Origin of the sequence: Corynebacterium propinquum DSM 44285 (assembly GCF_000375525.1) — a bacterium.
Lineage (GTDB): Bacteria > Actinomycetota > Actinomycetes > Mycobacteriales > Mycobacteriaceae > Corynebacterium > Corynebacterium propinquum.
The window spans coordinates 1-115,343 of the sequence record NZ_AQXC01000009.1 but is presented as its reverse complement, the minus strand read 5'-3'; the positions used below and the strand labels follow the sequence as shown (position 1 = coordinate 115,343).

Here is a 115,343-nt window from a genome sequence, read left to right as displayed (position 1 = left end):
CTCGATCGGCGAGCAGTACCCATTCGGTTATGCCGAAGATTCCTTTACTCTGCCTACCACCCTGCTGCAGGCGCACACCGCAGTTACTGGCGCTGGTTTGGGCGACAAACTCACCACCGCCCCGGGCACCCCGGATGTGCTGGTGGGCCCTGCGTGGCCAGCGATTTATACCGCACTGGGCTCTGGCCGCATCGGCGAAGAGCACGGTGAGCCAGCTGGCACGGACTACCCTGTTATCGAGGGCTTGCTGAATGCCGTGCACCTGAACCACGTCATTGACCTGCGGGTTCCGCTCCACGAACTTGCTCGTGGCAGCAAAGGTGAGAGCAATGCGCGCCGGATCGACGTGAAATCGTGGTGCTCGGCGATCGACGAATCCAACGCGGGGCGCATCGTCACCGTGGAACTGGAATTGCGCGATCACGAATCCGGCGAGTTGGTGGCTACCCAGATGCAGCGGTTCGCCATCCGCGGCCGCGCCACCGGTGCCAGCGTTCCGGCGCCTGCCCCAGAGTGGGGCGGTGCCGCACTAGCCCGCGAAGTCGAGTCCACCCCGCGCTCATTCGTGAACCGCGCTACCGTCACCGCGCCGCAGGATATGACCCCGTTCGCGCTGGTCTCGGGCGACTACAACCCGATCCACACCTCAACCAACGCCGCTCGCCTGGTTAATCTTGACGACGCCCTGGTCCACGGCATGTGGCTCTCCGCCACCGCCCAGCACCTGGCTAATACTCACGGCACGGTCACCAGCTGGACGTATTCCATGTTCGGGATGGTCCAACTCGGTGACAAGGTGGAAATCACCGCCGAGCGTGTAGGCCGCGCTGGCATCCACACGGCATTGGAAGTCACCTGCCGCATCGACGGCGAGGTCGTCTCCGTCGGCCAGGCGCTGTTGGCACAACCGGCGACCGCCTACGTGTACCCAGGCCAGGGTGTGCAGGCAGAGGGTATGGGCCGCGGCGATCGCAATGCCTCGCCAGCTGCGCGTGAGGCCTGGCGCCGTGCGGATCACCACACCCGCACCCAGCATGGTTTCTCCATACGCCAGATCATCGACGACAACCCGACGGAGCTTAAGGTGCGCGGCACCACGTTCCGCCACCCGCAGGGCGTTTTGCACCTGACGCAGTTCACGCAGGTCGCACTCGCCGTCGTCGCCTATGGCCAAACTGAGCGTTTGCGCGAAAACAATGCGCTGGCTACTGGCGCCATGTATGCCGGGCACTCGCTGGGTGAATACACCGCCTTGGCTTCGCTGGCGAATATCTTCGATTTGGAAGCTGTCATCGACATCGTCTACTCGCGTGGTTCCGCGATGGGCACGTTGGTCGAGCGCGACGAGCACGGCAATTCCAATTACGGCATGGGTGCGCTGCGCCCGAACATGATCGGTGTCAGTGCCGATGAGGTGCAGGATTATGTGGCGCAGGTGGCGCAGGAAACCGGCGAGTTCTTGGAGATCGTCAACTACAACATCTCCGGCCAGCAGTATTCCATTGCTGGCACCAAGGCTGGCCTGGCGGAATTGGCCAAGCGCGCCACAGCCATTGCCCCACGTGCCTTCGTGACTGTCCCGGGCATCGATGTGCCATTCCACTCCCGCGTGCTGCGCGACGGCGTACCGGCCTTTGCCGAGAAGCTCGACGAGTTGCTGCCGGAGACATTGGATCTCGATGCCCTGGTCGGACGCTACGTACCGAACCTGGTGGCGCGCCCGTTTGCGCTCACCCAGGATTTCGTGGACGCCACCGCGGCTCTGGCCCCGTCTGGCCGCCTGGACGGTATCGACGCCGCCACGATGGAGCCGCAGAAGCTCGCCCGCCTGTTGCTGATCGAGTTGTTGTCCTGGCAGTTTGCTTCGCCGGTGCGCTGGATCGAAACCCAGGAATTGCTGTTTGGTCGCGTCGACCAGATCATCGAGGTTGGCTTGGCTTCGTCGCCGACGTTGACCAACCTGGCGCAGCGTTCCATGGCCGTGGCTGGGGTGAGTTTGCCGGTGTACAACGTCGAGCGGGACCAAGATATAGTCATGCTTGCCGACGTCACCGAGGCGCCAACCGAGCTGGATGACGATGATGACTCCAGCAGCGCGGCTGCAGATCAAGCCAGCCAGTCGCCGGAGGTCGGTGCCGATGCGGCACGTCCGACGGAAAACCCAGCACCGATGTCGGAGGCGGGTTCTGACAGTGCAGTCACCACAAACGCCGCAGCCGATACAGCCGAGTCAGCCGCTGCAGCCCCAGCAAGCGTGTCGACAAGCACCAGCGCGAACCAAAACACCAATGCCAGCGCTGGCGGCGGAGCCCCGGCCGGCGAGCTCAGCTTCACCGCCGCCGAAGCCATCATGACGCTGTTCGCGTTTTCCAATAAGATCCGTCTGGATCAGATCAACGATTCCGATACGGTCGAAGAGCTGACCAACGGTGTGTCCTCGCGCCGTAACCAGCTGCTCATGGATATGTCCACTGAGCTGGGGGTTCCGGCCATCGACGGTGCTGCCGATGCCGATGTCGCCACCCTGCGCGGCCGCGTCGCCACCGCCGCCCCGGGCTACAGCCCGTTTGGTTCGGTGCTCAGCGAGGCCATCGGTTCCCGCCTGCGCCAGCTCACCGGTGCTGCTGGTGCAAAGCCAGCCGCCGTCGGCGAACGCGTGACCAGCACCTGGGCCCTGCCACAATCCTGGATCGCCCACGTCGAAGCCGAAATCCTGCTGGGTTCGCGCGAAGAAGATTCTGTGCGCGGTGGTTCGCTATCGACGATCCCCACCTCGGCGAGCTCGAAGGCGGAGGTCAACGAACTGGTCGACGCCGCCGTGCAGCAGGTGGCCGCCCGCCATGGTGTGGCTGTTTCGCAAGCAACCGGTGGCGCCAGCGCCGGTGGTGGTTCCGTCGTGGATTCCGCGGCGCTCAATGAATTCGCCGAACAGGTCACCGGCGAAAACGGCGTGTTGGCTACGGCTGCGCGGACCGTGCTGGCGCAGTTGGGCTTGTCTGAGCCTGCGCCGGAAACCCCGGAAACCGACAACACGTTGTTCGAAACCGTGGAGGCGGAGCTGGGCGCGGGCTGGGTGAAAACCGTCACGCCAGTCTTTGATGCTCGTAAGGCCGTGCTTTTCGACGACCGCTGGGCCAGCGCCCGCGAAGATCTCGCCCGCTACGCGCTGGGGCAAGCAGATATTGCTCTGGAGCGATTCCGCGGCACCGGCACGACCGTCGCCAAGCAGGCACGCTGGTGGGCGGCCAATGGCGGGCAGGGCGAGCTGGAAGAGATCGCCACGCTGGCAGAATCCGAGCTGCAAGGCGCCTACTCCGAGGATATTGCCTTGGTTACTGGTGCTGCTCCGGGCTCGATTGCCACTGCTTTGATCGCGCGCCTGTTGGAAGGTGGTGCGACCGTCGTGATGACTGCTTCGCGCGTGAGCCAAGCGCGTAAGGAATTTGCCCGCAAGCTGTATGCCGATCACGCCGTCCCGGGTGCTGCGTTGTGGCTGGTACCGGCGAACTTGTCGTCGTACCGCGATGTCGATGCGGTCATCAACTGGATCGGCACCGAGCAGGTGGAATCCGTTGGCAACGAGGTGAAGCTGCTCAAGCCAGCTTTGATCCCAACTCTGGCCTTCCCATTCGCCGCCCCACCGGTGACGGGATCGCTGGCCGACGCCGGCCCGCAGGCGGAAAACCAGACGCGTTTGCTGTTGTGGTCCGTCGAGCGCACTATCGCGGGGTTGGCCGGTTTGGCGCAAGCTGGCGTCGACAAGCGCTGCCATGTGGTGCTTCCGGGTTCGCCAAACCGTGGTGTATTCGGTGGCGACGGCGCTTATGGCGAGGTCAAGGCCGCGCTGGATGCGATTATGAACAAGTGGAAGGTTGAGGCTGGCTGGTCCGACGGTGTCACCCTGGCGCAGGTTCTGATCGGCTGGGTAGCCGGTACGCACCTGATGGCCGGCAACGACGGACTGGTTCCGGCGGTGGAAGCTGCGGGTATCCGTGTGTGGAACCCCGAGGAGATTTCCCACGAGTTGATGGGCCTGGCTTCCGCGGAATCTCGCGCGCAGGCCGCCCAGAAGCCGCTGCACCTGGATCTGACCGGCGGTTTGGGTGACACATTGAACATGGCCGAGTTGACTGCGCAGGCGGCGGCGAATGCAGAAGCGGCCGCAGCGGCCGCGGCAGAAGCAGCAGCCAATGCCCCAGCTACCCCGGCGACCATTACTGCCCTGCCGAATATTGCAGTGCCAGCCCAGCCGGAGCGCGTGGACACCGGGGAGATCACCACGGACCTGGATGACATGATCGTCATCGCGGGCGTCGGTGAGGTCTCGTCCTGGGGTTCGGGCCGCACCCGTTTCGAGGCGGAATACGGTATCCAGCGCGATGGCTCGGTAGAGCTGACCGCCGCCGGTGTTCTGGAATTGGCCTGGATGACGGGCCTGGTCAACTGGGCCGAAGACCCAACCCCGGGCTGGTACGACGCCAACGGTGCAGAAGTCGCCGAAGAGGACATCTATGCCCGCTTCCGCGATGAGGTCGTCGCCCGCGCTGGCGTGCGCACCTTGTCGGATAAGTATCACCTGCAGGATCAGGGCTCGATCGACTTGGCGACGGTCTTCTTGGACCGCGATATCACCTTCGCTGTGCCAACCGAAGCCCAGGCCCGCGATATCGAAGCTGCTGACCCAGCCTTCACCCGCGTGGCCGAGACCGACGGCGAGTGGCAGGTCACCCGCCTGCAGGGCGCTACCGCGAAGGTACCGCGCAAGGCGACGCTGACGCGCACGGTGGCGGGCCAGATGCCGGATAACTTCGACCCGACGCGCTGGGGCATCCCGGATCACATGGTCGACGCGCTGGACCGCATGGCTGTGTGGAACCTGGTCACCGCCGTCGACGCGTTCATCGGCGCCGGTTTCAGCCCAGCGGAACTGCTGCAATCGATCCACCCGGGCGATATTGCTTCCACTCAGGGCACCGGTATCGGCGGCATGGAATCGCTGCACAAGGTCTTTGTGTCCCGCTTCTTGGATGAAGAGCGCCCGTCGGACATCCTGCAGGAAGCTCTGCCGAACGTGATTGCTGCGCACACCATGCAGTCGCTGGTGGGCGGCTACGGTTCCATGATCCACCCGATCGGTGCGTGTGCGACCTCGGCGGTCTCTATCGAGGAAGGCTGCGACAAGATCAAGCTGGGCAAAGCCGATGTGGTGGTTGCCGGTGGTATCGACGACGTGCAGGTGGAATCGCTGGCCGGCTTCGGTGATATGAATGCCACCGCGGAGACGAAGAAGATGACCGACCAGGGCATCGACGAGCGTTTCATTTCCCGGGCCAACGACCGTCGTCGCGGTGGCTTCCTGGAGGCCGAAGGTGGCGGAACCGTGCTGCTGGTACGTGGTTCGCTGGCGCGGGAGCTGGGCTTGCCGGTGTATGCGGTGGTTGCGCATGCGGCATCGTATGCCGATGGTGCTCATACCTCGATTCCGGCTCCGGGCTTGGGTGCCTTGGGCGCTGGACGGGGCCGCGAGAACTCGCGCCTGGCGAAGTCCCTGCGTGGGCTGGGCTTGCACCCGAATGATGTGACCGTGGTGTCCAAGCACGATACGTCCACCAACGCCAACGACCCGAACGAGTCCGAGCTGCATTCCATGCTGTGGCCAGCCGTCGGCCGTGATGCCGATGCGCCGCTGTTTGTGATTTCGCAGAAGTCCCTGACCGGCCACTCCAAGGCTGGGGCCGCGCTGTTCCAGACCGGCGGGCTGATCGATGTCTTCCGCACCGGCCGGGTGCCGCACAACGCGGCGCTGGATTGCGTGGATCCGCTGATCGAGCCGAAGGCGAAGAACCTGGTGTGGCTGCGCGAAGGCGTATCGCTTGCCGACGCCGGGCGCCCGGTGAAAGCGGCCGTCTTGACCTCGCTCGGTTTCGGTCACGTCGGTGCCGTGGTGGTCTATGGTCACCCGGGTGTCTTCGAAGCTGCGGTGGCTGCGCAGTTCGGCGAGGATGCTGCCGGTGCCTGGCGCGAGCGGGCGAATGCTCGTCTGGCTGCTGGCGCCGCGCACCGCGAGGCTGGCATGATTGGCCGCCGCGCGTTGTTCAGTGTGATTGAGGGCCGTCGCTTGCCGGAGCGGGGTGCGAAGGAAGCTGAGATCGCCCTGTTGCTGGACGAGGATGCTCGCCTGGGTGCTGACGGCACTTACCCGCTGCCGGGTTCGGCTGGTGAATCTGGCAGGAGGGATTAGGTTTTAGGGTTCTCGGCCTAAAAATCAGCGCCGGCAACCGACACCGGCATGTTTATTAACTGACAAGGGTTCGTCCTGATTTTCCGCGCTGCGGGCCATTAGGGCGGACCCTTCAGTTTTATTTGCACCACTAGTGAGTTTCTTTCACTTCTATAACTTCCGCAACTTGTTATAGTCAGTTCACCAACCACTCCCCTATTTTCCGGAAGGCACCAGGCATGAAGAAACTCGCCGTAATTTTCGGCTCGTGCACCATCATTGCGAGCTTGTTTTCGTCTCCGATCGAAGCACACGCTAATCCTGCGGGTTCCAGCAATTCGGCGCGCTCTGGTGCCGTAGTGAATCTTGCTTCTTCCGCACCTGCTCTTCCCGGTAGTTCGATTGGGCCACGCTGGGATCAGTTCCAGTTGGGATCACAGATCCTAGAGTTTTTCCATAACTCCACCGACGAGGCCTACCGTGCGTTTTTCGCTTCCTTGCCTAAGGAAGTCCAGCAGCTTTCTTCCACACCGCAACCACGCAGCAAACCGATCCCACCAAACTTGCAGCCTGGTTATCAACCACCAGCTCCTGTTACTCCAGCCGGTGATTGCTCGAATTGCGTAGCTTTAACTTTCGACGACGGCCCGCAGCCGCCGACCAACCGAATTCTGGATACGCTCGACGCGAAACAGGCGAAAGCAACGTTTTTCGTGCAGACCCCGATGGTGCATGCCTTGCCGGATACGGCGCGTCGCATCGTCAATTCAGGCCACACCATCGGCAATCATGGAACGACGCACGTGAACTTCGCCCTAAGCAGCCCAACTCGTGTGCATACTGAGATTTCTCAAAACACCAAGGCCGTGCAGGCGGTCACGGGTGCGACACCACGCTGGCTACGTCCGCCGTACGGGGCTCACAATGACAACGTCGTGCAGGCAGCCCGCGCACACGGTATGGGTGTTGCACTGTGGGATGTCATCGTTTTCGACTGGCGCGATCGCGACGCCAACACAGTCTGCGAACGCACGGTCAACCAAGCCGACGGCGGTGAAGTCGTACTGCTGCACGATATCCACAACACCACCGCAGACGCGACCACGTGCATCATCGACGGGCTGCGCGCCAAAGGCCTAGAACCAGTGACTTTGGATCGCCTGCACGGCTCGCCGGAACCTGGCAGGGTCTACGGTACCCGCTAGGTTTTGCCGTCTTTCATCTCCAGCGCCAAGTTCGCCGCGCCCGCGTGCATAGACAATGCACCTCCGATGAAGTGCACGCCGAAGGTATTACGTTCCAATGGCAAAGGGTCCCGTGGGATGGCAGCTTCCTCGATATCTGCAAGATTGCAGGTTTTTACAGGGACCCACAAAACTTTGATTTTTAGAGTCTGCTGCTCCTGGTCCAACTGAGTATCGATGTGAAACAACACGACGATTGCCGTCACGATGACCAAGGGAAACGCCACCCAACTCATCATGAGCAAAAACCAGATGGTGATAGCTACTGTCACTGCGGTCCAAACCCAGCGAGCAGCATTGTATCCAAAAACTTGTGAATGTAGACGAGATTGTTGATTCGCCATAGGGGATTACACCTCCGGGGTTAAAGCATCACATAAACCTAGAGTACCCAGATACTCGCGAAAGCTTTTGGGATTCTACATTTCTCGGCGACCCCATTTATGATGTCTCCAAAGCTCGTCGGCAAGCACGCCACGCCGCCGCGACATCGTCCCCACGACTAATCCTTCTGGAGCCACCCATGCCATCCTCGTTATCCCGGCGCGCCGCTGCTCTTGCTCTGACCGCGGCATTCAGTCTTCCTGCAGCCACAGCTGTCTCATCCACCGTCGCCACCCCGCAGGCCCACGCACAACTGGGTTCCAGCGATACCAGCTCGCGCATCGCCTTCGACGGCTCATCGGAACCAATGGCTGAGTGGTCCAAAGACCCCGCCGTCCAAGGCCACGTTCTAGACGTCATCCAGTTCTTCCAGAATGACACTCCCTGGCACCAACTACCAATGTGGAACCTGTGGGGCGAGCAGACCCCGTACACCATCGACAAAGAACAGGATTTCGCACAACCACGCCTGATCAACCGCGAACCGGACGAGCGTTTCGACGTCGAGCGCCTCTATGTGGAATCACCGGCGATGCGCCGCGTCGTCCAGGTGCAGGTGCAATACCCCAAGGATCGCGAGACGGCAGCACCGATGCTGTATCTTCTCGACGGCGTGTCAGCCCCGCGCCAGTCCGGCTGGCTGCGCAAGGGCGATGTGCAGGGCACCATGGCAAACGAGCACGTCACCACGATCATGCCCGTCGAAGCCGGTGGCACCAATTACACCGATTGGAACGACACCGACCCATACTTGGGCCGGGCAAAGTGGGAAACTTTCCTGACGCAGGAACTGCCAGGCGTGCTGGAACAACAGGCGGGCATCGCTTTTAACGGCGAGCGTTATATCGGCGGCCTGTCCATGGGTGGTTCCGCGGCGATCCGCTTGGCCAACCTGCACCCGGAGCTGTATTCCGGCACCTTCTCGGTTTCTGGGTGCTATTCGTCGACCAGCACCGCTGGCCGTGCCTATTTCAACTTGGCCTCGCGCGTCATGGGCGGAAACCCGGACCTGATGTGGGGCCCGGGTACAACCCCGGAGCGCCTGCGTAACGACGTCGTCGCCGACCCCAAGGGCATTGCCAGCATGCCGCTGTATATCTATTCCGCCAATGGCCACGCCGCTGAGCGCGACATCGAGCTGGCCCGCCCCGAAGGCATCCCGACATTCTTCGGCAACATCACACTGGAAAAACTCACCAACCAGTGCTCCACCGAACTGGAGCAGTCAATGCAAGAAAAGGGCATGATGCACGACCGCATTGAGTTCGATTTCGCACCAACCGGCATCCATGACTGGCCGTATTACAAGCAACAGCTGCCCGTGGCCTGGGCCAGCGTAACCCAGGGCAAATACACCTACCCGACCCCGAGCGAGTAGTAACAACCCCGTCTCTAGAGGCGTGATCTGCAGTTATACTCGGCGAGCATGAAACTTTCACGCACTTTTACCGCCCTGGCCGCCACGTCCGTGCTCACGCTGGCCGCGTGTTCCAACGCGCAGGAGACCGCAGACGAGGTGGCCGGTAGCGCTACCTCGCAGGCCTCAAGCGCAGTGGAATCCACTACCGACGCCGCAGGCAGCGCGGCTGACGAGGCGAAAGACTCTGCACAGAACTCCGCGTCGAACGCCGACCAGAAGCACCCGAACATCCTGGAAGCGGAGCTTTCCGGTTCCAATGGCGAATACCGCATCTCCGTGACGGTGTCCTCGCCCTATGACTCCCCGGAACGCTACGCCGACGGCTGGCGCGTACTCGACGAAAAAGGCAACGTATTAGCCGAACACGAACTCGGCCACGACCATGCCAACGAGCAACCATTTACCCGCTCCCGCGGCCCCTTCGAGATCCCGGACAATGTCCAGGAAGTGACCATTGAAGGCCACGACCAAGAACACGGTTACGGAGGCGCAACCGTCACCATCGAGGTCCCGCGCTAGATCTCCAGCCCGATCCACAACGGTTCGGGCTCTAGTTGCACCCCAAATTTCTTCTCCACCCCGGCGCGCACATCCCGGGCCAGCGTGACGACGTCCGCAGCCCGCGCCGCGCCACGGTTGGTTAGGGCCAGGGTGTGCTTCGTCGACAAGCGCGCCGGTGCGTCGTCGCCCGGGTAGCCTTTGGCAAAACCGGCGCGGTCAATCAGCCAGGCCGCGGACAGTTTCACCAGGGTTTCGGTATCGGCGGTATTTTCGGCGTCCGCCCCCGCATCACTAGTGGCTACAGCTTTGGCGGCCACTGGGAAGCGCGGCATGCCCGCGGCCGCATCAGCGCCGAACTCGGCGGCAACCACCTGGGTGATCTCGTCGGCAAGCGTCTCCGGCACCACGGGGTTAGTGAAAAACGAACCCGCCGACCACGTATCGTGATCATCCGGATCATGCACCATGCCCTTGGAACGGCGCAGGCCCAGCACCTCCTCGCGCACCGCCGCCGGCTCGCGGCGCTGTCCCGGCTCACCCGCCAGCTGGCCAAAACGCAACGGAGCTGACAAACCATCAGTGCGCAGCTGGAACTCCACGGCCAGCACCACCCCACGTGCGGTGAACTTCAAATTGGAATAGCGATACGCCAAATCCAACGCACTGGCAGGCACCCATTCGACCGCACCAGTCGAGCGATCCAGTAACTGCACGCGGGTGAGCACATCCGCGATCTCCGCACCATAAGCGCCAACGTTTTGCACCGGGGTGGCACCGGCAGAACCCGGAATGCCCGACAAACACTCCAGCCCACCAAGCCCGGCATCGATGCTGGCAGCAACGACCTCATCCCAGATAGCACCCGCACCCGCGCGCAACACACCGGTGCTGGCGTCGATCTCCAGGTGGTCATCGCCCATAATCACCGCGACCACATCCAGCGGCTCGTCGGTCACCAGCAAATTGGAACCGCCGCCCACAATTAGCAACTCCACCCCAGCGGCATCCAGGGCGCGCACCACCGCCGCGGCGGCCTCACCAGTCGTGACGCGCACGGCAGCCCGCGGGGCACCACCCAGATGAAACGTCGTCAACTGAGAAAATTCCACGCCATCGACGCGTTCGATCACGCCGGCGTCGGCAAGCGTGCGCAACTCCGGGGTATCCAAGGCCGTATTTGCTTGAGTCATAAAATCATTCATCACTATCACAGGGTAGTCTGTAGGGCATGTCTACCCGTAGCGAAAACACAGTGACCATCAATCACTCCGCCGAAAAAGTACACCAGGCGTTGACCAACGAGAAGTACTGGGCTTATATCGCCGAAAACCTTTCGCCAGAACCGGGCGAGCTCAACGAGTTTTCCAATAACGAGGCCACCCTGTTCGAGCTGCTGCCTGTCACCATCCTGCCAGAGGCCGTCCGCGCGATGGTGTCGCAGTCGCTGAAGGTTAAGCGCACCGTCAAAGTTGGTGAGCTCAGCGGCGAAAACGCAGAACTTTCCTACAATGCCGACGTCAAAGGCACCCCGGTCGACTTCAAAGGCACCGTCAACCTGGCTGGCCAAGGCGAAACCACCACCTTGAGCTACACCAACGACGTCTCCGTCAACATCCCGATGATGGGCGCAGCCATCGAACCAAAGGTCGGCGAAGCACTAGAAGAGCTCTTCGACAACGAGGGCCAGTTGACCGAAAAGTGGATTAACGAAAACCTGTAGGCCTGGCACACTCACGCTAGACTGTGCCTATGCCATCTAGCTCTCAAGTGCCTGCTAACTCTCAAGCTCAATCATCCGCCGCAACCGCCTGGAAAGTCATCGTCGCCGTCTTGGTGGCGCTATTGGTTGTGGTGTTGTTGGCGGAATTTGGCGCGCGTTATTTCATTGGCCAACAGCTGCGCTCGAGTTTCCGCGAGGACATCGAAGCGCAGGGCATCGAAATGACCGAAGACCCCGAGGTTTCCTTCGGCTCCAGCCCGGTATTGTTTGGATTGATCGGCGGGAAGCTCAGCGAAGTCAACATCGATACCCCGTCCACACTGCAGCAGGATCCCGAGGGCAACTACAAGGGCATGCCCGCCTCGCACGTGCACATGGAATCCATGGCCCTGAAATCCGGGGAGGCGGAGTTTTTACGCACCTGCTCGGAGCTTCCCGATGACTACCTCACCCGCTCCATCCAGGAAGGCTTGCGCGAGCAGCTCGGCGGGGTCGGCTTTTTGGGTGACATCGTGGTCTCCGACATCACCACGGATCACGAAGCCGAGACCATCACCGTGCAATTCTTATCTGGGGCTGCAAACCTAACGCTGCGCCCGCTTGTCGACGCCAACGGCAACGTCGCTTTCGACGCCTCCGAGGCGAAAGTACTGGGCTTTTCGCTTCCGGAAGGCGCGGCCGATGGCATCGCGAATTCCTTGAACCAAAACCTGCGCGAGGCCACAGGTGGGCAGTTGGATATCACGGCGATTGAATTCAACGATCACGGCTTAGTCATCACACTCGAGGGCCACAACGTGAACCCTTCACACATGAGCAAGGAGCTCAACGCAGAACCGGGCTCGGGTGAAGCGGGTGCTGATTCTGGCGCTGGTTCAGGTACTGGTGCTGGATCAGAAGCTGGCGGCACTTCCGGCAGCAACTCCGACGCGCCAGTCCGCAACACTTAGGAGCTGACAGCTCGTATCTCTTCCGGGTCCACCGGTACCACCGCCAAGATCGGCTTGGCGGTTTCTGCTTTTTCTAGAGTCTTTTTGTTTGCCACCAAATCCGCCGATTCAGCCACTAACCATTCCGCCAACGACGATTCCGACAGCGACGCTGCCGACAGCGATGCAGAGTGCCGGGAACCATTCTGTTCTGTGGTTGCTGCCTTGCCTGCCCCCGCGTCGAGGACTATGGGGATCCGGTCGGGCAAGTGTTTCGCGGCTTCCAGCAGTCCCGTGGCTAACGGCAATTTCGTGGCCGCTGGTGTTTCCGTGGCTGCAGGAGCAGAAGAATGTTCCGGGGGCACGACCACCAACTGGTCCACCTTTGCGAATTCACAGGTAGAGACTAATTCGTCGCGCCGCTGGGCACTAGCACGCGCACCGGAATGCGACTCGGCCCCGCTGGGTTGTAATCCGGCATAATCCGGAACCACGATTCCTAAGTCTGCTGGATACGGTACTGCCTCCCGCAAACTAATCATGTCACTGAGTGCGGCGTTGGCATCAGTGGTACTGGTATCAACGCACGCCCATACTCGGTGCGCGCCTTGGGAAATCGCGAGCCTCGCCTCCGATGCTTTCACCAAGATATGATGCCGACCAGTCGGAAACCCCACCGCCGCGATGATGGTCAGCACCGCGGATTCATCGATGTCCCCTGCTCCATCGCTGTCTCCCACCCCGTCGTTGGCAACCACACCAGAGTTAACCTCTGGGCCAGTGTGGTTTTCTCGGATATATTTTTCCAGTGCTTTCGCTGCCGTCGCCACGTGATTCGGGCTGACCACAATCGCGCCGATACCAGCGGCGATCGCGGCAGGCACGCCAGCGCGCACGTCGTGAAGACAAAAATGCGCGGGACGAAAGTCCCACGCCAGAAACCGGTGCAGCCAGTTATCTTCCATCAACTAATCCCAGCGATACTCGCCGTTAATGAGCGCCCTCAGCGATGGCCGGACATCGAACCAGTAAATACCGATAATCACCATGCCGACCCACGGCAAAATCGGGATGGGCATCGGCACAATAAACGCCGAACCAGCCAGCATCGCGACCCAAACCATTTTCGACTGCCGGGAATCCGCATCGAAGGCGTCGTCACGCGTCATGGCCGCAGAAATCGCCCCCACCAGGCCAGCGATGGCCACCAATGAATACAGGCCCTGCTGCAGCCAAAACACGCCGTCAAACAGGTTTTGCTGCCACGGCTCCAGCATTGGGCCACTCGGCGGCAACTGTGCCAAGTGTTGGGTCTGCTCGGCGGCGAGGCTGGCTTGCGATAATACGTCAACAATCATGGGTTCTGGGTTTTCCTCGGGAATGATTTGTCGGATGAGCTCTGGCCGTTCACTTTCTGCCCATCAACGTCAATAACTTCGCCCTCAATGATACGTGGCCGCCCGTCGTTCGTCGTACCCGTGTGCTCACCGGTTGTACCTTTAGTGTCTTTGCGTGCGGCCTCACTGTTGCGGGTCTTGCCGACGGCATCGCTCAGACTAGAACTAAACTCGCGGCCCAGGTGCTTGCCTCGTTTCCAGAGCTTCGCCCCTGTGTCCTTTGCATCTTCGAAACTTTCGATGCCGCGGAAGTCACGCGCGGTTTGCCTGGCGGCATTCTTGACGGTCTCCGCGGTGCCCCGGGCCCGGTAGTTCTCGGCGGCGTTTTCGGAAAATTCGCTGGCCACGGAACGGACCCGCGAACCTGTTTCTTTCAGTGATTCGACAATCTCACTCGTCGAAAATCGTTGACGCTTATCGGTCATCGCTATGCTCCCTTTGTCTTCTGTCAGTGCTTCGTCAGGGTACGTACTTCGTCAGTTCTTTGTCAGGGTCAGTGCTTTACCGGGGTCAGTGCTTCGAGCAATTTAGGCGCCAAAAAGTAGTTGATTGACAGTGTAGATAACCAGGCCCGCAAGCGCACCAACCACCGTGCCATTCAAACGGATAAACTGCAGGTCTTTGCCCACCATGAGCTCGATTTTTTCGCTGGCCTCATCGGCGTCCCAGCGTGCGATGGTCTCAGAAATAATGCCGGTGACCTCCGAAGAATAATTATTCGCCAAAAACTCCACCGCAGAGTTGATGCGCCGATCCAATGACGTACGCAACTCGTCATCAGATTGGATATTTTCGCCCCAGCGAACACACAATTCGACGATTTTCTGTCGCAAAGTGGAATCTGGGTCTTCAGCGGCAGCGATCAAGCCCGACGAGCCTTTCTCCCACAACAATCCAGGCAGGGCTTGTACTGCACGGGAACCCCGCACATCGGCCTTCCAATCTTCGACGCGGCTAATCATCGTGCCATCAAACTGAAGGTCATACGCCAACTGCCGCAGACCTTTCCGGATGGATTTGCGCGCGGGATGCTGTGGGTCAGCTTCTACCTCGCGGATAAACGACGCCATTTCGCGGAAGACTTTTTCGCCCACCAACTGACGAGCAAAACGCGGTGCCCACGTCGGCATGCGATCATTGATGAGGGTGACGATGGAGTCTTCCGACTCGTCGATCTTGTTTTTCGCCCAGGTCACGACTTCATCGACCGCTGGTTCTAGCTTTCCTTCGTCGATCAGCGAATCGAGCGTGCGGCCCAACGGCGGGCCCCAGATTGGTTCGGCTGCTTTATCGATCAGGTGCGTTTGGATCAGTTGCTCCGCTTCCTGCGCATCGATCGCACGAATAATATTGGTGGTGAGTTTCCCGGCCTCGCGGGAGACCTTTTCTGCATTCTCCCCCTCACTCAGCCACTTCCCCAGCCATTCCGGCAGCTTGGCCTCGCGCACCTTGGAGGTAATCAACTCTGCATTCAGGAAGTTATCGCCAACGAACTGCGACAGCGAATCGCCCAACTGGTCTTTTTTCCTGCGAATCAGGGCCGTGTGCGGGATCGGAAGCCCCATGGGGTGCCGGAATAACGCCGTGACCGCGAACCAGTCCGCAAGACCACCGACCATGCCGGCTTCTGCTGCGGCGCGAACGTAGCCCACCCACGCCGGGATGGCGCCAGGTTGGCTTTGCCACCAGGAACAGGCCAAGAATATGGCAGCCGCTAGTACCAACAAGCCGGTAACGAAGATTTTGTGCTTGCGTAATTCCGCTGCACGTTGTTCGTCTGTGGGTCCAGAGTTCAACCCTGGCATGGTGTTAGCGCCCGGGCGACTAGTACTAGCACCCTGCCGGATAGTGCTAGCACCCTGCCGGGTAGGACTAACGCCTGGGCGGGCGCGGTGTTGTGGGGCATTCATGTGCTCAATGAACTCCAGATCTGCAGAGACTAGGGTGGCGGCTTCCGAGTAAAGCTACGAAAAGCCCCGCCCCGCCTAGACGCGGTGAGCATCTAAGCAGGTGCGGGGCCAGGCTGGCAGGAAAGGCGGCGCTAGGAGGTGCGGCCGGTTTCCTTCACGTATTTCCGGTAGTAGCGGCGGCCGAAATGAATCGAACCGAAACCGCCGACCAGAGTAACGACGACGCCGATGGCACCAATGATAGTCAGAATAGTGGAGTAATTAGCAGCAGTGCCGTCATCCCAAATACCAGTGCTGATTCCCCAAATGAGGGTACCGGCGAATGGGAAGAAGCCGAGAAGAAGACCCATGCCAATCCACGTCGAGTTACGCAACAGCGACGAGTGCGGCGCAGCCAGCGACACTGGGTTGTAGCCCTCGATGTAGCTGTGGTGCAGTTCCTGCGAATAGCTTGGGTAGGTCTCCGCAGCGAAGTCCGCTACCTGTTCATTGGTGCTCATGGGGTGCCAAAGCCTTTCTTCTGTATCACTAGTGACAACTCTAGTCTAGATGTGCTGCCAGCAAAAGTGGTGCCGACGCAGTGCATATAACCCCGATTAGCGGTGGGGATCGTACACCGCGCCGACCCGAATCGTATTAGTCGTCCTTCGAGCGGAATGCAGCGCGGGCACGCTCACGGGTGACTGCCGAGACGGCGGTCAGTGGGATGCCTGCTGGGCAGACATCTGCGCACTCGCCGTACAGGGAGCAGCCACCGAAATTCTGCTCAAGCTCGTCGACCATGTTGCGGGCACGCTTGCCGCGTTCCTTGGCACCGAGTGGCGACATTGACAAGTGCACCAGCTTGGCACCGGTGAACAGGTGGGCAGCGCCATTTGGGCAGGCCGCCACACAAGCACCACAGCCAATGCAGGCTGCGTGGTCCAGTGCGATTTCGTTATCTTGCGAGTTCTGCAACAGGGTATCGGCGTCCGGTGCAGTACCGGCGTCCATGGAGACGTAACCACCCTGGTGCATAATGTCGTCCAGTGCGGAACGGTCAACGACCATGTCTTTGATGACGGGGAATGCGGCGGAACGCAGTGGCTCCAGACGCAGGGTATCACCGTCGTTGAACTGGAACAGACGCTGCTGGCAGGCCGGGGTGTTCTGGCCTGGGCCGTGTGGGCGTCCGTTGATCAGCAAACCACAGGTACCGCAGATGCCCTCACGGCAGTCGGAGGCAAATGCGAATGGTTCTTTGTTTTCTTCGATGCGTCCGGTGTTGACGTGGTCCAACAGCTCCAGGATGGACATCTGCTCGACGGCGTCGTCGACCTGAACGGTCTCGAAGCTGCCTTCTTGCGTAGGTCCGGCCTGACGCCAGACTTCAAGTGTCAATTTCATTACTTGTAGTTCCTTGTCATCAGCGGAATCGAGTCGAAGTACAGAGGATCGGCGTGGCGGATGAACTTCTCTGGGCCGTTTGGCTGCCATGCAGAAACGAAGCACCAGTTTTCGTCGTCACGTTCTGCCTCGCCGTCTTCGGAAAGGTGATCGTCACGGTAGTGCGCACCGGCGGACTCATCGCGGTCCAGCGCGTCGATGCACATCAGCTCACCGAGGTCGAGGTAGTCGGCGACGCGCTGTGCGTATTCCAGGTCCTGGTTCATGTCGTGCAGCTGGCCGGTCACACGAACGTTGGCCCAGAAGTCACGACGGATTTCGCGGATTTTCTCGATGGAGGTCTTGAGGTCTTCGACGTTACGGGACACGCCGCAACCCCAGTAGAGGATCTCACCGAGCTGGCGGTGGTAGTGCTCAGCACCGTGCGGGTCGTCGCCTTCGATGCTCATCAAGCGGTTCAAGCGATCCTTAACCTCTTCGACGACTTCCTGCGCTTCTGCGGAATCCTCGGAGAGTTTTTCTTCGCCCAGGTGCTCGGCCAAGTAGTTCGGGATGGTGAACGGCAGGGTGAACCAACCGTCAACCGATGCCGACAGCAGCGAGTTAGCGCCCAGACGGTTTGCACCGTGGTACGTCCACGAAGCCTCACCGGCAGCAAACAAGCCGTCGATGGACGTCATCTCGTTGAAGTCTGTCCATAGACCACCCATGGTGAAGTGACAGGTCGGTGCAATACGCATCGGAGTCTCGTAAGGGTCTTCACCAATGGACTCTTCATACATCTGGAACAGGTTGGAGTAGCGCGAACGCACGGTATCTTTACCCAAACGCTCGATGGCGTCCCGGAAGTCCAGGTAGCAGGAGTTCTGCATCGGGCCGACGCCCAAACCGGCGTTGATCTGTTGTGACAGTGCGCGGGAGGCAACGTCACGAGGGACCAAGTTACCGAATGCCGGGTAGCGGCGCTCCAAGAAGTAGTCGCGCTCGTCCTCTGGAATGGAGTTCGGGTCGCGGTCATCGCCCTCTTTCTTCGGCGACCAGATGCGGCCGTCGTTACGCAGCGATTCCGACATCAGCGTCGTCTTCGACTGCCAGGTGGAGTTGACCGGCAGACCAGTTGGGTGGAACTGGATATACGCAGGCGATGCCAGGTAAGCGCCCCGTTCGTAGGCACGCATCATGGCGCCTGCGTTCGAGTTCTTCGCCAACGTCGACATGTGGTAGACGTTGCCGTAACCGCCAGTCGCGATGACAGTCGCGTGGCCGGTGAAAGCCTTGATCTCACCGTCGATCAGGTTCCGGGTCACGATGCCGTCGCAGTGCTTCACACCATCGATGTCGCGGACAATGATGTCCTGCATGTCGTGATGCGCGAACATCTCTACGTTGCCCAGGCCGATCTGGCGGTACAGCGCCGAGGTGGTCGACAGCTGCAGCTGCTGACCGGTTTGACCACGGGTGTAGTAGGTACGGGAGACCTGCACACCACCGAAAGAACGGGTTGCCAGGGTTCCGCCGTATTCACGGGCGAATGGAGCACCGATGGCGTTCATGTGGTCGATAACGCGGCCGGATTCCAGCGCCAAGCGCCAGCAGTCAGACTCACGACAGCGGTAGTCGCCCCCCTTAACTGTGTCTTTGACGTGGCGGTAAGCGGAGTCGTTGTCGACTTTCTTACCACGCGCGGAGTTGACACCACCCTGTGCAGCAATGGAGTGCGCACGACGAGGCGAGTCATGGTAGGAAAAGACCTTCACGTCATAGCCGAGCTCGCCAAGTGCCGCAGCGGCTGCGCCACCGGACAGGCCGGTACCGACGATCAAGACGGTGAATTTACGGCGGTTCAGCGGGGAGACCAAGTTCATGTGGTCTTTGTGGTAATTCCACATATCCCGCATAGGGACGCCCTTTGGTTCCGCGTTGTCCAGGATCTCGCCTGGGGTGACCCCATCGACGATAGAGTCTGGCTGGCGGAACTCTTTACGAGTCGAAGTATCAGTGTTGCTCATAATCTAACTTTCTGATCAGGCTAGAAATATCGGGGCACTGCAAGCGTTACAGCGCTTTACGACGCTCTAGCTCACCCAACCAAACAGGACGGACACAGGCATGACGATGTTGCCGATGACAACCACAGCCGGAATGATGTAGGCCAGCACAACGAAAGTCTGGCGCCACTTACGGCCGGTGATACCCAAGTCCGAGACAGCCAAGCGAATACCGTGGGACATGTGCAGGAACAGCAGGCACATAGCGACCACGTAGAAAATGGTGACTGGCCAACGGCTGAAGGTAGCAACCATGTTGGCGTGTACTTCACCGTGCACGAACTGCTCGGTGGCAGCCGGGGCGATGCCCAAGGTCAGGTCCAGCAAGTGGAAGCACACGAACAGCAGGATGAACAGGCCGGTGACAAGCATGGTGCGAGTAGCGAAGGAGTCTACGCCGCCCATCAAGTTGGTGCGGTTGAATTTACCGCGGGACTGCTTGGCACGGGTGATCAGGACAAAAGCGCCCCACACGTGCAGGATCAACGCTGCCAGCAAGACAATACGGAAGCCCCACAGGAAAGCCTGTTCCGGCAGCAGTGGCGAACCAATGCTACGGAGGAACTCACCGTATTCATCAAGGGCTGGTACCCCATCGTGTGCTGGGGCGTACAGCTTCAAGTTTCCGGCCATGTGTCCCAGCGTGAAGAGCACGAAGAGCAGGCCAGTAATCGCCATAATCAGTTTGATGGCCCACGTTGGGACTGACGGCGATTCGCGAATTTTTTCGTTCGAGATTTTTCCGTGGGCGATTGCCTCACGATCAGGATTCTTTATTGTCATGGCACCTCCATTGTCGCTATAACCATACGGCGATAAGGGGTGTTGATGCGAACCAAAATGGTGCACTGGGTGGGATTTTGGCACCGACTGGGCATCATCTCGCAGGCGCTTTATGTGAGGCTAGGCTTAAACCGCAAATCCAATATCGCCGCTGCCACGACCCTTAGGGCAACATAATTCAAGATACGTCACTAAAACCGTTTTTATGTGAGGTTAGACACAGGTAATTATCAGCTAGCCAGCATTCACCCATACTGTGTCAAACTTTTGATCAGTATCGCAGGTTTCCCACCCATCACATACAAAACGGCCGCCCCACCGTCGACAAGAACGGTAGAGCGGCCAAAGCAAGGATCTAATGCGAGATCCTTCGCCACAGAAAAATTTCAGCCAAGCTTAAAGGTTAATCATGTGGCCGTCAGCAACGCCGTGAGCGACTTCTTTCATTCCTTCAGACAGCGTTGGGTGGGTGTGCACGTTGCGCGCGATTTCGCCTGCGGTCAGGTCAAAGCGCTGCGCGAGGGTCAACTGTGGCAGCAACTCAGAAACGTTGGAACCAACCAGGTGGGCACCGAGCAACTCGCCGAATTCACCATCAGCAATGAGCTTGGTGAAACCAGCGGACTCATTCAGCCCGAGAGCCTTACCGTTAGCCGAGAACGGGAAGGTGGCAACCTTGATGTCGCGGTCAGGCCATTTCTCCTTGGCGGCTTCTTCCGTGTAACCAAAGGACGCAACCTGAGGGTTACAGAAAGTAGCGCGAGGCATCATCTGGTAGTCACCCAATTCTTGGGTTTCGACGCCGCCAATGGTCTCTGCTGCAACCACGCCTTGCGCCTCGGCGACGTGCGCCAACTGCAGTTTCGCGGTGACGTCACCAATGGCGTAAATGCCGTCCACGTTGGTGCGCATGCGCTCGTCGATCGCGATCGCGCCGCGCTCAGTAAGCTCTACGCCAGTGTTTTCCAGACCAAAGCCCTCAACACGTGGAGCGAAACCAACCGCAACCAAGCAGCGATCGACAGTCAGAGTGTCTTGCTTCTTGCCATCCTTGGATTCCACCTCAACGGTGACATTGTCGCCATTGTCCTTGACAGAGGTGGTCTTGTAGCTGGTCAGCAGCTTAACGCCGAGCTTCTTATACTGCTTCGCAATTTCCTTCGACACGTCTGCATCTTCATTAGGCAGCACGCGGTCCATAAATTCTACGACGGTGACGTCCACGCCGTAGTTCGCCAAAACGTAGGCGAACTCCATACCGATGGCGCCAGCGCCCACGATCACCATGGATTCTGGTGCGTTTTCGTTGAGGATCTGTTCTTCGTAGGAAACAATGTTGCCGCCCAGCTCAATGCCAGGCAGGGTCTTGACGACGGAACCGGTGGCGATAATGCAATCGTCGAAGGTCAGAGTCTTGCCTTCGTCGTCGCCTTCTTTCACCTCGATGGTCTTGGCATCCTTGAAGTGGCCCAGGCCGTTGATCTCCTGGATCTTATTCTTCTTCATCAAATAGTGGATGCCACCAACGATCTTCTTCGAGACCTTGCGCGAGCGCTTGTGGGCAGTCGGGTAATCAAAAGAAACATCACCCGAGATACCAAAGTCCTTGGCCTCGTGATTGAAGGTGTGGGCAACCTCAGCGTTTTTCAGCAGTGCTTTCGACGGAATGCAGCCAACATTGAGGCAGACGCCGCCCCAATATTGCTTTTCCACGACGGCAACTTTCTTGCCTAGCTGAGCAGCGCGAATGGCGGCAACGTATCCGCCTGGTCCGGCGCCGAGTACAACGAGATCATAATGTTCTTTAGTCACGCCTTCCAGCATACGTAATTGCTGGGAACATGTGAAAGCACCTGCGGGGAGAATCTCCCGAATGTAACTGGAGTTACCGGGACTTAAGTTACCGCAGGTGCAATATTAATTCCGGCGTCGTTCGATGGCGTTGTTCGTTAGCGTCGTTCGTTGGCGTCATTCCGACGACGGCGGATTGTGGTTTTACAGCAGGTGCAATACAGCGCTCAGCTTCGAAAAACTAGCAAAAAATTCGTGGATAGCTGGGCCGAAGAAATTGTTGGACAGAGCGATCAGGTTATCTAGCTGCATAGTCAGTACTCTTTCATGTCTGGTTCAGAAATAGGAATTTTCTGCGTCCTGGTCCTGCGCATCTTTACAGGGTGAAGCAAAAATCAGCCTATGCCAGCAACACCCCATCTGCAACAATTTTTGTCGTAACAAATACCCCAGTTTTTACGACAGCACTAGTGGCACACGAGAAAAAGAACTTCCCGGGGTGTCGAAAAAACGAGGTAACTTGAGTACCGAAATACGAAAAATACCTGGGTCTAGTAGCCCTGCATGCGCTAAGCTACTATCCAACTGTTACTGAGTTTTACGTTTCCACGTATGTACGTTTTCTCACTGTGTAAGGATCACGCATGAAACTTCGCAACGTCGTCGTTGCCGCCGCTGCCATCAGCACACTGGCGCTGACACCTGTCTCCGGTATCGCACAGACCGCCCCGCAGACTGGTATCGCCCAGAACACCCCGCAAGAACCAGCAGGCACACCTAAGATCCCTGCGGGCACCGTCCGCGAGGAAATCCTTCCAGCAGAATTCGAAGACGAATCCTGGCGTACCGTCATCGCCGACAAGGGTGACCGCGTACAGGAAGTTACCGTGCACTCCCCTTCCATGGACCGCGACATCCCCGTCGTCACCATCAAGGCTGATGAGTCGGCTGGCCCACGCCCAACCCTGTACCTACTCAATGGTGCTGGCGGTGGCGAACAGTCCGCCAACTGGATCGCACAGACCGACGCGGTTGATTTCTACCTGGAGAAAAACATCAACGTCGTGATCCCTATGCGCGGCGCGTTTTCCTATTACACGGACTGGAACGAAACCCCAGCTGACAGCAAATACCTCACAGGACCACAGAAGTGGGAAACCTTCCTGATTAACGAGCTGCCTGGACCAATCGAGGAATACCTGGGCGCAAACGGGAAACGCGGCATCGCTGGTATGTCGATGTCTGCCACCAGTTCGCTGCTGCTGGCAGCACACAATCCAGGCATGTTCGCTGCCACCGGCTCCTTTTCTGGTTGCGCAGAAACCAACTCCCCTATGGGACGCGCTGCCGTTGGTTTGACCGTCAACCGCGCGAACGCACACCCAGACCAGATCTGGGGCCCAATGGGTTCGCAACGCGCATTGGAAAACGATGCCCTCCTACAGGCTGAGTTCCTGCGCGGCACCGAAATTTACGTATCCAATGCCACGGGCTTGATTGGCGAGCGTGAAACCGCACAAGGCTTGCGCGAAAAGGGCATCCCAGAACAAGCTTTGTCCGCCAACCAGGCCAACTTGGCTATCGCCGGTGGTGGCATCGAGGCCGTCACCAACGCCTGCACCCACCGTCTCGTCGCCAAGCTCAACCACCTGGGCATTCCGGTAGACCACCACAAGCCAGCGACCGGCGTTCACACCTGGTCCTACTGGCAGGATGACCTGCGTAATTCCTGGCCAACCTTCGCCCGTGCATTCGGCATCACCGAATAAAAAGTCGCCGAATAAGGACGAGTAGAAAACGGCTCACTAGACCACAGCCGCCAAGCAGCACTGAATCCGGCCCAACCCGGAAGTTTTGCCGCTGGTAGCTGTGGTTTTCGCTGTGCTGCGGTCTTTTCAAGGCTTCGGGCGCAGGCTGCACCGCCCCCGCTTTTCGTTCAGCACACAGTACGCAGCACCCTCCGCGCATCGCGTGCCATCTGCTCTGCCCTAAACTAGTGGCATGTCCACCATGCTTGTCACCGGCGGGGCCGGGTTCATCGGCGCCAATTTCGTGCACCTGACCCGGACGCTTTACCCAGACATTCACCTCATCGTGCTGGATAAACTGACCTATTCCGGCAACCGCGCCAATCTGAATGACGCCGACTGCGAACTTATCGTTGGCGATATCGCGGACGCAGCGCTCGTCGACAAGCTGGTGCAACGAGCCGATACCGTGGTGCATTTTGCTGCCGAGTCTCACAACGATAATTCCCTACGCGATCCCTCGCCCTTTGTGCACACCAACCTCGTCGGCACGTATTGCCTGCTCGAGGCAGTGCGGAAATACGATAAGCGTTTCCACCACATCTCCACTGACGAGGTTTTTGGCGATCTCGCTCTGGATTCCGACGAGCTGTTCTCCGAGGACACCGCCTACCGGCCTTCCAGTCCATATTCTGCGACAAAAGCAGGCTCCGACCACCTCGTTCGCGCCTGGGTGCGTTCCTTCGGCATCCGCGCCACGATCTCGAACTGCTCCAATAATTATGGCGCCTACCAGCACATCGAGAAGTTCATTCCGCGGCAAATCACCAACATTCTATCCGGCCGCACGCCGAAACTTTATGGCAGCGGCGCGCAGGTGCGGGATTGGATTCATGTCGACGACCACAACCGAGCCGTACACGCAATCCTGCAGCGCGGCCGGATCGGCGAGACCTACAATATTGGCGCCCACGGCGAAGCTAGCAACCTCTCGGTCATCCAACTCATTTGCGAGCTTATGGAACCCGACGGTGCCACTGGCTTTGCACACGTCGCCGACCGCCCCGGACACGACCAACGCTATGCCATCAATCCCACAAAAATCACCACCGAACTGGGCTGGACACCGGAATACACGGATTTGCGGGCCGGGCTAGAGCGCACTATCGACTGGTACCGCACACATGAAAACTGGTGGCGAGATGCCAAAGAAGCAGTGGAAAACAACTACGCAAAGCGAGGGCAATAACCAGTGTCAGAACACATGGGGCAGGGTTCGAAAGACAATCAAGCACGGGTGCAGGACACCGCTATCGAGGGCCTGCTGATAATTAAGCTCGATGTGCATAAGGATGCCCGCGGCTGGTTTAAAGAGAACTGGCAGCGGCAGGCTTTCGTCGCTGCCGGGCTACCCGATTTTGGCCCGGTACAAAATAATATTTCGTTTAACGAAAAAGCCGGTGTCACCCGCGGTTTACACGCTGAACCCTGGGATAAATTCGTGTCTGCGGCCACCGGTGCTGTCTTCGGCGCGTGGTGTGACCTGCGGGAGGGCTCGCCGACGTTTGGTGCGACCGTCACCCACCAGATCGAGCCAGATACTGCCGTGTTCGTTCCGCGCGGCGTCGCCAATGGCTTCCAATCTCTGCACGACGCCACCAGCTACACATACCTGGTCAACGACCATTACTCTCCCGATGCCGACTACACCAGCGTCAACCTGGACATGATCGACTGGCCGCTGGAACCAAGCGAGATTTCCGACAAAGATCGACAGCATCCGCAGCTTGCCGACGCCACCCCGATGCCGCCCCGGAAAATCTTGGTGACCGGCGCCAACGGTCAACTCGGTAGGGCTTTGCGCTCCATTCTGCATAACCGCACCAACGTCGAATTCTGCACACACGAAGAATTCGACATCACCGCTCCCCCGGCCCGAGATTGGCGACAATACCAAGCGATCATTAATACTGCTGCCTATAACGAAGTCAACGGTGCCGAAACCGATCGTGCGGGTGCCTGGGCCGTCAACGCCGACGCCCCAGCCAAGCTCGCGGCCATCGCCACTGAGCACAACCTGACACTGGTGCACGTGTCCTCGGATTATATTTTCGACGGCCAGCACGAAATCCACACAGAAGACGAAACCGCCTCGCCACTTTCTGCCTATGGTGCCAGCAAAGCCGCCGGCGATACCGCAGCGCAAGCCACCCCACGGCATTACGTCATCCGTACTTCTTGGGTCTTTGGCGACGGCACCAACTTCGTTTCTACAATGGCTGCACTTGCTCGCGACGGCAAACAGCCCAAGGTGGTGTGCGACCAGCGCGGACGCCCCACCTACGCCCAGGACCTAGCCCGCGGCATTGTGCATTTACTAGACACCAGCGCCCCCTATGGCGTGTACAACGTGAGTTCGGATGGCGATACTGCTTCCCGCGATGAGATCGCCATGGCCGTCTTCATTGCCTGTGGCAACGATCCCGCTGACGTCACGCCTGTCACCAGCCAAGAATACGGAGGCGACCAGGCCCGACGCCCGGCAGAATCGACCTTGGACCTGAGCAAGATCAAAGCCACAGGCTTTCAGCCCAGCAATTGGCGGGCCAGCCTCGCGCTGTATCTGGCTTAGCCGGACCCGATCCGGCCAGGCCGCAGAAAGTTAACTCTGCGATCTGGCAACATAGGTGGCTATGAAAGGCATCATCCTCGCCGGCGGTTCCGGCACGCGGCTGTACCCCATTACACAGGGCATTTCGAAGCAGCTCATGCCGATCTACGACAAACCGATGATCTATTATCCCTTATCGACACTGATCCAGGCCGGGATTCGCGAAGTCCTCATCATCACCACCCCGCAGGATGCGCCTGCTTTTCAGCGTCTGCTCGGCGACGGCTCGCAGTGGGGTTTAATGCTGGACTATGCGATCCAGCCCCGACCAGAGGGACTCGCCCAGGCATTTTTGATCGGCGAAGATTTCATTGGTGACGACGACGTCGCTTTGGTACTCGGCGATAATATATTTGATGGCCACGGATTTTCCGGCGCGCTTCCCCAATGCCATAACCCGCAAGGGGGAATTATTTTCGCCTACGAAGTCGCTGATCCGCAGCGCTACGGCGTCGTCGAATTTTCCCCTGCAGGTCGAGCGTTGTCTATCGAAGAAAAACCGGACCACCCGGCCTCGTCATATGCGGTCGTCGGCCTGTATTTTTATGACAATTCTGTCATCGAGATCGCTAAATCCATCACGCCGTCGGCACGCGGCGAGTTAGAGATCACCGCGATCAACGAGGAATACCTCAATCGGGGGCAATTATCCGTGCAGCGGATGCAACGCGGCGATGTGTGGTTAGACACAGGAACTGTGGATTCTATGTCCGAAGCCGCAGCGTACGTAGAGGTTTTGCAAAAACGCACCGGTGCCATCATCGGTTCACCGGAAGTTTCTGCCTACCGTGAGGGATTTATTAGCGCACAAGCGTTGTTGGACCTAGCGCAACCATTAATCAAATCTGGCTATGGCTCTTATTTAGAACGTGCAGCCAGGGAAGATTAATGTGCTCGCAGGCCCAACCCGCCTGTCAGTTCCCGATAGACGAAGGTTGACATGTCCTCTTCACGTAACGCTTTCCAGCGCAAGCCCGCGCTGCTCTGGACGTTAATCGCCCTGGTAGTGGCGCTGGCCGTGCTCATTGTTGTCGCCGTGGTGCGCTCTGGCGACGACGATTCTCCGAGTGCAAGTGACCAGGATGCGGTCCATGGCCCACAAGCCCCAGATTCAGCTAATTCTGGCTCTGCTAGTAAGGGCTCTGCTAATTCTGGCTCCGACGCTGCTTCCCATAACGGCGAATATTCCCCAGAAAAAGCCCGCGAACTCGCCGAAAAAGTAGAACCCGGAACCAATTTCGCACAACCAAAGTCCCCGGATGCCACCATCATCGGACCTGGTAAAGAGATCACCTCGAACGACGACATCCTGAATGTGCACCGTCGTAATGCCGAAGATCCGTTCGCGATGGGCGCGCTTGACGCCCCCGTCGTGCTCTCCGAGTTCTCGGACTTTGAATGCCCCTTCTGCACCCGTTTTGCGGTAGAGACGGCGCCGAAACTGAAGGAAAAATTCGTCGATACCGGCTTGCTGCGTATCGAATGGAATGACTTGCCAGTCAATGGACCACACGCGGAAACTGGTGCACAAGCCGGACGTGCCGCAGGTAAACAAGGAAAGTTCTACGAGTTCCACGACGTTCTGTACAACAACACCTACGACAATCAATCCGGTGGCCACCCAGGCTATGACCTGGACGACTACCTACGCTTTGCCGAAGAAGCTGGCATCAAAGATTTAGAGCAATTCCGCTCGGAAATCGAAAACGAACAGTACCGCGATGTAGTGCGCCAAGCGTTGCACTACGCGTCGTCGATCGGTATGCGTGGTACCCCGGCATTCATCGTCGGCGACCGATTCATTTCCGGTGCACAACCCTACGAAGTTTTCGAAGACGAGATCTACCGCCAATTGGCGAAGGTCGCTGATGGCACTGTTCCTCGCCCCGAATCCCAGTAGGAAGGTAGGCCCGATACATGATTGAGGTAGGTCTGTTCGGTGCACTGCTTGCTGGTGTACTGTCACTCATCAGCCCATGCTCAGCGCTTTTGCTGCCAGCATTTTTTGCTTATGCTTTTGATTCACTGCGCCACTTGGTCTTCAAAACCCTGATCTTTTTGGCCGGGCTGGTCACGGTTCTGGTGCCCATCGGCGCCGGTGTCGGCAGTATTGGCGCATTCATGGTTGATCATCGCTCGACAATCATCCTGGTCGGCGGAATCATCATCATTGCACTGGGTATCTACACGTTCTTCGGCGGCGGATTCAGCCTGCCGTTTTCCAACTTGTCATCGAAGGCCAAAGGGTCTGGCCCCGGCGCGGTGTTTTTCTTGGGCGCGGTTTATGGCTTCGCCGGTTTTTGCGCGGGTCCTCTGCTGGGCGCTGTGCTGACCACCGCCGCGGTTTCCGCCTCTGTCTGGTATGGTGCAGCGATCATGGCAGCATATGCCGTCGGCATGGCCATCCCACTGTTCATCCTGGCGCTATTGTGGGAAAAGCTGGACCTGGGTTCCAAGATGCGCCCGAAACCAATCACAATCGGCCCGTTCACCACGCACTTGGTGTCCATGATTTCCGGTGCGCTGTTCATCGCCATCGGTGTGCTGTTTATCATCAGCCACGGCACCTCGGCCTGGGGTGGGCCGCTGAGTACCGATGCCCAGGCACGTGTCCAGGAATGGGCCATGCAGTTCGCAAACTTGTCTGACCTCACGTTGGCTATCATCGCCATCGTGGTGCTCATCGTCATCGTGTTGTTCGTGGGGCTACGGAAAAAAGACGACCAGCACGACAAACATGACAAGCACGAAAAAGACGCCAGCAACACTGAATCTTCAGCTGCTGACGCCTCTCAATAAGCGTCCTCTGGACGCGATTTCGTGATTACGCGATTGCGGCTACGACTTAATTCTTAGTAGCCGCGCTCGATGTATTCATCCAAGTGGGAGAATTCCTCTCCCACGGTGGTGAAATCACCATGCCCTGGCATGACAGTGGTCTCGTTCGGCAGGGTAAATACCTTGGATTTCAGCGACTCAATGATGGTCCCGAAATCCGAGTACTTCTTGTCGGTTGCACCCGGACCACCCGAAAACAGGGTGTCACCGGCAAAGATTTTTGCTTCGTCTTCGCAGTACAACACGCAGGAACCTGGCGAGTGTCCCGGGGTGTGCAGAACCTTCAGCGTGCTGCCTTCTACGTCGAAGGTGTCCCCGTCGGCAAGACGGGCGAATGAACGATCGCCGTTGGCTTCTTCCCACAGCATCTCGTCATCTGGGTGCATATACATTTCCACCCCGAAATGATCCGCCACCTGCGGGGCAATATCGACGTGGTCGCTGTGACCATGCGTCAAAATAATGCCTTTGACGTTGCGGTTTTCCACGGCACCGACGATGGTATCGAATTCATGCGAAGGGTCGATGATCCAGCAATCCTGGTCGCCGACGATGAAGACGTTGTTGTCGACGTCCCATTCATTGCCGTCGAGTTTGAACTTTCCAGAAGTCACTAGATGGTCAATACGCATGTGTGTTACACCTCTACTACGCTGCGCAGGACTTTGCCTGCCTTCATGGTTGCGAATGCTTTCTCTACATCATTCAGGGTAATGCGTTCGTCAACGAATTTGTCCAGTGGGAAGCGTCCCTGCTTAGCCAAATCAGCGTACAACGGGAAGTCACGCTCTGGCAGGCAATCGCCGTACCAGGATGGCTTCAACGCGCCACCGCGAGAGAAGAAGTCAATAGCTGGGATCTCGAATTTCGCATCCGGCCCAGGAACGCCCACCATGACCATGCGTCCGGCAAGATCGCGGGAGTAGAAAGCCTGTCGGGTGGTAGCTGGGATACCTACACCATCGATGGTGACATCGGGACCAAAACCATCGGTGAGCTCGCGGACTGCTTCGATAACTTCTTCTTCCGACTTGCCACTGGCATCGACCGTGTGGGTTGCACCGAATTCTTCGCGGGCACGCTCGAGCTTCTGCGCATCCAGGTCCACCGCAATGATTGTGCGTGCGCCCACCAAGCTGGCACCGGCGATAGCTGCCATGCCGACGCCACCGACGCCGAAGACAGCGACGGATTCACCACGAGTAACTTCACCGGTATTCACGGCCGCACCGAGGCCGGCCATGACGCCGCAGCCCAGCAAGCCAGAAGCAGCCGCGTCGGCGTCCGAATCAATAACGGTGCACTGTCCTTCGTGTACCAGTGTCTTTTCCGCCAAAGCGCCGATACCCAAAGCTGCGGTGAGCTCGGTGCCGTCGGCAAGCGTCATTGGCTTAGAAGCATTGTGGGTATCGAAGCAGTAACGTGGCTGGCCCTTCTTGCAGGCCCGGCATTCGCCGCACACAGCGCGCCAGTTCAGTACGACGGTGTCGCCAACTTTGACGTGGGAAACTTCGCTGCCGACGGATTCGACGACTGCAGTAGCTTCGTGGCCCAACAGAAATGGGTAAGCATCTTCAATATCGCCATCGCGGTAAGCCAAATCGGTATGGCAGATACCACAAGTTTTCACGGCAACAACGACGTCATGTTCGCCGGGAGCAGGGATGACAATGTCGACGGTTTCGACTTCTGCACCCTTCGAACGCGCAATGACGCCTTTCACGGTTTGCTGGGATTGGCCAGCAGAGGTGTTGTTCTGGTCTTCTATAAGAGCTTCACTATGTGTCATGCCAACAATCTTACCTGCGTTTGTTGTTCCGTCACTAATCGGAATCTGCCGCATCCATTCGGCGTCGCCCCCCCAATCCCCCTGGCCTGCAATCTGTAACGAATTATCACTAATGTGGCGATAGTTGTAATGTAATTTTCCAAGCAGAAACTATTATCCTGGCCACTAATTGGATCCCCCGCAACCACCTGGTCCTCACTGAGCCTCAGCGTGCGCCATGGATATCTGTATTAATCCCGACAAGCTGATTATTAAAGGTGTGATTTTGTGTCTTTGCGCGACCGGCTGGAATACCTCGCCACCAATGGCAAAGGGCTAGCAAAGCTCGTTCCCGCTCTGTGGAAGTCCGGCATCATCGCACCGCAACAGGGTATATCCGCGCTTGTGCACAGCCCTGGCATTCTCGCCCGCTATTGGCTAACCACCGCCCGTGAGATCGAGCAAGCAGCCCTAGTGTCCCCGGACCGCACCGCTCTTATCGACGACGACGGTGCCCTTAGCTACCGCGACCTGCAAACGCAGAGCAAAAATTTTGCTCGGTACCTGCACCAACTGCCCGTCGAGGAGATCCGCTTGGGCATCATGGCCCGCAATGGTCGTGGTATCGTCACCCCATTGATCTCCAAGGGATACGCGGGCGCGACGCTATTTTTGCTCAATATCGGTTCCTCGCCAGAACAGCTTGCCGGGTGCATCGAAGAAAATGACATAAACGTGCTTGTCATCGACAGTGAGTTTGCGGATCGTCTGCCAGCAGCTGGTTCTGCTGCCGCAGACGGCCTACACGTCGTCATCGCCCACGAAGGTGGTGAGGAAACCGGCGAGCACCCAGTATTATCTGAGATCGTTCGCCGCCGCACCGATGTGAAACTGCCACGCTTTCCCAAGCACGGCAATATCGTGCTCATGTCGTCCGGCACTACCGGAGTACCCAAGGGCATTGCCCGCCCAGAACCAAAACTCCCCACAGTCTTGACGACGATCCTGGATGCCATCCCTTGGGAAGCCGGCCAAAACGTGCAGATGACTGCCTCGATCTTCCACACCTGGGGCTGGGCAATGCTCAATATCGCCTTTGCGCTGCGTTCGACTGTCATCACCCGCCGGATTTTCGACGCCGAGGCCTGCCTGAACGACATCCAGGAACACCGCTGTGAAGTGCTGATTTCCTCACCCGTGTTTTATAAATCGATGGTTGCTCTCGACAACACCTGGGATTATGACGCTTCGTCACTCAACGTCATCGCTTCCTCCGGCCACGCGCTAACTCCCCAGGTGGCAGCGGATACCATCGAACGATTCGGCCCCATCCTGGCCAATATTTACGGTTCCACAGAACTCACCTTGGCCAGTGCTGCAACCGCGCAACAAGTCGCAGAAAATCCCACGATCGGTGGATCCGTTGCCAACGGCACTCTGTTGAAAATCTTGGATGACAACGGCAAGGAAGTTCCACGCGGAAAAGTCGGCAAAGTCTACTTGCGCAATGCGACGACGATGGTGGGTTATACCAACCCAAAGCACAAGCTAGACCGCGTCGGTATCCTGCAGTCCATCGGAGACCTCGGCTACATCGACAGCAACGGCATGCTGCATGTTCTGGGTCGTGCCGACGAAATGATCATCGTCGGCGGCGAAAACGTCTACCCATCGTCGGTGGATAACGTGCTCGATACCATGCCTGGCGTTGCTGATCACTATTCCAAGGGTGTCGACGACGACGAGACGTTTAGCCGCATTGCAGCATGGATCGTAAAAGATCCAGACGGGCCGGAAATTTCTGCCGACGATGTCCGCGAATGGGTGCGCACCCGTTTAGCGGAGCATTCCGTGCCGCGCGACGTGCATTTTGTTGATGAGCTGCCACGTAACGCCACCGGCAAGGTTATTCCACGCCAGCTGTCGGCTTAAAACCCACTCACTGCTAGTAACAGGGCGTCGCCGGTGATAATGGGGTTTGCTAGCTAACTCTATTGGCTAGAGGTTTCTGCTTGCTATAGCGGGCTCTTCCAGCATGGTCGCGGCCCGTACCAAGCCCACACTGCGGAGCCACAGTGCAGTTTCCAGACTGCAATTTTCAGACTGCGTTTTACAGTGTGCGTTTTACAATATAAGCCAGTTTTGCACTGTCGTTTTAGGAGTCGAAAGGCACTACGGTGGCCGTCGGCATAACCCCCCGGACTCAATCAAACCTTCAGCAGACCCCCAATTGTGCACTGAGGGAAAGAGCAATCATAGTCATATATGTCTCCGCCGAACTCCTCTTCTTGGGACTAATCTTCGCAGCGTTGCAATCAAGAAGTAAGGAATATCACAGACGTTAGGTTTGCACACTCCAGCGGTAGGTAGTCCCGTGAACGCCCCAGCCTCCTTCGCGCACAATTAGCCCAGCCCCCTGGAGCTTATCGAGCGCATATCTCAACTGCCCCTGACTCAAACCTGTGGTGCGCAGCAGTTCATCAAAATTCTGTTTTGGCTTGAGTTCTAGTGCGCGGGCTATTGTTGGCGCATTCTTGGTGATCTTTGCTAGAATTGTTTCCCCTTTTTCCACACGGGGCGCTTGATTCTCACTGTGCGCCCCTAGAGTGAAAGTCTTATTATCACTCTCGATGAAGCCACGCTTCTTCAAACCATGCATGAGTTTTTCCGCCTCGGCCACGGTTATGGGCGAAAACTCATTGAGGATCCTGGACAAATGCCAGCTTTCCCCTTTTCGTAGTCCCACTAGCAGGTGCTTTTCGACGGCGGTAAGGCCATCTCCTCCAATACTGCGCAGCCACTCCAACTCTGCTTCGCTGAAAACTGAGGCACCATAGAGAATCGCAGTGAACTGCACACCAGTATCAATGAGTTGAGGTTTTGCCAACAGTGCCTGACGGGTTTGCCTCAATACTTCTTGGATACCAGCGCCTTCACCTTCGATGACACTGTAGTCGGCTTCGGTGCGAACTCGTTTAGCAATGTCATAAAGGCGGGGATTTACTGCGTTCTTGGAAAGAGTTGCACTCTCTAACTGTTTGACTGAGACTCCCCGAAGTCCGCCCGGATTAGAGATGACGAGGCGATCGTCGCGAAGCCTAATCTCCACCCATTTTCCATCAGAATTGGGGCTAAGATCACGGTGCACCAAGGCATTTGCGATTAGCTCACGGACGGCAGGCAACGGGTAGACGCTCTCCTTGCGCATGTTTCCACTGGAGTCGTAAACATTCCGCGTCGGCGCATTCTGTTTTACCCACGCCAGTGCAGATTCGAGCAGGTCAGGAAGAGGGCCTTCAAAGTCCTGCATATTCCTGGTACGCACACTGCTGCCTTCGCGCGGCAATTGCACTGCAGTTGTAATACGCAGCTGTGGAGCCTTACCCTGCGGATACTCGCCCAGGGCGTAGATTCCGGCCAGCGTGAGTTCTCCCTTTACCGTCACGATATTGAGAGTTTCAAGCAGTTCTTGGTCATCAATTTTCTTGGACAAGATGCGGCTTCCCGCGCGCGCAGCCTCGAGGAAACTCTTTACCCGAACAGAGTCTAAGTCTCGGGTTGAAGAGTTCAAGACTGGGACCACATCGAACTGGAAGTTCTCAGAATGAGAAAGCTTCTGGATCTCAACGAGTGCGAGATCAGCATCGTTCATTTCGTAGTCTCCATCGGATTGCCGCAGGTAGGCAACACCTCGATAGTGCGCCGGACGGTTTTGCAACGGCACTGGATTGACCTGTGCCACAAGCACCTGCTTACCCTCTAGAGTGAAAGTCTCACACTCGATCATAGGGGCCGGTTTCACACTGTTACGAGTCTGACTAATGATCGCTTCTTCAAGCGCTGCCGCATCCGCAACGCCGACGACTTCAAAGTCGCGACTTTCATCGACACCTAGGATAATTGTGCCCCCACTAGGCATATTGGCAAACGAACATGTTGTTTCTGGCAGGTTTCCCGGCAATTCACTAGCGCGTTTGACTTCGATGTCTGTGGAGTCACGATGCAAACGCCGAAGCTCAGCTAGTTGCTCAGTCAAACTCTCCAGAGTCCAATTCATACTCTTGAGTGTAACAGTGCAACTAGAGAGTTGCACTGTTACTTTTCCCAGTGGCCTTTATTGGCGCGACCTGCTGATTATCAGAATAGAGGGGGTCTAATCTAACAATGAATCCCGCAATTGTGGATTCCTTGGTGGAATAGCAGGCGGCTTATTCCACCAGTCTGTAGCGCCGCGACCGGCCACCACCCACAGCGATAACTCGCTCCTCATCCACTAATCCATCAACACATGCCTTGGCTGTTCCCCGAGAAACTCCACACATCGCCATCAAGTCACTGGTAGCCAGGGCCCCAACTTCACTCAGCCACAGCATCGCCGCGTTGGTTAGTTCAACTTGGTCTGTGGACAGATATCGAACTGGAGAAAACGGTGAAGGATCGACCTTACGCAAAATCTCGCGACAAGCAGTGCCGAGCAACCACACGCCATCGTGCGCGATAATCAAGGGTGCTCCAGCAACCGTAGTTTGACGCGCCGCTTCTAACGCATTTCGTGCCGCTTCTTTACCCGATTGCAGACCGCGCGCAACTACGTCAATCGTTATGAACGGTCTCTGAAACAGAAGATAAAGGACAATCGCGATCCGATAATCGTCCTGGCGCGCTTCCGGAACTATCGACGAAACCAATTCCAACACCGGCAGCACCGGACGGCCACCTACTAGGGTCGTTTCTACAAACGGCCCTGCGATTTCCTCGATCGTTGGTGGGCGGTGACCAAGTGCGATCATGGCTTGATACATGCGATCCACGCCAACGCCTTGCTTGTCCACCAACCCCAGCGCACGATACAGGTCAGCGAGGGCGGGATAGCGAGCAGCACGGTTGCTAAGAACGTTTTCACTGGTGATTGCAGCAGGGAAGCCACCAGGACTGCGGACGATGAGTGTGCTATCGAGTTCAATCCAGCGCACATCAATTGGCTCGCTTCGATTCCAGTCGCGGTGAATCATAGCGTTGAGCATGGCTTCACGAACCGCCAGGCGCGGAATCTCAGGTACTGGTTTGTGGACGAAGCCTTCCACCACGGTGTTGTTCTTATTCACTACATTCAGCGCCTGTTCCAGATAATCCAGCTGTTCCAGGCAAGACTTCTCCGGTTCCGGCACCACTCTGTTCAGCACTTGGCCTCCGTGCACATCAAAGATGCTGAGCTCGATCGCAGTGCGGTCGAGGGAGGTGAAAAGCAGCTTTCCGGCCTGCGACAGGAATCCTTCGGCATCCAGCGCGCCAATTCCACGCAAGAGTTCTTCATCGGTAAGTTCTGCGAATGCGGGATCCCATTTTCGGGCCAGGGCAAGCGCAGCAGGGCGGGCGTCGCCCAGCGTAGCGGTGGTGACCTGCGCCATTGGGTCAAATCCGGATTGAGCTCGCTGATATTCCCACCATTCCGCTCGATCAACAGGCCGGCAGGAGTCACCAACCCGCCACCGCAGTCGACCCGAAGTGTCTTCGACTGGTTCCGCCGCGGCCGCCACATAGATGGCAAGAACCCGCTGGCCAAGCACGCGCTTTTCGACGACATCAGGCGCCACATCAATTCGGGTGAAGATACCTTGACGCAGCCAATCGATGTCTAGCTCAGTGCCAATAATCCGGCCCGTCTTGTCCTCGATTCCCACGATCAACGCGCCACCGCCGGGCGTGTTTGCCATGCAGGCGACTTCGTCCGCCAACTTATCAGCAGCCTCAGGATTCTCCGGCTTGCCGGGCTCAATCTGCGGACCATTGCGACGGCCGGATTCTTCCTTGAAGTCAACCGACTGCGTCTCTTTGGTTTTCTGCACTCGCCCGTCGGCAGCCGAGGCCAAGATGGAGTCAACTTGAGCAATAAGTTGCTCGCGACGGTCCTCCATGTTCGGCAAGCTCAGAGTCACGACACATCACCACCTGGGAATTATTAGAATAGGGACCCTCTATTCTAACAATAAATTGGCGCTCGGCGGGTTTAGTGGTGAATTAGGGCTTGACTCCTTCACTTCCAAGTTCGCATGAATTGTCAATGTTAAGATGCTACCGAACGCCCCAGTGTTGCCTCTGCTTCTGAGCATGCACCTGGGGCTCTCGACTTCTGACCCAGACAGCGTGGGTGTCTATTGGGACAATTCCAGAGCCTTACCTGCTAGTGGAATAATTTGCTTTCCGAGATGAACCAAGGCCGGTTCTGAAATCTTCTGTAGGAGGAAAGCGATCGCCTTGGAAACGCCGCTCTTCCGATGGACCTCGACAACCTCTTCAGCAGCCGTTTCGTAGCCACTCTGTTTCAAGATGTCAACAATGTTCTGCAATTCAGTCGGCAATGATTCCAAACCACTTTGCGTCATCTGCACATTGTCACCTTGATTGAACTGCACATTTTGACCATTCACGTTGATCATTGAAGAGGTATTCAAATTTGGACGAATCAATTCAGCCACTGAAGTTCCACTTTCAACAAGGTCTTCCCCCTCGGCAGTCGCTTGGATCCGTAACATGGGGCCACCCCAAGTTCCAATACCTGCGACCAATTCCCTTGCTTTCAGCCACTGCAGCGCAGAATCCACATCCTCTGGACTAATTTCGAGAAAACTACGGCTCATGGAATCTTCAATATCCGGCTGATCCAAACCTGCACTATCTCGCTCGACCACGAGCCGCAAAATTGCATCCCGCAACTTTACTTTTGAAATGTTCATTGTTTTCCTTTCGAGACATTACTACCGAGCATCAAAGCGCGGAATCTTGCCTTGCTCAATCGCTTCCGCGAAGTAGTCAATTTGAGCATGCTCCAGCTTTAGACCTAGTTTGTTCATCAATGCTTGTAGCTTCGTCTTGATCTCGCTTCGTGGCTTTCCATTCATTTGCCGTGCGAGTCTTTCGAGCTCTTTGTTCCAGCTCTTTGCTTCTTCTGCCGGCTTGGCCTTCGCCAATTTCTCGATCGCATTCTTGTCTAACTGAAAACTCACTTCTCATCCTCTCCAAGTCCTCCCGCATACCTTGGCGCGAACTTTTCCATCTGTTCGTAAACCAACTGGGTGGCTTCTTTTTGTCGGTCTGGTGGATACCCGTATTTACGCAACAGCAACTTAATGGTGCGGCGCAGCTTGGCTTTGACGTCGTCGCGGACGGTCCAGTCGGTGCGGGTGTCACGACGCATGGTGGCAACCAAGTCACGGGCGATGTCGGCAAGCACGGAATCACCGAGCACATCGACGGCAGATTCGTTCTGCGACACTACATCGAAAAAGGTCAGTTCATCGTTGTTCAATGCAGGAGCAAACTTCTCGCCACGACGTGATTCCTCAACCACTTCCTTCGATAGCTTCACTAGCTCAGCGATCACTTCAGCAGCAGTGAGCTGCTGGTTGGTGTATCGCGTCATCACCTCTCGGATACGTTCCGAAAATAGTTGGCTGCGCAGTTCGTTATTTCCGGTTGCGTCACGTACTCCCTGTTGGAGCTTCGCTCTCAGCGCCTCGATCGCAATTTCAATGTTGGACTTGACGTTCTTTTCGCTGAAACCTTGGCTAGCAAGCTCCTGCAGGTTCGGCACATCCTGTCCAATTTTCGCGTAGATGTCCAACACCTCACGGCTTTCAGCAGCATCGACGACGAGCTGGCCTAAGATACGTCGCGCGGTATCGGAAATCGGTTCACCGCGACTTGCTCTGTCCGCCGCTTCTATCTTGATCAGCCACTGGCGCGCCTCAAGGTAGAACTCGACTTCCGATCGAATCTCATCAGCGCCGTCAGCGGTCACGGCAATCGCCCAGGATCGCGCAAGCGCGCTAGAGAGTTCTCGGAACTTCTTCGCCACCGGTCGCGCCATGGGGTCTTCTGGGTCAGTGTTCCCTAGTGTCTGCGGCGAACGTAAGAATCCCACCACCGTTGCCAGTGCCCCGCGCACGTCACTGCTTTGCAGCTTTGCGCGCCAATCTACCGTCACCAGTTCGTGGATGTGCCCCAGGAACTGCTGCGCGATGGCCAGCGTCTCCGCGGCATGCTGGCCGATGACCTTCTCACCGGATTTCTCTGCATCGACGGTGAACTCATCGAGCGCTTCCTTCAGGTTGTCGGTCAGGGGCGCGTATGCGATGAGCAGACCATCTTGCTTGCCTCGGAAGGTGCGGTTCACGCGCGCGAGAGTCTGCATGAGCAATGCACCGCGCAATGGTCGGTCAATGAACAACGTGTGCAGCGGTGGCGCGTCGAAGCCGGTGAGCATCATGTCTTTCACGATGATGATTTCCAGCTCGTCGTCTGGATTCTTCACACGTTCTTTGACAGCCTTAATAGCGCTCGGCCGACGCATATGCTTCTTGATCTCCGCGGTGTCCGAGGGATTCGCGGAGTACACAACTTTGATCTTGCCCTTATCGTCAGCATCGCTATGCCAATCAGGGTGCTTCGCGATGATCTTGTCGTAAATCTTCATTGCGATACTGCGGGTAGATGTGACGATCATGGCTTTGCCTGGGCATCCAATGAAGTCCTGCATGACAGTCTTGCGGTCTTCCCACCGCAGCAGTAGGTCGTCGACAAGCGTATCCAAGCGATCGTCGGCACCATACATGGCTTCGAGAGCAGCAGTGGTGCGCTGGATTTGGGCACGCTCAGACTCGCTGAGGCCTTCGAGTGCCTCATCAGCGGTAGCGTCGATGTACTCATCGGTGATGCCTTGGACCCGGGCCAGCGGGATTAGCCGTGGCTCGAAGTAAACGGGCACGGTCGCACCGTCGTCGACTGCGCGCTGCAGGTCATACACGTCAATGTCATCACCGAATACTTTCCTAGTGTCGCGGTCCAATTCAGAAATCGGCGTGCCGGTGAAGGCAATCATGGTCGCGTTGGGCAGCGCTGAGCGCAAGTGCGCGGCATATCCGTCACGGTTTGCCCCGAAGCCGTAATGCGACCTGTGGGCTTCATCAGCAATGACAATGATGTTGTGTCGCTGCGACAGCACTGGGTGCTTGGCGTGGGCATTACGTTCGTCCGCGGTCAGGCCGAACTTCTGCAAGGTGGTGAAGTAAATACCGCCCGAGGTGCGTGTGGCCAATGCTGTTCGCAGGCCATCGCGGTCCTCAATCTGGCGGGGCTTTTCCGGCAACAGGGTGCTGGCGAGGAAGGTGCTGTAGAGCTGGCCGTCGAGTTCCGTGCGGTCATTGATCACGATGATGGTCGGGCTTTCCAGCTCCGGGGCGCGCATCACTTTGGCTGTGTACATTTCCATTTCCATGGACTTGCCTGATCCCTGGGTGTGCCAGACGACGCCAGCCCTGCCGTCGCTTCGCACAGCCTGAATGGTGGTGCCGGCAGCCTTGGTCACAGCAAAGTACTGGTGCGGCTTCGCAATACGCATGTACAGACCGCGCTCGGTGTCATCAAACGCGGTGTATTCGCGCATGAGCTGCAGGAATCGGACCTGGTTGAATACACCCCAGATCACGTTTTCCAGCCCGAGCTGGATCTCACCGGAGCTATCCGGCTGGTCCATCTTGATTGGCTTGCCGTCATCATCCACGTTCCACGGCGACATGTGGTTCAGCGGGGTAAACGGGGTGCCGTAGCGCGCGTCAATGCCATCGCTTGCCACCACGACGTTGGCAAAGCGGAATGCCATGGGGAACTCGTGGACATAGGTCTGTAGCTGGTTGAATGCTTCTTCGGCAGTGGATTTACCAGAGGGTTTCTTCAGCTCAAAGAATGCAACCGGCAAACCGTTGATGTAGGCCACTACGTCGAAACGACGCTCATATTCCACGTTGCGGATGATGATCTGGTTGACCACTTTATAGTCGTTTCTATCCACATTGGACGACACAAAATAAATCGTCGGATTCTGACGCTGCCCGTGGAGGTCGTAGTACTCAATGCCTGTGTATCCGCGCACGAGAATCTCATGGATCCGCATGTTTTCTGCAATGGGGTCCTGCGACTTTGGCGTGAGCAGCTCGCCGATGGCCTGCTGCAGGAATTCCTCGGGGACTTCCGGGTTCAGCTTGGAGACAGCCTCATTCAGCGTTTGCCGGAGGACTATTTCTTTCCAGTTTTGGCGCTCACCAGAACCCGGCGCGACCGCAGTGCCGTGGAGTGGCTGCCAGTCGTTATCACCCAGCGTGTCCAAAGCCAGTTGCTCTAGCATGTCTTCGCTATACATCGCTGTCTTCTTCCTCCTACTGCTTTTGCTTTACGACGCCCACGTCCCCAACTGCTTCCTCTGCCTCGTCGACGGTAATCTTCCCGTTCATGAGCAGCGGCAATAGTTCGTCACGGGTTGCGGCGAGGACTTGGTTTTCTTTAATAAGATCTGCAGCCTGGAGATTCAGAGCTTCTAGTAGCTTTAAAGTCTCTTGATCGAGTTTTCTTACGTCTGGAATCGTTGCTTCTTGCATGTCTTGAGGTCGCACGCGTTGGTGACTATTGGAAGTGCCAGAAGCACGTTCTTGCAATTGCTCGGAGAAAGAACCTTGCAACAATGCAGCATAAAGGGCAGCTTGAGGAACTGTTGTTCCTTGCCATGCAATGAACTCCGTGGAGCATACTGTCGTTTCCTCACTGTCTACAGTGGGGATATTCCAAATTCGTGGGGTTCGTGGATTGAGTTTTGAGACAAGTACGCAAGGAGCCTCGATGAGGTTCTTTCCGCTTTTGATTTCGGCACCGCTTTCGATTGAAGCGTAGCCAAGATCGAAAGCAGGAATGGAGTAGTGTCGAACATCCAGGTCTTGAAGTTTTCCTGCTGAGATTTGCTTTTTAATCTGGACTGCAAGTTCAGAAGCTGGAACGTTGCTGATTGGTATAGAACCAATTGTTTTGATTAGTTCTGTACAAGTTTCTTTGACCCTGATGTTCGCTGCAATCTTGTCATCCAAGGTCCCGAGGACATCGGCAATTGAATTTTGCTCCTGAAGTGACGGAATACGAACAATGAGATCTTCTGCATCACGTCTGTTGAGACCCGGCACTGCACTATCATTGTTCATTGATTGGAATGGCAACGTTGATAGTAGATAGTAGGCGAATCGAAGATTTACCCCATCACGCTCTTCCACAAAGAACGCGGTGTCAGTAGGCCAAACTGGTGCACCACAGTAAGTTAACTTTCCAATCGTACCCTTGCGACCTACAACGACCGAAGGGACAGTGGTTAGCGCTTCACAATGGGAACCTGCGACTCCTGCCGATGTAACAACATCGTATTCCCCGGTCTGAGTTCTCTTAGACTCTGGCAGGTTTCGCCCGTATTTAAATGGCAAGACATCTCCAAGTTTCATTGCTTCCCAGCTCACTTCAACCTCCCCAACTGTTCGCGCACTACTGCATCCAACCGTGCAGATTCATCCAAAGCTGCGGTAAGTTCCGCAGTGAGCCGTGCAATCTTCTCGTCAATTGGTTCGTCGTCGTCTTCGACCTCTGACATGCCGACATAGCGACCTGGCGTTAGCGCGTAGCCAGCTTCGCGAATCTCTTCAATGCTCGCTGACTTGCAGAAACCAGCAACGTCCTCGTACTCCCCCTCCGCGGACTTGCGCCCACGCCACGTGCGGAACGCATTAGCAATCTTGGCGATGTCCTCATCACTAAACGCCCGCTCCGTGCGGTCGATCATGTGGCCGAGCTGGCGGGCGTCGATAAGCAACACCTCACCACGGCGATCAACACTGCCACCAACACCCGCCGACTTATCCTTAGCAAAGAACCATACGCACACCGGAATGCCCGTGCCGCGGAACAACTGGGCCGGCAGCGCAATCACACACGAAACAATGTCATCTTCCACCATGTTCTTGCGGATCTCGCCCTCACCAGAGCTTTGCGACGTCATGGTGCCATTCGCCATCACAACACCAGCTTCGCCGTGCTCGTTCAGCTTCGAAATGATGTGCTGCATCCACGCAAAGTTCGCGTTCTTTACCGGAGGCACACCATATTTCCAACGGGCATCCTCCTCATTGCGAACCCAATCCTTAATGTTGAACGGCGGATTAGCCATGATGTAGTCCATCTTGGTGCCCGCATGAATATCGCGAGCAAAAGTATCGCCCCAACGCTCGCCAAGACCCGACGCACTGATCGCATGGATGGCCAGGTTCATCTTGGCCATTCGCCAGGTACGCTCATTGAGTTCCTGACCATAGACAGCAATTGCGCTGCGGTCACGCTTGGTAACCTCCAAGAACTTTTCCGCCTGCACAAACATGCCACCCGAACCACAGCATGGGTCATACACACGCCCCTCAGTCGGCTCAAGGATTTCTACCAACGTCCGCACGACCGGCTGCGGAGTATAGAACTCACCGCCCCTCTTACCTTCAGCCTTGGCGAACTTATCCAGAAAGTACTCGTAGATCTCCCCAAGCAGGTCGCGGGCCTTCTTATCCTTAGTGCTGGCGAAGTACGTAGAGCTAAACAGGTCCACTAATTCACCGAGACGACGCTGGTCGATATTGTCCTTGCCATAAATCTGCGGCAGCGTGCCCAGTAGCGATTCGTTATCCGCCATGAGCTGTTGCATAGCCTCATCGATCAACTTGCCGATGGACTTGTGTTTTCCTTCCAGCTCCATGCCCTTGGAATACTTCTTTAGGAAGTCCCAACGGGCATTCGGCGCCACCCAAAAGACGTTCTCGCTGGTGTAAGCGTCGACGTCGGCAAGATCTTCTAGGATGTCTTCCTCATCGAAGCCCTTGCCTTCTAGCTCCGCGCGGATTTCCTTCTGACGCTCATCAAAGGAATCCGATACGTACTTTAAAAACACCAGCCCCAGAACAACGTCCTTGTACTGCGACGCATCCATAGAACCGCGAAGCTTATCCGCGGACTTCCACAATATGCCTTTGATTTCCTTAGAGGTGGAAGGGACCTGCGCCACTTCCTTCTTCTTCCGTACCATTTTCTTTCCTCGCTTCTCTTTGCTTTTCGCTATTTTCTAGTTTCGTTGAAGGACTGAGCTTCATGCAGTTATCGCGTGAGTTAACCAGGCGCCGCCCTAATAGCGCCGCTGACCAGCGCCTCTCCCAGCTCCAATTGGAAACTGTCGAGCCGATCTAGTTGAGTCTGAAGTTCCTGCCGCTTCGCATTGACCTCCACTAGAGCAGATTCAAAGGCAACCGCGTCCTGCCGATCCACAACCGGCACCAACCACGATTCCTTCTTCTTCGTCTTCACCTTGCGGAGCTGCTGCGCCAACAAATGCGGAGATGTCACCCTCTTCAGCAGTTCTTTCGTCCGTCCCCGAGTCTGCTTGCACCTCAAAACCTGCACTGGCGCCTCCACGAGCGCACCGCCAGAAGACTCCACAAACACATGCGGGCTGCCATCGAAGGCAAACAAAACATCGCCCGGCTCGGTCAAATGAGCATTCCGAAGCTTGAACTCCAACTCCAGCAAATCCACTTTTCGCTCACCGACCTGTACAAACCCTAACAATTCACTTCGCCCAATCACCGGCACAGTGCCATCAGGATTGGCTACATTAATATCAGCAAGCTTGAACCCCGACAACAACTTCACCACCGCTTCGGGCCCGTTCGTCGCCTGCGCCCAGTTGACCAGTTGCTTCCGTCGCGGAGCATACGGATTTCCCCCTTGAGCAAAAGGCGAGTTATTGAAAGGAGTAATGCCTATCGATGACGCACTCTCACGCAACTGTGTCATTGACACGGCTTCACTAATCGACACTTGCCGTTCCAATGTCGGCATCAAAGAATCACGCGTCCGCGCGATACCCTGCGGGATGACCTCAGCTTTATGGAAGATATGCGACCTCGGATTTACCCGGTTATCTACAGCTGCTAATACATCTCGGACTAGATGACGAACTGAATCTGGGGCTAAATCCATCACCGCATAATCCGCAAGAACAACCACGTCATTAGCGGTTTCGGCATTGACATTATTCCGCAGAGCCCACAACGCAAGTTGCTTTTGCCCCAAATGCCGAGTCCACCCTTTAGGTAGCAGCGCGGCAAAACGAAGTGAAGTTTGCAAACTTGTTCGACTCGGCCACAGGCAGTTCTTTCGCTCGGTGTTTAGGTACTCCGATTGAGAAGAAATGAGCAAATCAGCCGGCCCCACTACCAATACGCATCCACGCTGGTCAATACCGGTCACAGCGAGATCCACCTGATTGAAAAACTCTTCAGAGTTATCGGCCGTAACGGACAACCATCGCATTAACACTACGGCGGAAGGAGACCATTCGTCAGTGTCCACCTCTACCGGAATGCCCAGCCCAATGCTCAAACACATTTCTGGGCTAAATCGGGAATATTGCAGAGCTAAACGGGAAGGTACCGGCATTGCGCCAGAAACTCGTTGCGCCCACGTATCACCGCCAGCACCTAAGGCCACAATTTCTCGGCTGCCCTCGTCAATGCTCAGCATCTGTGCAATTTCTGATCCCACGGCATCGAGGCACAGCTCAGCACCAGTAATCATGCCTTCGGCAGATGCGTTACGACGATGCTCGATTATCTTCTGCAAGACTTTGACCGCGGAGAAACCTGCCTCTGCCAATTCATTAGCGATAGCGACCGCCACATCTAATTCACCATTGAGGACTGACTCCGGAACAAGCGGTTCTAAGAACAAACGATCATAAACAAGCTGAGGGGTCACTTCTTCCCCAGTTAAAGCATGCACTGCCAATGCTGCCCACACCGCTGGGCGCTGAACAGCATCCAAGAAAAGATCGCTATGAAAGGCCGCATCCTCGACAGCTTCTGCATTATTACCGTGATTCGTGTCAATAAGCCACCGCGCTACTTCACGAGCATCAAATTTCATCGAAGGATCTGTTTCTACAGGCTGCGGAAAAGGAGTCGCAGAGGTAGAAGGAAAACGCGTCTGCCATTGCGTAACAGCCGGACGTTTTACTTCTGCTAAGTTCGCTATCCCTTGCATAGAGATCAACAGTGCGCTCATCTTCACTTACCTCACTTTCAGCGCTCATGCCGTGATTGCTCCAACTATCAAAACTGATAATAGAGAACTTTAATCAGCATTCTTTATATGATTCTGTTAAGTACCCTTAACGAACATATAACGATGATCGTGCGCAGAGTTGTATGCAACATTCCTGCTTGAGGATGGCTCAAGTACTCCGCCCTTTTTGAAACTCCCCCAGCTTGAAAACGTAATCAACAGCAAAGCAGCCGAAGACTACCGCCTGCATACCATCACCACTGCCTCATCAGGCAGTAAAGGCCTAATGGGTGGCGATCGCATCCAAGCGAGTATCAAACTGACTACTTGCTAGCTGGCGATCCGCATGAGTGATCAGGCTTAAGATGTCGTCGGCATAATAACCAGTCGTGCCTCGAGTACCGATAACTTTTCCACGCAAAATGTCCGCAGCCTGCAAATCTTCAAGCGATCGGCGTGCGTTGGACCAGGTCACACCGTACAACCGCTCTAGCGTCTTAGCTGTCACAATCGGATGCGCAGCAAGACCTGTGAGCAGTTTGAAATCTATCGAATCTGCACGCAGCGCACGGGTTTTACCTTGGCTTTTCCGGTAATCGTCTAAGCGTTGCTCCCAATCCTGCTGGATCTCTAATAACTGATCAGCCAGTAAATTCGCCTGTGCGACGGCTTCCTGCGCGGCATCAAAAAAAGGTATCGAGCCAACGAGGAACATCACCTTGACGAAACGCCGTAAGCCCTTCGACATAGCGTTTGGACCACGTGCCCAAAATTAAACTAATGGGCAGAATTGTTTGATGCGTTAACCCACGACGCAATAGAGTCCCATGGATCAAGGCACGACCAACACGGCCGTTTCCATCCGCGAACGGATGAATAGTTTCAAACTGGGCATGAATAATTGCAGCCTGGGTCAAAGCTCCAAGTGCGGCACCATTAAAGTACCGGCAGAAATCGGCCATTAAGGTGGGAACTTCTTCAGGCGGTGGCGGAACAAATTCGGCCCCAATGGGTGTTCGACCAGATCCGCCAATCCAGTTTTGAATCTTTCGTATCCCTACAGGAACCGTTGGATGCGCGCCAAGAAGCTCAGATTGCAGCTGCCCAAGATGCTCTGGGGTAATTTCTGGTGTAGTAGCAAAGGAATTTTCTACGGAACGAAGCACTTGTAGGTTTCTCGCCGCCCTAAAGCAATAATGCTTCTCTCGATTTCCGCAGATTTTTGCGCCAATTCCGCAGGAATAACGAGACTGGCATCTGAAAGCGTGTCGGGGATGTAGGCCTCATAGCTGCCGCCTTGTCTATCTCTTCGAGAAATGCCACTACCATCAGCCGGTATCCAATTAGGCGTGCCCCATTGAGGCATGTTTAACGCCTTTCCATTACCCAAAGCCTATTTCATGATTGTTTAACAGCTATCCAAACATGATCGCACGCCGGTTAGGCCACCCCGTGAGCAATTTTTGTAGCCTAAGGCCGCAAACCCGCGGACTTGACTAATTAGATAGGAAGCCCCCATTCGCACACGGAGCAACAAAATCACTGCAGAATAAGAACTTAAGTAGTGGAGCCATCTAAGGGAATCGAACCCTTGACCTGCTCTTTACGAGGGAGCTGCTCTACCGACTGAGCTAAGATGGCACGTTGCTTGTGTGGATTCGTGAAAGATTCCCGCATAGCAGGTTTCATGCACAATCACAGCAACACTGGCATTCTAGCCGATAGACGCCGTCAATGAAAAACGGCAGGACTAAGACCGCCACACCAGCGAGGCTGCAACAGCTAGTGCACCCGGTATGCGCAGCGTAAACGTCCCACCAGTCCGTCGAAAGCAATCTGCGGCGAGACGTTAAAGCCTAAAAGCTCACGGTAATGACTAATGGCATCCTGGCATTCCACAAGCCCATCTTCGTCCAGGTGCTCTGCAAGCTCCGAGGCCAGCGGCTCGAAATCCGGGTGCGTGAGATCCACCTCTGCGCCCAGCTTCACCATCAGCGCATCCCGGTAGATCCCAGCCAGATCAACCAAGGCCAGATCCAATACATCCCGCAAACGCCTGGTCTGTCGCTTTTTCTGCTGTTTTTCCAATTCGCGCAAGTCACCGGCACCACCAGAAACAGACTTCTGTGTGCCTTTCCCTTTCGCCCCCATGCCTAAGGCGTTGCGCAGGCGTTCTTTTTCCGCCTCATCCGCCTCGGCGTAGCTTTCTTTCGCTTCTTTTTCTACAGCTTTGACCAGCTGGCCGACGGCCTGGAAGCCACCGGATTCGTGGAAGATAGCTTCCGCAAGGTTGATGGCCTGCGCACGCCGCTGCTGGATCACCGGTGTATTAACCAACTTTCGGGCGCGGCCAACATGGCGCAACGAAGTATGCGCTGCCAACCGGGCGTGATTTTCACTCGCGCCTTCGTCGACAAGCATCTGCACAATAGTGTCCACCGGTAACGCCGGCACGTACAAGTGGCGGCAGCGGGATCGTAGCGTCTGCGGGAAGTCTTCGGGATCAGTCGACGGTGCACACAAGATGATCACGGTGTGCGCGGGCGGTTCCTCGATGGTTTTCAGCAATGCATTGGCGGCACCGTCAGTAAGCCGGTCCGCATCTTCGAAAATCACCACGCGCCAGGACCCTACGGTGGGGCGCTTGGCAGCAGAAGAGACAACGTTATCGCGCACGAAATCCACACCGATGGATAATTCCTGCGGCACCACATGAACGACGTCGGTGTGCTTGCCCGTCATCGCTGTACGACAGGCTTGACATTCGCCACAGCCATAGGCACCCGGGGTTTCACAGAGCAGCGCAGCCGCAAAGTTCAACGCGGTGGTTGAACGTCCAGCACCCGGCGGGCCGGTAAATAGCCAGGCGTGGGACATCGCATGGGTGTGAGGTGTCTGCGCGGCTGCACGGGCAGCAGCCATGATGGTTTTCTGCACGCGGGGGTGGTCCCGTAGGCGGTCTGCGATGGTGACCGCAGGTCCAGAATCTGTGCCATTTGTGACAGATGTTGCAGGTGTTGCGGCTGCAGGTGTGTCGGCGGTTGCCGAAGCGGCTCGCGTATAATTCACGCCACTAGTCTAGCCGGGTATTCGACAGTTATTGTAGTTAGTTATGAACAGATTTCTGCGTGGCATCAAGTGGCTGTGGGGCACCTCATGGCCGCTGTTTGCTACCGCAGTACTCGGTGCGAACATCACCGGCGCCATCGCGGTGATGCTGTTCGTGAGGTTCTTCATCCCCATGCCGGAGATCGAGGATTTCACGCAAGCAATCCCCAACCTGTTGTCCATTGGCATCGCATATTTAGTATTCGCGATAGTCGTCGGCATGGGCGCAACTTATTTATTGTTCCGGCCCGTTCTGGATTGGCAGCGGCGCCCAGAACAGCACGATCGCAATATGGTCCGTTACCTGGTCATGCGCATACCGGTCTACCAGGCTGGGGTGGCGGCGTTTGTGTGGATAATCGGTATTTTGGTGGCCACAATCCTTACCGGCAATTATGCGGCGCGTTTGGGGCTGGTGGTCGCGGTGGCGACGTCCCTGACCGGAATGATCACCATCCTGATCACTTACCTGCAAGCTGAGCGCCTGGTGCGCCCGGTTGCAGCCGAAGCCCTGGCCCGCCGATTCGAAGATTCCACCCTGGAACCACCCATCAAGGTGCGGCTGTTGACCACCTGGGTCATGACCACCGGCGTGCCGATCCTGGGCATTGTGCTGCTGCTATTCGCCCACCAGGCGGATTATTTCACTGATAACGCAGCCGATTTGATCCCGCCTGTACTGCTCATGGCGGCCACCGGCATCGTCACCGGCCTGACCGGCACCATGTTCGCGATGATGAGCGTGATCGACCCGATCAAAGAACTACAAGACGCCATCAACCGCGTGCGTCGTGGCGAATCCAATGTGGCTGTCGATATTTACGACGGCTCCGAGATGGGCGTGCTGCAAGCTGGTTTCAACGAAATGATGAAAGGCCTGCGTGAGCGTGAGCGTGTGCGCGATATTTTCGGCCGCTATGTGGGCACGGAAGTCGCAACCAAGGCCCTAGAGGAGCGCCCAGAGCTCGGCGGAGAAGACCGCGAAGTCGCGGTGCTGTTCGTCGACGTGATCGGCTCAACGACGTTTGCTGTTAGCCACACTCCGGAAGAAGTCGTCGATGAGCTCAACCAATTTTTCGAGCGCGTCGTAGAGTGTGTGCACCGCAACCGGGGAATCATCAACAAGTTCCAGGGCGATGCCGCACTCGCCGTATTCGGTGCGCCACTGCAGCTCACGGACGCGAATTCGCTTGCCCTGCAGGCCGCCCGCGAACTGCGCGATGAGCTGAAAGGCCTGGAACTACATGCGGGAATCGGCGTGGCCGCCGGACACGTCGTCGCCGGACACATCGGTGGTTCGGACCGTTTCGAATACACCGTCATCGGCGACGCCGTAAACCAGGCCGCGCGCCTGACAGAATTAGCCAAAGACACCCCCGGCCAAATTCTCACCAACGCCGCCACCCTGCGCGGAGCCAACGAAGTAGAACAAGCCCGCTGGACATTCCTGAAATCCATCGAGCTGCGCGGGAGAGGCGAGATGACGCAACTGGCTCGTCCTGTGCGCGCGACGTTGGCGGATCGTTCCTAGCGGCGTTCGGCGTTGTGCTTGTCGACGCCGCGCCTGCCGACCGTCTGAGCCAATACTGGTTTTGCTAACCTACCCTTAGCGCTTGGACGGCGCCGACATACTCAACTCTGAAGTACCCACGCTGGGAGCCTATATGCAGAATCAGCCTGCACCACACCCGCAAACAAACACCCCACCGCCGGAAGACCCTGCACCGCAGAACCCGCCATCGCCTACCCCACGCATGATCGCCCCCGATTTCGCCCGCGGCATCGCGTTGCTCGGCATCGCACTAGCAAACATACAAACGGCATGGATCATCGACAACCCAAGCCAGCAGGCTGAGCACGCCACACCATCTTATTTCGGCGGCTACGTCGACGGATCGCTAGTGGATGCCATCGCCACGATTTTCTCTGCGATGTTTGTGCACGTGCGTGGACTACCCATGTTTTCCACGCTGCTCGGCTTCGGCATCGGTTTGATCACCATCAGCTTGTGGAAGAAATCCTTCCCCCTTCCCCGAGCCCGGCACATTATTCTCCGCCGGTACTTCTTCCTGGCGCTATTCGGGCTAGTCCACATCGTGTTCTTGTTTTTCGGCGACATCATGTTCTCTTACGGCGTCATGGGATTGCTCGTCGCGACCATGCTGTCGCTGCGCAACAAGACTTTAGGCTGGATCATTGGGGTGTTGTTTGCGCTCAACGCACTGGCTGGCAGCCTTGCTGTGATCGCCAGCATTAACTCACCGTTATTCGATGACGCGGGCCCGTTCTCCGGCGGTTTGTGGACAGATACCGAGCCGACCGCCCATTACGGCGCGTATGTTCTCGGGAACCTGTTTGTGGCAGTATTCGCACCATTTGAAGCGATTTTCGTCGCGTTCACGTTGCTTCCGGTGATTCTGTTGGGCTTTGTGTGGGCGCGCCGTGGCGTGCTTGCCGACGTCGACGCGCATCGAAAAGAACTGGTGGTGTGGGCAGTAATCGCTGCGCTGATTTGCTTCGGCATTGGCCTACCGTGGGGGCTGGCAGAACTCGGGATTATCAATCCGGATTTAACTGCCCCGCTGATGACGGCAAATACCTTCTTTGGCATCTTCACCGGCCCGGGCATCCTTGCTGCTATTGCGTTGGGATGCAATGGTGTGCAGAAACAATATGCAGACACCCAACATGTACCATTTCTGTTGCGCCCATTCATCGCCCTGGGTAAGCGCTCCATGTCGGGCTATGTCGCGCAATCGGTATTCTTTGTGGTCCTGGTGCTGCCATTCACGCTGAACCTGGTAGAAGGCCAGACCGTCACCGGGTTGATCGTCATGGCCTTCGCGGTCTGGTTGGCTACCCTGCTGCTGGCCTGGCTGTGGGAGGCATGTGGGTGGAACGGCCCCCTGGAAATCGTGCACCGGCGTCTCGGCTACGGCCCGGGATCGCGCCCACGCTTGGAGACTCAGCAGCAACAGCGCGCACGCTTAGACGCAGAATCTCCGAGCTCTTAGCTCCGCCGTGAACCCGCCTTCACCACGTTTTTCGTTCCTGGTGAAGGCTTTTTTGCGGTCTTTTTAGCCGATTTCTTGACGGTCTTTTTCGCCGTCTTTTTGGCGGTAGACTTCGTAGTCTTTTTCGCTGTAGTTTTCTTGGCAGCAGTCTTCTTCGCTGCGGTTTTTTTCGCAGCTTTCTTGGTGGTCTTTGTGCCCACCTCACCAGCGGCTTCTTTGGCGCGGCGCTCAGAAAGCAGCTCGTTTGCCCGCGCATCCGTCATCGCTTCTGGCTTATCGCCCTTACGCAACGACGCATTCGTTTCGCCGTCGGTGACGTACGGGCCAAACCGGCCGTCTTTCACCGTCATCGGTTTTCCGGAAACGTCGTTATCGCCAAGCTTCTTCAACGGTGGCTGCGCAGAAGCACGCCCGCGCCGCTTCGGCTCAGCATAAATCCGGCGCGCCTCATCCAAATCGATAGAGAAAATCTGCTCTTCATCGGCCAACGAGCGCGAATCCGAGCCCTTCTTCAGGTACGGGCCGTAACGGCCGTTTTGCGCGGTGATCATTTCTCCGTCTGCCGGATCCACGCCCACCTCGCGCGGCAGCGACAACAAGCGTAGTGCTTCTTCCAACGTGACTGACGCCGGCTCCATTGACTGGAATAACGAGGCAGTAGCAGGTTTCAGTTTGGCTTCCACCAACTCGCTAATGCGCTTTTCTTTTTGCTTCTCCGCGGTTTTGGTGTCCCAGTTTTTCGCGCGCTTGCCTTCTTCTTTGCGCTGCGCGTCCTCGACGGCGCGTTCTTCGCGGATAATCTCTTCGGCCTCAGCGGCAGCTTTTTCCTGCTCGTCGTCACGCACTTGCTCGGTGACGTACGGTCCGAAGCGGCCTTCCTTGGCGACGATCATCCGGCCGTTGTCCGGGTTTGCGCCCAGCTCGCGCCCACCCTGTGGCGTCGCGAATAGCTTTTCTGCCATCTGCAGGTTCAGCTCATCCGGCGTCGTCGATTCCGACAGGTTCGCGCGCTGATATTCCGGCTCACCGTCGGCATCCGTTCCGATGCGGCGTTCCAGATACGGCCCATACCGGCCCACGCGCACGACAACGGCACGGCCTTTCTCGTCGTCGAAAAGGTGCAACGAATTCACCGCACGCGCGTCGATCTTTTCCAGGTTGACGTCGATTAGCGATTTCAGCCCACCATGACGCGCGATGGATTCCGCGGTGTTTTTGTCGTCCTCACTGTCGGCCTCATTGCCGAAGTAGAAACCAGTCAACCACTCGGTGCGGTCTTGCTCGCCGGTCGCAATTTGGTCGAGCTCATCTTCCATCGACGAGGTGAAGTCGTAGTCCACCAGCGGAGCGAAGTTGTTTTCCAACAAGCCAACCACTGCGAAAGCCACCCACGACGGCACCAGCGCATTTCCACGGGCATGCACGTAGCCACGGTCTTTGATGGTTTTGATGATCGAGGCATACGTCGACGGGCGGCCGATGCCTTGTTCCTCCATCTTTTTCACCAGCGACGCTTCCGTGTAGCGCGCCGGTGGGTTCGTGGAATGGCCCTCTGCACTGAGCTTATCGACGGACAGCCCATCGCCCTTATCCAGCTGCGGCAGGCGCTTTTCGCTGCTGTCAGCAGAATCATCGTCGTAGGCGCGCAGGAACCCGGGGAAGGTAATGGTGCGACCGTTCGCTTGGAATTCTGCCTGTTCACCGGTGGTGGCCGTACCCGCCATGGTGACCTTCATTGAAGTTCCCTTGGCATCGGCCATCTGCGAGGCGATAGTGCGCTTCCAGATCAGCTCGTAGAGCTTGAATTCCTCAGTATCCAGCTGATTGTGCAGCGCACCAGGGGTCGCAAAAGATTCACCAGCCGGGCGGATCGCCTCGTGGGCTTCCTGCGAATTTTTCACTTTGCGGTCATAGCGACGCGGCGCATCCGCCACGAAATCGCTGCCATACAACTCCGTGGCCTGGTTCCGGGCGGCAGACAAACCCTGCTGCGACAGCGAGGTCGAGTCGGTACGCATATAGGTGATGTGACCGTTTTCGTAGAGCCGCTGCGCGATACGCATGGTGCGCTCAGAGCTGTAGTGCAGCTTGCGGCCGGCCTCCTGCTGCAGCGTGGAGGTCATAAACGGCGCGTACGGGCGGCGGGTATACGGTTTGTGCTCAACCGCAGTAACGGTGAGTTTGGCCTTCTGCAAGCCGTCGGCAAGCTTGGTGGCCTGTTGCTTGTCGACGACGGTGGCCTGGCCTTTGAGCTGGCCGCGGTCATCAAAATCGCGCCCCTGGGCCACACGTAGCCCGTCGATGGTGGCAAGACGGGCTGCAAACGTCGCGGGGTTTTCGGCAGAATCAACGCCACCGGTATTCAGGGTCGCAGAAAGATCCCAATAATCCGCAGAGATGAACGCCATGCGCTCGCGCTCGCGTTCGACGATCACGCGGGTGGCCACGGATTGCACACGGCCTGCCGATAGCCGCGGCATGACCTTTTTCCACAGCACCGGCGAAACTTCGTAGCCGTACAGGCGGTCCAGGATACGGCGGGTTTCTTGTGCATCGATGAGGTCTTCGTCGAGTTCGCGGGTGTTATTCGCGGCTTCCAGGATGGCGGATTTGGTGATCTCGTTGAAAACCATGCGGCGCACCGGCACTTTCGGTTTCAGCACCTCCAACAGATGCCACGCGATGGCTTCACCTTCACGGTCCGGGTCTGTGGCCAGATACAGCTCAGAACAATCCTTGAGCTTAGATTTCAGGTCCGTGACCTTTTTCTTTTTATCCGGGCTGACCACGTACAACGCACCGAAGCCGTTGTCGGTATCCACACCCAGCCGTGCCCACGGCTCTTTTTTATATTTCGCGGGAACGTCAGCGGCTCCGCGTGGCAGATCGCGAATATGCCCCACGGAGGCTTCGACCACGTAGTCATTGCCCAGGTAGGGTTGGATTTTTTTCGCCTTGGTTTGCGACTCGACGATAACGAGCGTCTTGCCTGCCACGGGATCACGTCTCTTTCGTGCTTATTTAGCGTGCGGAGTACTAGTGCGCTACTTCATTTACACAGTAATATATGGTGCTTCTGCACTAAAGCAAAAACCCAGCATGCCGTGTGGCAATGCTGGGTGAATGTTTTCGCTTAATGGCAGCTCAGGTAAGCGGCCAGCGAAATTGTTACAGGCTGACCGTATTACAGGCCAACAACCTGCTGCGCCTGTGGGCCCTTGGCGCCTTCGCCGATTTCGAATTCCACCTGCTGGTTTTCTTCCAGGCTACGGAAGCCGTTGCCCTGGATCTCGGAGTAGTGCACGAAGACATCCTTCGAGCCATCTTCCGGAGCGATGAAGCCGAAACCTTTTTCAGCGTTAAACCATTTAACGGTTCCTTTTGCCATGTTAAAACCTTTTCTTTTGGCGACGGATCTGCAAAGTGTCCGCGAATCTAACCTTGCTGCGAGCACTTCTCGAACTAACCTAGAAACCGCGTTCGTTGCTTAGTCTCGCACGATTTGGCCGCAGAAGATACTCTTACGCAATATATTCAGCAAAAACGGGTTATCCACACCCATAAAGGGGTAGAAATGGGCAGTATTAGCCAGCCGGATGCGGCTTTTGGCCACGAGCTTCTCGACGAACTCACCTCTCATTTCCCCAATTCCACCCTGACACACCACCGGGTGATCCCGGCGCGAGCTGCCCGCCATGCTGCTTGGCCGGACTGGGTCAGCCCACGATTGCGCGCGGCACTTGAAGAACGCGGCATCACGCAATTATTCAGCCACCAGGCCGCCGCTGCCGAGGCAATCCACGCTGGGCGTAATACTGTGATCGCCACAGGCACCTCGTCTGGAAAATCCTTGGGCTACCAGTTACCCGTGTTGTCGCGGTTGGGTACAGATCGCACGGCTTGTGCGTTGTATCTGACCCCGACGAAGGCGCTTGGCTCAGATCAGTTGTTGTCGGTGGAACGATTACTGCGGGCTGTAGATGATGCTGGCCCCGGCTGTGTTGCCTCAAGTGATGATGGATCTGACGCTGCTGCGCTGCCGCACAGGTCGACGATCATCCCAGCACCGTATGACGGCGACACCCCTACCGAATCCCGATCCGGAATCCGCGAGGCTTCGCGGTTTATTTTCTCTAACCCGGATATGGTGCACGCGTCTTTGCTGGGTGCACACCAACGTTGGGCGCGGGTGCTGCGGCATCTGGATTTCATCATCATCGACGAATGCCACACCTACCGTGGGGTTTTTGGCTCCCACGTTTCTTTGGTACTGCGCCGTTTGCTCCGGTTGTGCGCACATTATGGCTCTGATCCGACAATCATTTGTGCTTCTGCGACCTCCGCGGACCCGGTAGCCCATGCCCAGCGGCTGACCGGGCGCGCCATGCATGGCATCACCGACGATGGCTCCCCACAGGGTGCACGCACCGTCGGGTTATGGGAGCCGGGTTTTCGCGATGATATAGAAGGCCACAATGGCGCACCAGTTCGCAGAGCAGCATCAACGGAAGCCGCCGCGATCATGGCGCATCTGGTTGCTGCGGGTGCCCGCACCCTGACTTTTGTGCGGTCCCGCAGGCAAGCAGAGACCACCGCGCTGCGCTGCGCTGAAGAGCTCAGTGCCCGCGGGCGCATGGATTTCGCAGCCCGAATTGCATCTTATCGCGCAGGATATTTGGCTGAGGATCGCAGAAAATTAGAACGCGATCTGGACAACGGCACGCTGTTGGGCGTTGCCACAACATCCGCTCTTGAGCTCGGCATCGACGTGGGCGGACTTGATGCTGTGGTCGGAGCCGGATTCCCGGGCACGGTGGCCTCATTTTGGCAGCAGGCAGGCCGGGCGGGCCGGCGTGGACAGGGCTCTGTGGTGGTGCTGGTCGCTCGTGATGATCCGATGGATACCTACCTTGTGCATCATCCTCCTGCGCTGCTGGAGCGCCCTATTGAAGCCAGCGTGTTTAACCCGGCGAATCCGTATGTCCTCGAAGGGCATATTTATTGTGCTGCGGTGGAAAAACCTCTCACCTCCTTCGATATCGAACAGTGGCAGGCCCACGACGTCGTCGAGCGCTTGACGGAAAATGGGTTTTTGCGCGCCCGGGAACAAGGATGGTTTGCCGCCCCCTTACCGGACGGTCCGCTGCGTCCAGACACCGCGCACGCTGCTGTGGATATCCGCGGTGGTTCTGGCCAGCAAGTCATGATCGTGGATTCCTCCGATGGTCGTTTGCTGGGCACCGTGGATTCCGCGCGTGCTGCCAGTCAGTTGCACCCCGGAGCGGTGTATTTGCACCAAGGGGAAAGTTTTCTGATCGACGATCTCGATTTCGACGACTACATCGCTCTGGCCCGCCCAGCTCAGCCGGACTATTCCACGCAGGCTTTATCTGATACCCAGATCCGGATCCTGGCAGGCCCACCCGCGCAGCACGTGCGGCAGCTCTCGCCTGAGGTGTCGGTGGCGTTGGTGGATGTGGAAGTCATCGACCAGGTGACCGGGTTCATGGTGCGGCTTCCCGACGGTTCCGTGGCGGAACAGGTGCCGCTGGATCTTCCCCGGCAGCGCCTGTTTACCCAAGCGGCGGCCTATACCATCAGCCCGCGTGCACTGGCGGCTGCAGGAGTAGACGAAGCCGATATTCCGGGCAGTTTGCACGCAGCCGAACACGCCGCAATTGGGTTATTGCCGCTGTTGGCCACGTGTGACCGCTGGGATATTGGCGGGGTTTCTACCGCAGTGCATGTAGATACGCAGTTGCCGACGGTGTTTGTCTATGACGGCTACCCTGGCGGGGCCGGCTTCGCCGAGGAAGGCTTTCGCCGTTTCCGCGACTGGATTGCTGCGACCTTGCAAGCGGTCTCGTCCTGCAGTTGCGCTAGTGGCTGTCCGTCGTGCGTGCAATCACCGAAGTGCGGCAATGGCAATGAGCCGCTCAATAAAACAGGAGCGATCAAAGTATTGCATGCATTGCTGGTATCGCTGGATGCGAGCGTGGCTGAGCATGAGCAAGAAGGTGAGGAAAAGTAGCGAGCCCGCGCCGCCCCCACCCCGCTCAAGCCTGACTTAAAACCTGTTAAAGCGGCCCGGCGCGCGCTCGTGCCGATGCACTCGTGACCGATACCCCGGCGGTCACCTCCACCAACACGTCACGATTATCGCTCCGGCACGAATCCACGGTGGCATGGTTGGCTTCCGCAGTCTCCCGTGCGGCCAGGCACGGTGGTTCACCGCGAGCGAAGGCTTCTGCTCCAGCGACCGCTGCCATATCTGCTGCGAGTTGCCCTTGATGCCGCGCCACCACGTGGCTGGCTACCCCAATCAGAGACAGGGACACCGCCACAATGGCAACGATGATCCCGGCCGCTGCCACGGTCGCGTATCCATCATCGTTGGCCTCATTGACGAGGCGTTGGAAGCGAGGCAGACGTTGCTTGTGACCACCATTGTTTGTGGGCTTCATCGTGTCTCCACGGGATAGACGGCACTAGCACTGCGGGTTCCGAAGACCGCGGGAACTTCCGCAGTCACGGTCACCAGCCCAGCAGCTTCCTGCACGCTGATCTCTGCGCTGTTCGGTGGTTGGTAGTCCACGCCGATGGCGTGCGCCCTGGCGGCGGCACTTGCTGCATCGATAGCGGAGATATGTGCGCTGACCGTGGCGATCGCTCCGATTATCAGCGACGTGACAATGATCAACGCAGCCAGCGCGAATGCAGCTTCGATCGTGACCGAACCGCGCTCGTCGCGAAGCCGTCGCACCGGCCTCAGCTGAAGCAGCTGCCGACGGCGCGACGGCTGCGGAAAGCGCGCGCTATTAGGACGGAGTATCGGACAACGCATCGGTGATAATCGACTCGATTGCATCAGTGACTCCCCCACTGCTGACCACTAAGTAGAGCGCGGCCGCCAGCGCTGCGGCAGCCAGTGATCCCATGGCGTATTCAATGGTGCTCATACCGGAGTCGTCGGCAAGCAACTGCAATCCGGGCTTTTTCGACTGCGCACCACGTTTTGCCTGGCGTTGCCGGGATTGGTTCGCTTGTGGGTTGTGCGTCCCTGACTTCGTGAGCAGAAGATTTGCTGGCTGGTCTGGTTGAGACGATGGGAATGGTGTGGTCATGATGACTCCTTCTCATTAAGGTGAAAGTTTTTCATTTTCTGTGTGTCTGCGCGAAACATTTCCGGTGCTACCCCGTGGAAGTGGCAAGCAGATCGGTTGCCAGACTGATCACGACTGGGGCCAGGCCCAATAGAATGAACGCTGGCAAAAAGCACACCGCGAGCGGCAAAGCGATGAGCACCCCAGCACGTTCTGCGGCTGCTCGTGCATGATCTGTGGCATCCGCACGCACACTGACCGCTAGCTCACGACACCGTGGCGCGATACGTGCTCCGGACTGTCGGGCTGATTCGATAATGGTGGCCAGCTCCGCAAAACCATCATGGGTGCGCATCTCGCGAAAAGCTTCGCGCTCTGCAATACCGACAGCTTCTAATTGGCTTATTTTTCGCCATACCGAGGCCGTATCGCTGGCTGCAGCTTCTGCAACGACGCTGGTCGCAGTATGCAGTCCAAGACCGGACTCCACGCAGGCGGCGAATAGTTCGATATCAGCAGCGATGTGCAATGGGTGCGGTGCTTGTGGCGGCTCCCGCGGGTTTTTCGTCGTGCTTGTTTCCGCAGCCAACCTGCCTGCGGTCGGGGCAGCCGGAATACAGAGCGCCCCTGCCAGCAGAACCATCCCGAGTGCCAGCATTATCTGCCCGGTCATGGCGTATCACCTACTGCTTTGCTGGTGATTGTGCGCGACCACATGAACCCTGCACAGGACAGTCCGACGCCGCATACGAGGGCGATCCCGCCAAGCTGTGTCGTGAGCAAGAAGCTGATAGGTGCCGCGCCCATCGCCATCCCCATGGCGATCCCGGCTAGTGGCAGGCACGTCAGGATCACTGCGGTTGCTTGTGGGCCTTGCAAGCTGGCTTCGGTGGCACTGCGGTGCCTGCTGGCCCCAGTGATGCTGCGATGTACGGATTCCAATAACCCGGCAAGTGCTATACCGTGGCGTCCGGCTGCTGACCACAACACTGCCAACCGTTGCAGCTGCGGTAGCTCCGCAGAGCTGTGCTGGGTGAATGCATAGGCCGGGCTGTGGCCAAATCTGGCTTGCGCCGCTGCGGATTCCGCAATGGTACGCACCCGCGGCGGGGTATCGTCGGGAAGGTGCTCTGCTGCGGTTTCGACGGCATGAGAATGATGCGCACCAGAATCAATATCTGCTGCTAGCTGACCAATATAGGTTCCCAGTGCCTTGGTATCCGCCATAATTCTGCGTCGCCGCACTACTTGTCGCACACTTACCAGCACCGTTGCCGCAGCGATAGCTCCGGCAACCGCGAGTGCGAAGGTTCCCACCGCCATGAGCACGGTGACCACCAAAAACACCACCGTAATTGTGAGTACAAATTCTTTGGGGACAAGTGCTCGCTGCGGTTTCCCGATGCGTGCCCGCGCTGCTACCGGTGAGATCACCATTGCCAGAGCCAGACACATCACTGCCGCACTCATCATGCCGACACCTCGGCGGAGACATCTGCTTGCCCAAATTCCCACACGGTTGTAATCCGCAACGGGTTTGCCTGTAGCTGCCCAATCTGGGCGAGCCTGCGGGTTCCATCTGCCCCGCGCTGCATCACCAATACCACTTCGACAGCGGCAGTAAGTTGTGCATGCAGCGCCGCGCGTTCTAAACCGCCCAAAGCACCAAGGGCTTCCAAGCGCGCCGGAACTTCTGCGAGACGGTTCGCATGCAAGGTCCCTCCGCCCCCGTCATGCCCGGTGTTCAGTGCCGCCAGAAGATCCACGACTTCCGCACCCCGAATCTCTCCCACGATGATGCGGTCCGGCCGCATGCGCAAAGCCTGTTTCAACAAATCAGAAATACTGATAGCCCCACCGCCCTCGCTGTTGGCACCGCGCGCAGTCAGGTTGACCACGTGTGGGTGATTCGGGGTCAGCTCCGGGGTGTCTTCGATACAGACCAACCGTTGCCCGGGATCAATTTCGCTAAGCAAAGCCGACAGCAACGTGGTTTTCCCGCTTCCGGTTCCGCCCACGATAAGAAAGGATCGTCGTTGTGCGATCAGGTCATGCAAGAATCGTCGTGAATAATCATCAAGGCTGCCGCGCTGATGCAACGAATCCAGGCTTGCGGAGTGTGATCGCAAAACCCGCAGGCTAATACACGTGCCTTGTTGCGCTGGTGGGCTTAATACCGCGTGGAAACGCAGCGCAATATCTTCTTCGCGACGAATTCTGCCATCCACGCACGGTTGCGCATCATCCAGTCGCCTGCCGCACAGACTCGCCAGACGCACTGCTAACCGGCGGACTTCTTCATCATCACGGAATTGGATCCCTGCTGCTTCTAGCCCTTCCCCGCGGTCAAAAAACACGGAATCTGGGCCATTGACGACGATGTCGGTGATCCCCGATAGGGACAGCAGCGGCTCTAAAACACCGATGCCGACGGTGTCATTTTTCAATTTTCGTAGGATTTCGAGTACGTCGAAATCACTAATCACCCCAGATTCTTCGCGGATCAGGCGTGCCAGTCGGGGTGGATCGTCGACAAGACTGGGCTGTGCCGCAACCCGACGTTGGATGGTTTCTACAATGTGTTCTGTAACTGACATGTGTGATGCTTTCTCTGGGCAGGTGGTTGGATTTCGTTCGGGCTATCGCGCAGCTGCTGTGTTCCAGCCGTATTCTGCGAGCACGGCATAGGCAGCTATGGATAATGGCTTCGGTATACGCGCAGGTAAACCACCACTTTCAGTGATTTTCGTCAACCGTTTGATAGTCCCGATTTCTGCGATGACATCACTACGCACGAGGTCTTCAATTTCCTCGATGCTCAGGGCAGACCACTGACGATGCCGAACCACCACACTGTGCGGTATGTGGCGCGCAAAAAGCTGTGTACTGATGTGCGCGGCCCGTGCCGCGCAGCGCAATTCCGCGGGGCACACCACTACTGCTGCATCAATCGACCGTGGAATCTGAAAAGGGTTGGCATCAACGACCGACAATCCCGGTTCGTTGTGCAGCGCAGACAGGACGGATTCAATTTCTTCCTGGTTGCGGAAACTTTCTGTTCCCTCATGAGTGCGTCGTTCTGTCAACACTGCGATACCGTCATCGGTTCTGGGTAAACACGCACGAAGATCGCTGGCATTGATGTGGCCTTCGCCCAAGTTGAGATCGGGCCACCGCAGACCGTCATGTTTTTCTATTCCCAGCAGTAAATCCAGGCCACCGGAATAATCCACGGCGTCGATCAATGTCACGGCACCAGCGTTGTTGTGTGCCGCAACCCGCGAGATCGCAGCCGCCACCGTCGACGCACCTGTGCCTCCACCCGCAGCGATTACCGCGATGGTTAAGTGCGGATCAGTGCGAGACGACAACTGCCTGCTTGGGCTTGTCGAATAGGCCGGACTGGCGGGTCTAACCGGACGCGTTGGGTTTTGCGATCGAGGGCGCTGCGGTATCTGCCGATCACCGCCCTGCTGGGCGCTGTGGTGCAGGCCTTGCTGCGCGTGTGCACCCAGCGCTGCCAGAATCTCTTTGTTCTGCGCAGGAATGACAAAACCGGCGTGTGCCGCGCAGGCCTGAACTAGTTGTTCATCGACCGGGCCGGGATCCAAACACACCAGATACGCAGGGCTGGTTAGTCGTGGCGGACCACCAGAAGTCGTCGACAAGAGTTCCGCGTGTTCGGAGTCGAGAAATAGAGCTTCGGCCCGTGCACCCAACCGATAAATATCGCGCTCATCGCTGGCAGTAACCACCCGGTGTCCAGTGGCAGCGGCGATGTGGCTTGCCTCTGTGCGCAAAGTGGGATCTGTGATGGCGAGGACGATGGAAGGATCTTGCGTGTTCATGGCATCTAGCCAAGCCGGAACAACACCGCTGTTCAACGGCACGTCCCGGATCTGTGGAGAACTCAGTCAACCTGTTGTCACGTCATCGATCGCCCTGTGGACAACCCTGAGATTTCTGCCAATTTTCGCAATTTTTCTGCTGAAGCCGCCCACTATGTAACAACTCGACACATCAAAGGGATAACCCAACTAAGATGGCTTGTGTAACAGGAGATAACAACAAATAACAACCAACAACACGAGTCACAACAGCACCATTAATCACATCAGTGGCAGCAGTCAACGCTGCACCAACCAACACTGCACCAACCACAGACTTCTTACGGCAGGTACCTATGCATGATCCCCACAGCACCGCCGACCAGTCCCAGCAACAACAGGCATCCTCGCACTCGCGCCCACACCCGCACCCACATCCACAACCACAACGCGGGCAGGTGGCAGCGTTTTTTGACCTGGACAAAACCATCATCGCCACCTCATCGGCTTTCGCCTACGGGCGCGAATTCCTCCACAACGGGCTTATCACCCCGCAGGACGCGCTGAGTCTGTCTCTGGCCAAAGCCAGCTATATGTTTGCTGGTCAATCCAGCGCCCAGATGGATTCCACCCGAGACCAGCTCACCTCCATGATCACCGGCTGGTCTGAAAAACACGTGCGCGACATCGTGCACGAGACCATGCATACCGTGCTCACCCCAGCGATCTATAGCGAGGCCCGGGAACTGATCCAGGCGCACCAGGACGCTGGCCACGAAGTCATCATCATCTCAGCCTCGGCACGCCAGCTCGTCGAACCAATCGCCGAAGAATTCGGCATCACGGAGGTCATCAGCACCGAACTGGAGATTATCGACGGCGCGTTCACCGGAACCGTCGAGTTCTATTGCAAAGGCGGCGCCAAGGCCGACGCCATCACCGCGCTTGTCGACGAACGCGGCTACGACCTCAAGCACAGTTATGCCTACTCGGACTCTGCGACTGACGCTCCGATGCTGGAACTCGTCGGCTATCCAGTCGCGGTCAACCCGGATCGCGCACTAAAAAAGATCGCATTGGAACGGAGCTGGGAAATCCGCAGCTTCAAAGATCCCGCGCCACTTTTCCAGCTGCCCGGCGCGAAGGAAATCGGAATCGGCGCAGGGCTACTCGCGGGAATCGTCGCACTGGTAACCGCAGGAACGTTGCTGACTAAATTCTATGCCCAGGATAAACCGGCGAAAACAGCGAAACCAGCAGCAGTATCGTCGACACGCGCGCCCGCAATCCCCATGCCCAAGGGGCTAGACTGGAAGTTTTTGGATAGCTGGTTCAAAAAGTCCAGCGCCTAAACTCCACGGGCGAACGGCAAGGACGTACAATTAATACACAAGACTCGATTTCTGCGAATATTCTGCGAAAAGCAAGGGAAGGTATAGCGTGAGCAAGCAAGGACTTTTCACCGATGGCGCCGACGATTTTAACCCAAAGGTAGATTCCATCCCCTTAAGCGATGCTGATACCGCCAAACCAGGCGAGACCTCCATCGGCGATTTAGTTTCTAATGCCACCACGCAGATCTCTAGCCTGGTACGCGCAGAGATTGAACTTGCCAAAACTGAGCTGGCAGGCGAGGCGAAAAAGGGCGCTATCGGCGGCGGAATGTTTGCCGTAGCCGGCACCGTTGCTTTGTACAGCTCGTTCTTCCTGTTCTTCTTCCTGGCCGAACTCTTGGCCCACCTGTGGCTGCAGCGCTGGGCTGCATTCCTCATCGTCTTCCTCGTGATGCTGGTCATCGCCGCAGTCGTCGCATTGGTTGGAGTAAAGAAGGTAAAGAAGATTCAAGCACCGAAAGCCACTATTGAATCTGTGGGTGAGCTGAAGAAGCTCCGCCCAGGTTCTGCCAGCAAGTCGCTGGAGGGCCCATCGGGAATGTACACCTAATCGTCCCCTCCCCAGCTATGCCACCACCCCAGGCCGGAGTGCCTGGGGTACAGTGTGTGCATGCCCAAACGTTCCGCTAAGCTTTCACCATCCATCGTCGAGTTGGATGGCCCGTTCCAGCACGGACACGTTCATACCCACGGCCTCCGTTTGCACACCGTCAGCGCCGGTTCCAGTAGCGACCCGCTGATCGTGCTGTTGCACGGGGCCTTTAGTGGTTGGTTTGAATACCGCCACATCATCGCAGAGCTTGCCGACGCCGGTTTCCGCGTCGTCGCAGTCGACCTGCGCGGCTACGGCATGTCGGATCATCCGCCGGTTTCCGCGGGGCAAGATATCCGTAGCGATTCCGGCCAAATTTCCGGGCTAATTTCTGCGCTCGGCTACGAATCGGCTTATCTTATTGGCTACGACATCGGCGGCGCACTTGGCTGGGCGCTCGCCAGCAAATCCCCGGAACGAGTCCGCGGGTTCATCGCAGTCGCCAGCGCGCACCCTGTGGATCTGCGCAAAACTGTACAAAGCCACCCCTGGAATTTCCTGTGGATCTTACTCCGCGCCGCCATCATGCGGCTGCCATCGTTTGTCTATCTTCCGTTCCCGCGGCGCTTCGAATGGCTTTACCGGCGCAATTTACACAGCGAGACCACGGCAGATTTTAGTGCTTCCCAGGCTTTTGCCGACGAACTTGCCCTGCGCATTCAAGCGTCCAAAATTGGACGGACCCGTGCTGTCGCGCTACAGCACAATCGCCAGCTATTAAGCTTCGCCCCCGGGAGCTGGCTGGACCGGCCGGTATCTGTTCCGGTGACGATGATTCACGCAGACCAGAGTTTGTGGAAACAGCTCACCGTACGAAGTGCTCGTCGTATGCGCGCCCCCTGGAAATCGCTGACCATGCAGGGCGCGAAGAATATGCCACACGTGGAACGCCCACAGGCTTTCGTGCGCACGGTGGTCCAACAGATACGCGAATGGACAACCGCCGAGCTGACCAGCGTCTCTGGCACTAATCAGCACTAACCAACGCTAATCAGCATTAATCTGGGCAAACTAGCGCTAAAACAGCGCTAACCTGTGGGTACTGGCACGCACGAAAATTACTGTGCGACGCAAGCTCCGGTGTCTACCGGGGCGGTCAACGCACCAAGCGCACCGACTTGCTGGCGCACCTCATCAGCAGTTAATGCATACCCGGTGTCTGAGTTATCCACCGCGGCACCGAAGACCATACCAATCACGCGACCGTCGGCAGTTGTGACCGGACCACCGGAATTACCCTGCCGGATATTGCCGCGCAGGGTATAAACTTCACGCTCTACCCTGCCTTGGGCATAAATATCGGGCCCGGAAATGCGGATCTGATCGCGCACCCGCGCAGGCGAGGCATCAAACGGCCCAGACTGCGGAAAGCCCATGACAACGGCGTCGTCACCACTCAGCGCCGGCTGCTCCGCCCACGGCAACGCTGGTAGTCCGAGATTCGGAACATGCAGCACCGCGATATCTATATCCGGGTTATAGTAAACAACTTCGGCTTCACGCACGCCCACCACGGTATCGGCGCGCACGCTGTGGGTACCGGCAACCACATGGGCATTGGTGAGAATATAGTCTTCTTGCGCCACAAAACCGGTGCCCATCAGCCGCCTGCGGCACTGGTCAGATTCTCCCATCACGTGGATCACCGACGGGCGGGCATCGTGCACCATTTGTTCGTTATCCACGTTGATGCGTGGGGCTTCGACCTGGTGGTTTTCCTGGTGCCGTTCAAACGGGGAGACTATCGGCGGCAACCCGGATTCGTTGAGCATCGCAGAGATCTGCGCTGGAAGACGTTCGGCTCGATCAGGAACCAACGAGTTCATCGTCGACAACACCGCGGAGCTGCGCAGCATCTGACTAAACGCACCCGTGGTACCTGTGACCAACGGGATAGACACCAGCCAGATCAGAATTGATACCGCCACGGCTTGGGCAACAGAACCAATCGCAGAATCTACTGTCTGCACTGATTTCAGGCGTAAGCTTTCCCGTATTTTGAGCCCGAGAGAAACTCCCACCAGGTGCCCAATTGCAGCACTGATGAGCAAACTTCCGATCGCGAGCACGAAACGGGCCAGCGTGTTTTCGGTCAACCCCATCAACAGTGGCGCGATTGCACCACCGATGATCAAACCGGAGATCACACCAATAAAAGACAGGATGGATGCGATCGCACCTTGTCGCCAGCCGATCCCAATGCTGGTCAGAATGACCAAAATGAGGATGAGATCAACGAAAATTGATTCTGTCACGGGAAAATTCTACTCGCTTCCAGCGCTAGCAGGCTCTAGCGCAGCGCCTCATTGTTACGTGATTTCTGCAGGCTTTCGCGTAAGTCAAAAACTTTCTCGCGGTCCCATTCCCGCTCCCAACCAGATAGGTGAAAAATCGCATTGAGCAATCCGGCGGTAAAACCCCAGACAACGTAGTCGCGCACAGAAAACGCCGGGCCGGTCCACGACCCATGTTTAATGGCGAAACGGTTTTCTGGAGCCAACAGATCCGAGACAGCGACAGTAAAGACGTCATCCGCCTCATCCGGGCTGGTGACATCCACCGACGAGGGCGTATCCCAATAGCTCAAGACCGGGTGCACCTGGTTTCCGGTCACGGGAATGGCCAGGTCGCGAAATTGCTTCAACGGGGTGACATTATTTCGGTTCAGCCCGGTTTCTTCCCAGGCTTCCCGCAATGCGGTATCCACCGGTGACCTATCCGTGGCATCGATGCGGCCACCGGGAAAAGCAATCTGCCCAGAGTGACTGCGCATGCCTGGGTGCCGGTGTGTCAACAACACGGAGGCATCAGCTGGTACAGCAGCAGACGCAGCCCCGCCGTCGGCAGGTGACGCCCCACCGCCAAAAAGCACCAGCACCGCAGCGTGTTTGGTGGCCTTCGGTTCCGGGAGGTTGAATTCTTCCGGACGGCGATTCGGTAAAAAATTCTGCAGGCTATCTTCTTGCAGGCTGGCGAGTTTCTGCAACCACTGCGGTGCGAGTTCCGGTTGCACTGTGATGTTATGACCAGGGCTGTCGGCATTCGCGATCACTAGACAACACCTTCTATGCTTTCGATAATCTCATCTGCGGAGCGGAACGGTTGCGCAAAAACTTTCTTTTGGGTGTCACCCACGTACACAATGGTAATGGGAATCACTCCCGGCAATCCTAGTTCCGTGGCGAATTTATTGTGTGAATCTTGGTAGCTCACGAAATCCACACCCATCTCGTCCAGCATACCCGCACCATTTTTGGCGTTCTGATCTGCGTGAACCCCCACAATCTGCCATTCGGGGTGCTGTTTTTGTACTTCCTCCAAATACGGGATTTCTTCGCGGCACGGCTGGCACCACCAGGCCCACATATTCACGATGGTGACCGCGTCGTCCTCTGCGATATTCGCGCCGTCGTGGTCGGTGCTGCCTTGTTCAGTGCTCTTGCCGACGCCCGATACCGACGCAGGCTCGTGTTCCGAAAGGCACGGTAGTTCCAAGCCCACCCCCGGGATTGCTGGGCTTGGGCATGCTGGGCGCTCGATGCCCGCCAGGTCGAGTGCGCCGCTCGCACTATCCGCATCACTGCCTGCACCGGCGGCTTCGTTCCCGGATTGATGGGCCCGACCGCCATCGCCGGCATCTGCAGCATCCGCAGCCGAGCCATCCGAATTGCCACTCAACAACGTGTACGCCCCGAAGCCCACCGCTACGGAAAGAACCAGTGCGATGACGCTAATAAGGGCTAAGGCAGTCTGTTTATTCATCAAAATCCAGAATAATACAGTCGATTAATACAGCCTGCTTACGTAATGCGCACACGCCAAGACCACGGTGAAACCACGGGTTAGCCCAAGCAAATTCTCAGACCACACAGAATTGGTACACAGTATATTTATTATGATGGAGGCATGATTGCTCTTACCGTTATTGTCCCGATCGCACTTGCGGTCTTTGCCATGGGGATGGAAAAGCTCGAAGCAAACGCTTTGGCCAGCACCACCGAGAATCCTGGCGGCAAGGCGGAAGCGTAAATATAATCGATCTTCGGATTTTCGCCCATCAGAGCAGCGTCCCCACTACAGTGGGGTATATTACAACAGCAATCACAGCTACAACGAGCCTAGTCCAAGGAGACAAAAGTGGAAGACGTACACGAGATCCTTTCGCGTGCAGGGATTTTCCAGGGCGTAGACCCGGAAGCAGTCGACAACCTCATCGAGCAAATGGAGACCGTGAAATACCCACGCGGTACCACCATCTTCGAAGAGGGCGAACCAGGTGATCGCCTGTACATCATTACTGCCGGAAAGATTAAACTCGCCCGCCACGCTCCAGACGGCCGTGAAAACCTCTTGACGGTCATGGGCCCGTCCGACATGTTCGGCGAACTCTCCATTTTTGACCCGGGCCCACGCACCTCGTCCGCGATTTGCGTCACCGAAGTACGCGCGGCCACGATGAACTCCGAAATGCTGCAAAAATGGGTATCCGATCACCCATTGATTGCACAACAATTGTTGCGTGTTCTGGCCCGTCGTCTACGCCGTACCAACGCTTCCTTGGCAGATCTGATCTTCACCGACGTGCCAGGCCGCGTGGCCAAGACACTGCTGCAGTTGGCAAACCGTTTCGGTGTACAAGAAGGCGGCGCACTGCGCGTCAACCATGACCTGACCCAGGAAGAAATCGCCCAATTAGTTGGTGCTTCGCGTGAGACCGTCAACAAGGCGTTGGCGACGTTCGCACACCGTGGCTGGATTCGCCTTGAGGGCAAGTCCGTACTGATCGTGGACACCGAGCACTTGGCACGCCGCGCTCGATAAAAACACATTCAGCATTCGGCGTTCTGCCATTGCATGTGGCACGCCTGGATCACTGCCACTTGATACTGACCCTGCCAGGTGGCCACCGGCGTTTGTTGCAGGCGCAGCGTCATTGCTCGCGCCGCACAACCCACGGCTATGCGGTTAAGGATCCACGCCAAACCCATTCCGACACAAACCAAGCCCGAGCGATAAACGGCTAAGTTATGAGCTTTGCCCGGTTTTCGCCGGGCTTTCTTGCTGTCTCCCGTCGAGATAGCGCAGTGCCACCCGAGTCGACTGTTCAGCAGCGTGGCGCAATACCGGGTCAACATCTTGATACATCGCATCGATCAGCGTCTGCAGGTCGACGTCATCTCCGCGCTCAGCGCGAATTTCCCGAATCTGTTCCAGGCGGTATTGCCGACGCTCCAGGTATTTTTCGGCCCATTCCGCAACGTTATCTTGGTCTGGTCCGTGCCCCGGCAGCAAAGCCACTCCCTGGCCGCGTTCTTGCAGCATCCGCAACGTCGTCAAGTATTGTCCAAGGTCACCGTCGGTTTCGGAAATCATGGTGGTGTGGCGCCCGGCGATCGTATCTCCGGTGATGATGCCCTCAAGTTGGGATTCATGCGGGGTGGAAGACCACACAAAAAAGCACACACAATCCGAGGTATGCCCTGGTGTGTACACTACTTCCACCTGTGGGGTGACCCCTTCGATCGAAATGACTTCGCCATCCTGCAAAGCTGCGCCATCCACGCAGTAGCCAGGATCAAAAGCCCTTACTGGCGCGTTGGTTAACTGCCGGAACCGTTCGGCGCTATCTGCGTGATCATGATGACGATGGGTCAGTAGCGTCAGCCCCACCTCGCGGGCTTGCCCACGAACGACATTGAGATGGCCTTCATCTTCCGGGCCGGGATCAACGACGATCGCACGATCATCCTCCCCTGCCCGAATGATCCAAGTATTTGTGCCTTCCAGTGCCGCATAGCTGGGGTTGGCACACAAGACCACTCCCACCGATGGAGTCACGGGGCGAAGCTGACTATAAGCAGGATGCTTCATGCCTTATACCGTACTAGAACTCCGCAGTTCGACGACCATTTCTACTTCGACCGGCGCGTTTTTCGGCAGCGCCGCTACCCCGACGGCAGAACGGACGTGTACGCCTTGATCACCAAAAATCTCGCCAACCAGCTCGGAAGCACCATTGACGACACCCGGCTGCTCGTAAAAGCCCGGCGCGCTCGCAACAAAACCAACGAGTTTGGAGATGCTGGCGACATTGTCCAGACCAACTTCGGCATCCACTGCGGCCAAAGCATTCAATGCGCAGGTGCGCGCAGCCGAATAAGCTTCTTCTGCTGAGACCTCATCGCCAACCAGCCCGGTTATCGGCAGCTGGCCGTCGACAAGCGGCAATTGGCCAGACGTCCACACCTGGTTGCCCACTCGCTTCGCTGGCACATAAGCCGCCAGTGGCTTAGCCACCTCCGGCAACGTAATGCCGAGTTCTGCCAAGCGATCTTTGATGTTGGCAGCCATGCTTAGACCAACTCGCGTTTGAAGTAGGCAACCAGGTTTTCTGGGTTCGGGCCAGGGATGATGGTTACCAGCTCCCAGCCGTCTTCACCCCAGGTATTGAGGATCTGCTGGGTAGCGTGGACAAGGACAGGTGCGGTTGCGTATTCCCATTTCTTCATGGGCTTAATTCTACCGTCTGCTCCGTGCCGACGACTAGAGCTCAGCGCCGAGAGCTCAGCACCAACGCGCCACAGCTGCATAGTTGGTCCTAAATCTCGCCACCATTAGAAAGGTAGCTGGCCCAATCCGTCACGTGCGGGTTCTTACGCAAGATAGCCCGACGCTGGCGCTCGGTGAGCCCGCCCCAGACACCAAATTCCACCTCATTATCCAGCGCGTCTGCGCAGCATTCGATGACCACCGGGCAGTGTCGGCAGATCATGGCGGCTTTGCGTTGCTCTGCTCCACGCACAAATAATGCGTCCGGGTCGCCGTTGCGACACTTGGCCTGAGCTACCCATTCACCACGCTCCACAGTTGCCGCAGAGATCTTTGCCGTTTTCCGGCCGTAGGCTCCGCGGTAGCTCGAGTTGCGTTGGGGGTTGCCAGGCGTGGCAGGCATGAAGTGACTCCTCAAGGTTGACAGCGAGGGTGTAGTTTCCGCTGAGATGTTCCGGATAGTTTAGGGCGCAACACAGTTCTTGTCGAATGTGTCACACTTCCAGGGGGAGTGAGTGCTTTTGCCACACACCTTTACTGCGTAAAGTATCTATCGTGTCTTATTCCAAATCGATGATCACCATAATGCTGGCAACACTCGGTGTGTCCGCGGTTATCGCCGCGGCCATCGCGCCGGTTGTCGGCATTACCGGGGCAAGTGCAGCGCGCGCGGAGCAGGCGATGGAATCTGACCTCACTGATATTCAAGAAGGTGGCGCACCAGGTGTGTCCACAATGTATGACAGTGAGGGCAATGTGTTGGCGAATTTCTTCAGCCAGCGTCGTCATGAGGTTCCGCCGGAGGAAATCTCGCAGGCAATGAAAGACGCCATCGTCGCGATCGAGGACAACCGCTTCTATGAGCACGAGGGCGTTGATTTCCAGGGCTACCTGCGCGCCTTAGCCACCAATATTGCCGCTGGCGGTGTGCAGCAGGGTGCGTCGACGATCCACCAGCAATACGCCAAGAACTGGGCTTTGCTTGTCGACGCCGACACCGACGAAGAGCGCCAAGAAGCCATTGAACAAACGATTGCGCGTAAGCTGCGCGAGATCCGCGTTGCTGCCGATTTGGATGACCGTCTGAGCAAAGAAGACATCCTGGCTGGCTATTTAAACCTGGTGCCCTTTGGTAACCACGCCTACGGTATTGAGGCTGCCGCGCGCACGTATTTCGGTATCTCGGCGGCAGAACTGTCCGTTCCGCAGGCGGCGATGCTCGCGGGAATGGTGCAGTCTTCGGAATACCTGAACCCGTATACCAACCCGGATGGTGCCACCGATCGGCGCAACACCGTGCTGCAGGCCATGGTCGATCACGGATATTTGGAGCAGGCAGCTGCCGACGGCTTTAAAACTGAACCACTTGGTGTGATGGAATCTCCCGACACCCTGTCCAATGGCTGCATCGGTGCGGGTGATGCCGGTTTCTTCTGTGACTTTGCCTTGCGATACTTGGAAGACCGCGGCATCAGCACCGAAGAGCTACTGGCCGGGAAATACGACATCCACACCACCCTGGATCCGGGCGTGCAATACGAAGCACGCCGCGCGGTCTCAACCTACACTGACCCGCATGCCGACGGCGTCGCCGAGGTCATGAACGTACTAGAACCAAGCCCGGATTCGCGCCGCATCCTGGCGATGACGTCGTCACGCAATTACGGCTTAGACCAAGAAGCGGGCGAAACCATTCTGCCGCAGCCGTATTCACTAGTCGGCCACGGCGCTGGTTCCGTCTTTAAGGTCTTTGCCGCTGCCGCAGCAATTGAAGACGGCATGGGCATTGAGCAATACATGAGCGTGCCGCGCCGCTACGAAGCCGAAGGCTTAGGCCATGGCGGTGCACCGAACTGCCCGGCCAACCGCTACTGTGTGGAAAACTTCGGTGAATTTGCCGAGTCGATGACGCTGCGGGACGCCTTAGCTCATTCCCCGAACACGCCATTTGTCCAGCTCATGGAACGCGTGGGAGTTCCAGCGGTGGTGGACCTGTCGGTTGATTTGGGGCTGCGCAGCTACGCCGAAGAAGGCACCCATGATGGTGAACGTTCCATCGCGCAATTCCAAAAAGATGCCAACTTGGGCTCCTACGTGCTCGGTTCCACCCCAGTTAATGCGCTGGAATTGTCCAACGTCGGCGCCTCCCTGGCCTCGGGCGGTAACTGGTGCGAACCCAACCCGATTGATGCGATCTATGACCGCAACGGCCAAGAGGTGTACCTGGAACGGACACCATGCGAAAACGTCATGGACTCCAACGCCGCAACCGCATTGTCGCAAGCAATGACCGAGGATGAAATCTCCGGTACCGCGGCCAACGCGCGCGCTGCCGAAGGCTTCCCGGGCACCATGGCCGCAAAAACTGGTACCACCAATGAAAACTTCTCGGCTGCCTTCTTGGCATTCAACTCCGGCATCGCGGCCGCTCCGTATATCTTCAACGACAGCACCACCACGATGTCGCTGTGCACCAGCCCAGTGCGCCAGTGCGGAAACGGCAATCTGTTTGGCGGTACCGAACCAGCGCGCTCGTTCTATAACATGGCGAATAATTTGCCACCGGCATTAAACGGCGGCGTTAGCGCTAATTTTGACCCGGCTTTTAACCAAGGGCTCGACGCCGCCAAGCTCGACGAAGTGCGTGGATTGCGTGAATCTGATGCACGGAATCGTTTGGCCGAGTCCGGTTTAGAAGTGCGTACGGAACGAGTCGCCGGCAACGGCATGCCCGCTGGCCGTGTGGTCAGCGCGGATTTCACCGGGCCCGCAAATAGCGTGGTTGTTCTGCGCATCTCCGACGGTTCCACCCGCCGCGCGCCGTCGGCAAGCGAACAATCCGGCACGAATAGCACCGGTGGCGGAGCACCCGGCGGCAACCAGGCGCCACCAGCACCCGGCATCGATATTGAACAGGAACTAGAAAACGCCGCCGAGGAATTGCGAAACTTGTTTAACTTCTAGCCCTGCAAGCGAGCTTTCACTGCCTCCGAGATGCGCTTACCATCTGCGCGTCCGGAGGCTTTCGCGTTCGCGGCCTTCATCACCTGGCCCATGTGCTTCATGGACAGCTCCTCCCCCGCATCGGCGGCAACCTCGGAGATGACGCCGTCGACAAGCTCGCCTAATTCGTCGTCGCTGAGCTGACGTGGCTGATAGTTTTCGAACACTGCCACCTCGGCTTCCTCGGCCTCGGCAAGCTCGTCGCGGCCATTGTCGCGGTAGATCCCGGCGGATTCACGGCGCTTTTTGATCTCACGGGCAATGACCTTCAGCACATCATCATCGGTGAGCTCCGTGCGGGTGCCTGTGGAGGTTTCTTCCGCCTGGATAGCAGCCAACAACATGCGCAATGCGGACGTCGTTGATTTATCCTTCGCCTTCATGGCCGTGGTCAGGTCCTGACGGATGCGCTCTTTCAGCGACCCCTGCGGGTCACGAGCCTGTGCAGTGTTTTCAGCAGTGTTGTTAGCGGTGTTTTCAGCGGTGTTGTCAGCGGTGTTGTCAGCAGTGTTGTTAGTCATAGGCTCAAACATACTCGCCTTGTCGGGCTTGGCAATGAGCTCGCCACCCGAGTCTGACTAGACTAGGGGGAGTGACTATTACGTGGAAAACTGCACTGACCACCACTACCGCTGCCGCCATTGGGGTCGGCGCTGGAACGCTGGCCTGGGCGGTCTCAGAGCTCAACCGCTTCGAGCTCAAAGAGCACACGCTGCCTCTGCTACCTCAAGGCACTCTGGGCAAAAAACGCAGTGCCCATGGGCAGCCTGAATTCCGGATTCTGCATGTCTCAGATCTGCACATGATTCCCGGTCAATCCACGAAGATCGCCTGGGTGCGCGATCTGGCCCGGCTGCAGCCGGACTTGGTGGTCAACACCGGCGATAACCTTTCCGACGAGCACGCGGTTCCCGATGTTCTCCGCGCCCTGGATCCGCTTCTCAACAACCCGGGGTTGTTCGTGTGGGGCACGAATGATTACTGGGCCCCGCAGCCGGTCAACCCATTCCGGTACCTGACGGGTAAAAAGCGCACGCCTTCGTATGTGGATTTGCCGTGGCGCGATATGCGTGCGGCGTTTATCGAGCGCGGCTGGCTTGATGCGAATCAGCGACGGCACGAGTTCCGGGTCGGTAATGTACGTTTGGCGGTCGCCGGCGTGGATGATCCGCACCATGACTTCGATGACTACGACGAGATCGCCGGCGCGCCCAACCCGGATGCGGATCTGGCGCTGGCTCTGTTGCATGCCCCAGAGCCGCGGGTGTTGCAGCGGTTTGCTGCCGACGGCTACCAGCTGTCACTGTCTGGGCATACGCACGGCGGGCAGGTGTGTTTGCCAGGGTCCAAGGCGCTGGTGACCAACTGCGGCATTGATCGGGATCGTGTCCAGGGGTTGCATGACTTCGATGGCATGGCGATGCATGTGTCTAACGGCTTGGGCACCTCGAAGTATGCTCCGGTGCGATTGTTCTGCCGACCATCAGCAACACTATTACGCATTACCGAAAAAGACACGTAACGCTTGTCGACGTTTTCCTTGCGTACGCTGCGGTTTCTTAGCCTTTTGTAGCCCGATTTGTGTTCTTTATGCGCGCTATAATAAGATATCCAAGTCGCAGAAATTAATACTTCATCGCGATGGCGGGGCGTAGCGCAGCTTGGTAGCGCATCTGCTTTGGGAGCAGAGGGTCGCAGGTTCAAATCCTGTCGCCCCGACAATAAGAAAGCCTGGGAAGATTTTCCTTCCCGGGCTTTTCGCTATGCGCGGGTGATGCCCGACGCGAACGCGGGTTAAGGGTTAAATGCCAACGGCCGCACCCAGCCCGTGTTGAGGGCAGGCTGCGGCCGCGGGTGCGTCTGGTGACCGAACTGCTTCCGGCTATGTCCTTGAGGCGCGCACTTCCCCGTGTTTTACTAGCGGGGGCAAACCGGTTTAGATCTGCATACCGCTGAGGGTTTTTAGCAGATCCATAATTTTGCTAAAGAAGCCACCCAGCAACGTTGGTCCGGTGAACAAAGTTGCCAACGTCTTCATGATGGAGCCGAAGATACCCCCGACGCTTGACGACGGTACTTCACCCTGCTCACCCTTTGGACCTTGCGGGCCTGGCTTGCCGTCTTTGCCGTCTTTCGGCAATGGGATTTCTACGGTACTGCCATCAGAGAATTTAACGAGGACTTTGCCGTCTTTGATCTCCTGGCCAACGATGGTCAATGGCTTGGCGTCTTTACCATCTTGTCCCTGTGCACCGTCTTTTCCGGCAGCGCCGTCCTTTCCAGCGGCGCCATCTTTGCCCTTCGGAATGACAATTTTTTGACCGTTGGTGAACTCGACGACGATATTGCCTTTACCGTCATCAGTCTGTTGTTTAATCTTCAGGTCTTCACCTGGAGGGCCTGTCGGTCCGCGCTGCCCAGGCTCTCCTTGGGGCCCCTGCGCTCCTGGCTCGCCTTGTGGGCCGGTCTCTCCATCTTTACCCGGGGTACCTGGAGGGCCTGCTGGACCGGCGGGACCGCGATCACCTTGCGGGCCAATAGGGCCGCGAGGCCCTTGTACGCCATTCTTTTCTTGTTCGGTGCAATTTTCTTTGCGGATTGGCGCAAGTTCACCATAAACCGTGAGCGTTCCGGACAAAGCTGCTTTCACTTCAGCGGAAATATTACTCAAAAACTCAAGCTTATCTACTTGCCCCCTAAACAACACGGTGTGACTATCGAGCACCGGACGAATCTCAGCTTCTTCCTTCGTCAAAATGCCTTTAGCTATCGTCTGCGAGGAACCGTTGTAGCTCGCGTTCACAGAAACCTTTTTATCAGGGGTTACCGTCAGCACAGGGGTAGCAATTGTTTCATCGCCAATCTTAATTTGACCACTCCCAACGATCGTAGCTCGCATGATGCGGTTCTGACCATCCACAGTCACCAGTGATTGATCTTTATCGCTACGGAATCCAACGCTTACTGGTTTGCCTTGCTCATCACGACCAATCCCTTGGCTAGCATTTTCAAAATACGTTTGTTGGTCAGTTCCGATTTGCCAAGAGAATGCGCTTGATTTGACCGCAAAATCCACAACTGGGCAGAGTTGCGTTTCGCTGTTCGCGGTGGGCTCTACATTTTCCTGCGCATGTGCAGTATTGATTGGGGTCAGCAGCCCCAGACTCAGTGCGAAAACTGCGCATGCAGTTACGCCAACTGACTTCTTTCTAGCCACGATGTGGTCTCCGGGTTTCTCTTCAAAAGCCGAGTGCAACACCACTTCTGTGGGTACACGAACTCTATTTTGCTAATGCGAAATAGAGTCGGAAATAACTAAACACTGAATCGATTCAGAAGACAATAGAATTGATAATGACATTCATTACATAAATGCAACTTTTCGCATGCTATATAGCGCGCAAAAAGCTTTCCCAGTGTATTGCTTTATTGAAATCACGCAACCAAACCCGGTGTAGCTAAGATCACTATCTGCTACTAAACTATCCCCATGGATTCCGCAGGCTCACTAGAACCACTAACTTTTTACGACGCCGCCAAATGGGTTTACCAACGCCGCGGCAAACTTTCCGGCGCTGCTGAAACTGAAACCTGGTGGCTTTTCGCCCCGGCAACCCCAGAACCCGGCAAAGGCCCCATAATGGTCAACCGCAAAACTAATGAGCTCGAACAGCTCGGATCGCTACCCAAGGAGTGGAAACCTCGGCTGGAAGCGTTCAAAAAAGAAGGGCCCACCCCACTCTCCATTCCGGAAGAGTTTTACGGTGAGCCGGAAGAAATCTCGCTATAGCCCCCGCTATAGCACTGTGCCCGAAGTGGCGCACCTGGTCTGCGATGCAAAATGACCTTCACTCGCACAAGCCCTAAGTCTTACACCTCGCATGCAACCACTAATTCATACGACGCCAGTTCAGCAGCGGCGCCGCAACGACCCCAACCAGCGCGCTGACGGCCAAAGCCACGAGCGCAATCCACAGCCCCAGACTCTCGCCGTCGTTGGCAATTGTGCTCAACGCGGTGGTGGACCAATGCAGCGGCAATAATCCAGCCAGCGCAGACCATGCTTGTGCAATCTCTGCACTCGCAGCAGCCTGCCAAACCCAGCCAACCACGCCGACCTGCGCAATGCCCGCAACAGCGGCAATCACTATTCCCACGCGCATCCCAGCAATCCGCATCAAAGCCCAGGTGAACCCGGCAGCAACCCACGCACTTAACGCCGAAACGCCTGCAGCAATCGCAACCGTCGCCACGCTGAGACCATCACCCAGCAGACCAACCAATACCGCGCCGCTGGCAGCGGCCAATACACCACCGCCGAGCTGCACTGCCCAAGCAGCTGCAAAGAACTGGCTCATCACAGCCATGACAACACCTGCCAACATCACCAGTGCGGCCACCAACATGGCCACCACTGGTGGCAACACTCCGTGTGCTGCCTGTTCCTCAGCACCTTCCTCGCCACGCGGCCCCGCCGGGATTGCACGGCTTACCGCATCAGATTTTTGTTTGTTGCTCTGCGCCATCGTCTCCAAGCGCTCCGCGCCGCTATCGAATTCACCAAGACCGGCAGTCGCCTCGTCGACGCGCGCACGAAGTTCTTGCAGCCCAGCCGACAAGTTCTTCGAGCCATTAGTTAGCTCGTAGACTCCGTCGTGGAAACCATAACCAGGAACGTTCAGCTGATTCGCTAGATCACGTGAGCCTTTTTTCATCGCCAGGAGGTCATCAGCTACCTCGGTTTGGAAATTAAAATTCTCCACCTGCCGGCGCAGGCTTTCTAAATCGGAAATTGCTTGTTTCGCCTCAGGCGCATCAACACCGCGCAGTTCTGTAATTGCTCGGTCAGCAGCCTCCACGAGTTGGCCTTGCACTGCACCAAAACCAACGACTTGATCCACCGCCTGGCCGACGCCATTGGCCAGCTCGCTGGCGCCGTTGCCTAGTTGTCCAGTACCTGCTTGCAACTCGACCAACCCCTGGCGCAGACGGTCAGCTCCATCCGCGGCCTCGCCTACGGCCCCGGCTAATTCTTGTGTATCTCCCCCGACGCCTTCGAGTTCACCAATCAGCTCATCGATGGCATTTTGCAAGATTCCGGCCTGCGACGACGCTTGTCCAGCGGCACGACGTGCATCAACCAACTTGCTGGTATCCACACCCGGATTCTCAACCGCAGGTGCTCCCGTTGGTTCTTCGGCCGACGACCAACTATCTGCTGGGCCCAGTGAGGCAATAGCAGCAATCACCGCCCCCACCGCCAACGGCAATACCACCGCCAACAGCGCCACAAGCCCCCGCATACGCGAACCGCGTGCAGGTGGTTCCCCAAACCTACTATTACCTGCTGCCGCTGCCGCCGTGTGTGCTGGAGGAAATTGGTTGTGCGCCGTGGACGAAGAATCGTTCATACCCGGGCACTTTAGTTCCGAAACAGCTTCCCGTGCGGCAGCTACCCCGGCGAGTCACATAAACAACAACAATCACAAGCAGGCACACGCCCCGAGCGCTTATTCCAGGTTCATCCGCCCACTATCCAGCTGCTTCCACCATCCATCCGGCATACGAAAAGGGGCCGCAACGAATAAACGTTGCGACCCCTCAGCGGTTACGCGGGCTAGCTAGCAGGCGAATGAGCTCCGCCCGCAGCTGAGCCTGCGAAGTTGGAGAAGATTAGTTCTTGTACTTCTCAGCGAACTTCTTGCGTACAGCTGCGCCCAAGTCCTCGTGGACGTTGTCCCAGTACTCGTAGACACGCTGCTCGACGCCCTCGGAAACACCAGCCATGGCGTTGGTGATGTTGTGCGCCAGACGGTCCTTCTCTTCGTCGTTCATGACTTCTTCGTACAGCTTGCGTGGCTGGGTGAAGTCATCGTCCTGCTCGTGCTTGACGTATGCCGCACGAACCAAGTCGGTGCCGTGTGGGTCTGGGTTGACGTAGTAGTCAGAAGCCTGACCGTAGCTGGTGTGGTTCGACGACGAAGTCTCGCCATCATCCAGGTAGCCAGCGCCCTTGTCGAAGCGGTTCGGCGTGTAGACCGGCTGATCTGGGCCGTTGAAGTTGTACTGCATCGAACCCTCGTGATTATAGGTGTTCACAGGGTTGATTGGCTGGTTGATCGGCAGGTGACGGTAGTTGGTGCCGATGCGGTAACGGTGCTGATCCGCGTAAGCGAATGCGCGGGCCTGCAGCATGCGGTCTGGTGACAGGCCGGTACCCGGAACGATGTTGGATGGATCCAGAGCGATCTGCTCGATCTGCGCAAAGTTGTTGCGTGGGTTGCGGTTCAGCTCGAAGTAGCCCACCTTCTGCAGTGGGTAGTCCTCGGTGTACCACACCTTGGTCAGATCGAATGGGTTGAACTTGTAGTTCTCAGCCTCGTCGAAAGGCATGATCTGAACGTAGACGTCCCAGCGTGGGTAGTCGCCATTTTCGATGGCCTTGAACAGATCCTCACGGTGGTAGTCAGCGTTTTGACCTGCCATCTCGGCGGCTTCTTCGTCAGTGAAGCACTCCCAACCCTGTTGGGTCTTGAAGTGGTACTTCACCCAGAAAGCCTCGCCTTTGTCGTTTACCCACTGGAAGGTGTGGGAGCCGAAGCCGTCCTGGTGACGGGAAGTCTTCGGGGTGCCACGGTCACCCATCAGGTAAGTGACCTGGTGTGCGGACTCAGGGGTACGAGTCCAGAAATCCCACTGCATGTCAGCGTCGCGCAGGCCGGAGGCACCGGTGCGCTTCTGGGAGTGAATGAAATCTGGGAACTTGATGCCGTCACGCAGGAAGAACGTCGGGGTGTTGTTACCGACGATGTCGAAGTTGCCTTCCTGAGTCCAGAAACGCAGTGCGAATCCGTGGACGTCACGCCAGGTGTCAGGGGAGCCCTGCTCACCAGCAACGGTGGAGAAACGGATACCCATTGGGGTGACCTTGTTCGGCTGGAACAAGTCAGCCTTGGTGTATGCGGACACGTCTTCGGTGACATGGAATTCACCGAATGCACCGTGACCCTTGGCGTGTGGGTTGCGCTCTGGAACGCGCTCACGGTTAAAGGACTGCAGCTTTTCGATCAGCTGCAAGTCATTCAAAACGTTGGGACCCTGTGGGCCGGCGGTGATGGAAATGTTTTCCGAGGCGATTGGCTGGCCACCCTGGCGAGTGGTGGTGCCTGGGGCGTCCTCCCGCTGGCCCTGATCCAGCTTGTCATCAATGTTCTTAGTCATGGAATGCTCACTCCTGTTAGCAATTGATTAGACGCTCTTATGGGGATGAGGTCAATTGATAGTCTACTTGAATACATAAGAGTGCGCAATCACACTGGCAGACCCCAAATCTCTACTCAGGAATAAATATCGGCGCTGGTAACCTCATCTAAGTGAACGCCCAACCATCGCCTGCGAGCCGCGACGCCCGCACCACGCAGCTGGCATTACAAGCCGGCCGTGGTGATCGCGCAGCGTTGAGCGCGTTCATCAAAGAAACTCATGACGACGTCTGGCGTTTTCTAGCCCACCTGGCCGGCCCCGAGCTTGCCGACGACCTCACCCAAGACACTTATGTACGCGTCATGGGCGCACTCCCCCGCTTCGCCGGGCGCTCAACCGCACGCACGTGGCTACTCTCACTCGCCCGCCGAGTCTGGATCGATAACATCCGCCACGAGCGTGCCCGTCCCCGGAAATCACACTCTGAATTAGAAGATCTAGAGCCCACCCACGAAGATTCCTCCACCTGGAGCGACTGGATCGATACCCGCCAGATGATCGCATCGCTACCCGATGAGCGTCGTGAAGCGCTAGTACTTACCCAAGTGTTGGGCTATTCCTACGAAGAAGCCGCAGCAATCGCGGGCGTTCGCATTGGCACGATTCGCTCACGCGTGGCGCGGGCACGGAAAGATATTCTCGCAGAATACGACAATTAATCACAGAAACTGTTATATTCCGTTGAACGTTCATAGTTTTTCGGATGCGCGTTCACAGCGCGCTCACAGATTCGGAGTTGTTGTCTTCATGCTCAAACGATCGTTAGCCATCTCGATGGCCTTCGTCGGAACCCTGGCCGGCGCCGGTTTCGCATCCGGGCAGGAGGCCATGACGTATTTCGTGGCCTTCGGAAACTGGGGAATTGTCGGAGCATTGCTCGGCTCCGTCGTCATGATCATCTGTGGTATCGCCATTTTGCAGCTCGGCAGCTACTACCAAGCCCGCGAGCACACCGCCGTGATTGACCGCATCACCAACAGCCCAATCATCGCGAAAATTTTGGACTGGGGCACCATCGCTACGCTATTTTCCATCGGTTTCGTGATGTTCGCCGGTGGTGGCTCCAACCTCACAGAAGCCTGGGGCTGGCCGACGTGGATCGGCGCGACCTTGATGTTGATCATGACCATCCTGGTGGGATTGCTGGATGTCGAAAAAACCACCGCGGTCATCGGTGTCATCACACCATTTTTGATCATCATGGTGCTGGGTACCGCGATCTACACGGTGATCACGGTAGATCCGAACTGGGATAATATTCAGCAGGCTTCCACCGAGGTACACACCACTCTGCCAAACTGGTGGATTTCTGCGATCAACAACATTGCCTTCCAAGTGATCGTCGCCGTGTCCATGGCGATTGTGATCGGCGGTAGCTTCATGGACACCCGCGAGGCAGGAATCGGCGGTGCCATCGGCGGCGCGGTCTTCCTCTCGTTGCTGCTGTTGCTGGTCATGAGCATGTACTTCACCGTCGAGACCACCAAAGATGCAGATATGCCGATGCTGGCGCTGATGATCAGCCTGCACCCAGCATTGGGCCACATCATGACGGTCGTGCTCTACGGCATGGTCTTCAACACCGCCATCGGTATGTTCTATGCGTTGGCGAAACGGCTGACACGCAACTCACCAGAAAAATTCTTCCGCGTCTACGTCGCGGCCTGTTTGATCGGTTTCGTGCTGTCCTTCGTTGGCTTCCGCCAGCTGGTCAGCTACGTCTACCCAGTGCTGGGCTATATCGGCATGCTGTTGATCGTCGTGCTGATCTGGGCTTGGGTGCGCAATTTCCGCACCATGCGCACCGAAGGCCAGCGCCGTCGCCGCGGCCGCGAACTCATGTCCCGCAAGGTTGACCCGCGCGTACGTTTCAGCAAAAAGAACGACCGCGAGCTGACAACCCTGGCAGCCCAGTCCAACATGGGTTCCGAGGAATTCTTGCACAGCATCAAAGAAGAAATCGACGACGAGCTAGAAAACGATCCCGACGTTGACTACGACCGCGATATGCCTGCTGGCAGCGTCGTCTATGTGGAACACACCAAACCGGAATAAAGACCAAACCGGAGTAAAGACTGAGCCGGAGCAAGCACGAAGCAGCAATACACACGAAAGCAGGCACCCACCGGAAAACCGAGTGGGTGCCTGCTTTTAGGTTGTCGTAAGCAATAGCACTAGCCGCAGCCACAACCGCCGGCCGCGGCCGTGTCTACCGCTAACGCTCTAGCAGCAGCTCAGCGATTTGAATCGTGTTCAGTGCTGCGCCTTTACGCAGGTTATCGCCAGAGACCACCAGCACCAGGCCATTGTTTCCATCCAGCGATTGATCCTGGCGAATGCGTCCTACCAAGCAATCATCAATACCGGTCGCGGCCAGCGGAGTCGGCACATCAACAACCTTCACTCCCGGAGCCTGCTCCAGTACTTCCACAGCCTTGTCCGGAGTGATGTCGCGGGCAAATTCCGCATGCACCGTCATGGTGTGCCCGCTGAAAACCGGCACACGCACGCAGGTTCCGGAAACGCGCAAATCCGGCAGACCAAGGATCCGGCGCGACTCATTGCGCAGCTTTTGTTCCTCATCGGTTTCCAAAGAACCGTCGTCGACAAGATTTCCAGCCATCGGCAACGCGTTATAAGCAATCGGAGCAACGTACGGGGCAGTATCCAAACCATTGAGTTTGCTGCCGTCGTAAGTCAGATCAACTGCGTGCTCTCCGGCCTCATAAATCTGGGCCGCCAGCGCCTGCACACCAGCCAGACCAGAACCAGAAACCGCCTGGTAAGAAGAAACATTCAACCGCTTCAGCTCAGCAACGTCGTGCAATGCCTTGATCACCGGCATCGCGGCCATCGTGGTGCAGTTCGGGTTCGCGATAATGCCCTTCGGCACTTCTTTCACTGCCTCTGGGTTGACCTCAGAAACCACCAACGGCACCTCTGGGTCCTTCCGGAACGCCGAGGAGTTATCCACCACGATCGCGCCAGCTTCCGCAAACACCGGCGACCACTCCTTCGAGGTGGCGCCACCGGCGGAAAACAGTGCGATATCAACGTCAGAAACGGACTCGACGGTCACCTTCGACAAATCTTCCACGGTGATCCGCTCGCCGCGATAATCCAGCTCGGTTCCAGCCGAACGCGCAGACGCGAAAAAACGCACCTTATCCGCGGGGAATTCGCGCTCCTCCAGAATTTGGCGCATCACCTGGCCTACTTGTCCAGTGGCACCGACGACGGCGAGTGTGGTCATAGTTGAGGTCTCCTCCCAGAGCAGTTGTGGTGGCGGTTAGCGTCCGGTTCCAGCATAGACGGTGACATCTTCGTCACCGCCGAGATCAAAACGATCATGCAGCGCACGGGTGGCTTTTTCCAGATCCGATTCGCGCAGCAGGACAGAAATCCGGATCTCGGAGGTCGAAATCAGTTCCATGTTCACACCAGCATCGCGCAATGCCTCGGTGAAATCAGCAGTCACGCCTGGGTGCGATTTCATGCCGGCACCAACCAGGGACACCTTGCCCACCTGATCGTCGTAAAGCACCTGCGACCAGTTACCTTCGCGGCTCAGCTTCGACAAGATCTCCACCGCCCGTGGGCCGTCTTCACGCGGGCAGGTAAAGGTGATGTCAGTGATGCCATCTTCCACGGTGGAGATATTCTGCAGCACCATATCGATGTTGATCTCGGCATCCGCGATGGCACGGAACACTTTGGCAGCCTCGCCCGGCTTATCTGGAATACCCAGCACGGTCACCTTGGCTTCGGACTTATCGGTGGCAACACCAGTCAGTACTGCATCTTCCATTGGGATATCCTCCATTGAACCGGACACCAAAGTGCCGGGGTCGTTGCTATAAGACGAACGTACACGCAGGGCGACGTTGTGCGCGCGGGCATATTCGACGCTGCGCAGCACCAAGATCTTGGAGCCGACGGCAGCCATTTCCAGCATCTCTTCGAATGACAGCTGTTCCAGCTTGCGGGCATTCGGCACAATGCGCGGATCAGCCGTATACACACCGTCGACGTCGGAATAAATCTCGCACACATCCGCGTTCAAAGCCGCCGCCAAGGCCACAGCAGTAGTATCCGAACCGCCGCGCCCAAGCGTGGTGACATCACGAGTGTCCTTGTTGACGCCCTGGAAACCAGCGACGATGCAGATCTTGCCTTCGTCCAGCGATTCCTGCAGACGCCCCGGGGTGACGTTAAGAATACGGGCATTACCGTGCCGCTCGGTTGTCAGCACACCAGCCTGGGAACCAGTAAATGATTGCGCCTTCGCCCCTAACGAATCCACGGCCATCGCCACCAGAGCGTTCGAAATTCGCTCACCGGCGGTCAACAACATATCGAGTTCGCGCTGCGGAGGAACTGGGTTCACCGACGCCGCAAGGTCTAGCAGCTCGTCGGTAGTATCACCCATTGCCGAACACACCACGACGACGTCATTGCCAGCCTTTTTCGTGGCAACAATACGGTCTGCTACCGCCCGGATCCGCTCCGCGCTTTCTAGGGATGAACCCCCGTATTTCTGCACAACTAGTGCCATGAGGCCAGCTGCCCTTCCTGATCGTTCGTTTCTGCTGTCTTTGCGGCTCAAAAACGCAGGTTAATGCTTATTCATATCATAGTATGTGCCCTGCGTCCCAGACTTATATGCATGCCGAAATATTCGGCGACTTTCGCACACACAACAAATTTTGTGTAGTCTGTACCACATGATTTCCGGGGCACGCTTTCTTCTCCTTAGCAGCCGCGGCGGGTTTTAGAGCCAACAACGACAGTTTGGTCGGCGCCCCGTCGCGGTTATTCGCGTAGCTGTTGCACCTCGCCCCGGGCACGCACATATGCCGGCCGAACAGAGCCCCTGTGAAAACCAGGCACCGCTCAATCCGAACTCCGCTGTAATCAAAAGGAATCACCATGTCCCCTAACGACGCTTTCATCTCTGCACCCCGCCAGGTACGCAAGCCCAACGGCCCACGTAATGAGAACCAACCAGCGTGGAACAAGCAAAAAGGCTCGTCCATGCCGGTGGATCGATACTTGTCTTTCGCCCAAGAAGTCGAAGACATCCAGCTGCCAGACCGCACATGGCCGGATAAAAAGATCACCGTCGCCCCGCAGTGGTGCGCGGTGGACCTGCGCGACGGAAACCAAGCTTTGATTGATCCAATGAGCCCAGAGCGCAAGCGCCGCATGTTCGAGCTGCTGGTGAACATGGGTTACAAGGAAATCGAGGTGGGCTTCCCATCTGCATCCCAAACTGATTTCGACTTCGTCCGCGAGATCATTGAGCAGGATTTAATTCCTGACGACGTCACCATCCAGGTGTTGGTGCAGGCTCGTGAGCACCTGATCCGGCGGACCTTTGAGGCCTGTGAGGGCGCGAAAAACGTCATCGTGCACTTTTATAATTCCACGTCGAAGTTGCAGCGCCGCGTCGTCTTCCGGAAAGACCGCCCGGCAATCAAGGCGCTGGCAACCGAGGCCGCAGAGCTGATCAAAACCATCGCGCAGGATTACCCAGACACCAACTGGCGCTGGGAATATTCCCCGGAATCGTTCACCGGTACCGAGCTGGATTTTGCCAAGGAAGTCTGCGATGCGGTTGCGGAAATCATGGCGCCGACGCCCGAAAACCCGCTGATCATCAACCTGCCGTCGACAGTCGAGATGATCACCCCTAATGTTTATGCCGATTCCATCGAGTGGATGCACCGCAACTTAAACAACCGCGAGTCGCTGATCATCTCGCTGCACCCGCATAATGACCGCGGCGAAGGCGTCGCAGCTGCGGAGCTGGGCTACCTGGCCGGAGCCGACCGCATCGAAGGTTGCTTGTTCGGCAATGGTGAACGCACCGGCAACGTGGATTTGGTGACCTTGGGCCTGAACATGCTGACCCAGGGCGTGGACCCACAGATCGATTTCTCCGATATTGCGCAGATCCGTCGCACCGTCGAATACTGCAACCAGCTGCGCGTGCACGAGCGCTCCCCATACGGTGGCGACCTGGTCTTTACCGCGTTTTCCGGTTCCCACCAGGACGCCATCAACAAAGGGTTGGATGCGATGGCCGCCAACGTGCATCCCCAGGCCAGCAGCTCCGACGTGGCATGGGAAGAGCTGCGCGAGACCACCTGGGAAGTTCCGTATCTGCCGATCGACCCGAAGGACATCGGCCGCGATTACGAAGCCGTGATCCGCGTGAATTCGCAGTCCGGCAAGGGTGGCGTCGCCTACATCATGAAAACCGACCACGGCATCGCCATGCCGCGCGCCATGCAGGTCGATTTCTCCCGCGTTGTGCAGACCGTCACTGATGCTGAGGGCGGCGAAGTCGATTCGAAAGCCATGTGGGATATCTTCGCCAACGAGTACCTGGAGACAAATTCCCCGGTAGAACAGGTTTCTGTCACCGTGAACAACGCGGAAACCGAAGACAAAGACGCCAGCGTTACTGCCAAGGTCATCCACGAAGGCACCGAACGCACCATCGAAGGCTCCGGGAACGGACCAATCGCCGCCTACGCCGATGCGCTGGGCAACTTGGGCTTAGACATCGAGGTATTGGAATACTCCCAGCACGCCCGCACCGCCGGTGATGATGCCGAAGCCGCATGTTATATCTTGGCGACGATCAACGGTTCCAGCGTCTGGGGCGTGGGTATTGCAGGCTCGACGACGTACGCCTCGCTGAAGGCACTGGTTTCGGCTGCCAACCGCGCGCATTCCAGCCTGTAGTACGTAGGCTCTGTAAGACATACCCCTAGCAGAACGTAGCCGCTGCAGGACTTAGGCTAGGCCTCTGTGTAGTGCACTAGACTGCTGTACTAATGACCTCGCATACCGATACCGACGACACCGGCAACACCGACAACAACGTCACGAATACTCAGGACTCCTCGGGTGAGCTGCATCCTAAAGAGCAGGCTCGCCGCGAGGCAGTTGCCGCCTATCCTTTCTTGGCGCTCACGGTACAGACTTCCGGTATTCACCCATCGACTGCTCGCCTGGTGGCAGTCGATGCCGTGACCTTTAACGACGATGGCGAGACCGGAGAGGCCTTTCACGCCGTACTCAACCCGGGCGAAGACCCGGGGCCCCGGCATTATCACGGGCTTTCCCGCGAAGAAGTGAACAACGGCCAGCGCTTTGCCAAGATCCTGAAGCCACTCGACCGGCTTATCGACGACCGCACGCTGATCGTCCACGATCTGCCGTTAACCTGGGGTTTTCTGGTTTCCGAGGCCAAGCGCGCGATGAGTGCTGCTGCACGTGCCAACCGGCGGCGCTCCCGCAAGGGCAACCGCAAGCGCCAGCGCGTCGGGCATGTGCCGCAGCCTGCCACAATCGTCGACACGCTGGCCACTGCGCGTCGGCAAGAAGTTCCGTTCACGGATATTCGACCTGCCGGCGTGGCTCGCGCGATGGGTTTGTCGGCGATTAGTCCGGTGGCATCAGCTGTGCGTGCTGGGCGCAGCCAAGAAGAAACCACCCGCGAAACCACGCATTTATTGTGGGATATTTTTCAGCATCAGCACGAAGCCGCGCAGAAGTCATCGGGCGCCGACCATGAGCTGATCGCTAGCTACCACCCGGATGATCTACGGGCGGATCGCTGTGGTTTGCAACGCAGCCACATACGCGTGGAATCCGCCGAAGCTGAGCTGACCTTAGCCAATCCCGGAAAATATGTGCCGGGCCGGTCTTTGGTCGAGGGCATGGAGGTCGTGGTTGCTGATGAGATCGGTTATAGTCCCGATACCATCGTCACCGCGTTGACTGAGGCCGGGTTGGTGTATCGCGAGCATCTGCACCGTGGGGTCTCGGTGGTGGTGTGCAATAAGACCACTGACCTGCGGGGCAAGGCTATGCACGCGGTACGCAAAGGCATTCCGCTGCTCGGGGATACTGCTTTTTTGGATGCGCTCACCCGCGTGAAGCCACACCTGGATCCTGATGCGCCAGTGGAACAATCCACGCACCCGCGGGCGGTACCTAGCCAGCCTGCGGGGAAGGCATCCGGCAAACAACAATCCGGGAAGCAACAATCCGGCAAAGCGTCCGTGAAACAGCACCCCAAGCAGGCAGAAAAACAGAATGAAAATCAAACAGGAAAGCAGCCACGGAAAAAATCCCGTTCCCATAGGCGGCGCCGCAGCTCTTCGCGCAAAGGAACACCGAATCCTGCGAGTGGCTCAAACCACACATCCCACTAGTAACCACGCCTTTTTACTATCCTAGATGCCTATGACTAAGTCTTCTGCGTCGTCATCACCGTCATCGCCGGTGTCCATCGTGTCCCGTGCCCGCACGCGGGTGGCCACAACCGTCGCTCGCTTGGCGACGGTAGCCTCGCGCGCAACCGGCCGGGGAGCGGGTGGCATGATCGGCGGTTTGCTCGCGGACAAGATCGACCCGAACGTCATGCACAATCTTGCCGACGATCGCCCGGCTGTGCTGGTCACCGGCACGAACGGAAAGTCCACCACCACCCGCATGCTGGCGAATGCGCTGCGCAGTGAGTATTCTGTCGCCACGAATGAGGGCGGCGACAACATGGATGCCGGAATCATCTCTGCACTGTTGGCGGGCCGTCATGCTGAAGTCCTCGCCCTGGAGGTGGACGAACTGCACGTGCCGCAGGTTGCGGACAAGATCAATCCGCAGGCGCTGGTGCTGCTGAACCTGTCACGCGATCAGCTGGACCGCGTCGGGGAGATCAACAAGATTGAGCGCACTTTGCGCGGCGCCATTACGGCGCACCCGGACATGACTGTCATCGCGAACTGCGACGACGTGCTGATCACCTCGGTGGCTTATGACGCCCCGAACGTGGTGTGGGTAGCCGCTGGCGGCGGCTGGCTCGGTGAATCCACCACCTGCCCGCGCACGGGTGGCGCGATTGTGCGCGACGGCGAGCATTGGTACGCAGCGAAAAAGCTTGCCGACGGCTCCACCTTCGAACGCCCCACCCCAGATTGGACGATCACGGACGAGGGCATTACGCGCAGCTCGTCGCTGGACGACGCCGCGCACCCGATGAACCTGGCCCTGCCGGGCCGGGCCAATCGGGGCAACGCTACCCAGGCCATCGCCGCGGCAGTCGAGGCCTTCGGCGTCGGCTTCGAACAGGCTGTGTCCGCCACCGAGCAGGTGGATGATGTCGCCGGGCGTTATTCCACGATCACCCGCGGCGAGCATGAAATTCGCTTGTTGCTGGCAAAAAACCCGGCTGGCTGGCAAGAGGCGTTGTCCATGGTGGATCGCAGCGCCGAAGGTTTGGTGATCGCGGTGAACGGGCAAGTCGCCGACGGGGAGGATTTGTCCTGGCTGTGGGATGTCACGTTTGAGGATTTCGCCGAGCAGTCCGTAAAGGCTTCCGGTGAGCGTGGCACAGACCTGGCGGTGCGTTTGGTTTATGCCGATATCAGCCACGAGTTAATCGCTGATCCGGTGAAAGCCATCGATGCGTGCCCAGCCGGGCGTATTGAGGTGTTGGCGAATTACACTGCCTTCCGGGATTTGAAGAAGGCTTTAGAGCGCGGTGATTCTTCTGCATCCCAGGCAGCGCAGGTACAGAATTCCGCGCCGAAAAATTCCACCGCCCGTTCCGAGGAAGCTTAGGAGATAGCAGCGAATATGGCACACGATAAGCACAACGCTGCGGCCAACCATAACGCAGCTGAGCGCACTGCCGAAGCCAGCGAGTCAGCGAAAAAGGCAGAGCTGAATATTGGTCTGGTGCTGCCGGACGTGTTGGGCACCTACGGCGACGACGGCAATGCGCTGGTGCTGCGTCAACGCGCCCGCATGCGGGGGATTTCGGCGCAGATTCACCCGATCAAGCTCGGCGAGCCGGTGCCAAGCCAGCTCGACGCCTATACCGTGGGCGGTGGCGAAGATAGCGCGCAGATCCTGGCAGTAGAGCATTTGCTTGCCGACGGCGGCCTGCACAAAGCTGCCCGCGCTGGTGCGCCAGTTTTCGCTATTTGCGCTGGTTTTCAGCTGGTCGGCGAGACTTTCCGCGCTGCGGGCCGGGAAGTCGAGGGGCTGGGCTTAATTGACGCCCGGACCGTCACATTGCAAAAGCGTGCGATTGGTGAGGTCGCTTCGCAACCAACGCAAGCCGGTGTCACCAGTAGCCTGACTTCCCCGCTGACTGGTTTCGAAAACCACATGGGCGCCAGTGTGCTCGGCCCGGATGCCCACCCTTTGGGTGCTATCACCACTGGTATTGGTAACTGCGATGCCGATGCTGCCCGTGCTGGCGCAGCCGACGATGTTGCTGCGCAAACTCGAGCCGAAGGCGCGGTGCAAGGATCGGTCATCGCAACCTACATGCACGGCCCTGCCCTGGCGCGCAATCCGCAGTTGGCGGATCTGGTGTTGTCCATGGCATTGGGGTGCACGTTGGATGAGCTGGAACCGTTGGAGATCCCGGCCATCGAGCAGCTGCGCACCGAACGCCTGCGCTAAGCGCACGCCGCAAAATTATAGCCGCGGCGCGCAGACGCTACCCACTGGCCAATAATTCTTACGCTAGCCTAAGATAAACCACATGGCTGATGGACATACCTCGCAAGATACCGCCGAGCACTCTGACAAACTCCACGAGTTTCTCGACACCACCCTGTCCAACCCACCCGGCGACGCACGCCATCATTTCGTGCGTTGCCGGGTGACGTCTGTGGAGGTGCTTGCCGACGAACTCCTGCGGGTGCACCTGCACTCCCCCGCTTTCGCGGATCTGCGCCTGACTGGACCTGATGAGTTTTTCGGGCTGATCATGCCCACAGCTGCGCACAGCTTGGACGGCTTAGAAAACGCGCTTGCCGACGGCGACCGCGCGAACCTACGCGCCGTCATTGCCTCCTGCGATTCCGCGTGGCGTCCAGAGCTGCGCTGGTACACTTTCCGCGCACTGGACCGGGAGAATGCGACCGCGTGTTTTGATGTGGCCACGCACGGCAAACGCACGGGCCGAGAAAGCACCGACGACCACACCTTCCCCGCCCCGGGATTGAACTGGGTGCTGCGTGCACAAGCAGGTGACGAATGCGCGATCTATGCTTCCCGCGGGTTGTGGCACCACCCCAGTAGCAGGCAGCTACTCATCGCGGACCCTTCAGCACTGCCGTCGGTGTGGGCGATTCTGGAATACTGCCAGCGCTTCCACCCGGATACACTGCGCACCACCCGCGTGATCGCACTCGCTGAAACCGAGGCGGATATTGAAACTGCCGCGCTGCAACAGTGGCAGAATACGCTGGCCAGCGTGGACGTCGTCACGGGCCCTTATGCGCAGCACCAGGAACTACTGGCTGCCCACGTACAAGAACTGGCCCGCCAACACCCGGAATTTCAGCCGGAGTATCTGTGGGCCAGTGGGGAATCTGGGATGGCGAAAACCGCACGCAAACTGGGTATGACGGTCTTCGGATTGGATTCCACGGCGATCCAGTGGTGCGTGTATTGGATCGCGGGGAAACCGCGGCCCTAAGTCGCGAAAGTATCGTTGGCCTCGGCGGGCACTCAGCGGGCCCGCGGCGGCCGCTACACGGATGGCGGCAGCGCTAGCGCACGGGCAGGCGGCCGGACAGCGCGCGGGATAGCGTGAGCTCGTCGACGAATTCCAAATCGCCGCCCAGCGGCATTCCGGAGGCCAGCCGCGAAATTTTCAAATCCGGGAAATCCCGCAGCAGGCGCACCAGGTAGGACGCGGTCGCCTCGCCCTCGGTATTCGGATCCATCGCGAGAATCACCTCGGTAATCTCCGGGGCGTCGTCGTAAAGCGGGTGTTCCGGGGTGGAATCCGCCAGCTCGCGATCCTGCACGACACCGCCGATGCGCTGCAACAACTGGCTGATGTTGAGGTCTTTCGGCCCAATATTCGCCAGCGGGTCCAGCGCACCACCGAGCACGTGATAGCGGCCGGTGTATTCGCCGGTGCGTTCGATGGACTGGATGTCTTTGGGTTCTTCGACTACGCAGATCATCGAGCGATCACGCCCGGAATCATGGCAGATGCGGCACACGCTGTCGCGGGAGATATTGCAGCAGATGCGGCAAAACGTAACCCCGTCGCGGACACCAGCAAGCGCCTGCTGGAGGCGGTCAATGTCTTCCGGTTCTGTGTGCAGAACATGGAAGGCGATCCGCTGGGCACTTTTCGGCCCAATCCCAGGCAGGCGCGAGAATTCGTCGATGAGGTCTTGTAAAGGACCTTCGAACACTTACATTCCACCCATGAGGTTGTTGATGTCGCCATCGCCCATGCCCTGCGACAATGGGCCCATCTTTTCCTTGGCCAGCTCGCCAGCCTGGCGGTGGCCGTCCTGGAATGCACCGAGGATCAGGTCCTGCAGCGTGTCGACGTCGTCGGCATCGACAACCTGCGGATCAATCTTGATGTCGGTAACTTCCGCTCCGCCGGTCATGGTGACCTCAACCAGGCCGTTGGCTGCTTTACCGGTAACGGAGGTGGCCAGGATCTCCTCCTGCGCCTTCTGCAGGTTGGCCTGCATTTCGGCGGCCTGGGCAATGAGCTGTTGCATGTCTTGTGGCTGCGTCATTATTGCTACTCCTTGTTTGGTGTAGTGGTGCATTCTTACGCATAGCTATGGGGATTAGCCCGATAGCTAGGCGTCTGCGCGGGTGGCCGCGCACGTCGGCCCCAGTTTACAACGGACTGGGACAGACTACAGCGGGCGAGCGCCCAGCTCGGTTTCCAGCAGCTTGCGCGCGGCGGCGTGGATTTCTTCCGGGCTGCGTTCACCGGTGCTGGTGTTGGCGTTGGTGTCCGTATTGGTGCTTGTGCTGGCGCCTGTGTCGTCCCCGCCGGTTTGCGCATTGCTGTTTTGTGCATTGCCGTTTTCGGCGTTGTTTCTTTCGGCATTACTGGTTTCGGCGCTGCCCGGCGCGCCGTGTGCGTTCTGCGTATTCTGTGTGTTCTGTGCGTTCTGTATGTAGCTTGCCGACGATTGTGCTGGCTGCGCTTGCGGCGGCTCGTCCGGTGCAGACTCTTCTGCAGCCGGTTCAGGTGGCAGCGGGACACCGTCGCCAAAGGTATCGCCGCTGGTTTGTGCTGCGCGCTCACGAGCCCGGTTTTTTGCTTGGTTAGCTACCTCGCGCCAGTCCTGGTTCTTTGCGCTGGCGGATGGTTTCTCATGTGGCTCCGGTTGCTGCCGGTGGGATTGCCCAGAACCCTCATTGCTCTCGCGCACCGCAGTGTCCGTTGATTCCGCCCCGGCGTTAACATCGCGGCTGGTTTCTGGCCAGACACTGTCACTGCTTGTGCGTTGAGCTTCCTGCCGCGGGCGCGTTTCTGCCTGCGATTGATCCTGCTGCGGCGGCTGGTTATTCTGCTGTGGCTGCGAATTCTGGCGCGACTGGTCATTCTGCTGCGCAGGTTTCTGCGGTTGCGGCGTCGTGCGCGGTTGCGCCGTAAGTTCAGGTGGAACTTTCGTGCCGACGATGCACTTGACCTGTAATTTCTGGTCGACGACGGCGCTTACCGCTTCGACGATCACGGCATTGTTGCGCTCAGAATTAATGCGCTCAGCCAAAGCCCCGGTGTTATGCCCCAGCACGACGGTCTCGCCGTCGATCCCCAGAACTTTTGCCTCGGTGAGCATAACTTCCGCGACGCGGTTTTTCTGCCCTACCTTTGAGCGAATATTCGTCCACTGGCTGCGGATGATTTCGAGTGCATCACCTGGCTGTTCATTAGACTGCTGCTTACTAGGCTGCTGCTCGGCACGCTGCTGTTCAGCATGGTCTGGCTGCGCAGACTCGTCGGTGTGTTGCGCACGGACAGCATCGTTAGCCGACGCAGAGTCCGTGGAATCGGCAGCACTTACTGCTTCGGCAACAGCACCAACCACATTTTCTTGCTCAGCTCTAGGCGTTTCTGGGTTGTGCTCACTAGCAGATGCTGCCTTGTGCTGCTCAGCAACCTGTTCACCAGTATGTTCACCAGGCTGTGCCTTAGGCGCCGGGCCGTGCGACGGCATCGACTTCGTCTGCGGTTTCGCCGAACCCATCGCCGCCACAGCAGCCAACGCGGCCGCCGCACCACGCGGACCCCCCTGCCCGTTGTGCTGACGACCATCCTGGGCTGTAGCACCCTGTCCAGACTGGCCTGCCCGACCAGACTGGCCCGATTGACCGGCACCGGTCCCCGCGCCAACACCGCTGCCTGGCCCAGCCCCAGCACCAGCTGCGTTACCGGCTGCCGCAACGTACGGCCGCGCCAACAAATGCGCACACAAAATTTCCAGCAATAACTGTGGCGAGGTGGCGCCACGCATCTGCGGCAATCGCTCGTTTACTACGTCCGCATAATGCGTCAGCGCCTCCGGGCTAAACCACCCAGCTTGTTCCTTCAACACCGCCACGCGATCCTGCGGGGCAGACACCAGCCCCTCATCGAAAGCCTCGGGCACAGCTTGGATAATCAGCAGATCCCGCAGGCGGTCCAGCAAGTCTTCCACGAAACGGCGTGGCTCGTGCCCAGCATTGATGACGTCGTTGACGATGCGGAATAATTCGCCTTTTTCGTCGTCGGCAAGCGCGGCGATCACACGGTCAATGAGCGCCAAGTCAGTCACGCCCAGCAGCGGGGCCGCCTGTTGGTAAGTCAGCTGACCATCCTTCGCACCGGCCAATAACTGGTCTAGCAAGGAAAGCGTGTCACGCGGCGAACCACCACCGGCTTGCATCACCAACGGGTATACGGCGTCTTCTACCTGCACGTTTTCTTCTTCCACCACGTGCTGCAGCAGTGCTTTCATATCTGGCGGGGTGAGCAGGCGGAACGGGTAGTTGTGCGTACGCGAGCGGATCGTGCCAATGACTTTTTCTGGCTCGGTGGTCGCGAAAATAAAAATTAGGTGCTCAGGGGGCTCTTCGACGATCTTTAGCAGGGCATTAAAACCCTGTTGCGAGATCATGTGCGCCTCGTCGATGATGAAGATGCGGTAGCGCGATTCCGCCGGCGCGTAGTGGCCACGATCGCGCAGTTCGCGCATGTCTTCTACACCGTTGTGCGAGGCCGCGTCGAGCTCCGTGACATCCAGGTTGCCGGGGCCTCCGGGGGCGAGCGCACGGCAGCTATCGCACTTCCCGCATGGCGTCGAGGTTGGCCCTTCGACGCAGTTCAGTGAGCGCGCGAGGATGCGCGCCGAGGAGGTTTTGCCGCAGCCACGTGGGCCTGAAAACAAATAGGCATGGTTGATGCGGTGGGCATCGAGCGCCACTGATAAAGGCTCAGTGACCTGCGATTGTCCGATGACCTCAGCAAAGCTTGCGGGGCGATATTTCCGGTAAAGAGCCACGCCACTACTTTACCGATATCCCCAGCAGACCAAACAGTCACCGACCCAACAGTCACCAAGCCGACTACCGAGCCAACTACTGCTCGGACTACCGTCCCCAGTCGCCTGGATCAATGCCTTCGGTAGACAATTTGTCCTGCAGCTTGCCGACGCCTTGCTGCACGGCAAATTCGTACTCTGCATCGGTGAGCATGATCAACTGGCAAATCAGCGTAAGCCGGTCGTCTTCTTCCAGACGTGGCGTCTTTCCAGACCACAAATACGGCACGGCCAGCAGACCGTGGCGCACGGTGAGATGATCTTGTTCCAGCTCAGCGAATTTCTGGCCGATATCCGGCAGCAGCACACCCGGTTGCGCTGGCAGCACGCCGCCTGCCGAACGCAGCAATTCTGCAGCGGCCAGAACGGCAGTCGCGATGGCGGGCTGTTCGGCTTGCGCCACGGCGAGCAGCTCGCAGCGCACGGATTGGCCGGAGTCATCACTAGTCAGCCCGGTATCAACCTCGCCGAAGTTGGCGGTTGCCGCCAGCGCTTGTTGCTCGTCGATCTGTGCGCTGGCAATGCGCCACTCATCGAGCTTGCGAAATTCCAGCTTGGCCGGGATGAGTTGGCTGAGCCAATATCCGGTTTCTTCGAATTGCAGGGGCTTAAGCCTCCTTCTTCTCAATCGCAGCCAGCAGCACGCAGGTGGCCACACCATCCATGGCGATAGCGACCTCATCGGCGGTAGGCATCGATGGTGCTAGGCGGATATTCCGGTTGTGCGGGTCTTTGCTGTACGGGAAGGAAGCACCGGCCTTGGTTAATTCAATTCCGGCTTCTTTCGCCAGCTCCCACACGCGTGTCGCGGTGCCATCGATGACGTTGAGGTCAATGAAATAGCCGCCTTCTGGATGCGACCAACTAGCGACGTCATATCCGCCCAGTTTCTTTTCCAACAGATCCAGGACAGCGTCGAACTTCGGTGCCAATGATCCGGAGTGCTTGCGCATCAGCGCTTTCAGGCCTTCTTCGTCTCCGAAGAAACGCGCGTGCGCCAGTTGGTTGACCTTGTTCGGGCCGATGCCGCGGGCGCTAGCGATGGAAGAATACCACGCGATGTTTTCTTCCGAGGAGGTGAAAAAGCCTACGCCCGAGCCAGCGTGCGTGACCTTGGACGACGACGACATTTCCCAGAAGCGGTTCGGGTTGCCCGCGTCCGCGGCCATCTCGTGCACGTTGTAATTTTCTGGGAATTCGTTGGTCAGCGTGTGCAGCGCATACGCGTTATCCCACACAATGCGGAAATCTGGCGCGGCAGTGTCCATGGCAGCCAGCTTTTCGCAGACTTCCTTGGAGAAGATCACTCCGGTTGGGTTGGAGAACACCGGCACGGCCCACATGCCCTTCACCTGCGGGTCTTGGGCCAGCTTTGCGACGGCGTCCATATCCGGGCCGTCGTCAAGCATAGGAACTGACACCATCTCGATGCCGAGTTTTTCAGTGATGGTGAAGTGGCGATCGTAACCCGGCACCGGACAGATCCAGCGGATCTTTTCTTCTTGGCTCCACGGGCGTACGGAATCATTGTTGCCGAAGGTATACGACCACAACAGCAGGTCAAAAGTAATGTTCAGAGAAGAAGAATCAGCCGCGATGGTGTTGTCCACCGAGCGGCCCAGGGCATTCGCCCAGATCTCGCGCAGCTGCTTGATTCCCAGCAATCCGCCGTAGTTGCGCACATCGACGCCGTCGGCATCAATCGGGTCGTCGCCAGGCAGGCTAAGCAGATCGTGGGAGAAATCGAGCTGTTCGTTCGACGGTTTACCGCGCGTCAGGTTCAGGTTCAGGTTCTTCGCCTGCAGATCCTGGTAATCTTTGCGCACCTGCTGGGCTAGTTCGTTGAATTGCTCAGTATCTAAGTCGAGGAGTGACATTGGGGTACTCGCCTACCTTCCATTACATCTATGCTGCTTGCCATGGTAGCGAGTTTGTGTGAGATCTGTGATTCCTAAGAAACCTGCAGATAGTCTCGTCTGAGATCACAGTCACCAGTTTGTAACTTTAGTCACACGGAATTATGTTGATAATCCCCACCGGGTAGATTTATAGGCACATCTACCGATAGCCTTCCCTCAATCATGCCGCTCTCCTTCTAAAGATAGGCATCGGTAAGGTCAGCCACGGTAAAAAGAATTGTGGCAACAGTTATTTCAGCTAGAATTTCGCTGACATGGAGCGCTGCCGGCGCTACTGCCGCTGAGCTTTTGGGAATCGCTGCGGTCCAAGATAACTGCTAGGAAACCGTCAATACCCAGTGAAGGAAACAAAATGAACTTCAAATTCTTCAGTGGATCCGCATTCTTTTTTATTGTGGGCCTCCTATTAATCGCTATGTCAGACGGACCTTTGTCTTGGCGTGCAAGCGTAGGATTTCTTTGCCTTATTCTGACCCTCATAAGCGCCTATACCAGTTTCAGTAAACCTCAGAACGAGCATCGGCCGATTCCCCTCTCCGAAAATGAAAAGCAAGCTCTTCGAGAAACATTGAACACTAGCGGACTAGCAAAAGCTGCAAGAAAACTCCGCCAAGCTCACCCTGAGGTCTCATTGACAGAGGCAAAGCACACTCTAGATACCCTGTGACGCCACACCTTCTAATCCTGTTCCAGCAATGACAACAGGTGCTGGCGCAGCTCATTTTTACGCTTGCCGACGGCTGGGTCCGCATCACCGGTACGCGGGCGGGCAAGGCCGACCCGTAAATCTTCCACGATGGTTGCCTCTGGCCCCGGCGACATAACCAAGATGCGGTCGGACAGCAAGATCGCTTCGTCAACATCGTGGGTCACCATTACCACCGTGCGTCGGTTTTCTTCCCAAACGCTGAGCAACAAGGTCTGTAATTGCCTCCGGGTCAGCGCATCCAACGCACCAAAAGGTTCATCCAGCAGCAAAATATCCGAACCAATGGCAAACGCACGCGCCAAACCCACCCGCTGCTGCATGCCACCGGAAAGCCGCGCGGGACGACGGTCAGCCGCATGTCCCAAACTGACTTCATCCAAGAAATCCTGTGTGATTGTCTTACGCTGTGCTTTCGACAAATCCGGCCGTGCAGAGCGCAGCCCGAATTCGATATTTCCGCGCGCTGTCATCCATGGCAATAGGGCGTGATTTTGAAAAACCACGCCTCGGTCTGAGCCAGGGCCGGTGACTACCTCGTCGCGGGCACGGACCTCGCCTGTCGACGGCGTCGCCAAGCCAGCAATCATGTTCAGCATGGTGGATTTGCCTGAGCCGGAAGGCCCAAGCAAGGAGACAAACTCGCCTTCCTTAATGGATACGGAAGTCTCGCCGATGATCGTCGTCGACCCGTAGCTTTTTGTAATATTCGCAAATTCGATATGCGCGGTTTCTGCCTCAACGGTGTGGGGCACGGTATTGGTCGAAGTATTTGTCATCGTGTTGGTTGGGGTATTAGTCATAACGCACTACTTTCTGCAATGAAGCAACCAGATAATCTAGGGCCAAGCCGATGGCACCGATGAGAACAATGACCACGACGATGGCATCAATATCCAAGCGGTTCCACATATTCCACACGAAGAAACCGACGCCTTGCCCGCCGACGAGCATCTCCGCTGCCACAATCACCAGCCACGCGGTGGACAGCGATTGGCGCATGCCCGTGATGATGCCGGGCAGCGCGGCAGGCCCGATGATGTAGAGCAGCCGGTCCACACGGCTGGTGCCCAATGTGGCGCCGAGGTTTTTGTACGACGGGTGCACGCCGCGCACAGCCTCGATTGTGTTAAGCAGGGTGGGCCACAAAGCGGAGAGAATAATGACGAAGACCGCGGTATTTTCCGCATCGCGCAGTAGGGCAAGCCCCAACGGCAGCCACGCCAGCGGGGACACCGGCCGCAGAATTTGCACAAAGGGGTCTGTCGCCCGGCGGAAGGTGGTGGACGATCCTAACCAAAAGCCCAGCGGAATGGCGATGAGCATCGCGATGATAAAACCGAACAGCACACGGCGCAGGGATGCCACCATGTGCCAGAAAATGCCAACGGAGGCTGGACCATCCCGGTAAAAAGGATCAGCCAAGATTTCAGCACCGCGGCTGAGGGTGCGAGCGGGAGTCGGCGCGATATCCGACAGCCAACCCGCCGCCGCTATTAATTGCCATACGAGAAGGAAAGCGAGAAACAGGCCGACGCCGAGGGCAACGGGTTTCCACGGGCCGGGCTTTTTCCTTGGCAGCGTTCGGCCGGTGGAAGTTCGGCTAGCGGACGCTTGGCTGGTAGACGTTCGGCCAGCGGAAGTTCGAGTAGTAGGCGTGTGAGTTTTAGACATAGTGGGTCCTTAACGCTGGTATCCAGCCGTGGGCTTTAGCGGATCAAATATCCGGCCGTTGATGTCAACCGGGGCCGTGCCGCGGTCTGCCTCAGGCGGCAAGACTGATTCCGTAGCTGCTAAGAGCACGTCGTCGTCCATCGTCAAGGCCGTGCCGCCGAGGTCCCAACGCGCGATTTGCGCAGCCATCCAGGTAATCGCGGTAGCTGAAGTCTGTCCGCCGAAATTGATCATGTCCGGATCCACCACATCGGTGCCATCCCAGGTGGTATAGGATCCGGCTAAAGCAGGCGAGATCAATTCTTCTTTCTGGTTCAGGTATTTTTCTTCTGCCAACATCGACGCTGATTCGTGTACGTGATGCGGGCTGTCGACAAATTGGGCGCCTTCGCGCAGCGCCGCGACCACACGATCACGCACCCCGCGGTCAATTTCTTTGGCTATAGCAACCGAGCAGCAGGGGTGGTTCTCCCACATCTGCCGGGTGGGAATGAACGCGCGGCCTGATCCCGTGGTCAATGCTCTTTGGTTAAACGGTTCGGGGCCAATAAAACCGTCGACGGCGCCGACCGCCAATTGCGCCACCATGTCCGGTGGCCGCAAGAGCCGCAATTCCACATCTGAAACTGGGTCGAGACCACCGGCGACCAAATAATCGCGCAAAAGTAATGCATGCACCGAATACTCAAAGGGAATTCCTAGCACCATCCCCGCAAGATCTGTCGGTTGCGAGACCGCGCCCAAGTGAGAGGTAGACAAGGTTAGCGCTTGTCCGTTGGTGTTTTGGGTAAAAGCCAATTCTGTGGGCCGGGATGCGTTCGTCGCACCAGCATCAATTGCCAGTGGCATTGGTGAGAGCATGTGCGCAACGTCGAGGGTTCCGGTTGCATATGCCGTCCAGAGATCAGCCCACCCGGCGTATTTCCGTAATTTTACGTGGAGTCCCTGCTTTTCAAATGCGCCGAGCGCATCCGCGGCAACCAGTGGTGAGGCACACGCAATGGGCACAAAACCGATGACCAGTTCTTCCCGGGAAGCAGAACTAGCAGAAGATGCGGGCCCGGAAGCACTTGTTTGTGGCTGTCGTGTTTGTGACTGTGTAGAACAGGCAGAAAGCATGCCGCCTCCCAGGGCAACCCCGCCCATGGCTGCTGCTGTGCGCAGCAACTGTCGCCGGGAGAGAATGCGGTTGTAGACCATGCGTTCTTCCTTAAGTAGACCAATCAGTTCAGCAAGGGCTTAAACTTAAGCCGGAACACAAGGCAGAGTCAATTTCTAAATTCATGGCTGCACAACCGGTATTAAACGCAAGTGCCGGTAACGTACCCTTCGGTCCATGCAGTAACGCCGCGTCAGCTACGGGGATCAATAGACAAGTTTGTCTATACACGCGCCAATCTGGCAAAGCCCCAAGGATCCGGGCCCAGGCCCAGCACCGGAAGGGTTATGCCACAAAAGGGGATGCGGGCGAAATCTTGCAGGATTTCCGCCAGGATGGCGTGGATTCGGGGCGTGGTTGCGTACGGGCTTTCGGAGTATGCACCAGCGGTGGTTGCGGTTCCGCGCGGTGCCGGAAACTTTGTTGGTCCGTTGACTCTCACTTCGTCCCCTTAACCGTCTTCCTTAACCCGGGAAAACCTCTTTTCGCCGTCCTTTCGGTGCTTTGTATTGGCAGATGGTGCATTTTTGCAAATAGGGACTAAAAAGTCCGTTTTCAGCGGGTCTATTTGCAAAAGTGCACCATGGCTGAGTTGGATGGCCAAGCCTCAGGACCGCGGAGTCCACACACCCGTTATTCACGAATGGTTGACAGCGAGCGCGGCTTGTATCGACAAGTCTTCTGCCGGGGTATAGTCATCGACAACTCGGGGCACGTTGTCTTTGCCTCGTGGTCACACTTCTTTGGCATGATTGAAGAGATGCCCATCTACTCAAACGGAACAAAACTTGGACACTTCACATTCTCAATACTTGTCACCGACAACTACACAAGCTGAAAAACGAAAATATTTGTCATTTTTCAATGTGAAGATCATTCCGAAGAATTGAAGCATGCCTTACGTCCAACTTTTGCGAGGATCTTCTTGCGCTACCCGTCGCACCTGGGAATCTTCCATCGTCCAGGAAGGGTAACTTTTGTCAATGGCTCTTAGTACTGTTATCAGGTCATTGAGTCGTCCTCGGACGTTAGTTTCCAAAAGGTTTTCTTGGTGCGATACTCGGTTACGCAAACGTGTCAGCCGTTCAACCTTCTTGCCAATATTTTCCCTCCACTGGTCTTCAATACCAGCGTTGGGAAAGGCGTGGTGGAGACACTCCTTCCACAGTCTTTTGGCGTTTGAACGATGGTCCGGCAATGCCTCTCCGAGAAGATTCGACCAATTACCTAACGTGAATTGAGCTATTACATCATCGTGACTGGGCGGAGCGTTTTTGCGTGTGTGCCCATTACCTCGACGTTGAGATTCTTTCCGGGCCCATTTCCTAGCCTGCCCCATAGGCGTTTTGAACATGTCGTACAACAATTGGTTTGATTGGTATTCGAGGGACCAATCTCTGTAGCCCTTTTCCTTATAGTTCCAGTCCTGAAGCGCATTGTTCATCGCGTTGCGTGTTAGAACCTCAAAGTAAGACAACTGAGAGTGTAAAGCGCCAGCTAACCGAGTATTCCAGCGGTATAGTGCTACCGCCTTTTCTGTATCGTTTCCTGCAGCTGTGTAGTATGTTTTGAAACGAGCCGCGCCAAGCATGGTTTCTAGTTCTTTTTTGTCCTTCATACGCTTAATGATATGCTCAGGCATGTGAGCGTCAATGTAGATTGGCGCACCATACCCCACGACCCCAAGCTCTGTGCTTGGGGTCGTTGATTTTCAGGGTTAATGGACAAAGGGGCAGAATTCGTAGCCATGCGCCAGCAAAACTGAAAAGCTACCTATCCACTAGGTAATTCCATTACGTGCCCACGGTGTGCGGGCGACCCCCACCAGTGATGGTGAGTTCTTGCGTTAAGTTCTTCACATAGTGCGTGACTACCACGCCTCAGCAACCGAATCAAGGAAAGAATTTCTGTCGTCACAGTAAATTTCGACTGCAGTCACATCGACCCGCCCTTTGTGCAGGTCTTGCGCCAATACCGGTGGCTCCAGCTCAAGTCTGACGTTAACTTCGCTCAGAACCGGGAGCCTGACTTCTCCGTCTTCATTGATAATGATGTCACCACCCTGCCCGGGACCAACCTTTTGCGCCCGTGCCAAGTTTTCCCATGGAATCTCACACACGAATCTGTGGCCGCGTCGGATTTCTAAGCCCCGTGGTGTGAGAAGATGCGGATTGACCTTAATAGAGGTGTAAAACCCGATTAATAATAAGAGTGCGTAGATGCTCAGCACCAGCAGCAGAATGCGCCAAAATTGGCTGGGCACAGCCAGGTGTATGACAGTGATTTCAACGATGACTAGACCGACGATTACGGTAACCACGGTTCGTAGGTTCTTGTACCCGGGGTGGGCGTCGACACCGGCAGTGGAAGAAGGCCGTGTAAAAATTTTAGTGAGCGACCACAGCGAACTGATCTCCGAAACCAGCAAAGCCAGCGCCAATCTAGGAACCCCGAAACGCTCGGCAGTGTCAGAGAGGGAGAGCGACCAAGATCCTTTCTTCCGCCGATCCATAACCATCCCAGCAAACAACAGCAGGAAAGCTACGGCGATGACTGAGACAGGGGCCAATAGCCACCAGCCAGAAAGTGACGACGACGTCGCCGAGAGGGTTACCACTGCGATTTCGGAAATAATTCCGAGAACCAGCAGCGTTCTAAACATGGTTTTCATTTATTTTTCTCTCGTCACTACTCGGCTGCACGACTTTGGCGTTTCATCCCGCCTTCGTCACAACGTCGTTGTCACAACGCCTTTGCCACAACCACGAAACCTGACAAAGCAGATAACAAAAACGGACCCCGCGCACCCGCCAGAGCCTCCGTACCCTTGCTGCATTCCTGCCCTGGGGGAGTTGAGAGGATGAACGCCACGCGAGATCCTGCAGACAAACCTACCACATGGCCACCGCTGTGGTCTAACCTCGCAGCATCCCGGCGACATGTGCTGAACTAGTGTTCTGCCACCGGTTTTTTAGGCAACACTGCACGCAGGCGATATTCTTAGCCCATGGGTCGCCATCACCGCACTAGCTCGTCGCAGTCCGAACATCAGCCATCCGGTCGCAACCTCAGCGCCATCAAAACCTGGACGTGGCCTCAGCGCGTACTCGCAGCCGGACTAATCCTCGCGGCCGCGGCGACGATCATTGGGTTTATCATCCAGTGGCCGCCCAATGAAGAGCCCCCGGTCAGTGAGCAATTCGAGCAAACCTCATCACTTTCCGGTGAGCTTGTCAACGGCACCGTCGCCATCGTCCAGCCCGGCATGTGCGGTTCCCCGTCGAATGGCCAGGTCTTTGACACTTCCCCGCAAACCAACCCAGAGGCGCCACACGATTGCACCCACGCGATAATCGATTTAACTTCCGGCGAACATGAAGGCCAACGTACCCTGCTGGAGATCCACCCAGAAATCCCGGGCAATCCGCAATTGGAAGAGGGCGACAAGATCGCTCTTTCCAAGCACGACGCCGGAAGCTATGGTTTTCAAGATTTCCAACGCAGCACCACTATTTGGCTCTGGCTGGCAGCAGCGGTCATCCTGATCATCGCGGTTGGCGCCTGGCGCGGCCTACGCGCAGTATTCGGCTTGGTCATTACCCTGGCTGTGATCGCGGCGTTTCTTATTCCCGGGCTCATCCACGGTGGTTCCGCTATTCTGCTTGCACTCACCTGCGGCGCCGCTGTGCTGTTCTTGGTGCTGTTTTTAGTGCATGGTTTCAGCTGGAAAACCGCTAGTGCCATGGGCGGCACGTTGTTGGCATTGTGCCTATCCGTGGGCTTGTCGACGCTTGCGGTGGCCACCGCCGGCATCCGTGGCCTGGGCGATGAGAATAATTTGAATATCCTGGTTTACCTGCCAGGAGTCAGCATTTCCGGGTTGATGCTCGCGGGCATGATCATTGGCGCGCTCGGTGTTCTTAACGACGTCACCATCGCGCAAGCCTCCACCGTCAACGAAATGCGCGAACTGGAACCCGGCGCGAAACCCCTGCGCTTGTTCGCTGGTGCCATGCGCGTCGGCCGTGACCATATTGCGTCGATGGTATACACCCTGGTCTTAAGCTATACGGGTGTGGCCTTGCCGACGCTTTTGCTGCTGAGTATTTCTGGTCGTCCGCTGGGGCAAATTCTCAGCAGTGACATCATGGCGACGGAAATACTGCGGTCGGTTACCGGAGCGATTGCGCTGGTCTTGGCGGTTCCACTCACCACCGCCATTGCTGCTTTGACTGTACGCGCCCCTGCCGCCGTTGATGCTGCCCCGCGGGAAGCATAAATTAGCAACCGACATACAACACTGAGATGCAACATACGACACCAAACATAAGACATAGTGTCGTATGTGTAGTATGTTTATCATGAATCATACTTAAGGGGTTTGTTTCATGATTGACATCAACGCTATTCACGCGAAAATCGCCTCACTACGAGAGCTCGGAACAGACACACAAGACGTCGAAGTTAAAGCTGCGTTCGGGGGCTTGCCCAAAGAGTTACCAGAAACTATTTCCGCATTCGCTAATGGCAATGGCGGTTTACTCATCCTTGGGCTCGACGAGAACAATAATTTCGCTACCTCGGAAAAATTCGATGCCCAGGCCATCACCGACGGCCTACAAAATGCGGCCGCCACCAAGGTCTACCCGGCAATTCGTCCGTTATTCATTGAGACTATCCCAATCGACGGTCGTTCGGTTGTCGTCGCACAAATTCCAGCTATTGCAGACTATGACAAACCCGCGTACGTCACGAATAAGGGAATGTACCGCGGATCATATATTCGTACCGCTGATGGCGACCACTTGATGCAGCGTTATGAAATTGACCGGCTATTGGAACAATCCCATCAGCCGTCGTGGGATTTGGAGATTGTGCACCGCGCAAGCCTGGATGATCTTGACGACGAGCTCACGAACCGCATCATTGCGCGCGAGAAAGAAATTCACCCACGAATTTTCGGCAAAGCTAGTACGTTGCAGGCCATGCACCGGCTCAACATCATAGCCACTGATGCTGATGGCACGGTTCGCCCAACCCTGGCTGGCTTGCTTGCTCTTGGAACCTACCCACAGCAATTTTTCCCGCAGTTATCGATTACCTTCACCCATTATCGTGGCACAACTAAAGCCAGCGACGCATCCGGAATCCGCTACACGGATACGTTAACCGTTGAAGGGCCGATACCGCTGTTGATCGAAGAGGCTACTCGCAAGGTGCAGGCTACCTCACCCCGGGGCGCTATCATGCGCGGGGCGTTTCGGTACGATCTTTTTGATTTCCCGCCGGTTGCGGTACGAGAAGCCATTACCAATGCTGTCATGCACCGCGATTATTCTCCGGAAGCTCGTGGCACACAGGTCCAAGTAGATTTATTCGCCGATCGCTTGGAGGTCCGTAATCCAGGTGGACTGTACGGCGCTGTCACTGTCGATACTTTGGGAACGGATGGCATTTCGAGTTCACGGAATCTTGCTCTATCCCGCATTTTAGAATCCACTCCGTATCTTGACGACGGCTTCGTGGCCGAAAATCGCGGCTCCGGCTACCAAGAGATCTTAGACAAATTGCACCGCGACCTCCTGCCGCCACCGGAAGTTCGGAACAGTCTGACACGCTTCGCTTTGCTGTTTTATAAGCGCGGCGAGACAGAACACACGACGCTCACAAAACACACGGAATCCTCAGCTCATGCACATTCCATAGCGCACTCTAAGCCTGCGGTAAATACCTCCACACGTGAGGCGATTGTGGATTACTTGCGCACGCATGATTCTGCCAGCACCAAAGAACTAGCCGACGCTGCGGGTGTGACAGCAGAAACTATCCGGCGCAGTCTCCGCCAGTTACTAACCGAAAATCTTGTAAGCGCTACAGCCCCACAGCGGAGCCCGAAACAGCGTTACCGATTGGCGCAATTGGCCCCCGCGCGGCGTTCAGCTGACTAAACTACGCGCTACGCTGACTGCGTAGCGCGCGTTCTTCGTCTTCGACGCTTTGATTGAACTCCATCTTGGATGCCTGCCATTCATCTTCGGTCATGCGCAATCGCCAGTACCCAGAAATCGAAGTGTCCTCTTTCGCGATATCACCGTCCACGTACAAAAACTTTCGGACGTCTTTGATCATTTCGGCAACACCATGGACAAACCAGCTGGTCCGCTTCGCTGGGTAACCGGCCTCACGGATAGCAGAAACCAAAGCAGTACCCGGCATGCGCCCATCCTGCAGCACCCAATGCAGGTTGACACCAGCCGGTTCCGGCATGGGCATGGTGCACTCTGCATCGGCGATCTCCAGGTACACATCGGCAGTGGTGTTTTCCGGCAGGTTTTCCAACGCGGCGGCAATCGCGGGTGCCGCGGCTTCATCACCAGCTAATACAAAATGTTCGTAGTCATCGCTTGGGTGCCATTTTCCACCAGGCCCGAGAAAACCGATGCGTTCACCGATCTTCGCGTTGTGCGCCCACACCCCGGCAACGCCGTGCTCGCCATGCACCACAAAATCGATCTCAAAATCTCCCGTGGCCGGATCGATCCGGCGGAAGGTGTAAGTTCGGCGCACCGGCTGGTGCTCCCTCGGCTGGGTTTTCTTTATTTCTTCTACATCAAATGGCCAGCTGTAGTCGGCCCCTGCTGGCGCAAAAAGCAGCTTGACATAATGATCAGTAAACGGAAATTCGCCTCCAGCCAAGCTCGGGCAAGAAAAACTGAGACGCACCATAGTGCGGGATAACTGGGTACGCCCCGTGACGGTGGCTTCCCGTACTTGCCGTTTTTTCTTTGGCTTTTCCGACTTCTCTGGCTTCGCGGTGTTGTTCTCTAGCTTCTCTTCAGGCGCGGTATTCATCTCCGAGGAATTCATAAAGCATAGCCTACCTTTCCAGAACACAGCCGACACCGTTCAGGCCACTGCGACAACCCCCATCAACCGCGCCCAGCATCTCTAGCAACCACATCTTCCAATAACTCAGCAAAGCGCTGACCGGTCTTTTCCCAGGAAAACTGTTCCGCGAACTTCCTCGCCCCGGCACCGAGCTTTGCACGCAAGGAGTCGTCGGCAAGAATTTTTTGCAACTGTACCGTCAACTGCTCTGGAGTATCAGCGAGCAACCCGGTGCGCCCGTGCCCGACGGAATCACGCAGCCCAAAGCTATAACCAACCGTCGGCACGGAATGTTTAGCTGCCTCGACAACGGCCAAACCCCAGCCTTCTTTCCGCGAAGGCATCACGTGTACTTCGGCACGCTCAAGTAACGCGTGCTTATAGTCGTCGGTAACTTGCCCATGAAAAAACACGCGCTCGCCCACCCCGGAGGCTTCCGCATAAGCCCGCAATTTATCTTCCCACCAGCCGGAACCAATGACATCTAGCACGACGTCGTCGGCAAGCCCATTTGCCCCAACCAGCCCAGCTAGCGCATCGATGGCGTGCTCGATTTGTTTATGCGGAACCAGCCGCGACAGCGTGACAATGTGCACCCCACGACGCTCCAAGCGCGGTATGAGCGCGGGCACCTCATCCACACCGTTTTCAATGATCGCAGCATCCGGCACCCCGAGGGACTGTAAATCCTCCTTGGAGGCCTGCGAAACAGTCACATAGGGCGCGCCCCGGTACACCTTCGGCGCGATTTTCGATTCCAACAACCAACCAACCCGCGCCAGCACCGGCCCAGCAACCGGCCATTGTTCCTTGTGCCAGTGGTGCGTGAGCAGCACCGTTGGGCGAAACACCAAGCGCGCAAAAAAAGGAATTCCATTTTGCGTATCGACGACCACATCAAGGTTCGCCAACGTGCCCAGCCCCAGCTTGCCGACGAGTATGCCCAACAGTGCTTTCGGATACACCGTGAACTTCCCGCCGCTGCGTGAATAACGCACGCCATCGCGCACCGAACGCCGTGGCATATCAGTGTGCGCCGCGGATCGGTAAATCACCTCATGCCCTGCTCGCGCAAGGTATTCCCCTACCCGCTCCAAATACAGCTCGGAACCGCCACCTTGCGGGTGGGTGGAATCGCGCCAGCACAGCAATAAGATCTTCATATTCCGTACCAGCTTAGCGGGGTAGGGCTGCATCCACATCAGAAGGACTAGAACTATACGCAGTCAGCACAAAACACTGGCCCGAAATATTCCCCGAGCTGCCAGACTACTTGTGAATGGGGCCATTCTTAATTAGTGGAACCTGATTACCGTACGTGCGAACCTTTTTTAATTCCATGACAAATGCAACCAAAAGATTGAGAAAGAAGAGAGCAAACGCAGAGTAAATATAGGTGACCATTGTTCCAAGTCCAATGAACGAATCAGGATATTCGCTAGCTTCAACAGCAGCCATAGGCACTGCAAGGCCTGCGGCGACAGCAATCGATGCGAGTACACAACCCCGAAAAGGGTGCTGTTGCAAAGTTGGGGCAGTAGGAAGACCGGCGTGGAATAATCAGGTCCATGGGCATCTTCTCCGGTCGGCAGTTCCCTCGTGAAATCATCCTGTGGGCGGTGCGGTGGTACTGCCGCTACGGCGTGAGCTATCGCGACCTCGAAGAGATGATGACCGAGCGGGGAGTGCCGGTCGATCACACCACGATCTACCGCTGGGTNCAGAAATATGCTCCTGAGCTGGATAAGAAGACCCGGTGGTATCGGCAAGTTCCTGACTGGCAGGCCAGGTCCTGGCGGGTGGATGAGACCTATATCCGGGTCGGGGGAAAGTGGTGCTACCTCTATCGGGCAATCACTAACAGAGCAGGTCCCGGGGAGCTCTCTCCCCTACTCGCGAGGCAGAACTGCACTCCGGCCCACCAGCGTGAGCAGCGAGACTGCAATCTTCAGCTAGCCTTCATCGCCATTTAGTCGTGAGACCACGACATTGGCGTCGACATCCTCAGGAACAGCCATCTGTAGGGACTCTCCCTGAAGACTGCCCTGCACCCTGACTGCGGAGAGAATGTCGCCGTCGCTCTTCGTCACCAGGCGCGCGCTTTCGCCAGCTTCGGACGCTTCTGTCGAGAGCTTCTGCACGACTTCAGCTCCATCGCTATCAAGCGTCACGTCAATCATCCTGGGCCCTGACGACGCTGCAGAGTCAACACCCACTCGCTCGAAATCTGCCGGATTGATCAGAATGTTCTCGCCTTGGAACAAGACACACTGCGAGCTCGAATCGTCTGCACAGGTCTCCGAGACGGCCATCTCCAATACGGCCGCCGACTCGCCAGAGGCATTCTCAGAGGCCGCTGGTGCCCCTTCGTCGGCGGTACTTCCGCCGTCCGTGCAAGCCGCTAGGGCCAGTAACAGGGGCGCGACAGCAGCAAGTTTCCACATAGAAGTGGACCCTACCTAACGCCGCTTCCCGTCGCGGCAGCATTGTTGGCTCTGTTAACAGCCACAAGCAGATCCACCCCAGACCAGCCTTAACCTGTCAATCCGAATCATGCCCGCCACTCGACCGTTGGCTGCATGGCTCTGTTGCAAAGATTGGCGGCAGTCAGAGGTAGGCTGTCGCTCTGCGCCGATCAGGCGGCTGCTGCGAAATGGTGGTTGAGCATGCCCATGGCCTCCGTCAGCGCCGAGGGCCCAATGCCAAAAGCTCTCTCCACAAGGCGCACCTCGCCCCTGATGCCGGGCTGCAGGCACCAGGGGNGAGCCTGTCCTTTGCGCAGGGCTCGCATGACTTCGAATCCCTTGATCGTGGCATAGGCCGTGGGGATCGATTTGAAACCGCGCACCGGCTTGATCAGTATCTTGAGCTTTCCGTGATCGGCCTCGATCACGTTATTGAGATACTTCACCTGCCGGTGGGCCGTCTCCCGGTCCAGCTTTCCTTCGCGCTTCAATTCGGTGATCGCTGCACCATAGCTCGGCGCTTTGTCGGTATTGAGCGTGGCAGGCTTTTCCCAGTGCTTCAGGCCTCGCAGGGCCTTGCCCAGGAACCGCTTCGCTGCCTTGGCGCTGCGGGTCGGCGACAGGTAGAAATCGATCGTGTCGCCCCGCTTGTCGACTGCCCGGTACAGGTAGGTCCACTTGCCCCGCACCTTGACGTAGGTTTCATCCAGGCGCCAGCTCGGATCAAAGCCACGCCGCCAGAACCAGCGCAGCCGCTTCTCCATCTCCGGGGCGTAGCACTGGACCCAGCGATAGATCGTCGTATGGTCGACCGAAATGCCGCGTTCCGCCAGCATTTCCTCAAGGTCGCGATAGCTGATCGGATAGCGACAATACCAGCGCACCGCCCACAGGATCACATCACCCTGGAAATGGCGCCACTTGAAATCCGTCATCGTTCCGTCCGTCCAATCTCCGCCAAGCATGCTCAAGCTTCACGATTTTTGCAACAGAGCCATATCGACAACCTCTCGCGCAACCAAGACATCGCGGTCGGACTGCAAGTGATCTTGAAGCCACGGGCCCGTCCCACCCCGACATGGACCTCGATGCCCGAACGGACGTTAGATTTCGAGTTCTAGGTGTGATGTCCAGGGACGTTGTTGAGTCGGTCGAAGGGTACGCCGCCAATCGCAGAGTGGTGTCGGTGGTGGTTGTAGAAGTGGAGCCAGCCGGGCAGCGCCAGGCGTCGTTCGGCCTCTGAACCGTAAAACCTGGCATAGGCCCAGCCGTCCCCGAGCGTGCGGTGGAATCGCTCGATCTTCCCGTTCGTCTGCGGCCGGTAGGGGCGTGTCCGCTTGTGTCGGATGCCGAGCCGAGCGCAGAAGTCCCTCCATGCGTGGGATCTGTATGCCGACCCGTTGTCGGATAGGACTCGCTCGACGGTCACGCCTCGTTCGGCGAACCAGGCCACGGCGCGTTCGAGAACTCCCACCGCTGTGCTCGCCTGCTCATCCGACCAGATTTCTGCGTATGCGACGCGGGAGTGGTCATCGATGACTGTGTGAACGAACGCCGTCCCGGTGCGCGGCTTGTGATCTTTTCCTCGTGGTAATCCCGGAGTCGCGAGCTTGTTCCGTGCGCCTTGCTGCCGACCTACGTAACGATGTCCACCGCCGTCGGGGATGTTGCCGAACTTCGTGACATCGACATGAATCAACGATCCCGGATGAGGATGCTCATATCGCCGCAATGGCTCGCCAGTGACACGATCGATATGCGAGAGGCGGTTCACGCGGCAACGGACGAGGACCGCGTGAACAGTCGACGTCGAGAGACCAAGTCGCGCAGCGATCTGGGCTGGCCCCAGTCGAAGCCGCCAGCGCAGGTTGATGATCTTCTTCTTGACATGCTCGGGCGTCCTGCCTGGGATCCGGTGCGGCTTGCTGGAGCGATCCTGCATCCCAAACTCACCCTCTTCCCGGTAGCGGCCTGCCCATTTCCGGGCAGTGATCGGGGAGACCATGAACATCTTTGCGGCGATCGTGGCCGGATAGCCGTCTTCGACAATCAGCCGAGCTAACCGGAGACGGGCACGAGGAGTGAGAAGAGCGTTCGGATGGGTCATCAATTGGCCTCCGCCGCGGTCTTCGTAAGCGCGCGTCTGGTGAGAAGCATGATGACGAGAGCGATCGCTGTCAGCACCGAAGCGACCCAAACCGGCGCGAGCAGCCCCAGCCCGGTCGCGAGCCCGAGCGCACCAAGCACGGGCCCCGCTGCAGCTCCGATATTCAATGCTGCGGTTGCGTACGAACCGCCCATCGTTGGCGCACCCGATGCTGCATACAGCACACGCGTGATCAGAGTACTGCCGACGCCGAACGACAGGAATCCCTGAACGAGGACGAGGACGATAAGCGCAACGGGATGAGATGCGACCACTGCCAACACGATCCAGCCTGTCAGCAATAGCGGTCCGCCGACTGCGAGCACGAGGCCAGGTCGTTGATCTGATAGTCGTCCTGCGATCGTGACGCCAAGGAACGATCCGATGCCGAACATCACCAGCGCGACGGACACCCACGCTTCGGCCAAGCCCGCGGTCTCGGTCACGATGGGTGCCAGGAAGGTGAATGCCGCAAAGGTCCCTCCGTTGATCAGCGCTCCGAGTGCCATGGCCAGGATGAGCCGCGGCGTCGCCAACTGGCTGAGCTCGACACGGAGCCTTGGTGAGGTCGCGCTAGTCTCGCTCCGACCAACATTGTTCGTGACGCCACGAATGACTCCAACGGCCGCGGGAATACAGAGGATGGCGATCGCCCAGAACGTCGTTCGCCAGCCCAGCGCTGTGCCGAGCAGTGCCCCGGCGGGGACGCCCACGACGGTTGCGATCGTCGTGCCGGAGAGCAGGATCGACAGTGCACGCCCCTTCTGGTTCGCTGGCACGAGGGTAGTGGCCGTGCTCAGTGCTACGGCGAGGAATCCTGCGTTTGCGAGAGCGCTGAGCACCCGGGTGATGAGCAGGAGAGAGAACACTGGTGTCATCGCTCCGATGACGTGGCTTCCCGCGAACACGAGAAGGCAAACGATCAATGTGAGCCGCGGTGGCCAACGGCGAGCGAATGCCGCCATCACTGGCGCGCCGACGACCATACCGACTGCGAATGCGGAGGTCAGCAGGCCCGCAGTGCCGACCGAGACGTCAAGTTCGGTCGCGATCGCGGGGAGCAATCCCGCGAGCATGAATTCTGAAGTGCCCATGACGAAGACCGCCAGGGCAAGCATGTAAAGGGCAAAAGGCATCGAGTACTCCGAGGTGTGAGATCAAGAAATGGTTCTTCTTGTCACCACGGCCAGCGCCCCGGGTACGCCAGACATACGCCCACACAGATCGTGGGCGTCGTAACTAGTGGTTCAAGGGGCTGGCGGTGTGACCGACAACCCCTGACCTGTCTGATTCGGGACTCGACATGCCCCAAACTCTAACATGCCTTGGTGCTGTTGCAAAGTTGGGGCAGTAGGAAGACCGGCGTGGAATAATCAGGTCCATGGGCATCTTCTCCGGTCGGCAGTTCCCTCGTGAAATCAT

95 protein-coding genes, 2 tRNA genes, 1 other RNA gene and 2 pseudogenes (1 of these 100 running past the window's edge) are annotated in these 115,343 nt (G+C 57.4%); 35 read left to right on the top strand and 65 right to left on the bottom strand.

The window, feature by feature from the left end; translation table 11 throughout:
- Nucleotides 1-6,241: the 3' portion of a type I polyketide synthase gene (locus tag B142_RS0108660; protein WP_018121152.1), read on the top strand. Its footprint begins 3,023 nt before the window's first position; 6,241 of the gene's 9,264 nt are visible here — the last part of the coding sequence; its start codon lies beyond the left edge, outside the window; it ends in the stop codon at nt 6,239-6,241.
- Nucleotides 6,242-6,459: 218 nt separating this feature from the next.
- Complete coding sequence (locus tag B142_RS0108655; protein WP_018121151.1) at nt 6,460-7,425, top strand: polysaccharide deacetylase family protein; 966 nt, start codon at nt 6,460-6,462, stop codon at nt 7,423-7,425.
- On the opposite strand, the gene B142_RS0108650 is transcribed toward B142_RS0108655, so the two are convergent.
- Nucleotides 7,422-7,808, bottom strand: coding sequence for a hypothetical protein (locus B142_RS0108650; protein ID WP_018121150.1), 387 nt, complete (start codon nt 7,806-7,808; stop codon nt 7,422-7,424). The genes B142_RS0108655 and B142_RS0108650 overlap by 4 nt on opposite strands.
- Nucleotides 7,809-7,987: 179 nt before the next feature.
- Here B142_RS0108650 and B142_RS0108645 point away from each other — a divergent pair, with 179 nt between their 5' ends.
- On the top strand, nt 7,988-9,226 hold the full coding sequence (locus tag B142_RS0108645; RefSeq protein WP_018121149.1) for an alpha/beta hydrolase: 1,239 nt from the start codon (nt 7,988-7,990) through the stop codon (nt 9,224-9,226).
- Nucleotides 9,227-9,274: 48 nt separating this feature from the next.
- Complete coding sequence (locus B142_RS0108640) at nt 9,275-9,787, top strand: hypothetical protein (RefSeq protein ID WP_018121148.1); 513 nt, start codon at nt 9,275-9,277, stop codon at nt 9,785-9,787.
- Here the strand turns inward: B142_RS0108640 and B142_RS0108635 are convergent.
- Nucleotides 9,784-10,959, bottom strand: a complete 1,176-nt coding sequence (locus B142_RS0108635; RefSeq protein ID WP_155860973.1) for a UDP-N-acetylmuramate dehydrogenase — start codon at nt 10,957-10,959, stop codon at nt 9,784-9,786. The two genes, B142_RS0108640 and B142_RS0108635, sit on opposite strands and share 4 nt — an antisense overlap.
- Nucleotides 10,960-10,997: 38 nt before the next feature.
- On the opposite strand from B142_RS0108635, the gene B142_RS0108630 reads away from it, so the two are divergent.
- Together B142_RS0108630 and B142_RS12380 are read left to right on the top strand one after the other, a co-directional pair.
- Nucleotides 10,998-11,489: a DUF2505 domain-containing protein gene (locus B142_RS0108630; RefSeq protein WP_026167996.1), complete on the top strand. Its 492-nt coding sequence runs from the start codon at nt 10,998-11,000 to the stop codon at nt 11,487-11,489.
- A 29-nt stretch (nt 11,490-11,518) separates the two neighbouring features.
- Nucleotides 11,519-12,439 carry an LmeA family phospholipid-binding protein gene (locus B142_RS12380; RefSeq protein WP_018121145.1) on the top strand — a complete coding sequence of 307 codons (921 nt, stop codon included), beginning with the start codon at nt 11,519-11,521 and terminating at the stop codon, nt 12,437-12,439.
- Here the strand turns inward: B142_RS12380 and B142_RS12985 are convergent.
- The 9 genes from B142_RS12985 to lpdA all read right to left on the bottom strand — a co-directional run bounded on the left by B142_RS12985 (nt 12,436) and on the right by lpdA (nt 21,766).
- A complete protein-coding gene (locus tag B142_RS12985; RefSeq protein ID WP_018121144.1) occupies nt 12,436-13,383 on the bottom strand; it encodes a hypothetical protein in 948 nt (315 codons plus the stop codon). The genes B142_RS12380 and B142_RS12985 overlap by 4 nt on opposite strands.
- A 3-nt stretch (nt 13,384-13,386) precedes the next feature.
- The gene (locus B142_RS0108615) at nt 13,387-13,776 is read right to left on the bottom strand and encodes a DUF2516 family protein (protein WP_018121143.1); all 390 of its coding nucleotides are present in this window, start codon (nt 13,774-13,776) and stop codon (nt 13,387-13,389) included.
- Nucleotides 13,773-14,240: a hypothetical protein gene (locus B142_RS0108610; protein ID WP_018121142.1), complete on the bottom strand. Its 468-nt coding sequence runs from the start codon at nt 14,238-14,240 to the stop codon at nt 13,773-13,775. Before B142_RS0108610 ends, B142_RS0108615 begins: the two co-directional genes overlap by 4 nt.
- Before the next feature lie 102 nt (nt 14,241-14,342).
- Entirely contained in the window at nt 14,343-15,620 is a 1,278-nt protein-coding gene (locus B142_RS0108605) for a DUF445 domain-containing protein (protein WP_018121141.1), read from the bottom strand.
- A 236-nt stretch (nt 15,621-15,856) separates the two neighbouring features.
- Nucleotides 15,857-16,225, bottom strand: a complete 369-nt coding sequence (locus tag B142_RS0108600; protein WP_018121140.1) for a hypothetical protein — start codon at nt 16,223-16,225, stop codon at nt 15,857-15,859.
- A 136-nt stretch (nt 16,226-16,361) separates the two neighbouring features.
- Nucleotides 16,362-17,111: a succinate dehydrogenase/fumarate reductase iron-sulfur subunit gene (locus B142_RS0108595; protein WP_018121139.1), complete on the bottom strand. Its 750-nt coding sequence runs from the start codon at nt 17,109-17,111 to the stop codon at nt 16,362-16,364.
- Nucleotides 17,111-19,120, bottom strand: a complete 2,010-nt coding sequence (locus B142_RS0108590; RefSeq protein ID WP_018121138.1) for a fumarate reductase/succinate dehydrogenase flavoprotein subunit — start codon at nt 19,118-19,120, stop codon at nt 17,111-17,113. Before B142_RS0108590 ends, B142_RS0108595 begins: the two co-directional genes overlap by 1 nt.
- 66 nt (nt 19,121-19,186) lie before the next feature.
- Nucleotides 19,187-19,942 (bottom strand): succinate dehydrogenase cytochrome b subunit, encoded by a 756-nt coding sequence (locus tag B142_RS0108585; protein WP_018121137.1) that lies wholly within the window; start codon nt 19,940-19,942, stop codon nt 19,187-19,189.
- 396 nt (nt 19,943-20,338) lie between these two features.
- Nucleotides 20,339-21,766: a dihydrolipoyl dehydrogenase gene (gene lpdA / locus B142_RS0108580; RefSeq protein ID WP_018121136.1), complete on the bottom strand. Its 1,428-nt coding sequence runs from the start codon at nt 21,764-21,766 to the stop codon at nt 20,339-20,341.
- Between the two features lie 611 nt (nt 21,767-22,377).
- On the opposite strand from lpdA, the gene B142_RS0108570 reads away from it, so the two are divergent.
- The 6 genes from B142_RS0108570 (at nt 22,378) to B142_RS0108545 (ending at nt 28,951) form a co-directional block, all read left to right on the top strand.
- Complete coding sequence (locus B142_RS0108570) at nt 22,378-23,502, top strand: alpha/beta hydrolase (RefSeq protein ID WP_018121134.1); 1,125 nt, start codon at nt 22,378-22,380, stop codon at nt 23,500-23,502.
- 232 nt (nt 23,503-23,734) lie between these two features.
- A complete protein-coding gene (gene rfbB, locus B142_RS0108565; protein ID WP_026167993.1) occupies nt 23,735-24,730 on the top strand; it encodes a dTDP-glucose 4,6-dehydratase in 996 nt (331 codons plus the stop codon).
- 15 nt (nt 24,731-24,745) lie between these two features.
- Entirely contained in the window at nt 24,746-26,113 is a 1,368-nt protein-coding gene (gene rfbD, locus B142_RS0108560) for a dTDP-4-dehydrorhamnose reductase (protein WP_018121132.1), read from the top strand.
- Nucleotides 26,114-26,174: 61 nt separating this feature from the next.
- Nucleotides 26,175-27,041 (top strand): glucose-1-phosphate thymidylyltransferase RfbA, encoded by an 867-nt coding sequence (gene rfbA, locus B142_RS0108555; RefSeq protein ID WP_018121131.1) that lies wholly within the window; start codon nt 26,175-26,177, stop codon nt 27,039-27,041.
- Nucleotides 27,042-27,092: 51 nt separating this feature from the next.
- On the top strand, nt 27,093-28,052 hold the full coding sequence (locus B142_RS12370; protein ID WP_018121130.1) for a DsbA family protein: 960 nt from the start codon (nt 27,093-27,095) through the stop codon (nt 28,050-28,052).
- Nucleotides 28,053-28,069: 17 nt separating this feature from the next.
- Nucleotides 28,070-28,951 carry a cytochrome c biogenesis CcdA family protein gene (locus B142_RS0108545; RefSeq protein WP_018121129.1) on the top strand — a complete coding sequence of 294 codons (882 nt, stop codon included), beginning with the start codon at nt 28,070-28,072 and terminating at the stop codon, nt 28,949-28,951.
- A gap of 53 nt (nt 28,952-29,004) precedes the next feature.
- Here the strand turns inward: B142_RS0108545 and B142_RS0108540 are convergent, their stop codons facing one another.
- Both B142_RS0108540 and B142_RS0108535 read right to left on the bottom strand, forming a co-directional pair.
- Entirely contained in the window at nt 29,005-29,622 is a 618-nt protein-coding gene (locus B142_RS0108540; RefSeq protein WP_018121128.1) for an MBL fold metallo-hydrolase, read from the bottom strand.
- Nucleotides 29,623-29,627: 5 nt separating this feature from the next.
- Nucleotides 29,628-30,779, bottom strand: coding sequence for an S-(hydroxymethyl)mycothiol dehydrogenase (locus B142_RS0108535; RefSeq protein WP_018121127.1), 1,152 nt, complete (start codon nt 30,777-30,779; stop codon nt 29,628-29,630).
- 267 nt (nt 30,780-31,046) lie between these two features.
- Here B142_RS0108535 and B142_RS0108530 point away from each other — a divergent pair, with 267 nt between their 5' ends.
- On the top strand, nt 31,047-32,690 hold the full coding sequence (locus B142_RS0108530; RefSeq protein ID WP_018121126.1) for an AMP-binding protein: 1,644 nt from the start codon (nt 31,047-31,049) through the stop codon (nt 32,688-32,690).
- A gap of 409 nt (nt 32,691-33,099) precedes the next feature.
- Here B142_RS0108530 and B142_RS0108525 read toward each other — a convergent pair whose 3' ends face one another.
- The 11 genes and pseudogenes from B142_RS0108525 to B142_RS0108465 all read right to left on the bottom strand — a co-directional run bounded on the left by B142_RS0108525 (nt 33,100) and on the right by B142_RS0108465 (nt 48,791).
- Complete coding sequence (locus B142_RS0108525) at nt 33,100-34,815, bottom strand: RNA-binding domain-containing protein (protein ID WP_026167990.1); 1,716 nt, start codon at nt 34,813-34,815, stop codon at nt 33,100-33,102.
- 151 nt (nt 34,816-34,966) lie between these two features.
- On the bottom strand, nt 34,967-36,694 hold the full coding sequence (locus B142_RS0108520; RefSeq protein ID WP_026167989.1) for a DUF5635 domain-containing protein: 1,728 nt from the start codon (nt 36,692-36,694) through the stop codon (nt 34,967-34,969).
- A gap of 216 nt (nt 36,695-36,910) precedes the next feature.
- Nucleotides 36,911-37,492, bottom strand: a complete 582-nt coding sequence (locus tag B142_RS0108515; protein ID WP_018121123.1) for a hypothetical protein — start codon at nt 37,490-37,492, stop codon at nt 36,911-36,913.
- Between the two features lie 21 nt (nt 37,493-37,513).
- A complete protein-coding gene (locus B142_RS0108510; protein ID WP_018121122.1) occupies nt 37,514-37,762 on the bottom strand; it encodes a hypothetical protein in 249 nt (82 codons plus the stop codon).
- Nucleotides 37,759-40,953, bottom strand: a complete 3,195-nt coding sequence (locus B142_RS0108505) for a type I restriction endonuclease subunit R (RefSeq protein ID WP_018121121.1) — start codon at nt 40,951-40,953, stop codon at nt 37,759-37,761. Before B142_RS0108505 ends, B142_RS0108510 begins: the two co-directional genes overlap by 4 nt.
- 16 nt (nt 40,954-40,969) lie before the next feature.
- Nucleotides 40,970-42,070 carry a restriction endonuclease subunit S gene (locus B142_RS0108500; protein ID WP_155860971.1) on the bottom strand — a complete coding sequence of 367 codons (1,101 nt, stop codon included), beginning with the start codon at nt 42,068-42,070 and terminating at the stop codon, nt 40,970-40,972.
- An 11-nt stretch (nt 42,071-42,081) separates the two neighbouring features.
- Nucleotides 42,082-43,689 (bottom strand): class I SAM-dependent DNA methyltransferase, encoded by a 1,608-nt coding sequence (locus tag B142_RS0108495; protein WP_018121119.1) that lies wholly within the window; start codon nt 43,687-43,689, stop codon nt 42,082-42,084.
- An 80-nt stretch (nt 43,690-43,769) separates the two neighbouring features.
- Entirely contained in the window at nt 43,770-45,722 is a 1,953-nt protein-coding gene (locus B142_RS0108490) for a hypothetical protein (protein ID WP_026167988.1), read from the bottom strand.
- A 283-nt stretch (nt 45,723-46,005) separates the two neighbouring features.
- Nucleotides 46,006-47,088, bottom strand: a pseudogene (locus tag B142_RS14225) (Fic family protein).
- Nucleotides 47,089-47,287: 199 nt separating this feature from the next.
- A tRNA-Thr gene (locus tag B142_RS0108470) sits at nt 47,288-47,363 on the bottom strand.
- A 141-nt stretch (nt 47,364-47,504) separates the two neighbouring features.
- Entirely contained in the window at nt 47,505-48,791 is a 1,287-nt protein-coding gene (locus B142_RS0108465; protein ID WP_236658181.1) for a DNA polymerase III subunit delta', read from the bottom strand.
- 43 nt (nt 48,792-48,834) lie between these two features.
- Between B142_RS0108465 and B142_RS0108460 the strand changes: the two genes are divergently transcribed.
- A complete protein-coding gene (locus tag B142_RS0108460; RefSeq protein WP_018121112.1) occupies nt 48,835-50,361 on the top strand; it encodes an adenylate/guanylate cyclase domain-containing protein in 1,527 nt (508 codons plus the stop codon).
- A 133-nt stretch (nt 50,362-50,494) separates the two neighbouring features.
- Nucleotides 50,495-51,844 carry a DUF418 domain-containing protein gene (locus B142_RS12360; protein ID WP_018121111.1) on the top strand — a complete coding sequence of 450 codons (1,350 nt, stop codon included), beginning with the start codon at nt 50,495-50,497 and terminating at the stop codon, nt 51,842-51,844.
- Here the strand turns inward: B142_RS12360 and topA are convergent.
- Both topA and B142_RS0108445 read right to left on the bottom strand, forming a co-directional pair.
- Nucleotides 51,841-54,840, bottom strand: a complete 3,000-nt coding sequence (gene topA, locus B142_RS0108450) for a type I DNA topoisomerase (protein ID WP_018121110.1) — start codon at nt 54,838-54,840, stop codon at nt 51,841-51,843. The two genes, B142_RS12360 and topA, sit on opposite strands and share 4 nt — an antisense overlap.
- Nucleotides 54,841-55,028: 188 nt before the next feature.
- Nucleotides 55,029-55,232, bottom strand: a complete 204-nt coding sequence (locus B142_RS0108445) for a cold-shock protein (protein ID WP_018121109.1) — start codon at nt 55,230-55,232, stop codon at nt 55,029-55,031.
- A gap of 186 nt (nt 55,233-55,418) precedes the next feature.
- On the opposite strand from B142_RS0108445, the gene B142_RS0108440 reads away from it, so the two are divergent.
- Entirely contained in the window at nt 55,419-57,875 is a 2,457-nt protein-coding gene (locus B142_RS0108440; protein ID WP_018121108.1) for a Zn-binding domain-containing protein, read from the top strand.
- Between the two features lie 46 nt (nt 57,876-57,921).
- Here B142_RS0108440 and B142_RS0108435 read toward each other — a convergent pair whose 3' ends face one another.
- From B142_RS0108435 to B142_RS12975, 7 genes are all read right to left on the bottom strand, one after another.
- Nucleotides 57,922-58,308 carry an Rv3654c family TadE-like protein gene (locus B142_RS0108435; protein WP_018121107.1) on the bottom strand — a complete coding sequence of 129 codons (387 nt, stop codon included), beginning with the start codon at nt 58,306-58,308 and terminating at the stop codon, nt 57,922-57,924.
- The gene (locus B142_RS0108430) at nt 58,305-58,607 is read right to left on the bottom strand and encodes a hypothetical protein (RefSeq protein WP_018121106.1); all 303 of its coding nucleotides are present in this window, start codon (nt 58,605-58,607) and stop codon (nt 58,305-58,307) included. Before B142_RS0108430 ends, B142_RS0108435 begins: the two co-directional genes overlap by 4 nt.
- Before the next feature lie 55 nt (nt 58,608-58,662).
- Entirely contained in the window at nt 58,663-58,830 is a 168-nt protein-coding gene (locus B142_RS14035; protein ID WP_026167985.1) for a DUF4244 domain-containing protein, read from the bottom strand.
- A gap of 205 nt (nt 58,831-59,035) precedes the next feature.
- Nucleotides 59,036-59,620, bottom strand: a complete 585-nt coding sequence (locus tag B142_RS0108420) for a type II secretion system F family protein (RefSeq protein WP_018121104.1) — start codon at nt 59,618-59,620, stop codon at nt 59,036-59,038.
- Nucleotides 59,617-60,420 (bottom strand): type II secretion system F family protein, encoded by an 804-nt coding sequence (locus tag B142_RS0108415; protein ID WP_026167983.1) that lies wholly within the window; start codon nt 60,418-60,420, stop codon nt 59,617-59,619. Before B142_RS0108415 ends, B142_RS0108420 begins: the two co-directional genes overlap by 4 nt.
- Complete coding sequence (locus B142_RS0108410) at nt 60,417-61,544, bottom strand: TadA family conjugal transfer-associated ATPase (RefSeq protein WP_018121102.1); 1,128 nt, start codon at nt 61,542-61,544, stop codon at nt 60,417-60,419. Before B142_RS0108410 ends, B142_RS0108415 begins: the two co-directional genes overlap by 4 nt.
- A gap of 42 nt (nt 61,545-61,586) precedes the next feature.
- A complete protein-coding gene (locus B142_RS12975; RefSeq protein WP_155860969.1) occupies nt 61,587-62,795 on the bottom strand; it encodes a CpaE-like family protein in 1,209 nt (402 codons plus the stop codon).
- Nucleotides 62,796-63,130: 335 nt separating this feature from the next.
- Here B142_RS12975 and B142_RS12350 point away from each other — a divergent pair, with 335 nt between their 5' ends.
- The 3 genes from B142_RS12350 to B142_RS12345 all read left to right on the top strand — a co-directional run bounded on the left by B142_RS12350 (nt 63,131) and on the right by B142_RS12345 (nt 65,741).
- On the top strand, nt 63,131-64,126 hold the full coding sequence (locus B142_RS12350) for an HAD family hydrolase (RefSeq protein ID WP_018121100.1): 996 nt from the start codon (nt 63,131-63,133) through the stop codon (nt 64,124-64,126).
- Nucleotides 64,127-64,214: 88 nt separating this feature from the next.
- Nucleotides 64,215-64,718, top strand: coding sequence for a phage holin family protein (locus B142_RS0108380; RefSeq protein ID WP_018121099.1), 504 nt, complete (start codon nt 64,215-64,217; stop codon nt 64,716-64,718).
- A gap of 60 nt (nt 64,719-64,778) precedes the next feature.
- The gene (locus B142_RS12345) at nt 64,779-65,741 is read left to right on the top strand and encodes an alpha/beta fold hydrolase (RefSeq protein ID WP_018121098.1); all 963 of its coding nucleotides are present in this window, start codon (nt 64,779-64,781) and stop codon (nt 65,739-65,741) included.
- Nucleotides 65,742-65,818: 77 nt separating this feature from the next.
- On the opposite strand, the gene B142_RS0108370 is transcribed toward B142_RS12345, so the two are convergent.
- From B142_RS0108370 to B142_RS0108360, 3 genes are read right to left on the bottom strand one after another with little or no spacing between them, the layout of a single operon-like run.
- Complete coding sequence (locus B142_RS0108370) at nt 65,819-67,015, bottom strand: MarP family serine protease (RefSeq protein ID WP_018121097.1); 1,197 nt, start codon at nt 67,013-67,015, stop codon at nt 65,819-65,821.
- 35 nt (nt 67,016-67,050) lie between these two features.
- Entirely contained in the window at nt 67,051-67,812 is a 762-nt protein-coding gene (locus tag B142_RS0108365; RefSeq protein ID WP_018121096.1) for an NUDIX hydrolase, read from the bottom strand.
- A complete protein-coding gene (locus tag B142_RS0108360) occupies nt 67,812-68,522 on the bottom strand; it encodes a TlpA family protein disulfide reductase (RefSeq protein WP_018121095.1) in 711 nt (236 codons plus the stop codon). The genes B142_RS0108365 and B142_RS0108360 overlap by 1 nt, the downstream gene beginning before the upstream one ends.
- 144 nt (nt 68,523-68,666) lie before the next feature.
- Between B142_RS0108360 and B142_RS14195 the strand changes: the two genes are divergently transcribed.
- Nucleotides 68,667-68,789 carry a hypothetical protein gene (locus B142_RS14195; protein WP_018121094.1) on the top strand — a complete coding sequence of 41 codons (123 nt, stop codon included), beginning with the start codon at nt 68,667-68,669 and terminating at the stop codon, nt 68,787-68,789.
- A gap of 108 nt (nt 68,790-68,897) precedes the next feature.
- On the top strand, nt 68,898-69,581 hold the full coding sequence (gene glxR / locus B142_RS0108350) for a CRP-like cAMP-activated global transcriptional regulator GlxR (RefSeq protein WP_018121093.1): 684 nt from the start codon (nt 68,898-68,900) through the stop codon (nt 69,579-69,581).
- 204 nt (nt 69,582-69,785) lie between these two features.
- Here the strand turns inward: glxR and B142_RS0108345 are convergent, their stop codons facing one another.
- The 4 genes from B142_RS0108345 to B142_RS0108330 all read right to left on the bottom strand — a co-directional run bounded on the left by B142_RS0108345 (nt 69,786) and on the right by B142_RS0108330 (nt 71,727).
- Nucleotides 69,786-70,631, bottom strand: a complete 846-nt coding sequence (locus B142_RS0108345; RefSeq protein WP_026167978.1) for an MBL fold metallo-hydrolase — start codon at nt 70,629-70,631, stop codon at nt 69,786-69,788.
- 3 nt (nt 70,632-70,634) lie between these two features.
- Nucleotides 70,635-71,111: a RidA family protein gene (locus tag B142_RS0108340; RefSeq protein ID WP_018121091.1), complete on the bottom strand. Its 477-nt coding sequence runs from the start codon at nt 71,109-71,111 to the stop codon at nt 70,635-70,637.
- A 2-nt stretch (nt 71,112-71,113) separates the two neighbouring features.
- Nucleotides 71,114-71,269, bottom strand: a complete 156-nt coding sequence (gene sp36 / locus B142_RS13660) for a Sp36 family protein (RefSeq protein WP_018121090.1) — start codon at nt 71,267-71,269, stop codon at nt 71,114-71,116.
- An 89-nt stretch (nt 71,270-71,358) separates the two neighbouring features.
- A complete protein-coding gene (locus B142_RS0108330) occupies nt 71,359-71,727 on the bottom strand; it encodes a WhiB family transcriptional regulator (RefSeq protein WP_375544302.1) in 369 nt (122 codons plus the stop codon).
- A gap of 137 nt (nt 71,728-71,864) precedes the next feature.
- Here B142_RS0108330 and B142_RS0108325 point away from each other — a divergent pair, with 137 nt between their 5' ends.
- Nucleotides 71,865-74,273: a transglycosylase domain-containing protein gene (locus B142_RS0108325; protein ID WP_018121088.1), complete on the top strand. Its 2,409-nt coding sequence runs from the start codon at nt 71,865-71,867 to the stop codon at nt 74,271-74,273.
- On the opposite strand, the gene B142_RS0108320 is transcribed toward B142_RS0108325, so the two are convergent.
- The gene (locus B142_RS0108320; protein ID WP_018121087.1) at nt 74,270-74,833 is read right to left on the bottom strand and encodes a GatB/YqeY domain-containing protein; all 564 of its coding nucleotides are present in this window, start codon (nt 74,831-74,833) and stop codon (nt 74,270-74,272) included. The genes B142_RS0108325 and B142_RS0108320 overlap by 4 nt on opposite strands.
- A 77-nt stretch (nt 74,834-74,910) precedes the next feature.
- Here B142_RS0108320 and B142_RS0108315 point away from each other — a divergent pair, with 77 nt between their 5' ends.
- Nucleotides 74,911-75,834: a metallophosphoesterase gene (locus tag B142_RS0108315; protein WP_155860977.1), complete on the top strand. Its 924-nt coding sequence runs from the start codon at nt 74,911-74,913 to the stop codon at nt 75,832-75,834.
- Nucleotides 75,835-75,957: 123 nt separating this feature from the next.
- Nucleotides 75,958-76,031, top strand: a tRNA-Pro gene (locus B142_RS0108310).
- A gap of 217 nt (nt 76,032-76,248) precedes the next feature.
- On the opposite strand, the gene B142_RS12970 is transcribed toward B142_RS0108310, so the two are convergent.
- Entirely contained in the window at nt 76,249-77,529 is a 1,281-nt protein-coding gene (locus tag B142_RS12970) for a collagen-like domain-containing protein (RefSeq protein ID WP_236658182.1), read from the bottom strand.
- A 273-nt stretch (nt 77,530-77,802) separates the two neighbouring features.
- Here B142_RS12970 and B142_RS0108300 point away from each other — a divergent pair, with 273 nt between their 5' ends.
- Nucleotides 77,803-78,102 carry a hypothetical protein gene (locus B142_RS0108300; RefSeq protein WP_018121084.1) on the top strand — a complete coding sequence of 100 codons (300 nt, stop codon included), beginning with the start codon at nt 77,803-77,805 and terminating at the stop codon, nt 78,100-78,102.
- Nucleotides 78,103-78,202: 100 nt separating this feature from the next.
- Here B142_RS0108300 and B142_RS12335 read toward each other — a convergent pair whose 3' ends face one another.
- A complete protein-coding gene (locus B142_RS12335) occupies nt 78,203-79,723 on the bottom strand; it encodes a hypothetical protein (RefSeq protein WP_018121083.1) in 1,521 nt (506 codons plus the stop codon).
- A gap of 262 nt (nt 79,724-79,985) precedes the next feature.
- Entirely contained in the window at nt 79,986-81,533 is a 1,548-nt protein-coding gene (locus B142_RS0108290; RefSeq protein ID WP_018121082.1) for a catalase, read from the bottom strand.
- Nucleotides 81,534-81,685: 152 nt separating this feature from the next.
- Here B142_RS0108290 and B142_RS0108285 point away from each other — a divergent pair, with 152 nt between their 5' ends.
- Nucleotides 81,686-82,234, top strand: coding sequence for an RNA polymerase sigma factor (locus B142_RS0108285; RefSeq protein ID WP_018121081.1), 549 nt, complete (start codon nt 81,686-81,688; stop codon nt 82,232-82,234).
- A gap of 88 nt (nt 82,235-82,322) precedes the next feature.
- Nucleotides 82,323-83,630, top strand: a complete 1,308-nt coding sequence (locus tag B142_RS0108280; protein ID WP_018121080.1) for a YkvI family membrane protein — start codon at nt 82,323-82,325, stop codon at nt 83,628-83,630.
- A gap of 160 nt (nt 83,631-83,790) precedes the next feature.
- Here the strand turns inward: B142_RS0108280 and B142_RS0108275 are convergent, their stop codons facing one another.
- Both B142_RS0108275 and B142_RS0108270 read right to left on the bottom strand, forming a co-directional pair.
- Nucleotides 83,791-84,828 carry an aspartate-semialdehyde dehydrogenase gene (locus tag B142_RS0108275; protein WP_018121079.1) on the bottom strand — a complete coding sequence of 346 codons (1,038 nt, stop codon included), beginning with the start codon at nt 84,826-84,828 and terminating at the stop codon, nt 83,791-83,793.
- 36 nt (nt 84,829-84,864) lie between these two features.
- A complete protein-coding gene (locus B142_RS0108270) occupies nt 84,865-86,130 on the bottom strand; it encodes an aspartate kinase (protein ID WP_018121078.1) in 1,266 nt (421 codons plus the stop codon).
- A 374-nt stretch (nt 86,131-86,504) separates the two neighbouring features.
- On the opposite strand from B142_RS0108270, the gene leuA reads away from it, so the two are divergent.
- From leuA to B142_RS12320, 5 genes are all read left to right on the top strand, one after another.
- Nucleotides 86,505-88,328: a 2-isopropylmalate synthase gene (gene leuA / locus B142_RS0108260; RefSeq protein WP_018121076.1), complete on the top strand. Its 1,824-nt coding sequence runs from the start codon at nt 86,505-86,507 to the stop codon at nt 88,326-88,328.
- A gap of 92 nt (nt 88,329-88,420) precedes the next feature.
- Complete coding sequence (locus B142_RS12330; RefSeq protein ID WP_018121075.1) at nt 88,421-89,806, top strand: hypothetical protein; 1,386 nt, start codon at nt 88,421-88,423, stop codon at nt 89,804-89,806.
- A gap of 31 nt (nt 89,807-89,837) precedes the next feature.
- Nucleotides 89,838-91,214, top strand: coding sequence for a Mur ligase family protein (locus B142_RS12325; RefSeq protein WP_051067317.1), 1,377 nt, complete (start codon nt 89,838-89,840; stop codon nt 91,212-91,214).
- A 15-nt stretch (nt 91,215-91,229) separates the two neighbouring features.
- Entirely contained in the window at nt 91,230-92,066 is an 837-nt protein-coding gene (locus B142_RS0108245) for a type 1 glutamine amidotransferase (protein ID WP_018121072.1), read from the top strand.
- 82 nt (nt 92,067-92,148) lie between these two features.
- Complete coding sequence (locus B142_RS12320) at nt 92,149-93,090, top strand: siderophore-interacting protein (protein WP_018121071.1); 942 nt, start codon at nt 92,149-92,151, stop codon at nt 93,088-93,090.
- Between the two features lie 73 nt (nt 93,091-93,163).
- Here B142_RS12320 and recR read toward each other — a convergent pair whose 3' ends face one another.
- The 12 genes from recR to ffs form a co-directional block, all read right to left on the bottom strand.
- Complete coding sequence (gene recR / locus B142_RS0108235) at nt 93,164-93,823, bottom strand: recombination mediator RecR (RefSeq protein ID WP_018121070.1); 660 nt, start codon at nt 93,821-93,823, stop codon at nt 93,164-93,166.
- Nucleotides 93,824-94,162 carry a YbaB/EbfC family nucleoid-associated protein gene (locus B142_RS0108230; RefSeq protein WP_018121069.1) on the bottom strand — a complete coding sequence of 113 codons (339 nt, stop codon included), beginning with the start codon at nt 94,160-94,162 and terminating at the stop codon, nt 93,824-93,826.
- A 126-nt stretch (nt 94,163-94,288) separates the two neighbouring features.
- The gene (locus B142_RS0108225; protein WP_018121068.1) at nt 94,289-96,925 is read right to left on the bottom strand and encodes a DNA polymerase III subunit gamma and tau; all 2,637 of its coding nucleotides are present in this window, start codon (nt 96,923-96,925) and stop codon (nt 94,289-94,291) included.
- 88 nt (nt 96,926-97,013) lie between these two features.
- Nucleotides 97,014-97,592 (bottom strand): suppressor of fused domain protein, encoded by a 579-nt coding sequence (locus B142_RS0108220; RefSeq protein ID WP_018121067.1) that lies wholly within the window; start codon nt 97,590-97,592, stop codon nt 97,014-97,016.
- Nucleotides 97,573-98,841 carry an aspartate aminotransferase type Ic gene (locus tag B142_RS0108215; protein ID WP_018121066.1) on the bottom strand — a complete coding sequence of 423 codons (1,269 nt, stop codon included), beginning with the start codon at nt 98,839-98,841 and terminating at the stop codon, nt 97,573-97,575. Before B142_RS0108215 ends, B142_RS0108220 begins: the two co-directional genes overlap by 20 nt.
- Nucleotides 98,842-99,561: 720 nt before the next feature.
- Entirely contained in the window at nt 99,562-100,368 is an 807-nt protein-coding gene (locus B142_RS0108205) for an ABC transporter ATP-binding protein (RefSeq protein WP_051067320.1), read from the bottom strand.
- A gap of 16 nt (nt 100,369-100,384) precedes the next feature.
- Nucleotides 100,385-101,263, bottom strand: a complete 879-nt coding sequence (locus B142_RS0108200; protein WP_081604958.1) for an ABC transporter permease — start codon at nt 101,261-101,263, stop codon at nt 100,385-100,387.
- Nucleotides 101,264-101,272: 9 nt separating this feature from the next.
- Nucleotides 101,273-102,463 carry an ABC transporter substrate-binding protein gene (locus B142_RS0108195; protein WP_018121062.1) on the bottom strand — a complete coding sequence of 397 codons (1,191 nt, stop codon included), beginning with the start codon at nt 102,461-102,463 and terminating at the stop codon, nt 101,273-101,275.
- A gap of 182 nt (nt 102,464-102,645) precedes the next feature.
- A complete protein-coding gene (locus B142_RS13655; protein ID WP_152680544.1) occupies nt 102,646-102,864 on the bottom strand; it encodes a hypothetical protein in 219 nt (72 codons plus the stop codon).
- A gap of 456 nt (nt 102,865-103,320) precedes the next feature.
- Nucleotides 103,321-104,040 carry an Abi family protein gene (locus tag B142_RS13275; RefSeq protein ID WP_026167971.1) on the bottom strand — a complete coding sequence of 240 codons (720 nt, stop codon included), beginning with the start codon at nt 104,038-104,040 and terminating at the stop codon, nt 103,321-103,323.
- Nucleotides 104,041-104,292: 252 nt separating this feature from the next.
- The gene (locus B142_RS0108180; protein WP_018121059.1) at nt 104,293-105,093 is read right to left on the bottom strand and encodes a hypothetical protein; all 801 of its coding nucleotides are present in this window, start codon (nt 105,091-105,093) and stop codon (nt 104,293-104,295) included.
- A 117-nt stretch (nt 105,094-105,210) separates the two neighbouring features.
- Nucleotides 105,211-105,305: signal recognition particle sRNA small type (gene ffs / locus B142_RS13270), an RNA gene on the bottom strand.
- A gap of 124 nt (nt 105,306-105,429) precedes the next feature.
- On the opposite strand from ffs, the gene B142_RS0108175 reads away from it, so the two are divergent.
- A complete protein-coding gene (locus B142_RS0108175; protein WP_018121058.1) occupies nt 105,430-106,701 on the top strand; it encodes a YibE/F family protein in 1,272 nt (423 codons plus the stop codon).
- Nucleotides 106,702-106,810: 109 nt separating this feature from the next.
- The gene (locus B142_RS0108170) at nt 106,811-108,370 is read left to right on the top strand and encodes an ATP-binding protein (protein WP_018121057.1); all 1,560 of its coding nucleotides are present in this window, start codon (nt 106,811-106,813) and stop codon (nt 108,368-108,370) included.
- A gap of 1 nt (nt 108,371) precedes the next feature.
- Here B142_RS0108170 and B142_RS0108165 read toward each other — a convergent pair whose 3' ends face one another.
- Nucleotides 108,372-109,289: a siderophore-interacting protein gene (locus tag B142_RS0108165; RefSeq protein ID WP_018121056.1), complete on the bottom strand. Its 918-nt coding sequence runs from the start codon at nt 109,287-109,289 to the stop codon at nt 108,372-108,374.
- Nucleotides 109,290-109,351: 62 nt separating this feature from the next.
- On the bottom strand, nt 109,352-110,473 hold the full coding sequence (locus tag B142_RS0108160; protein ID WP_018121055.1) for a glycosyltransferase family 4 protein: 1,122 nt from the start codon (nt 110,471-110,473) through the stop codon (nt 109,352-109,354).
- 405 nt (nt 110,474-110,878) lie between these two features.
- On the opposite strand from B142_RS0108160, the pseudogene B142_RS12310 reads away from it, so the two are divergent.
- Nucleotides 110,879-111,169: pseudogene (locus B142_RS12310) on the top strand (IS6-like element IS1628 family transposase); the annotation flags it as partial.
- A gap of 93 nt (nt 111,170-111,262) precedes the next feature.
- Here the strand turns inward: B142_RS12310 and B142_RS13650 are convergent.
- From B142_RS13650 to B142_RS14280, 5 genes are all read right to left on the bottom strand, one after another.
- Entirely contained in the window at nt 111,263-111,481 is a 219-nt protein-coding gene (locus B142_RS13650) for a hypothetical protein (protein WP_126851384.1), read from the bottom strand.
- A 464-nt stretch (nt 111,482-111,945) separates the two neighbouring features.
- Complete coding sequence (locus tag B142_RS0108145; RefSeq protein WP_018121051.1) at nt 111,946-112,710, bottom strand: IS6-like element IS6100 family transposase; 765 nt, start codon at nt 112,708-112,710, stop codon at nt 111,946-111,948.
- A 182-nt stretch (nt 112,711-112,892) separates the two neighbouring features.
- The gene (locus B142_RS0108140) at nt 112,893-113,882 is read right to left on the bottom strand and encodes an IS481-like element IS5564 family transposase (protein ID WP_011113072.1); all 990 of its coding nucleotides are present in this window, start codon (nt 113,880-113,882) and stop codon (nt 112,893-112,895) included.
- The gene (cmx, locus tag B142_RS0108135; protein ID WP_005297378.1) at nt 113,882-115,057 is read right to left on the bottom strand and encodes a chloramphenicol efflux MFS transporter Cmx; all 1,176 of its coding nucleotides are present in this window, start codon (nt 115,055-115,057) and stop codon (nt 113,882-113,884) included. Before cmx ends, B142_RS0108140 begins: the two co-directional genes overlap by 1 nt.
- Nucleotides 115,058-115,078: 21 nt before the next feature.
- Nucleotides 115,079-115,132, bottom strand: coding sequence for a chloramphenicol resistance leader peptide (locus B142_RS14280; RefSeq protein WP_011113070.1), 54 nt, complete (start codon nt 115,130-115,132; stop codon nt 115,079-115,081).
- Nucleotides 115,133-115,343: the final 211 nt, after the last annotated feature.

Coding starts and splice junctions, on each gene's coding strand:
- B142_RS0108655 (WP_018121151.1), top strand. CDS start 6,460: ATGAAGAAACTCGCCGTAATTTTCGGCTCGTGCACCATCATTGCGAGC.
- B142_RS0108650 (WP_018121150.1), bottom strand. CDS start 7,808: ATGGCGAATCAACAATCTCGTCTACATTCACAAGTTTTTGGATACAAT.
- B142_RS0108645 (WP_018121149.1), top strand. CDS start 7,988: ATGCCATCCTCGTTATCCCGGCGCGCCGCTGCTCTTGCTCTGACCGCG.
- B142_RS0108640 (WP_018121148.1), top strand. CDS start 9,275: ATGAAACTTTCACGCACTTTTACCGCCCTGGCCGCCACGTCCGTGCTC.
- B142_RS0108635 (WP_155860973.1), bottom strand. CDS start 10,959: ATGACTCAAGCAAATACGGCCTTGGATACCCCGGAGTTGCGCACGCTT.
- B142_RS0108630 (WP_026167996.1), top strand. CDS start 10,998: ATGTCTACCCGTAGCGAAAACACAGTGACCATCAATCACTCCGCCGAA.
- B142_RS12380 (WP_018121145.1), top strand. CDS start 11,519: ATGCCATCTAGCTCTCAAGTGCCTGCTAACTCTCAAGCTCAATCATCC.
- B142_RS12985 (WP_018121144.1), bottom strand. CDS start 13,383: ATGGAAGATAACTGGCTGCACCGGTTTCTGGCGTGGGACTTTCGTCCC.
- B142_RS0108615 (WP_018121143.1), bottom strand. CDS start 13,776: ATGATTGTTGACGTATTATCGCAAGCCAGCCTCGCCGCCGAGCAGACC.
- B142_RS0108610 (WP_018121142.1), bottom strand. CDS start 14,240: ATGACCGATAAGCGTCAACGATTTTCGACGAGTGAGATTGTCGAATCA.
- B142_RS0108605 (WP_018121141.1), bottom strand. CDS start 15,620: ATGCCAGGGTTGAACTCTGGACCCACAGACGAACAACGTGCAGCGGAA.
- B142_RS0108600 (WP_018121140.1), bottom strand. CDS start 16,225: ATGAGCACCAATGAACAGGTAGCGGACTTCGCTGCGGAGACCTACCCA.
- B142_RS0108595 (WP_018121139.1), bottom strand. CDS start 17,111: ATGAAATTGACACTTGAAGTCTGGCGTCAGGCCGGACCTACGCAAGAA.
- B142_RS0108590 (WP_018121138.1), bottom strand. CDS start 19,120: ATGAGCAACACTGATACTTCGACTCGTAAAGAGTTCCGCCAGCCAGAC.
- B142_RS0108585 (WP_018121137.1), bottom strand. CDS start 19,942: ATGACAATAAAGAATCCTGATCGTGAGGCAATCGCCCACGGAAAAATC.
- lpdA (WP_018121136.1), bottom strand. CDS start 21,766: ATGCTGGAAGGCGTGACTAAAGAACATTATGATCTCGTTGTACTCGGC.
- B142_RS0108570 (WP_018121134.1), top strand. CDS start 22,378: ATGAAACTTCGCAACGTCGTCGTTGCCGCCGCTGCCATCAGCACACTG.
- rfbB (WP_026167993.1), top strand. CDS start 23,735: ATGTCCACCATGCTTGTCACCGGCGGGGCCGGGTTCATCGGCGCCAAT.
- rfbD (WP_018121132.1), top strand. CDS start 24,746: ATGGGGCAGGGTTCGAAAGACAATCAAGCACGGGTGCAGGACACCGCT.
- rfbA (WP_018121131.1), top strand. CDS start 26,175: ATGAAAGGCATCATCCTCGCCGGCGGTTCCGGCACGCGGCTGTACCCC.
- B142_RS12370 (WP_018121130.1), top strand. CDS start 27,093: ATGTCCTCTTCACGTAACGCTTTCCAGCGCAAGCCCGCGCTGCTCTGG.
- B142_RS0108545 (WP_018121129.1), top strand. CDS start 28,070: ATGATTGAGGTAGGTCTGTTCGGTGCACTGCTTGCTGGTGTACTGTCA.
- B142_RS0108540 (WP_018121128.1), bottom strand. CDS start 29,622: ATGCGTATTGACCATCTAGTGACTTCTGGAAAGTTCAAACTCGACGGC.
- B142_RS0108535 (WP_018121127.1), bottom strand. CDS start 30,779: ATGACACATAGTGAAGCTCTTATAGAAGACCAGAACAACACCTCTGCT.
- B142_RS0108525 (WP_026167990.1), bottom strand. CDS start 34,815: ATGAATTGGACTCTGGAGAGTTTGACTGAGCAACTAGCTGAGCTTCGG.
- B142_RS0108515 (WP_018121123.1), bottom strand. CDS start 37,492: ATGAACATTTCAAAAGTAAAGTTGCGGGATGCAATTTTGCGGCTCGTG.
- B142_RS0108505 (WP_018121121.1), bottom strand. CDS start 40,953: ATGTATAGCGAAGACATGCTAGAGCAACTGGCTTTGGACACGCTGGGT.
- B142_RS0108500 (WP_155860971.1), bottom strand. CDS start 42,070: ATGAAACTTGGAGATGTCTTGCCATTTAAATACGGGCGAAACCTGCCA.
- B142_RS0108495 (WP_018121119.1), bottom strand. CDS start 43,689: ATGGTACGGAAGAAGAAGGAAGTGGCGCAGGTCCCTTCCACCTCTAAG.
- B142_RS0108490 (WP_026167988.1), bottom strand. CDS start 45,722: ATGAGCGCACTGTTGATCTCTATGCAAGGGATAGCGAACTTAGCAGAA.
- B142_RS0108460 (WP_018121112.1), top strand. CDS start 48,835: ATGAACAGATTTCTGCGTGGCATCAAGTGGCTGTGGGGCACCTCATGG.
- B142_RS12360 (WP_018121111.1), top strand. CDS start 50,495: ATGCAGAATCAGCCTGCACCACACCCGCAAACAAACACCCCACCGCCG.
- B142_RS0108445 (WP_018121109.1), bottom strand. CDS start 55,232: ATGGCAAAAGGAACCGTTAAATGGTTTAACGCTGAAAAAGGTTTCGGC.
- B142_RS0108440 (WP_018121108.1), top strand. CDS start 55,419: ATGGGCAGTATTAGCCAGCCGGATGCGGCTTTTGGCCACGAGCTTCTC.
- B142_RS0108435 (WP_018121107.1), bottom strand. CDS start 58,308: ATGAAGCCCACAAACAATGGTGGTCACAAGCAACGTCTGCCTCGCTTC.
- B142_RS0108420 (WP_018121104.1), bottom strand. CDS start 59,620: ATGACCGGGCAGATAATGCTGGCACTCGGGATGGTTCTGCTGGCAGGG.
- B142_RS0108415 (WP_026167983.1), bottom strand. CDS start 60,420: ATGATGAGTGCGGCAGTGATGTGTCTGGCTCTGGCAATGGTGATCTCA.
- B142_RS0108410 (WP_018121102.1), bottom strand. CDS start 61,544: ATGTCAGTTACAGAACACATTGTAGAAACCATCCAACGTCGGGTTGCG.
- B142_RS12975 (WP_155860969.1), bottom strand. CDS start 62,795: ATGAACACGCAAGATCCTTCCATCGTCCTCGCCATCACAGATCCCACT.
- B142_RS12350 (WP_018121100.1), top strand. CDS start 63,131: ATGCATGATCCCCACAGCACCGCCGACCAGTCCCAGCAACAACAGGCA.
- B142_RS12345 (WP_018121098.1), top strand. CDS start 64,779: ATGCCCAAACGTTCCGCTAAGCTTTCACCATCCATCGTCGAGTTGGAT.
- B142_RS0108360 (WP_018121095.1), bottom strand. CDS start 68,522: ATGAATAAACAGACTGCCTTAGCCCTTATTAGCGTCATCGCACTGGTT.
- B142_RS14195 (WP_018121094.1), top strand. CDS start 68,667: ATGATTGCTCTTACCGTTATTGTCCCGATCGCACTTGCGGTCTTTGCC.
- B142_RS0108345 (WP_026167978.1), bottom strand. CDS start 70,631: ATGAAGCATCCTGCTTATAGTCAGCTTCGCCCCGTGACTCCATCGGTG.
- B142_RS0108340 (WP_018121091.1), bottom strand. CDS start 71,111: ATGGCTGCCAACATCAAAGATCGCTTGGCAGAACTCGGCATTACGTTG.
- sp36 (WP_018121090.1), bottom strand. CDS start 71,269: ATGAAGAAATGGGAATACGCAACCGCACCTGTCCTTGTCCACGCTACC.
- B142_RS0108320 (WP_018121087.1), bottom strand. CDS start 74,833: ATGACTAACAACACTGCTGACAACACCGCTGACAACACCGCTGAAAAC.
- B142_RS0108300 (WP_018121084.1), top strand. CDS start 77,803: ATGGATTCCGCAGGCTCACTAGAACCACTAACTTTTTACGACGCCGCC.
- B142_RS12335 (WP_018121083.1), bottom strand. CDS start 79,723: ATGAACGATTCTTCGTCCACGGCGCACAACCAATTTCCTCCAGCACAC.
- B142_RS0108290 (WP_018121082.1), bottom strand. CDS start 81,533: ATGACTAAGAACATTGATGACAAGCTGGATCAGGGCCAGCGGGAGGAC.
- B142_RS0108280 (WP_018121080.1), top strand. CDS start 82,323: ATGCTCAAACGATCGTTAGCCATCTCGATGGCCTTCGTCGGAACCCTG.
- B142_RS0108275 (WP_018121079.1), bottom strand. CDS start 84,828: ATGACCACACTCGCCGTCGTCGGTGCCACTGGACAAGTAGGCCAGGTG.
- B142_RS0108270 (WP_018121078.1), bottom strand. CDS start 86,130: ATGGCACTAGTTGTGCAGAAATACGGGGGTTCATCCCTAGAAAGCGCG.
- leuA (WP_018121076.1), top strand. CDS start 86,505: ATGTCCCCTAACGACGCTTTCATCTCTGCACCCCGCCAGGTACGCAAG.
- B142_RS12330 (WP_018121075.1), top strand. CDS start 88,421: ATGACCTCGCATACCGATACCGACGACACCGGCAACACCGACAACAAC.
- B142_RS12325 (WP_051067317.1), top strand. CDS start 89,838: ATGACTAAGTCTTCTGCGTCGTCATCACCGTCATCGCCGGTGTCCATC.
- B142_RS0108245 (WP_018121072.1), top strand. CDS start 91,230: ATGGCACACGATAAGCACAACGCTGCGGCCAACCATAACGCAGCTGAG.
- B142_RS12320 (WP_018121071.1), top strand. CDS start 92,149: ATGGCTGATGGACATACCTCGCAAGATACCGCCGAGCACTCTGACAAA.
- B142_RS0108230 (WP_018121069.1), bottom strand. CDS start 94,162: ATGACGCAGCCACAAGACATGCAACAGCTCATTGCCCAGGCCGCCGAA.
- B142_RS0108215 (WP_018121066.1), bottom strand. CDS start 98,841: ATGTCACTCCTCGACTTAGATACTGAGCAATTCAACGAACTAGCCCAG.
- B142_RS0108205 (WP_051067320.1), bottom strand. CDS start 100,368: ATGACAAATACTTCGACCAATACCGTGCCCCACACCGTTGAGGCAGAA.
- B142_RS0108200 (WP_081604958.1), bottom strand. CDS start 101,263: ATGTCTAAAACTCACACGCCTACTACTCGAACTTCCGCTGGCCGAACG.
- B142_RS0108195 (WP_018121062.1), bottom strand. CDS start 102,463: ATGGTCTACAACCGCATTCTCTCCCGGCGACAGTTGCTGCGCACAGCA.
- B142_RS13275 (WP_026167971.1), bottom strand. CDS start 104,040: ATGAAGGACAAAAAAGAACTAGAAACCATGCTTGGCGCGGCTCGTTTC.
- B142_RS0108180 (WP_018121059.1), bottom strand. CDS start 105,093: ATGAAAACCATGTTTAGAACGCTGCTGGTTCTCGGAATTATTTCCGAA.
- B142_RS0108175 (WP_018121058.1), top strand. CDS start 105,430: ATGGGTCGCCATCACCGCACTAGCTCGTCGCAGTCCGAACATCAGCCA.
- B142_RS0108170 (WP_018121057.1), top strand. CDS start 106,811: ATGATTGACATCAACGCTATTCACGCGAAAATCGCCTCACTACGAGAG.
- B142_RS0108165 (WP_018121056.1), bottom strand. CDS start 109,289: ATGAATTCCTCGGAGATGAATACCGCGCCTGAAGAGAAGCTAGAGAAC.
- B142_RS0108160 (WP_018121055.1), bottom strand. CDS start 110,473: ATGAAGATCTTATTGCTGTGCTGGCGCGATTCCACCCACCCGCAAGGT.
- B142_RS0108140 (WP_011113072.1), bottom strand. CDS start 113,882: ATGACCCATCCGAACGCTCTTCTCACTCCTCGTGCCCGTCTCCGGTTA.
- cmx (WP_005297378.1), bottom strand. CDS start 115,057: ATGCCTTTTGCCCTTTACATGCTTGCCCTGGCGGTCTTCGTCATGGGC.